116 protein-coding genes and 3 tRNA genes (2 of these 119 running past the window's edge) are annotated in these 115,343 nt (G+C 39.9%); 96 read left to right on the top strand and 23 right to left on the bottom strand.

The window, feature by feature from the left end; all coding sequences use genetic code 11:
• From argH to EHQ16_RS17060, 6 genes are all read left to right on the top strand, one after another.
• Positions 1 to 64, top strand: the 3' portion of a protein-coding gene (gene argH, locus EHQ16_RS17085) for an argininosuccinate lyase (protein ID WP_135632392.1). It extends 1,367 nt beyond the left edge of the window; 64 of the gene's 1,431 nt are visible here — the last part of the coding sequence; its start codon lies beyond the left edge, outside the window; the stop codon is at positions 62 to 64.
• 2 nt (positions 65 to 66) lie between these two features.
• A complete protein-coding gene (locus tag EHQ16_RS17080) occupies positions 67 to 948 on the top strand; it encodes a peptidylprolyl isomerase (protein ID WP_135632391.1) in 882 nt (293 codons plus the stop codon).
• Positions 945 to 1,544 (top strand): hypothetical protein, encoded by a 600-nt coding sequence (locus EHQ16_RS17075; RefSeq protein WP_135632390.1) that lies wholly within the window; start codon positions 945 to 947, stop codon positions 1,542 to 1,544. Before EHQ16_RS17080 ends, EHQ16_RS17075 begins: the two co-directional genes overlap by 4 nt.
• Before the next feature lie 61 nt (positions 1,545 to 1,605).
• Complete coding sequence (locus tag EHQ16_RS17070; RefSeq protein WP_135632389.1) at positions 1,606 to 2,592, top strand: hypothetical protein; 987 nt, start codon at positions 1,606 to 1,608, stop codon at positions 2,590 to 2,592.
• Entirely contained in the window at positions 2,589 to 3,614 is a 1,026-nt protein-coding gene (gene fliM / locus EHQ16_RS17065) for a flagellar motor switch protein FliM (RefSeq protein ID WP_002974265.1), read from the top strand. Before EHQ16_RS17070 ends, fliM begins: the two co-directional genes overlap by 4 nt.
• Positions 3,615 to 3,790: 176 nt before the next feature.
• Positions 3,791 to 5,164 carry an alkaline phosphatase family protein gene (locus tag EHQ16_RS17060; RefSeq protein WP_244242126.1) on the top strand — a complete coding sequence of 458 codons (1,374 nt, stop codon included), beginning with the start codon at positions 3,791 to 3,793 and terminating at the stop codon, positions 5,162 to 5,164.
• A 46-nt stretch (positions 5,165 to 5,210) separates the two neighbouring features.
• On the opposite strand, the gene EHQ16_RS17055 is transcribed toward EHQ16_RS17060, so the two are convergent.
• Positions 5,211 to 5,879 carry a type 1 glutamine amidotransferase domain-containing protein gene (locus EHQ16_RS17055; RefSeq protein ID WP_135632388.1) on the bottom strand — a complete coding sequence of 223 codons (669 nt, stop codon included), beginning with the start codon at positions 5,877 to 5,879 and terminating at the stop codon, positions 5,211 to 5,213.
• Between the two features lie 138 nt (positions 5,880 to 6,017).
• Here EHQ16_RS17055 and EHQ16_RS17050 point away from each other — a divergent pair, with 138 nt between their 5' ends.
• Positions 6,018 to 6,902, top strand: coding sequence for a LysR family transcriptional regulator (locus EHQ16_RS17050; RefSeq protein WP_135632387.1), 885 nt, complete (start codon positions 6,018 to 6,020; stop codon positions 6,900 to 6,902).
• Positions 6,903 to 6,911: 9 nt separating this feature from the next.
• Here the strand turns inward: EHQ16_RS17050 and EHQ16_RS17045 are convergent, their stop codons facing one another.
• The 3 genes from EHQ16_RS17045 to queF are packed head-to-tail and all read right to left on the bottom strand — an operon-like array spanning position 6,912 to position 7,786.
• Positions 6,912 to 7,130 (bottom strand): ferredoxin, encoded by a 219-nt coding sequence (locus EHQ16_RS17045; protein ID WP_100719354.1) that lies wholly within the window; start codon positions 7,128 to 7,130, stop codon positions 6,912 to 6,914.
• Complete coding sequence (locus EHQ16_RS17040; protein ID WP_135632386.1) at positions 7,127 to 7,384, bottom strand: SemiSWEET transporter; 258 nt, start codon at positions 7,382 to 7,384, stop codon at positions 7,127 to 7,129. The genes EHQ16_RS17045 and EHQ16_RS17040 overlap by 4 nt, the downstream gene beginning before the upstream one ends.
• Positions 7,385 to 7,786: a preQ(1) synthase gene (gene queF / locus EHQ16_RS17035; RefSeq protein ID WP_135632385.1), complete on the bottom strand. Its 402-nt coding sequence runs from the start codon at positions 7,784 to 7,786 to the stop codon at positions 7,385 to 7,387.
• Between the two features lie 42 nt (positions 7,787 to 7,828).
• Between queF and guaA the strand changes: the two genes are divergently transcribed.
• Positions 7,829 to 9,628, top strand: a complete 1,800-nt coding sequence (gene guaA / locus EHQ16_RS17030) for a glutamine-hydrolyzing GMP synthase (RefSeq protein ID WP_135632384.1) — start codon at positions 7,829 to 7,831, stop codon at positions 9,626 to 9,628.
• 37 nt (positions 9,629 to 9,665) lie between these two features.
• Here guaA and EHQ16_RS17025 read toward each other — a convergent pair whose 3' ends face one another.
• Positions 9,666 to 10,076: an LIMLP_04285 family protein gene (locus tag EHQ16_RS17025; RefSeq protein WP_135632383.1), complete on the bottom strand. Its 411-nt coding sequence runs from the start codon at positions 10,074 to 10,076 to the stop codon at positions 9,666 to 9,668.
• 132 nt (positions 10,077 to 10,208) lie between these two features.
• Here EHQ16_RS17025 and EHQ16_RS17020 point away from each other — a divergent pair.
• Both EHQ16_RS17020 and EHQ16_RS17015 read left to right on the top strand, forming a co-directional pair.
• A tRNA-Cys gene (locus tag EHQ16_RS17020) sits at positions 10,209 to 10,279 on the top strand.
• 14 nt (positions 10,280 to 10,293) lie between these two features.
• Positions 10,294 to 10,377, top strand: a tRNA-Leu gene (locus EHQ16_RS17015).
• Between the two features lie 361 nt (positions 10,378 to 10,738).
• Here EHQ16_RS17015 and EHQ16_RS17010 read toward each other — a convergent pair.
• A complete protein-coding gene (locus EHQ16_RS17010) occupies positions 10,739 to 12,622 on the bottom strand; it encodes an O-antigen ligase family protein (protein WP_135632382.1) in 1,884 nt (627 codons plus the stop codon).
• Positions 12,623 to 12,652: 30 nt separating this feature from the next.
• On the opposite strand from EHQ16_RS17010, the gene EHQ16_RS17005 reads away from it, so the two are divergent.
• The 10 genes from EHQ16_RS17005 to EHQ16_RS16960 all read left to right on the top strand — a co-directional run bounded on the left by EHQ16_RS17005 (position 12,653) and on the right by EHQ16_RS16960 (position 21,288).
• On the top strand, positions 12,653 to 13,474 hold the full coding sequence (locus tag EHQ16_RS17005; RefSeq protein WP_135632381.1) for a glycosyltransferase family 2 protein: 822 nt from the start codon (positions 12,653 to 12,655) through the stop codon (positions 13,472 to 13,474).
• Positions 13,461 to 14,234: an LBBP_01157 family protein gene (locus tag EHQ16_RS17000; protein WP_135632380.1), complete on the top strand. Its 774-nt coding sequence runs from the start codon at positions 13,461 to 13,463 to the stop codon at positions 14,232 to 14,234. The genes EHQ16_RS17005 and EHQ16_RS17000 overlap by 14 nt, the downstream gene beginning before the upstream one ends.
• Positions 14,224 to 14,811 carry a D-sedoheptulose 7-phosphate isomerase gene (locus tag EHQ16_RS16995; RefSeq protein WP_135632379.1) on the top strand — a complete coding sequence of 196 codons (588 nt, stop codon included), beginning with the start codon at positions 14,224 to 14,226 and terminating at the stop codon, positions 14,809 to 14,811. Before EHQ16_RS17000 ends, EHQ16_RS16995 begins: the two co-directional genes overlap by 11 nt.
• Positions 14,798 to 15,553: an ATP-binding cassette domain-containing protein gene (locus EHQ16_RS16990; protein ID WP_135632378.1), complete on the top strand. Its 756-nt coding sequence runs from the start codon at positions 14,798 to 14,800 to the stop codon at positions 15,551 to 15,553. Before EHQ16_RS16995 ends, EHQ16_RS16990 begins: the two co-directional genes overlap by 14 nt.
• Positions 15,513 to 16,970 carry an FHA domain-containing protein gene (locus tag EHQ16_RS16985; protein WP_135632377.1) on the top strand — a complete coding sequence of 486 codons (1,458 nt, stop codon included), beginning with the start codon at positions 15,513 to 15,515 and terminating at the stop codon, positions 16,968 to 16,970. The genes EHQ16_RS16990 and EHQ16_RS16985 overlap by 41 nt, the downstream gene beginning before the upstream one ends.
• A gap of 43 nt (positions 16,971 to 17,013) precedes the next feature.
• On the top strand, positions 17,014 to 17,802 hold the full coding sequence (locus EHQ16_RS16980; RefSeq protein WP_409035616.1) for a hypothetical protein: 789 nt from the start codon (positions 17,014 to 17,016) through the stop codon (positions 17,800 to 17,802).
• A gap of 77 nt (positions 17,803 to 17,879) precedes the next feature.
• On the top strand, positions 17,880 to 19,274 hold the full coding sequence (gene leuC, locus EHQ16_RS16975) for a 3-isopropylmalate dehydratase large subunit (RefSeq protein ID WP_135632376.1): 1,395 nt from the start codon (positions 17,880 to 17,882) through the stop codon (positions 19,272 to 19,274).
• A 1-nt stretch (position 19,275) separates the two neighbouring features.
• Positions 19,276 to 19,902 carry a 3-isopropylmalate dehydratase small subunit gene (gene leuD / locus EHQ16_RS16970; RefSeq protein ID WP_135632375.1) on the top strand — a complete coding sequence of 209 codons (627 nt, stop codon included), beginning with the start codon at positions 19,276 to 19,278 and terminating at the stop codon, positions 19,900 to 19,902.
• A gap of 7 nt (positions 19,903 to 19,909) precedes the next feature.
• Positions 19,910 to 20,287, top strand: coding sequence for an FKBP-type peptidyl-prolyl cis-trans isomerase (locus EHQ16_RS16965; protein WP_135632374.1), 378 nt, complete (start codon positions 19,910 to 19,912; stop codon positions 20,285 to 20,287).
• Complete coding sequence (locus EHQ16_RS16960) at positions 20,287 to 21,288, top strand: PLP-dependent cysteine synthase family protein (RefSeq protein WP_135632373.1); 1,002 nt, start codon at positions 20,287 to 20,289, stop codon at positions 21,286 to 21,288. The genes EHQ16_RS16965 and EHQ16_RS16960 overlap by 1 nt, the downstream gene beginning before the upstream one ends.
• Here the strand turns inward: EHQ16_RS16960 and EHQ16_RS16955 are convergent.
• Entirely contained in the window at positions 21,285 to 22,991 is a 1,707-nt protein-coding gene (locus EHQ16_RS16955) for a patatin-like phospholipase family protein (RefSeq protein ID WP_135632372.1), read from the bottom strand. The genes EHQ16_RS16960 and EHQ16_RS16955 overlap by 4 nt on opposite strands.
• 129 nt (positions 22,992 to 23,120) lie before the next feature.
• On the opposite strand from EHQ16_RS16955, the gene recN reads away from it, so the two are divergent.
• From recN to EHQ16_RS16915, 8 genes are all read left to right on the top strand, one after another.
• Positions 23,121 to 24,830, top strand: a complete 1,710-nt coding sequence (gene recN, locus EHQ16_RS16950; RefSeq protein ID WP_135632371.1) for a DNA repair protein RecN — start codon at positions 23,121 to 23,123, stop codon at positions 24,828 to 24,830.
• A 75-nt stretch (positions 24,831 to 24,905) separates the two neighbouring features.
• Positions 24,906 to 25,523 carry a MotA/TolQ/ExbB proton channel family protein gene (locus EHQ16_RS16945; protein WP_135632370.1) on the top strand — a complete coding sequence of 206 codons (618 nt, stop codon included), beginning with the start codon at positions 24,906 to 24,908 and terminating at the stop codon, positions 25,521 to 25,523.
• A gap of 6 nt (positions 25,524 to 25,529) precedes the next feature.
• Positions 25,530 to 25,961, top strand: coding sequence for an ExbD/TolR family protein (locus tag EHQ16_RS16940; protein ID WP_135600379.1), 432 nt, complete (start codon positions 25,530 to 25,532; stop codon positions 25,959 to 25,961).
• A 4-nt stretch (positions 25,962 to 25,965) separates the two neighbouring features.
• A complete protein-coding gene (locus EHQ16_RS16935) occupies positions 25,966 to 28,842 on the top strand; it encodes a BamA/OMP85 family outer membrane protein (RefSeq protein WP_135632369.1) in 2,877 nt (958 codons plus the stop codon).
• A complete protein-coding gene (locus EHQ16_RS16930; RefSeq protein WP_135632368.1) occupies positions 28,843 to 31,026 on the top strand; it encodes an ATP-dependent helicase in 2,184 nt (727 codons plus the stop codon).
• Positions 31,027 to 31,044: 18 nt separating this feature from the next.
• Positions 31,045 to 31,473 carry an LIC11625 family surface-exposed protein gene (locus EHQ16_RS16925; protein ID WP_135632367.1) on the top strand — a complete coding sequence of 143 codons (429 nt, stop codon included), beginning with the start codon at positions 31,045 to 31,047 and terminating at the stop codon, positions 31,471 to 31,473.
• Between the two features lie 18 nt (positions 31,474 to 31,491).
• Positions 31,492 to 32,361 (top strand): 3'(2'),5'-bisphosphate nucleotidase CysQ, encoded by an 870-nt coding sequence (locus EHQ16_RS16920; RefSeq protein WP_135632366.1) that lies wholly within the window; start codon positions 31,492 to 31,494, stop codon positions 32,359 to 32,361.
• Complete coding sequence (locus EHQ16_RS16915) at positions 32,355 to 33,497, top strand: glycosyltransferase family 4 protein (RefSeq protein ID WP_135632365.1); 1,143 nt, start codon at positions 32,355 to 32,357, stop codon at positions 33,495 to 33,497. The genes EHQ16_RS16920 and EHQ16_RS16915 overlap by 7 nt, the downstream gene beginning before the upstream one ends.
• On the opposite strand, the gene EHQ16_RS16910 is transcribed toward EHQ16_RS16915, so the two are convergent.
• The gene (locus EHQ16_RS16910) at positions 33,480 to 33,875 is read right to left on the bottom strand and encodes a hypothetical protein (RefSeq protein WP_244242125.1); all 396 of its coding nucleotides are present in this window, start codon (positions 33,873 to 33,875) and stop codon (positions 33,480 to 33,482) included. The two genes, EHQ16_RS16915 and EHQ16_RS16910, sit on opposite strands and share 18 nt — an antisense overlap.
• On the opposite strand from EHQ16_RS16910, the gene EHQ16_RS16905 reads away from it, so the two are divergent.
• The 3 genes from EHQ16_RS16905 (at position 33,866) to EHQ16_RS16895 (ending at position 37,221) form a co-directional block, all read left to right on the top strand.
• Positions 33,866 to 34,399 carry a TlpA family protein disulfide reductase gene (locus EHQ16_RS16905; protein WP_244242124.1) on the top strand — a complete coding sequence of 178 codons (534 nt, stop codon included), beginning with the start codon at positions 33,866 to 33,868 and terminating at the stop codon, positions 34,397 to 34,399. The genes EHQ16_RS16910 and EHQ16_RS16905 overlap by 10 nt on opposite strands.
• A gap of 135 nt (positions 34,400 to 34,534) precedes the next feature.
• The gene (locus tag EHQ16_RS16900; protein ID WP_135632364.1) at positions 34,535 to 36,469 is read left to right on the top strand and encodes an AMP-dependent synthetase/ligase; all 1,935 of its coding nucleotides are present in this window, start codon (positions 34,535 to 34,537) and stop codon (positions 36,467 to 36,469) included.
• Between the two features lie 80 nt (positions 36,470 to 36,549).
• Positions 36,550 to 37,221, top strand: coding sequence for an LIC11631 family protein (locus EHQ16_RS16895; protein ID WP_135632363.1), 672 nt, complete (start codon positions 36,550 to 36,552; stop codon positions 37,219 to 37,221).
• On the opposite strand, the gene EHQ16_RS16890 is transcribed toward EHQ16_RS16895, so the two are convergent.
• Positions 37,205 to 37,756, bottom strand: coding sequence for an LON peptidase substrate-binding domain-containing protein (locus EHQ16_RS16890; protein WP_244242155.1), 552 nt, complete (start codon positions 37,754 to 37,756; stop codon positions 37,205 to 37,207). The genes EHQ16_RS16895 and EHQ16_RS16890 overlap by 17 nt on opposite strands.
• Before the next feature lie 114 nt (positions 37,757 to 37,870).
• Between EHQ16_RS16890 and rfaE1 the strand changes: the two genes are divergently transcribed.
• The 28 genes from rfaE1 (at position 37,871) to EHQ16_RS16750 (ending at position 61,503) form a co-directional block, all read left to right on the top strand.
• Complete coding sequence (rfaE1, locus tag EHQ16_RS16885) at positions 37,871 to 38,887, top strand: D-glycero-beta-D-manno-heptose-7-phosphate kinase (protein WP_135632948.1); 1,017 nt, start codon at positions 37,871 to 37,873, stop codon at positions 38,885 to 38,887.
• Positions 38,884 to 39,372, top strand: a complete 489-nt coding sequence (gene rfaE2, locus EHQ16_RS16880; RefSeq protein WP_135632361.1) for a D-glycero-beta-D-manno-heptose 1-phosphate adenylyltransferase — start codon at positions 38,884 to 38,886, stop codon at positions 39,370 to 39,372. Before rfaE1 ends, rfaE2 begins: the two co-directional genes overlap by 4 nt.
• 63 nt (positions 39,373 to 39,435) lie before the next feature.
• Positions 39,436 to 41,058 (top strand): CTP synthase, encoded by a 1,623-nt coding sequence (locus EHQ16_RS16875; protein ID WP_135632360.1) that lies wholly within the window; start codon positions 39,436 to 39,438, stop codon positions 41,056 to 41,058.
• Position 41,059: 1 nt separating this feature from the next.
• On the top strand, positions 41,060 to 41,905 hold the full coding sequence (gene kdsA / locus EHQ16_RS16870) for a 3-deoxy-8-phosphooctulonate synthase (protein WP_135632359.1): 846 nt from the start codon (positions 41,060 to 41,062) through the stop codon (positions 41,903 to 41,905).
• Positions 41,906 to 41,915: 10 nt separating this feature from the next.
• The gene (gene lptC, locus EHQ16_RS16865; RefSeq protein ID WP_135632358.1) at positions 41,916 to 42,458 is read left to right on the top strand and encodes an LPS export ABC transporter periplasmic protein LptC; all 543 of its coding nucleotides are present in this window, start codon (positions 41,916 to 41,918) and stop codon (positions 42,456 to 42,458) included.
• The gene (locus EHQ16_RS16860) at positions 42,455 to 43,795 is read left to right on the top strand and encodes an LptA/OstA family protein (RefSeq protein WP_244242123.1); all 1,341 of its coding nucleotides are present in this window, start codon (positions 42,455 to 42,457) and stop codon (positions 43,793 to 43,795) included. The genes lptC and EHQ16_RS16860 overlap by 4 nt, the downstream gene beginning before the upstream one ends.
• 49 nt (positions 43,796 to 43,844) lie before the next feature.
• The gene (lptB, locus tag EHQ16_RS16855) at positions 43,845 to 44,552 is read left to right on the top strand and encodes an LPS export ABC transporter ATP-binding protein (protein WP_135592366.1); all 708 of its coding nucleotides are present in this window, start codon (positions 43,845 to 43,847) and stop codon (positions 44,550 to 44,552) included.
• Positions 44,553 to 45,974: an RNA polymerase factor sigma-54 gene (gene rpoN / locus EHQ16_RS16850; protein ID WP_135632357.1), complete on the top strand. Its 1,422-nt coding sequence runs from the start codon at positions 44,553 to 44,555 to the stop codon at positions 45,972 to 45,974.
• A gap of 4 nt (positions 45,975 to 45,978) precedes the next feature.
• Positions 45,979 to 46,947: an HPr(Ser) kinase/phosphatase gene (hprK, locus tag EHQ16_RS16845; RefSeq protein WP_135632356.1), complete on the top strand. Its 969-nt coding sequence runs from the start codon at positions 45,979 to 45,981 to the stop codon at positions 46,945 to 46,947.
• A complete protein-coding gene (locus EHQ16_RS16840) occupies positions 46,922 to 47,197 on the top strand; it encodes an HPr family phosphocarrier protein (RefSeq protein WP_135632355.1) in 276 nt (91 codons plus the stop codon). Before hprK ends, EHQ16_RS16840 begins: the two co-directional genes overlap by 26 nt.
• Positions 47,187 to 49,010, top strand: a complete 1,824-nt coding sequence (locus tag EHQ16_RS16835) for an LIC_11548 family sensor histidine kinase (RefSeq protein ID WP_135632354.1) — start codon at positions 47,187 to 47,189, stop codon at positions 49,008 to 49,010. The genes EHQ16_RS16840 and EHQ16_RS16835 overlap by 11 nt, the downstream gene beginning before the upstream one ends.
• Entirely contained in the window at positions 49,010 to 50,362 is a 1,353-nt protein-coding gene (locus EHQ16_RS16830; RefSeq protein WP_135632353.1) for a sigma-54-dependent transcriptional regulator, read from the top strand. The genes EHQ16_RS16835 and EHQ16_RS16830 overlap by 1 nt, the downstream gene beginning before the upstream one ends.
• Before the next feature lies 1 nt (position 50,363).
• The gene (locus EHQ16_RS16825; protein ID WP_135632352.1) at positions 50,364 to 51,182 is read left to right on the top strand and encodes a hypothetical protein; all 819 of its coding nucleotides are present in this window, start codon (positions 50,364 to 50,366) and stop codon (positions 51,180 to 51,182) included.
• Position 51,183: 1 nt separating this feature from the next.
• A complete protein-coding gene (priA, locus tag EHQ16_RS16820; protein ID WP_135632351.1) occupies positions 51,184 to 53,136 on the top strand; it encodes a replication restart helicase PriA in 1,953 nt (650 codons plus the stop codon).
• 11 nt (positions 53,137 to 53,147) lie between these two features.
• On the top strand, positions 53,148 to 54,116 hold the full coding sequence (fmt, locus tag EHQ16_RS16815) for a methionyl-tRNA formyltransferase (protein ID WP_135632350.1): 969 nt from the start codon (positions 53,148 to 53,150) through the stop codon (positions 54,114 to 54,116).
• Complete coding sequence (locus EHQ16_RS16810) at positions 54,113 to 55,132, top strand: PASTA domain-containing protein (RefSeq protein WP_135632349.1); 1,020 nt, start codon at positions 54,113 to 54,115, stop codon at positions 55,130 to 55,132. Before fmt ends, EHQ16_RS16810 begins: the two co-directional genes overlap by 4 nt.
• A 1-nt stretch (position 55,133) precedes the next feature.
• Entirely contained in the window at positions 55,134 to 55,796 is a 663-nt protein-coding gene (gene rpe, locus EHQ16_RS16805) for a ribulose-phosphate 3-epimerase (RefSeq protein WP_135632348.1), read from the top strand.
• A gap of 47 nt (positions 55,797 to 55,843) precedes the next feature.
• Positions 55,844 to 56,101 (top strand): 30S ribosomal protein S16, encoded by a 258-nt coding sequence (rpsP, locus tag EHQ16_RS16800; protein WP_002973959.1) that lies wholly within the window; start codon positions 55,844 to 55,846, stop codon positions 56,099 to 56,101.
• 7 nt (positions 56,102 to 56,108) lie between these two features.
• Positions 56,109 to 56,339: a KH domain-containing protein gene (locus tag EHQ16_RS16795; protein WP_002974362.1), complete on the top strand. Its 231-nt coding sequence runs from the start codon at positions 56,109 to 56,111 to the stop codon at positions 56,337 to 56,339.
• The gene (gene rimM / locus EHQ16_RS16790) at positions 56,329 to 56,865 is read left to right on the top strand and encodes a ribosome maturation factor RimM (RefSeq protein ID WP_135632347.1); all 537 of its coding nucleotides are present in this window, start codon (positions 56,329 to 56,331) and stop codon (positions 56,863 to 56,865) included. The genes EHQ16_RS16795 and rimM overlap by 11 nt, the downstream gene beginning before the upstream one ends.
• Complete coding sequence (gene trmD / locus EHQ16_RS16785) at positions 56,855 to 57,508, top strand: tRNA (guanosine(37)-N1)-methyltransferase TrmD (protein WP_135632346.1); 654 nt, start codon at positions 56,855 to 56,857, stop codon at positions 57,506 to 57,508. Before rimM ends, trmD begins: the two co-directional genes overlap by 11 nt.
• An 8-nt stretch (positions 57,509 to 57,516) precedes the next feature.
• Positions 57,517 to 57,954 (top strand): 50S ribosomal protein L19, encoded by a 438-nt coding sequence (gene rplS, locus EHQ16_RS16780; RefSeq protein WP_167481627.1) that lies wholly within the window; start codon positions 57,517 to 57,519, stop codon positions 57,952 to 57,954.
• A 113-nt stretch (positions 57,955 to 58,067) separates the two neighbouring features.
• A complete protein-coding gene (locus EHQ16_RS16775) occupies positions 58,068 to 58,718 on the top strand; it encodes a ribonuclease HII (RefSeq protein WP_244242122.1) in 651 nt (216 codons plus the stop codon).
• Positions 58,699 to 59,352: a hypothetical protein gene (locus EHQ16_RS16770; RefSeq protein ID WP_135632343.1), complete on the top strand. Its 654-nt coding sequence runs from the start codon at positions 58,699 to 58,701 to the stop codon at positions 59,350 to 59,352. Before EHQ16_RS16775 ends, EHQ16_RS16770 begins: the two co-directional genes overlap by 20 nt.
• Positions 59,349 to 59,609 (top strand): EscU/YscU/HrcU family type III secretion system export apparatus switch protein, encoded by a 261-nt coding sequence (locus tag EHQ16_RS16765; RefSeq protein ID WP_135632342.1) that lies wholly within the window; start codon positions 59,349 to 59,351, stop codon positions 59,607 to 59,609. The genes EHQ16_RS16770 and EHQ16_RS16765 overlap by 4 nt, the downstream gene beginning before the upstream one ends.
• Before the next feature lie 34 nt (positions 59,610 to 59,643).
• Positions 59,644 to 60,831, top strand: coding sequence for a cyclic di-GMP phosphodiesterase (locus EHQ16_RS16760; protein WP_135632341.1), 1,188 nt, complete (start codon positions 59,644 to 59,646; stop codon positions 60,829 to 60,831).
• 17 nt (positions 60,832 to 60,848) lie between these two features.
• A complete protein-coding gene (locus EHQ16_RS16755) occupies positions 60,849 to 61,199 on the top strand; it encodes a YraN family protein (RefSeq protein ID WP_135632340.1) in 351 nt (116 codons plus the stop codon).
• A 103-nt stretch (positions 61,200 to 61,302) separates the two neighbouring features.
• Positions 61,303 to 61,503 carry a hypothetical protein gene (locus EHQ16_RS16750; protein WP_002987385.1) on the top strand — a complete coding sequence of 67 codons (201 nt, stop codon included), beginning with the start codon at positions 61,303 to 61,305 and terminating at the stop codon, positions 61,501 to 61,503.
• Here EHQ16_RS16750 and EHQ16_RS16745 read toward each other — a convergent pair whose 3' ends face one another.
• The gene (locus tag EHQ16_RS16745) at positions 61,504 to 62,949 is read right to left on the bottom strand and encodes an ATP-binding protein (protein WP_135632339.1); all 1,446 of its coding nucleotides are present in this window, start codon (positions 62,947 to 62,949) and stop codon (positions 61,504 to 61,506) included. It abuts the gene before it with no gap.
• Between the two features lie 60 nt (positions 62,950 to 63,009).
• Between EHQ16_RS16745 and EHQ16_RS16740 the strand changes: the two genes are divergently transcribed.
• The 14 genes from EHQ16_RS16740 to gspN are packed head-to-tail and all read left to right on the top strand — an operon-like array spanning position 63,010 to position 76,464.
• A complete protein-coding gene (locus tag EHQ16_RS16740; protein WP_244242121.1) occupies positions 63,010 to 63,435 on the top strand; it encodes a type II secretion system-associated lipoprotein in 426 nt (141 codons plus the stop codon).
• A gap of 17 nt (positions 63,436 to 63,452) precedes the next feature.
• Positions 63,453 to 64,451 (top strand): peptidoglycan DD-metalloendopeptidase family protein, encoded by a 999-nt coding sequence (locus EHQ16_RS16735; RefSeq protein WP_135632338.1) that lies wholly within the window; start codon positions 63,453 to 63,455, stop codon positions 64,449 to 64,451.
• Positions 64,452 to 64,480: 29 nt separating this feature from the next.
• Positions 64,481 to 65,395, top strand: coding sequence for a general secretion pathway protein GspC (locus EHQ16_RS16730; protein WP_135632337.1), 915 nt, complete (start codon positions 64,481 to 64,483; stop codon positions 65,393 to 65,395).
• Position 65,396: 1 nt separating this feature from the next.
• A complete protein-coding gene (gene gspD, locus EHQ16_RS16725; RefSeq protein WP_135632336.1) occupies positions 65,397 to 67,160 on the top strand; it encodes a type II secretion system secretin GspD in 1,764 nt (587 codons plus the stop codon).
• The gene (gspE, locus tag EHQ16_RS16720; protein ID WP_135632335.1) at positions 67,157 to 68,833 is read left to right on the top strand and encodes a type II secretion system ATPase GspE; all 1,677 of its coding nucleotides are present in this window, start codon (positions 67,157 to 67,159) and stop codon (positions 68,831 to 68,833) included. Before gspD ends, gspE begins: the two co-directional genes overlap by 4 nt.
• Positions 68,834 to 68,838: 5 nt before the next feature.
• A complete protein-coding gene (locus EHQ16_RS16715) occupies positions 68,839 to 70,065 on the top strand; it encodes a type II secretion system F family protein (RefSeq protein WP_135632334.1) in 1,227 nt (408 codons plus the stop codon).
• A gap of 5 nt (positions 70,066 to 70,070) precedes the next feature.
• Entirely contained in the window at positions 70,071 to 70,532 is a 462-nt protein-coding gene (locus EHQ16_RS16710; RefSeq protein ID WP_135632333.1) for a type II secretion system protein GspG, read from the top strand.
• Positions 70,507 to 71,139, top strand: coding sequence for a type II secretion system protein (locus tag EHQ16_RS16705; RefSeq protein WP_409035612.1), 633 nt, complete (start codon positions 70,507 to 70,509; stop codon positions 71,137 to 71,139). The genes EHQ16_RS16710 and EHQ16_RS16705 overlap by 26 nt, the downstream gene beginning before the upstream one ends.
• The gene (locus tag EHQ16_RS16700) at positions 71,117 to 71,644 is read left to right on the top strand and encodes a prepilin-type cleavage/methylation domain-containing protein (RefSeq protein WP_135632332.1); all 528 of its coding nucleotides are present in this window, start codon (positions 71,117 to 71,119) and stop codon (positions 71,642 to 71,644) included. Before EHQ16_RS16705 ends, EHQ16_RS16700 begins: the two co-directional genes overlap by 23 nt.
• Positions 71,644 to 72,285, top strand: a complete 642-nt coding sequence (locus EHQ16_RS16695) for a type II secretion system protein GspJ (protein ID WP_135632331.1) — start codon at positions 71,644 to 71,646, stop codon at positions 72,283 to 72,285. The genes EHQ16_RS16700 and EHQ16_RS16695 overlap by 1 nt, the downstream gene beginning before the upstream one ends.
• On the top strand, positions 72,248 to 73,348 hold the full coding sequence (locus EHQ16_RS16690) for a type II secretion system minor pseudopilin (RefSeq protein WP_244242120.1): 1,101 nt from the start codon (positions 72,248 to 72,250) through the stop codon (positions 73,346 to 73,348). The genes EHQ16_RS16695 and EHQ16_RS16690 overlap by 38 nt, the downstream gene beginning before the upstream one ends.
• 2 nt (positions 73,349 to 73,350) lie before the next feature.
• On the top strand, positions 73,351 to 74,973 hold the full coding sequence (gene pilM / locus EHQ16_RS16685; protein ID WP_135632330.1) for a cell division protein FtsA: 1,623 nt from the start codon (positions 73,351 to 73,353) through the stop codon (positions 74,971 to 74,973).
• Complete coding sequence (locus EHQ16_RS16680; RefSeq protein WP_135632329.1) at positions 74,973 to 75,497, top strand: hypothetical protein; 525 nt, start codon at positions 74,973 to 74,975, stop codon at positions 75,495 to 75,497. Before pilM ends, EHQ16_RS16680 begins: the two co-directional genes overlap by 1 nt.
• A 1-nt stretch (position 75,498) precedes the next feature.
• Positions 75,499 to 76,464, top strand: a complete 966-nt coding sequence (gene gspN / locus EHQ16_RS16675; protein ID WP_135632328.1) for a type II secretion system protein GspN — start codon at positions 75,499 to 75,501, stop codon at positions 76,462 to 76,464.
• A 326-nt stretch (positions 76,465 to 76,790) separates the two neighbouring features.
• On the opposite strand, the gene EHQ16_RS16670 is transcribed toward gspN, so the two are convergent.
• Positions 76,791 to 80,408 carry a vitamin B12-dependent ribonucleotide reductase gene (locus EHQ16_RS16670; protein ID WP_135632327.1) on the bottom strand — a complete coding sequence of 1,206 codons (3,618 nt, stop codon included), beginning with the start codon at positions 80,406 to 80,408 and terminating at the stop codon, positions 76,791 to 76,793.
• 220 nt (positions 80,409 to 80,628) lie between these two features.
• Between EHQ16_RS16670 and EHQ16_RS16665 the strand changes: the two genes are divergently transcribed.
• Positions 80,629 to 80,704, top strand: a tRNA-Asn gene (locus EHQ16_RS16665).
• Positions 80,705 to 80,723: 19 nt separating this feature from the next.
• On the top strand, positions 80,724 to 81,461 hold the full coding sequence (locus EHQ16_RS16660) for a L,D-transpeptidase family protein (RefSeq protein ID WP_135632326.1): 738 nt from the start codon (positions 80,724 to 80,726) through the stop codon (positions 81,459 to 81,461).
• 100 nt (positions 81,462 to 81,561) lie between these two features.
• Here EHQ16_RS16660 and EHQ16_RS16655 read toward each other — a convergent pair whose 3' ends face one another.
• Positions 81,562 to 83,028, bottom strand: coding sequence for a flavin-containing monooxygenase (locus EHQ16_RS16655; protein WP_135632325.1), 1,467 nt, complete (start codon positions 83,026 to 83,028; stop codon positions 81,562 to 81,564).
• Between the two features lie 428 nt (positions 83,029 to 83,456).
• Between EHQ16_RS16655 and EHQ16_RS16650 the strand changes: the two genes are divergently transcribed.
• Together EHQ16_RS16650 and EHQ16_RS16645 are read left to right on the top strand one after the other, a co-directional pair.
• The gene (locus tag EHQ16_RS16650) at positions 83,457 to 83,786 is read left to right on the top strand and encodes an ArsR/SmtB family transcription factor (RefSeq protein WP_135632938.1); all 330 of its coding nucleotides are present in this window, start codon (positions 83,457 to 83,459) and stop codon (positions 83,784 to 83,786) included.
• Positions 83,773 to 84,255 carry an SRPBCC family protein gene (locus EHQ16_RS16645; RefSeq protein WP_135632324.1) on the top strand — a complete coding sequence of 161 codons (483 nt, stop codon included), beginning with the start codon at positions 83,773 to 83,775 and terminating at the stop codon, positions 84,253 to 84,255. Before EHQ16_RS16650 ends, EHQ16_RS16645 begins: the two co-directional genes overlap by 14 nt.
• A 540-nt stretch (positions 84,256 to 84,795) precedes the next feature.
• Here EHQ16_RS16645 and EHQ16_RS16640 read toward each other — a convergent pair.
• Positions 84,796 to 85,404 carry a hypothetical protein gene (locus EHQ16_RS16640; RefSeq protein WP_244242119.1) on the bottom strand — a complete coding sequence of 203 codons (609 nt, stop codon included), beginning with the start codon at positions 85,402 to 85,404 and terminating at the stop codon, positions 84,796 to 84,798.
• Positions 85,405 to 85,611: 207 nt separating this feature from the next.
• On the opposite strand from EHQ16_RS16640, the gene EHQ16_RS16635 reads away from it, so the two are divergent.
• Positions 85,612 to 85,995, top strand: a complete 384-nt coding sequence (locus tag EHQ16_RS16635; RefSeq protein WP_135632323.1) for a DoxX family membrane protein — start codon at positions 85,612 to 85,614, stop codon at positions 85,993 to 85,995.
• Positions 85,996 to 86,080: 85 nt separating this feature from the next.
• Here EHQ16_RS16635 and EHQ16_RS16630 read toward each other — a convergent pair whose 3' ends face one another.
• Positions 86,081 to 88,243, bottom strand: coding sequence for a SulP family inorganic anion transporter (locus EHQ16_RS16630; protein WP_135632322.1), 2,163 nt, complete (start codon positions 88,241 to 88,243; stop codon positions 86,081 to 86,083).
• Positions 88,244 to 88,353: 110 nt separating this feature from the next.
• Positions 88,354 to 88,653, bottom strand: a complete 300-nt coding sequence (locus tag EHQ16_RS16625) for a hypothetical protein (RefSeq protein WP_244242118.1) — start codon at positions 88,651 to 88,653, stop codon at positions 88,354 to 88,356.
• 407 nt (positions 88,654 to 89,060) lie between these two features.
• Between EHQ16_RS16625 and EHQ16_RS16620 the strand changes: the two genes are divergently transcribed.
• The 3 genes from EHQ16_RS16620 to EHQ16_RS16610 are packed head-to-tail and all read left to right on the top strand — an operon-like array spanning position 89,061 to position 92,434.
• Positions 89,061 to 89,750: a succinate dehydrogenase cytochrome b subunit gene (locus tag EHQ16_RS16620; protein ID WP_135632321.1), complete on the top strand. Its 690-nt coding sequence runs from the start codon at positions 89,061 to 89,063 to the stop codon at positions 89,748 to 89,750.
• A gap of 18 nt (positions 89,751 to 89,768) precedes the next feature.
• Complete coding sequence (locus EHQ16_RS16615) at positions 89,769 to 91,694, top strand: fumarate reductase/succinate dehydrogenase flavoprotein subunit (RefSeq protein WP_135632320.1); 1,926 nt, start codon at positions 89,769 to 89,771, stop codon at positions 91,692 to 91,694.
• An 8-nt stretch (positions 91,695 to 91,702) separates the two neighbouring features.
• Entirely contained in the window at positions 91,703 to 92,434 is a 732-nt protein-coding gene (locus EHQ16_RS16610) for a succinate dehydrogenase/fumarate reductase iron-sulfur subunit (protein WP_135583487.1), read from the top strand.
• A gap of 100 nt (positions 92,435 to 92,534) precedes the next feature.
• On the opposite strand, the gene EHQ16_RS16605 is transcribed toward EHQ16_RS16610, so the two are convergent.
• From EHQ16_RS16605 to lepA, 4 genes are all read right to left on the bottom strand, one after another.
• On the bottom strand, positions 92,535 to 93,365 hold the full coding sequence (locus EHQ16_RS16605; RefSeq protein ID WP_135632319.1) for a hypothetical protein: 831 nt from the start codon (positions 93,363 to 93,365) through the stop codon (positions 92,535 to 92,537).
• A 20-nt stretch (positions 93,366 to 93,385) separates the two neighbouring features.
• Positions 93,386 to 94,339, bottom strand: a complete 954-nt coding sequence (locus tag EHQ16_RS16600; RefSeq protein WP_135632318.1) for a glycosyltransferase family 2 protein — start codon at positions 94,337 to 94,339, stop codon at positions 93,386 to 93,388.
• Complete coding sequence (locus EHQ16_RS16595; RefSeq protein WP_244242117.1) at positions 94,336 to 95,286, bottom strand: hypothetical protein; 951 nt, start codon at positions 95,284 to 95,286, stop codon at positions 94,336 to 94,338. The genes EHQ16_RS16600 and EHQ16_RS16595 overlap by 4 nt, the downstream gene beginning before the upstream one ends.
• 79 nt (positions 95,287 to 95,365) lie before the next feature.
• A complete protein-coding gene (lepA, locus tag EHQ16_RS16590; RefSeq protein WP_135632316.1) occupies positions 95,366 to 97,171 on the bottom strand; it encodes a translation elongation factor 4 in 1,806 nt (601 codons plus the stop codon).
• Positions 97,172 to 97,293: 122 nt separating this feature from the next.
• Here lepA and eno point away from each other — a divergent pair, with 122 nt between their 5' ends.
• The 8 genes from eno to EHQ16_RS16550 all read left to right on the top strand — a co-directional run bounded on the left by eno (position 97,294) and on the right by EHQ16_RS16550 (position 104,569).
• Positions 97,294 to 98,595, top strand: a complete 1,302-nt coding sequence (eno, locus tag EHQ16_RS16585; RefSeq protein WP_135632315.1) for a phosphopyruvate hydratase — start codon at positions 97,294 to 97,296, stop codon at positions 98,593 to 98,595.
• Position 98,596: 1 nt separating this feature from the next.
• Positions 98,597 to 99,061, top strand: a complete 465-nt coding sequence (locus tag EHQ16_RS16580) for an FtsB family cell division protein (protein ID WP_135632314.1) — start codon at positions 98,597 to 98,599, stop codon at positions 99,059 to 99,061.
• Position 99,062: 1 nt separating this feature from the next.
• Positions 99,063 to 99,671 (top strand): ClpP family protease, encoded by a 609-nt coding sequence (locus EHQ16_RS16575; RefSeq protein ID WP_135632313.1) that lies wholly within the window; start codon positions 99,063 to 99,065, stop codon positions 99,669 to 99,671.
• Positions 99,658 to 100,671, top strand: a complete 1,014-nt coding sequence (locus tag EHQ16_RS16570) for a YheT family hydrolase (RefSeq protein WP_167482670.1) — start codon at positions 99,658 to 99,660, stop codon at positions 100,669 to 100,671. Before EHQ16_RS16575 ends, EHQ16_RS16570 begins: the two co-directional genes overlap by 14 nt.
• Positions 100,672 to 100,705: 34 nt before the next feature.
• Entirely contained in the window at positions 100,706 to 102,091 is a 1,386-nt protein-coding gene (locus tag EHQ16_RS16565; RefSeq protein WP_135632311.1) for a TldD/PmbA family protein, read from the top strand.
• A complete protein-coding gene (locus EHQ16_RS16560; RefSeq protein ID WP_135632310.1) occupies positions 102,091 to 103,470 on the top strand; it encodes a TldD/PmbA family protein in 1,380 nt (459 codons plus the stop codon). Before EHQ16_RS16565 ends, EHQ16_RS16560 begins: the two co-directional genes overlap by 1 nt.
• A 3-nt stretch (positions 103,471 to 103,473) precedes the next feature.
• Positions 103,474 to 104,007, top strand: a complete 534-nt coding sequence (locus EHQ16_RS16555) for a DUF4416 family protein (protein WP_135632309.1) — start codon at positions 103,474 to 103,476, stop codon at positions 104,005 to 104,007.
• 82 nt (positions 104,008 to 104,089) lie between these two features.
• On the top strand, positions 104,090 to 104,569 hold the full coding sequence (locus EHQ16_RS16550) for a hypothetical protein (protein ID WP_135632932.1): 480 nt from the start codon (positions 104,090 to 104,092) through the stop codon (positions 104,567 to 104,569).
• Positions 104,570 to 104,660: 91 nt separating this feature from the next.
• Here the strand turns inward: EHQ16_RS16550 and EHQ16_RS16545 are convergent, their stop codons facing one another.
• Together EHQ16_RS16545 and EHQ16_RS16540 are read right to left on the bottom strand one after the other, a co-directional pair.
• On the bottom strand, positions 104,661 to 105,410 hold the full coding sequence (locus EHQ16_RS16545; protein WP_135632308.1) for a diacylglycerol/polyprenol kinase family protein: 750 nt from the start codon (positions 105,408 to 105,410) through the stop codon (positions 104,661 to 104,663).
• 3 nt (positions 105,411 to 105,413) lie between these two features.
• A complete protein-coding gene (locus tag EHQ16_RS16540) occupies positions 105,414 to 105,770 on the bottom strand; it encodes an STAS domain-containing protein (RefSeq protein WP_100742913.1) in 357 nt (118 codons plus the stop codon).
• A gap of 73 nt (positions 105,771 to 105,843) precedes the next feature.
• On the opposite strand from EHQ16_RS16540, the gene EHQ16_RS16535 reads away from it, so the two are divergent.
• The 6 genes from EHQ16_RS16535 (at position 105,844) to EHQ16_RS16510 (ending at position 112,846) form a co-directional block, all read left to right on the top strand.
• On the top strand, positions 105,844 to 106,143 hold the full coding sequence (locus EHQ16_RS16535) for a hypothetical protein (RefSeq protein WP_135632307.1): 300 nt from the start codon (positions 105,844 to 105,846) through the stop codon (positions 106,141 to 106,143).
• A gap of 31 nt (positions 106,144 to 106,174) precedes the next feature.
• Positions 106,175 to 107,692: an LIC12015 family putative lipoprotein gene (locus EHQ16_RS16530; protein ID WP_135632306.1), complete on the top strand. Its 1,518-nt coding sequence runs from the start codon at positions 106,175 to 106,177 to the stop codon at positions 107,690 to 107,692.
• A 100-nt stretch (positions 107,693 to 107,792) separates the two neighbouring features.
• Positions 107,793 to 108,188, top strand: a complete 396-nt coding sequence (locus tag EHQ16_RS16525) for a helix-turn-helix domain-containing protein (protein WP_015678327.1) — start codon at positions 107,793 to 107,795, stop codon at positions 108,186 to 108,188.
• Between the two features lie 102 nt (positions 108,189 to 108,290).
• A complete protein-coding gene (locus EHQ16_RS16520) occupies positions 108,291 to 109,880 on the top strand; it encodes a sodium:neurotransmitter symporter family protein (protein ID WP_135632305.1) in 1,590 nt (529 codons plus the stop codon).
• Between the two features lie 117 nt (positions 109,881 to 109,997).
• A complete protein-coding gene (locus EHQ16_RS16515) occupies positions 109,998 to 111,986 on the top strand; it encodes an ATP-dependent DNA helicase (RefSeq protein ID WP_135632304.1) in 1,989 nt (662 codons plus the stop codon).
• A 2-nt stretch (positions 111,987 to 111,988) separates the two neighbouring features.
• Positions 111,989 to 112,846 carry a hypothetical protein gene (locus tag EHQ16_RS16510; protein WP_135632303.1) on the top strand — a complete coding sequence of 286 codons (858 nt, stop codon included), beginning with the start codon at positions 111,989 to 111,991 and terminating at the stop codon, positions 112,844 to 112,846.
• On the opposite strand, the gene EHQ16_RS16505 is transcribed toward EHQ16_RS16510, so the two are convergent.
• Entirely contained in the window at positions 112,809 to 113,612 is an 804-nt protein-coding gene (locus EHQ16_RS16505) for a hypothetical protein (RefSeq protein ID WP_135632302.1), read from the bottom strand. The two genes, EHQ16_RS16510 and EHQ16_RS16505, sit on opposite strands and share 38 nt — an antisense overlap.
• Positions 113,613 to 113,671: 59 nt before the next feature.
• Complete coding sequence (asnS, locus tag EHQ16_RS16500) at positions 113,672 to 114,976, bottom strand: asparagine--tRNA ligase (RefSeq protein ID WP_135632301.1); 1,305 nt, start codon at positions 114,974 to 114,976, stop codon at positions 113,672 to 113,674.
• Between the two features lie 55 nt (positions 114,977 to 115,031).
• Between asnS and folD the strand changes: the two genes are divergently transcribed.
• A protein-coding gene (folD, locus tag EHQ16_RS16495) for a bifunctional methylenetetrahydrofolate dehydrogenase/methenyltetrahydrofolate cyclohydrolase FolD (protein WP_135632300.1) crosses the window boundary here: on the top strand, positions 115,032 to 115,343 show its 5' portion. Its footprint extends 564 nt past the window's final position; the window shows 312 of its 876 coding nt (coding positions 1-312); it begins with the start codon at positions 115,032 to 115,034; the stop codon falls past the right edge of the window.

Genomic DNA, 115,343 nt, shown 5'->3' with positions numbered 1-115,343 from the left:
CAAGGCAAAGGTAAACGAATTGACCAAAAAATTAAAATCGATAGAATCTAAAGGTAAAAAATAAATATGAAATCCAGTATCTTAAACAAAATTCCTCTTTTTACCTTTCTCTTTTTGGTTCTTTCCCAAACCATATTTTGCAGTGATCAAACCTTCAAAAAAATCACTTATGAACCAGTATCCTATTCTCCTTCCAAAGTCATTGTCAAACGCCAGGATGTGACTACAGTAAAATTGCCGGAGAAACCTGCCATTTACGCTGTGTTCTCTACCACCGCGGGTGATTTGGTTTTAGAACTTTATGATGCGGCAGCACCTAAAACAGTGCAGAACTTTATCGATTTGGCTCAAGGTGAAAAAGACTTCAAAACCGACAAAGGTTCCGAAAGACGGCCGTTCTACGATGGGCTCAAGTTCCACAGAGTGATAGAAAACTTTATGGCACAAGGTGGATGCCCTCGTGGTGACGGAACCGGTGGGCCTGGATACCAAACAGAAGATGAAATCAATGGGAAGGCGCTCGGTCTTGACAAAGTTAAAATCAAAGATGCTCCCCAATACCAATCCCAATTACAACGAGCTGTCCTCACAGAATTCAAAATCCAATCGAGAGCGGAGTTTGAAGAAAAACGAACTGAGGTAGAAAAGGCTTACCAAGAAGCCATGGAACTACCTGTTTTGGAGGTATTACACCGAGTGGGTTACCGTTACAATGAAGCGCTTCCTAGTAAAAAAGCCCTTCGTGGATCCTTGGCGATGGCCAATGCCGGACCCAATACCAACGGTTCTCAGTTTTTTATCAACCAAGTGGACACTCCCCATCTCGATGGCCTCCATACCGTATTTGGATTTTTGGTTACTGGGTATGACGTGCTCGACCGAATCATTGAAAAAGGAAACTTGCAGACGACAATCCGTAAGGTTGTCATCATAGACAAACGCCAATGAACTACTTAGAAGGAATCGAAGTCATTCAAAAATACACATCGGGTTCTTCCGTGGAACCGGTGTTAAAGTTCATTTTGACCGTACCTCATAATGAAGAAGGATTTGCGAATGCACTCGACGAGATCGGGGGAATCAACCGATACCCCGATACCTTTGTGGGTCTTCTTAGTTTTATCAGTTTTATCCTCGGCCAAAAATCAAAAATGAGCCAACTGTATGAAACAGCCCTCGAAAGATACGAATCCTTAAACCAAGTCACTTCCAAACGTCGCCCCACAGAGGAAGAATCGAAAATCAAACGTACATTAACTGACTTTATTTTAAAAATCGAAAAGGTTTTTGAAATCCAAGATCTTACGGATGAAAGTTTGGTGAAGGAACTAAACCGTTTTGTTTCTGAGGCCAACCTTTACGGGGTCACGGAAAACGAGATCAAAAACCTAAAGGTTTCCTCCAAAACGGTGGCCCTTGTGGAACCACATTTGGACAAACAAAGGGAAAACTACTACCAATACAAAAAATTAGGTGGGGTGATGACAAGACTCATCCGCATCGCCGACTATATTTTGGAAGAAGCCAAAATGGGTGCCGGATAATCATTTTTATGTCCTAAAAATTCTTTCGAAAATTCCAAGACCTGCCGAAATCTTAAACTGTATGCGGTCTCTCCGAAATTTGATGATTTTAGGAATTCTTTTGGTAGATTCCCTCTATGCATTTCCAGACAGAGATGCCAGGGGAGAACGGATTGATAATTTTGTCTCCCTCCAGTCAAAAATCAGTCTTTCCTTAACCAAACGAAGTTACCAAGCAGGAGAAAGAGTTCCGCTTACCTTTACCGTAACCAATACAGGAAAGGAAGTGGTTCGAGTTTTTCCTTCCTTTGATTACCGTTACTCATTTCAAATCATTGTGAAAGACGAAAACGACCGCATCCTCACTCCCATTGAAGATCCTGAATTTCCAGATCCAATTCTAAAAAGAAGAACCACCATCGTGAATTTGGTTGGGGATGAAAATAAAGAAATCAGCCTCCATCGCAATGAATCTTTTTCCAAAACCATCTACCTAGATGAACACTATAGTTTTTTACCAGACCAAAAGTTCTATGTGACCGGGTATTTTTATCCCAATTATACAGAAGACAAATCTGCCTTCCTTCGCTCGCAGAATACCGTAGGATTTCTTTTTCAAAACTCCAAAGGAGAAAGAAAGGAAACTGTCTCCCGCCAAATCACGGAAAATGGAGGACTTTCTCCAGAAGAGACCATCTTTTTATTTCTCGGCGCCGAGATGAAAAAACATTGGGAATACCATTTTAAGTGGATCGATTTTTCCGAATATATTTTAGCTTATGATCGTTACAGTAGTGCCTATACCGAAGCCGGTCTCGGGGAACGCGAAACAATCATTGAAGATTTCAAAGAGTATTTGACGGAGACACCCTCTGGTGTTTTAAAATACTTTAAGGTCATGAACGTGGACTATCCGTCCAAACGAGATGCCCGAGTTCAAGTTTACGTAGAAAGAACGATGGGTCGGTTCAAAACAAGGTACGAATATATATACACCTTGCGACAAGAAGAAGGAAGCCGAGTTGGATTTTGGCAGATTAAAAACTTACTCGTAAAGGTAAAAAAATGACGGAAATCCTTTCCCAAGACGAAATTGATGCCCTGTTAAACGCCATCTCCTCAGGGGAAGTCTCCGAGGATGAATACTCATCGGTTGGGGAACAAAAGAAAGTCAAAATCTACGACTTCAAACGTCCGGATAAATTTTCAAAAGACCAAATTCGTACACTCCAGATGATGCACGAGACCTTTGCCCGTTTGGCAACCACTGGCCTATCGGCACAGCTTCGAGCCCTTGTTGTGGTGCACGTGGCTTCTGTGGATCAGTTGACTTACGAAGAATTCATTCGTTCCATCCCAAACCCAACGACTCTTGCTGTGATCAATATGGATCCACTCCGCGGATCTGCCATTTTAGAAATCGATCCATCCATTTCCTTTACCATCATCGATCGTCTGTTTGGTGGTAAGGGAGAATCTTCCAAGGTCAACCGAGAACTTTCGGATATCGAGTTATCGGTAATGGAAGGGATCATTGTTAGGATTCTTGGAAACTTACGAGAGTCATGGTCCACGGTAATCGATTTACGTCCACGGCTTGGAAACATCGAAACAAACCCACAATTCGCACAGGTAGTTCCTCCCAATGACATGGTGGTATTAATTACCCTAGAAACGAAAGTGGGAGAAGTGGAAGGGATGACAAACCTTTGTATTCCCTACATCACTATTGAACCAATCATCAATAAACTTTCAGCACAGTATTGGTATTCCTCGATTCGTAAAGGGGAAGTGGATGAAAACCGAGCCGTCATCCAAGAGCGACTTGACCAGGTCAAAATCCCTCTGATTTCCGAAGTGGGAAGTGTGGACATCTCTCTCAATGATCTCATGAACTTACATGTAGGGGATGTGATCAAACTAGAAAACACTCCGATCAAAACCGACCTTATGGTAAAAGTGGGAGATCGCAGTAAATTCAAGGCCACACCGGGTCGTGTAGGGAACCGCCTTGCCATCCAAATTGGGGATAGCATTGAGGACATTCCAGACGAACTTCTCGGATCTACAAGATCGGAACAAGAATACTAAATTTTATTCGCTAAACAGAGTTTATGCGAAGATTTAAAAGATCAGAGAAAAGATTGAAAAGATTTTCCACTTTCTTGAAGCTTTTGCGTCCAATTTCATTCTCTTTAGAAATTGTCTCTCAGGTATTTTTTTCCTTGGGAATGCATGTTCGTTTGGTTTCAGCCTTCGGGATTTTGATGGTCCTTTTCGGTTCTCTATCCTTAGAGGCAAAACTCCCCAAAAAAACTTTGGAGAAACATGCGGGGAAACCAGCTAAGATTCGCCAAACGATTGTTTTATCGATTGATGGGTTTCCTGCTTACTATTGGTCGGATCTAAAGTATCGTTCTTATTTCCCCCATTTAGCAGAACTCTTTCAAAAATACGGAGTTTCCGAAATCACAACCGTCAATCCTTCGGTAACGTATCCAGCACATACCTCTATGGTGACGGGAAAAGATCCCGCAGAACATGGCATTTATAACAATACTTTGTCTGATCCATTTGAAAAAAATGATGGGGGATGGATGTGGTATACCGAAGATATCTCAAGTCAAACACTCTGGGATTTGGCAAAAGAAAATCACAAAACCACCGCTAACGTATTTTGGCCAGTCACTGTGGGTGCTGGCATTGATTGGAACCTTCCCCAATACTGGAGAAAAAAAATCCCAGAGGATGACAAACTCCTTCGAGTGCTTTCCACCAAGGATCTTCACAAAGATGCTGAACTTGCCGTAGGATCTCCGTTAAACGACGTCTCAAAAGATGAAGTGAAATTAAAAACAGCCACTTGGCTCTTTCAAAATAAAAAACCGGATCTGATGTTGGTTTACACTACGGATCTGGATACCAACCACCATGGGTTTGGCCCAGGAGCGGAAAAAGCCCTTACGCGACTTTTGGAACTGGATAAAGCCATTTTTGAATTTTTACAGTCCGTTGGTGCATTTTCGCCCAAAGGTCCGGGACTTGTGATTGTTTCAGACCACGGGTTTCATTCTGCTGATGTTGTTTGTGCCCCCAATGTAATTTTAAAACAAAAAGGTTATATCAATGACGATGCAGGAACATTTCAGTTAACCTTTAAAAGTTCCGGAGGAACAGCCATCCTTTTGCCAGGTGCGAACGCTCAATTTGCTGATGGGGAAATCCAATCCCTTGTTTCTGAAATTTTGACTGCCTGCCCAGGAGTCGAATGGATACCAGGATCCACCAATAAAATGTTAGGTGAAATTGAAAATCCATCGATAGATTCGGAAGAAAATCGTGATCTACAAAAGAAAATTCATCCTAGTGTCTTGGGACTTTTTCGGACGAGAGCACCTATGTTTTTTAGCGGAACGAGAAAAGGAGAAGTGTTTACCAAGTCCCAAACAAAGATCCACGGACATGGGTATTGGAATGCAAACCCTGAGATGAAAACCATTGGATTTGTATATGATCCAACGGGAAAAAAACACCAGTTCCAATCGGTAAAAGATGTATTTAGAATCGTAAAAGATATGTTAGGTTTTAAAGAAAAGAAAACCAATGGGCCTCGTGTGCCGCCCTTGCACACAAAGCCTTGATCCAAAATCGATTCGATTTGAATCGGTTTAGATGAAAGGGTTCTTCTTATTTTTTTAATAAACTAAGAATGGCCTCGCCCACAGCTTTTGCTGATTGCGGGTTTTGTCCTGTAACAACTCTTTCATCCACTTCCACATGACTATTCCAAGGTGCTGATTTGGAATACTTACCACCGGCAGCAATCAGTTGGTCTTCCAAAAGAAAAGGGACTACTCCTTCTAGTTTCACAATCTCTTCTTCTTCGTTGGAAAATCCATTCACTCGTTTGCCTGCAATCAGTTTCGATCCATCAGACAGGGTGACATTGACAAGGGCCGAGGGACCGTGGCAAACTGCCCCAACAATTCCTCCCGATTCATAGATTGATCTTGTTAGGTTTTGGAGTTCCGCATTATCAGGAAAGTCCCACATGGTTCCGTGCCCGCCGGCAAAATAGATGGCTGAGTAGTCACTTGCCTTAATTTCTTTTGGGGACTTTGTATGGATGCGTTTTGTTTGGTAAACTGGATGGTTCCAAAATTCTTTATTGGCTACATCCTCCAAATCAAATCCATCTACAGGAGGTTCACCCCCTTTCGGACTGACCAAATCCATTTCCACTCCGGCATCGTGTAAGACCTTCCATGGGTGAGCAACTTCTCCCAAATGGTAACCAGTGGAACCGGCATTCCCTTTTTCACCGTGGCTCGTTAATACAAATAATACTTTTTTCATTGGATCCTCGCTTTGTTTGCAGTTTCTAATTTAACTGCGATAGGAGAATTTTTTCCTATCTGATTTTTTAGACAAGGGAAACTAGATATTAGAATAATGATGGTGTTTATTGTTTATTATTAAAATATTAATATCAAGATGAATCCGATCGAATTGTATCAAAGTTTTTACTGTATCTATCGCGAGAGGAATTTAACCAAAGCAGGAAAAATCCTTGGGCTTTCCCAGCCGGCCTTGAGTTTACATTTACAATCTCTGGAAAGGCATAGAAAAGAAGTTTTATTTCGCCGCACATCTAGAGATTTAATTCCCACTGACGCCGCCAAACGGTTGTATGTTCAGATCGCAGGCCCGATCGAAGAATTGGAACGAATGGAAGGGCAATTGAAACCTAAAGAAAATATCCGCAGGCTTAGGATTGGTTCAGCCAAGGAGATTTTTTTAGAAAAATTTTTGCCAAAACTTTCTGCTTCGGGGGAAAGTTTTCATGTACAGTATGGCCATCCGCCTGAACTCTTGGATGCTTTAACAAAAAAGGAGATTGATCTAGTCATCACCAATCAAAAGTTAAATGTTCCAGGGATAATGTTAGAAGAATTGTACAATGAAAAATTTGTATTTGTGGCATCAAAATCCATCAGTTCGGATGCCAATTTTCCATTCCGTGGACAAACCAAACCCAAACTAGATTTTTTAAAAACATGGATGGAAAACCAACATTGGTTTGTGTATAGCGAAGACTTCGCGATTGTTCGCAGGTTCTGGAAGGTGAATTTTGATTCTAGGCCAAAATTAAAAAAATATTCGGTTTTACCAAACCTTCACGATATCAGAACGGCATTGGAGTTTGGGAGCGGTGTTTCTGTTTTGCCAAAGTATTTACTCGGGACAAAATCTCCATTATACTCAAACGAAAAGGATTGTTTGGGTTTTGAAAACCAGCTGTATCTAGTGAGTCGAGAAGAGGATGTCGATTTTTTAGAAGAAAAATTCCGAACCTTTCATCATTGGATGAATGGTTAAACGTTTCGATTAATGTTTTTTCCAGTGGATACATTCCCCTGGGCATTCATCCATTTCCTTTTGCACTTTTTTTTCGTCTTCGTCTGGGATCATCGCATCATTGATTGACTCACCCCCGATATGCGTTTGGGAAACATCATCCTCATCCATCATAAAGTATTTCGGCATATTATCAGCACATTGGTTGCAAGAGGTACAATTGTCTTTGTCTACATAAGCTTTTCTCATGTCTCACCTTCTGTTTTTAGTTTATAATATAAAATGATCGATACAAAAAATATAGTGACCCCATTCGCAAGAATGATAGGAAAATCAGATTTTAAAACTCCATACACAAACCATAAAAGGACACCCAAAAAAAACATGATGTACATATTGCGGCTGATGTCTCTGGTTTGTTTGGTCATAACAACTCGTAACACCTGCGGAAGAAAAGATACGGTTGTTAAAAAGGCTGCAATGTAGCCAATTAGATTTTCCATTTACGCTTTATACTCTCGCCTAACGATTGTCTTTACTCCGCCCCGAACATTGTAATCACCCACCACTTTTACATATAGAGGATCCACTGCTTGGACAAAGTCTTCTAGGATTTTGTTTACTACATTTTCATGGAAAATTCCCACATTTCGGTAGGACATCATGTATTCTTTTAGCGATTTGAGTTCTACACAGCGCATCCGAGGAATGTATTCGATAAAAATAGAACCAAAGTCGGGAAGGCCTGTTTTTGGGCAAACAGCGGTAAATTCCGGGATGGTAAATTCGATATTGTATTCTTTTCCGGCATAAACATTGGCAAACCACTCGATTTCCGGGGTTTTCCAGGACGGGATATGGTCTTGTTTGTCCTCATAAGAAGATTCTGATTTTTTTTCCGACATTTGTTTACCCCGACAATTGCAAAATTATTTTGGAATCATCCCATGAAAAGTGATAAAAAAATTGCAGTCGTCGATTTCGGCGGTCAATACGCTCACCTCATCGCATCCCGAATTCGTAGGCTCGGAGCCTATACAGAAATTCTCTCCAACGAAGAACCTTTGTCCGTTTACTCGTCCTATGCTGGAATCATTCTTTCAGGTGGCCCGAGTAGTGTGTATGAGAAGGGCGCTCCACTTTTACCTGACGGATTTTTTAAAACTTCCGTTCCCATTCTTGGAATCTGTTACGGACACCAATTGTTAATGAAGGCCCTTGGTGGTGAGGTGGTTTCTTCCAATTCGAAAGAATACGGCCCCGCCCTTTTAGAAATTGAAAATCCAAATTCGTTACTTTCCAAATCCCTTTCTCCAAAAACAAAAGTTTGGATGAGCCACGGGGATGAAGTGGTTCGTATGCCTGATGGATTTCAGATTGTGGCATCATCAGATAATTGTCGTTATGCGTTTGTTTCTAATGAGTCTAAAAAACAATTTGGAATCCAATTCCATCCAGAAGTGACACACTCTGAGGAAGGAGAAGTTTTACTTCGTAACTTTGTGAATCTTTGTAATGCGGGAGCAAGTTGGAGTATCTCGCAGTTTCTAGAAGAACAAATCTCTGAGTTACAAAAAAAAGTCCCGCCTGGTAAAAATGTATTTTTACTCGTGTCAGGTGGTGTGGATTCTTCTGTTGCTTATCTACTTCTTGCCAAAGCACTTGGGAAAGACCGAGTGAAGGGACTCCTTGTGGATACAGGGTTTATGCGGAAAAATGAAGTGAAGGATCTTATGGACAATCTGCACCAAGTTGGTTTTGATCTCACCATTTGGGATGAAAGTGAAATTTTTTACAAACATTTAGAATCAGAATTTGAACCCGAAAAGAAACGTCGCATTGTGGGAGATCTCTTTTTAGAAGCACAAAGTAAAGCCACAGATTCCCTGGGTTTGGATTCGGAACATTGGCTTCTTGGCCAAGGAACCATTTACCCAGACACCATTGAATCAGGGGGAACCAAACATTCTCATAAAATCAAAACCCATCACAACCGTGTCCCTCAAATTGAAAAACTCATCCAAGAGGGAAAGATCATCGAACCCATTGCGGATTTGTACAAAGATGAAGTGAGGGAACTCGGAAGGCTTCTTGGCCTTCCGGAACGTTGGATTGAAAGGCATCCATTCCCAGGGCCTGGCCTTGTGGTGCGAATGATCGCAAGCCCAGAGACCAAACCTCCAGTCCTCGATTTTTCTGATTTGGGTCTTTCTAAGAAAAAGGCAGAAGTCAAAATTTTACCAATTCTTTCTGTCGGAGTGCAAGGGGACCAAAGAAGTTATGCCCACTGCGCTGTGTTGAATGATTTTACCACGAACTGGAAAGAATTGGATGAATGTGCCGTTGAGATCACCAATTTCAAAAAAGAAATCAATCGAGTGGTTTTTGCCCCGGGGATAGGTCATTTTTCGGGAGCCTTTCATTATACCAAACTGACCCTAGACAAAGAACATTCAGATATTTTAAGAGAAGCGGATGCGATTGTGAACCGAATTCTCTATGAAGAGTCCATTCATACTTCTATCTGGCAGATGCCCGTGGTTCTTGTTCCTGTGGGTTTACGCGCAAATTCTTATGGGGTAGTGTTACGCCCAGTAGAATCAACCGAAGCGATGACTGCTAATTTTTACGAAATGGATAGAAAGATTTTGGAACGTATCACCAAAGAGTTGTTAGTTTTACCGCAAATTTCTTTGGTGTTGTATGATCTCACTCACAAACCGCCGGGAACGATTGAATGGGAGTGAGGTCAGATATTTGTAGATTTCTTCTTGAAACAGTGGTTTAAGGAAGAAGGATCCAAAGTAGGGCCATCCCGCCGATCGCAAGTTCAGGAAACCTTCTTTTTAAAAAACTTTGGTTTTCTGGGTTTTCTTTTGGTTCTTCCGAATTTGTGGATTCTGTATTTGGTGTATCCTTAGTTGCTTTGGAAGTAAATAGGGATCCAAAAAGTCCAGGTTTTTCTGCTTGAGGTTCTTCCCAAACAACAGGAAGGGAAACCACAGCCACAGCAGATTTCTTAAACGCTTGTTTGGTGCCATCTTTTGATTCTACCAAAACATAATTGGCTGTTGGGGTGGAAGTTTTTACGTTTTCCATTACCTCTTTGGTTGCTTTCACTGTTACCGTGTCCGCATAAGAATTTTGAGAGACAATCGATAGAATGGCGACAGCGAGAAAGGTCTTTAGGTTCATATTTACAGCCCATCCGTTCTAAAAACATAAGCAATTTGATTTTTTAGAGAAATGTTACAATCCGATGAAAAGTGAATTCAGTTTCCATTTGACACCAGGCCTTCACATTTTAGCCTATCCAAAGTCACGATTGGCGTCGTGGCCAAGTGGTAAGGCATGGCTCTGCAAAAGCTTGACCGCCGGTTCGAATCCGGCCGACGCCTATCACTGAAAATTCGCCTGGATGGTGGAACTGGTAGACACACAGGACTTAAAATCCTGTGGGAGTAATCCCGTGCGGGTTCGATTCCCGCTCCAGGTATGAATCGAACGACTACGAGCGAAAAAAATGGTAGCGACCCATAGGGAGCGTGAAGCCATTTTTCTGAGGACAGGATGTCCGAAGTCGCGAGTAGGACGGGCTGAGATCGAAAGGCCAGGATGGCCGAAGATCGAAGCGATTCCCGCGGACATTCCTAATCAAACCAAAACTTAATTCTAGCATCTCTTCATCCTAGTGACCCATAGGGAGCGTGAAGCCATTTTTCTGAGGACAGGATGTCCGAAGTCGCGAGTAGGACGGGCTGAGATCGAAAGGCCAGGATGGCCGAAGATCGAAGCGATTCCCGCGGACGTTCCTAATCAAACCAAATTAAAATCAACATCTCTTACTCTTCCCCCTATCATTCACAGTTTCCCGAAATCTCAATTCTAGGCAAAACCGGTCTTTCTCCCTTCCAAGTATACTTCAGTCCAAAATCGATAAACTCTGGTTCCTTTCCTAAATATTCTTTCGGATCGACTTGGAACCTTTGGATTTGTTTTGAATTTTTAAAACTCACTTTTTTTACAATTCGTTCCGCTTGGACTCTGTATTCTTTGTCTTGGTCAAAACTTTCTCGTTTGCGAATTTCTAATTCTATGGATTCGGGGAGTTCTCCACTTGTTAAGTCTTCCCAATGGATTTGGAATCCAACTGGCACCTCTCTGACTTTGTGCGTTTCGTTAAAGTTAGAATCATGATCCAAACATCCAGCGAGTTTAAAATACAATTCTTTGGTACCCTCTGGTACATTCACTGGCGCACTGGCATTGATGGAGACTTGCGCTAAGGCAGCGGGAAAGTTTAGATCTGTGCGAGTTCTGTGAAAAAAAAGATCCTTCGCTGGAGTTTTGGTCAAATAAAGAGCTCCCAAACTCGAGAGGAAAATCCAAAAAAGAATGGATGCGAATACTTTCTTTTCATCGTTTTTTTTCGAGGGAAGAGACTGCGTAAAATTTTTTAATTTTCCAGAAGGTAACAAACATAAAATCCCTAGGAAGGGAAGGAGGACTTCATCATCAACCAGATAACATTGAAAACTTCCAGCAAAGACAATGGCAAAAAAACCTAAATAAAATCCTGTTTGTTTACCTGCTCTTAAAATGAGTTTTGTTTCTAAGTATAAAAAACTAAGAAACGAAACCACTGCGGTGAAACCACCCAAAATCCAAAACTCTAAAAAATCAAAATGCGCATGGGATTTGGGAGTGATCGAAAGATCATAATACAACTCAGGAAATTCTTTAACCAAAGTTTTTGCCTGTGTTATAAATTCTGTTTGGTAATTACCGGATCCGATTCCTAAGAAATAAAAATCCTTTAGGATCGCAAAATTCATTTTATGAATCCATACCCTTTGATTCTCTAACGATCGTTTAGCGAATAAATCGTCGATGGCTCTTTGGAAAAGCCAATTGTTTTGGTAGAGAAAAAAAACTATCCCCACAAATACCAAAATCCCCAAACTAAGTGCAGGTAGATATTTTTTGATTTTGATCTTTTTTTGAAAGGAAATCAAAAAGATCCCAAACAGAAGTCCAAACCAAATGGAACGACTCTGGTTGAGGAAAAGTAAGATAAAACCAACAAAACTGGATGCCAGAAAAAAGATTTTATAGAAATAAGGAATTGGTTTTGTTTTTGCAATTTGAAAACAACGAAAGGTTCTTTGGAAAATAGAAGGGAGATAAATCGCGAGTAATCCACCATACGTAAGATGGGTACTTTGGAAACCAATCGGCAAGTAGAGAGGTAGTTTTTGCCAGAGGACAACCAGTAGGTGCGGAAGTCGTTTCCCCTCGATATATTGGAATCCATCCATCACATAGGGTGCAAGCCGATACGGGAATAGTAAAGAAACAAGGCCAGATAGAATTAGAAAAACGGCTCCGACCAACACCGCTTGTTTTAACTTTGTTTTTTCTCGGTATGAGAGCCTTGTATGGTGTAATAATAAAAAGGCCATCCAGACATCTCCAAACTCAGAACCTAGAATGGTTTTTTTCCAGTTAGTTTCGTTCCCGTTGGATGCGGGTGTGAAAAGAAAACTAAGGTAGAGTAAAATCCAAAAAAGGGTCTGGGTTTCGAACTGGGGAAGTTCTCTTTTTTGGATACAATCCAAGAACAAAAAGAATAGGGAGGCACCGGCAAAAATCTGGCAAAGGCTAATGGAAAACGGAGAAAGAGCGAAAAAAAGGTATAGAAAAACAACAGAAATCTTATGAAATGTTTCTTTCCCAATCATATTTGGTTCTAAGAATAGGTTTTAACTCCTATGGAAGGCAAGAGAAAAAGAAAATTGTCGGTGGCCATCATCACCTTCAATGAAGAAAAAAATATCGGGGATTGTATTCGATCCATCGAGTCCGTTGCCGACGAAATCGTTGTTTTAGATTCGTTAAGTACGGATCGTACAAAAGAAATTGCGACTTCCTTTTCCAAAGTCAAATTTTATGAGTCCCCATTTCCTGGCCATGTGGAACAAAAGAACAAGGCCATTGGTTTTTGTTCCAATGATTGGATTTTATCTCTAGATGCCGATGAACGAGCTGACAAAACATTGGTGCAGTCTATCGAACTGTTTCTAGAATCAGAATTGGTAAACGCGGATGGATTTAAAATAGCAAGGTTAACCTATCATTTGGGTCGGTGGATTCGTTATAGTGGTTGGTATCCTTTGCGCCGGTTTCGTTTGTTCCAAAAAAAGGCAGCTACTTGGGTCGGCGAAAACCCCCACGATTACATTGAATTAAAAACCGGTTCTCACGGGAAAACAATGAAAGGAGATATCCTACATTATAGTTTTACTGATTTTAGTCATCAAATCACTACCATCAATCAATTCTCAAGTATCGTTGCTTATACTCGTTATGCGAAAGGCGAAAGATTTTCTTTGATTAAAACGATTCTGAAACCACTGGGTAAATTTTTTGAAATTTATATTTTTAAGTTTGGGTTCTTGGATGGGATTCCTGGACTTTGGATTGCAATTGCTTCCTCTTTTTCTACCTTTCTGAAATACGCCAAACTATATGAGTTGGATCGAAAACAAATTGAGCGGCCGTCTAATATTAGAAAAGAATATGGCAAAAACTAAAAAACCATCCAAACCAGGAATTTTTGCCCGGTTCTTAAATTTTTTCCGTTCGAATGGGAAAACTGAAGACCAAGACCAAACAAAAAGAAAAAAAGAACCAAAATCATTCGCTATGGAATGGGCTGTAGCCCTAGACAATTGGAAAAAGAAACTACGCACAAAACAAGTGAGTTCAGGCGTAGTTTTCGAATCACCTAAGTTTCGCTTAACAAAAACAAACGAAAAATTGTTTCGAGCAGAAGGATTAGATTATTCTTTGATTTTAGTCACTGGAAATCATTTGTATAAAAATAAAGAAGATAAATGGGCCGGCGTTTTGTTTGTGGATGAAGGGGAACTAAATAAAAGTTTAACAAAAGATCTTTCGGGTGTGGATGGATTATTATCAGCTCTTTCCATTCCCAAAACAGATTTATTTTTAGATAACGATGCTCCTCGTGAAGATTGGAGAGTGGTTCTTTCCTTCGAACGATTTTGGCAGGAACAACTAGTGTTACAAATGAAACCCAATTCCATGGCACTTGCAATGCTTGCTATCGGGGAAGAGTGCCGAATTTTTTTTGAGTCCGTGGCAACGGATAGACAGAAGAAACTCGTAAGAGATGAATTATTTTATCTGAATCTCGGCAATGCAGACCAAAATAACCCTTATTCCAAAGCCAAAAACTTATTTGGATTCGGGTCTGCTCTTGTCGAATTTGGCAATGCTGTCAATACCATTAAAGAAAGAAGAGAAAAGGAAATAAAACATGGATCATAAATCACTCATCCAATCACAAATCGAAGATTCAATTGCCGTAAAACAACAGTTACTCCCTGTTCTTCTGCCTTCCATTGAAAGTGCTGGGAAACTTCTGGTAGAATCACTCAAACAAAATGGATTATTATACTTTTGTGGGAATGGAGGTTCTAGTTGTGATGCATCACATATCGCAGCCGAACTTGTAGTTCGTTACAAATCTGGCAATGAAAGAAAAGCCATCCCAGCCCTTGCCCTCAACAGTGACCAAGCAGTTCTTACCGCTTGTTCCAATGATTATGGATATGAATATGTTTTCCAAAGACAAGTTCAGGCATTTGGAAAACCTTCTGATGTTTTTGTTGGACTCACCACTTCTGGAAATTCGCAAAACATCATTTTGGCGGTTGAGGAAGCTCGGAAAATTGGAATGAAGGTTGTTTTGTTTTTGGGTGGAGACGGTGGAAAACTAAAAGGAAAGGCTGATGTGGAAATCATTGTCCCATCAAAAGTAACGGCTCGAATCCAAGAATGCCATATTCTGATTGGTCATATTCTTTGTAGCATCATTGAAAAGGAACTCTTTGGCCTCGACTGAGTTTCCCGTTGTCCAAATCAAAAATGCAACCATCGAAACAAAGGGTGGGCAAAGGATTTGGAAAGGAATTTCTTTAGAAATTCCCAAAGGAATCATTTATGGGATCATTGGAGAATCAGGATCCGGAAAATCCACACTTGGATTTTCCCTATTTGGAATGATCCCCCAAGGTTGCCGACTCCGATACGATTTATTTACTGTGCTCGGCGAAGATGTTCTTTCGAATTCTTTTCGTTCGCAAGTTTTTATGGTTCCACAGAATCCAAATTCTGCCTTCCACCCTTTCCGCACCATAGAAGCACAAATCAAAGATTTTTTCAAACTATCGGGACTAAACAAGGTTCCTTATGAATCTATACTTTCCACTTGGGATCAGTTGTCCATTCCCAGAACTCATTGGAAGCAGTATGCAAGAACCCTTTCCGGCGGCGAAAAGCAGAGGATTCTACTTTCCCTCGCTTTTTTACGAACTCCTGCAATTTTGATTTTGGATGAACCCACCACAGGCCTCGATGCCTTTTCTGAAAAAATTGTCTTGGAAACCATCCAAAACCTTGCAAAAATGGGGGTATCAGTTGTTTTTATTACACACGAACTTCGGATCATCGAAAGTCTGGCCTCCCAAGTTACGATAATGAAAGAAGGGGAAGTCATAGAAACCATTTCGGTTCTAAACCAAAACCTGGAGCCAAAAACAGAATATGGAAAACAACTTAAGGAAGCTTCTCTTCTCTTTTCGTAATGGGATTTTCCTCTTTCTATTATTACCCACCATTCTTTTAGCAGATCCTGGATTCAAACTCAGGTCGATAGACGTTCGTTCTTATCCAGAAGTTAAGGTTCGATTCCATTCCAATACAAATGTTACACCCCAAGGATTTGTTCTTTCCGAAGAACTTAGTTCTGTGGCAAGACTTACCGAATCCTTTCGTTTGGATCCTTTGGAATCAAAAAATCCTGTCCACTTATACATATCCATTCCCAGTTATTCTAATGCAGAAGACAGACGTTGGATCATCCAATTGGCAAACCAACTGGTCAAAATTTCGGAACAAACGGGTGGGACGTCTAAATTACAAATCCAGTCGGATTCCAATAAACATTCTTTTGAAAGGATTCGTTCTAATGTTTTAGACATATCTTTTCCTTTTCCCAAAGAACCGGCTCCAGTGTATCCCATCCGGAACTGGGAAAACTTTTTAGAAGGGATTCCTAAAAATACATCCACCGAAGACCATGTTCTGATATTTGTTAGTTTCTCTCCTGAATGGCAGGATCGATTTGAGATTCCGGAACTTGCAAAACGAATCCGAGATAAAAACCTCCAACTCATTGTTCTTGCCCCAAGTTCTTTAGAAGCAACGAAGTTAGCAAGTTATGCGAATGGAAGCCATTACCCAATCACAAAGTCAGACAGTTATCCGGAACTTTTTTCCTATTTGCGTCATTTGGGAAATCCAGATTATGAATTAGTATATTTTTCTCTTTGGAATTTGTCGCAGTGGAAAACGAATTCAGTGGCGGGAAGTTTGGTTTCAGTAGACCAGGGGATACGATTTGAATTTCGGTATGAACTATCTTTTTTCAAATCCTTGTATTTGAAACTTTCGGATCCCTTATTCTTTTTCCCGGTCAGTTTGTTTTTCATTTTTCTTTGTTTGGCGGCTTTGTATTATTTACGTGGTTATGAAGAACGAGACCAAGGCATCCTAACAGCTCCACCTCTCGAACCAGAGTATTCAGAAAGAAAAGAAGAACTCCAAGTTTACGATCGGATGTATGGAGAAACAATGGAGAAGGCAGCTCGTGACCGTGAAATTGCTCTTACCATTGCAGAGAAAACACCTCCCGCTGGGACTTCTTACTCTTACGCAGTTCTTTTACGAAGAGATGGAAATCAAAATTCAGAACAGTATTCATTACAGTTTGAAGAAATGACCATTGGTAACTCTGAATCCAATCATTTAGTTCTCCATGACCCCTCTGTGGCCGGCCTCCACGCAAAGATAAAAAACAAAAAGGGAAAGTATATATTGTTTGATTGTGTATCGGAAACAGGTGTATACTTAAATGGCAAAAAATTACTTCGCCCCAAGGTTCTGCATAACTTGGACGAAATCCAAATAGGAAAAACTGTCTTATCGTTTCGAGGAAGGTAGAGTTATGTTTCGGATGTACCCATTCAAATTGTTTTTATTACTCATGAGTTTTTTTCTTTTTTCTGTTTTTTTCGGGTGTTCTGGAGAGACTTCTAAAAACGATGCTGCAACCTCACTCGTTTTAGCTAAAGAAACGGGAGCGGATGGATGTACTGTGGCTGGCCTTGGAACACAAATCAAAGCTGGTTATACTGGAATCACAACTACTTCACAGTCAGTCTCCTTTGCTCTTGCCGGCGATACCTATTATGCAGTCATGCAAATCACCGGAGCTCAAATTGGAACAAGAGTCGTACTCTCTCGTTATGCGAAGCTTTCTGTTTATGTTTCGACAAGTTGTCCTTTGGATCTTTCTGCAGCAGTCCTAGCAAAAGAAGGAACAGAATATTCCAAAGCAGATTCACCGGCAACGGTGATCACTTTTACAAAGGCTGGGAGTTATTTGTTCTATCTCTACCAAAAAGAAAGTGCTTCGGTAAATCCGCTGACGGTTTTGACTGACGGTACTCCCGTACAAACAATTTCTGATTCAGACCTTTCTGACCTTCTCAACGGGGGTTCTACTAAGACCTTTAAATTTGCTTGTGCTGTGGGTGGTGGTGTCTGCCAAAACTATTATGGGTATCTCACAAGTTGTCTTTCCGGAACCAAACAGACGTCTAAATGTACGGAAACAAGTGTGGTGGGATCTTGTAAGGTCACCCAGTCCAGTGTTGGTTATATCATCAGCGTTTATACAGCTCCTTTGACGGGAGGGGCGGGGACTGCTGCCACACATTGTTCCGGGATATCGGGAACCTATGTAGATGGGGCTACAGTCCAGACCCCTTAGAACTCATCTATTTTTCCAAATTCCCTGGACAGACTACCCCATGTCCGAGTTATGACTGGAAGTGAGGGAGTCTAGTTATGAAAACCATGTTTGAAAAGATTTGGAATGACCATTTGGTCCACGAGGAAGATGGAACCTGCCTTATCTATATCGATAGACACCTAGTCCATGAGGTGACAAGCCCACAGGCTTTTGAGAGTTTAAAATTAACCAACAGAAAAGTGCGCCGTCCAGATGCTACTTATGCAACAATGGACCACAACGTATCCACAAGGACTCGTGACTGGAAATCAGTAGATCCTATCTCTGTTTTGCAAATGCAAACTCTGATGGACAACTGTAAAGAAAACGGAATTACATTATTTGATATCAACCACCCAGACAATGGGATCGTACACGTTGTTGCTCCTGAACTGGGACTCACACATCCTGGTATGACAATTGTTTGTGGGGACTCTCACACTGCCACACATGGTGCATTTGGAGCACTTGCTTTTGGAATTGGAACATCGGAAGTAGAACATGTTCTTGCGACACAAACTCTCGTCCAAAAGAAACCTAAAACTTTAGAAATCCGTGTGGATGGCAAACTATCTCCACTGGTTTCTGCAAAAGACATTGTTCTTGCGATCATCGGAAAAATTGGAACCGATGGAGCGACTGGGTACGTGATTGAGTTTACTGGAGAGGCCATTCGTTCTCTCAGTATGGAAGGCCGTATGACAATCTGCAATATGGCGATCGAAGCTGGTGCTCGTGCAGGACTCATTTCCCCTGATGATACAACTATCAATTATATCAAAGGAAGAGACTTTGCTCCTAAAGGTGAGGCTTTTGATATAGCAGCTGCTAAATGGAAGGCATATGCAACGGATACAGGCGCAAAATTTGATAAAACAGTTGTTTTGAATGCAAATGAAATCGCACCTATGGTTTCTTGGGGAACTTCTCCTGGCCAAGTGATTCCTGTGACAGCAACGGTTCCTGCTCCTACAGACTTTACTGACCCTGTGCAAAAAAAATCAGCAGAGTCTGCTCTTGCTTATATGGATTTAAAACCAGGCCAGAAACTAATCGATGTCAAAGTGAATAAGGTTTTTATTGGATCATGCACCAACTCTAGGATCGAAGACTTACGTGTGGTTGCGGACACTGTCAAAGGTAAAAAAGTTAGCAAAGAAGTAGAGGCCATCATTGTGCCTGGTTCTGGTCGCGTGAAACGACAAGCAGAATCGGAAGGCCTTGATAAAATCTTTTTAGAAGCCGGTTTTCAATGGCGTAACCCTGGTTGTTCTATGTGCCTTGCCATGAATGATGACGTTCTTTCACCAGGTGATCGTTGTGCTTCTACTTCCAACAGAAACTTTGAAGGAAGACAAGGAAAAGGCGGACGAACACATTTGGTTGGCCCTGCGATGGCAGCGGCTGTAGCAGTCGAAGGACATTTCGTAGACATTCGGGAGTGGAAATAAAATGAAAGCATTTACAAAGTTAAAAGGTATCGCGGCCCTTTTAGACAAGGCAAACGTAGACACAGACCAAATCATTCCTAAACAATTCCTTCGGAAAATTGAAAGATCAGGGTTTGGACAACATCTATTCCATGACTGGAGATTTCTCGATGATGCTGGGAAAAAACCAAATCCTGAATTTGTTTTAAATGCAGAAAGATACAAAGGTTCTAATATTCTTGTGACCCGTGACAACTTTGGTTGCGGATCCTCAAGAGAACATGCTCCTTGGGCCTTAGAAGATTATGGATTTCGTTCCATCATTTCCCCATCTTATGCAGATATTTTTTACAATAACTGTTTTAAAAATGGAATGTTACCCATCGTTTTACCGGAAAATCAGGTAGAAGAAATTTTTCAAACCATTGATAAAAAGCCAGGTGCTAACTTGGAAATCGATTTGGAAAACCAAGTGGTAGTGACAGAAGAGGGTAAAAAATACTCTTTTGAAGTGGACGCTTTTCGTAAACATTGCCTTCTGAATGGACTTGATGATATCGGACTCACCCTCCAAAAGGCCGATTTTATTCAAAAATTTGAGGAAAAGAACCAAAAAGAAGTTCCCTGGTTGTACGAGAAAACTGTATAATCGCACTATGAAACTGTTTTCAATTTTACTCGGATTTTTATTTGTAACAGGTAGTCTTTTTGCGGACGAACTTCTTATCCAAGACACCAAACAAGGGTTAGGAAGAGAGGCCATTCGCGGAACTACCGTAGTGGTTCATTACACTGGTAAACTTACCAATGGAAAGGTGTTTGATTCTTCTGTGGATCGTGGGGAACCATTTAGTTTCCAATTAGGCCAAGGACAAGTCATCCAAGGTTGGGAACGAGGAATTGTAGGAATGAAAGAAGGTGGAAAACGTAAACTCACCATCCCTCCACAATTTGGATATGGTGCTCGTGCCGTGGGTCCGATTCCTGCGAATTCTACTCTCATCTTTGATGTGGAACTGATTAAAGTAAAATAATGATAGATCCAATTTCCAAAGGCATCGACGACTTAGGCAATAGTCTACTTCAGGCGCTTAACAATGTACAAGGTATCTTTGGAAAGGAACTTTCCGTTGCAAGACCGATTCAGGACAATATCCTCCAACTGATTGGAAATACTCCTCTCATTCGGTTGAATCGAATTGGATCGGAATATTCCGGAGTTCAGTTTTATCTCAAAGCCGAATTTTTAAATCCTACCGGATCGGCCAAAGACCGTACTGCCATTGCCATGTATATCGATGCAGAAAGGCGAGGGAAACTAAAAAAAGGAATGAGTGTGGTACTGGTTGGTGCCGGTTCTTCTTCTGTGAGTTTCACTTGGATCGGAAAGGTAAAAGGATATCCTGTTTACTGCCTGGTCCCTCTTCATACAAGTTCGGAGAGGATCCAATTGCTTCGAAGTTATGGAGCCGAGGTCACTGTGACGAATGAAGGGGATCTTAGTCGTTTGTATGACCTAGCCGAAGAGAAAGCCAAAAAAATTGGCGGCTGGATTCCCGATGAAGCTTCCAATCCCGCAAATCCTAATTTCCATTTCAAAACTACAGGGCCTGAAATTTGGAGAGACTTACAAGGGAAAGTGGGGGCAGTCATTTCTGCACCTGGATCTGGCGGGGCCATCACAGGAATTGGTAGGTATTTAAAATCCCAAGACCGACGTGTCAAAGTCATCATTGCAGGAAAACCAAACTCACCTTTTATGGAATATGGAAAGACGGACAATCCGAAAGAAAGGGAAAGGATCCAACTTCCAGCAGTTTATGACCCAAAATTGATCGATCACTACTTTCATGTAAACCCAGACGAAGCCTTACACTTGCAAGCTGACCTTTATGAAAAAGAAGGAATTTTTGCAGGGCTCACAACTGGGACTGTGATCACTGGAGCATTACGGTTTTCCGAGTCCCTGCCCGAATCTGAAAAAAACGAAAGAAATCCATTTAACATAGTGATCCTTTCTCCCGATCGGGATTAGGTTTTTTCGCTAAACAACTGTTTTATTTCCTCGAGGGAACTTTTGACAACAGTTTCCCCGAGTTGGATGAATTCAGAACTCCGCCAAAATTCAAACCAATTGGAATTCGGAAGGATGGGGTTTAGATACACATCTGCTTCCTGAGCACTGTACTTTCCAATCCGATATTGCAAAGAATACAAACTATTCACAATGATATCCAGTACATTCAAATTCAATAGTTTGTTTGTTTTCATTTCATCTTTGGAACTAGGCATGGAATTGATGGCGATGATTTTCCCAACACCTTCATGGCTTAGAGCAGAAACAGGGAGTGGGTTTACGATCCCGCCATCCACATAAGTTTTTCCATTCTCTTGGGGTTGGGGAACAAAAACTCCAGGGATGGAAATACTCGCCATTACCGCATCGAGTACCTTCCCTTCCGAAAGTATAATTTCTTGTCTTGTTGTGATGTCACAACTAATCAGTCTGAGTTTGATCGGAAGATCCTCAAAATATAAATCCCCCAAGTACTTTTCAAGAAGGGAACGAACATGTTTACCATGGAGAAGGCCTTGTCCCGGAAAGGATAAGTCCACCAGTTTGAACATTTTGAAAATACTATCAATTTCGCCGAGTAGTGGTAAGATTCCCTTGTATCCAAGTCCACTGGCCCAAAAAGCTCCAATGACAGCGCCAATACTCGTTCCTGCAATCATATCAGGAACAAGACCTTCCTCTTCCATCACCTTCATGATTCCGACCTGAGCTAGCCCCAAGGCAGCGCCACCACCGAGAGCCACACCAATTTGGACTCCTGAAAGTTCTCTAGCTTTTCTTCTGACATGGATTTCCCATTTTCCATGACTAATCACATCTTGGATTTGGGTTTCATGATAAAGGATTTCATTTTCTTTGGATTCACTCGTAATGGAATCACAAAGATTGATTTTTTGATTCAAAGAAAGATAATTTTCGATATGGTCAGCTTCGTCGATTAACAGACGTTTGAGTTCTTCGTCTGTTTCAGGAAACACTTCTAAAAAAATAAAAGAATGGCTGGCGTAGTGTTTGCCAAGGGTTTCTTTGATTCGGTCAGAATCTTTAAATTTATAAGATTTTACATAAGGGTTTTCGGTTTGTCCATTTTGTCCAAAATGTAAAATTACAGATTTTTTTCCGGATTCTTCTTCTATGGAAGTTACTAATTCTTTTGCCAATGTATTCTTCGCAATGGGATCGGAATGCACCAAACAAACCACAGAGTTACGAAAGTATTCCCTTCCGCCTAAAAGTTCTCCCCGGAGTGACTTTGTGAGCATTTTAGAAAATGTAAGGGATAAGTAAGGAATTTTTTGGATTAATTTTTGGAATCCCGATTGGGAGAGAACAAGAAATCTTGATTCAGAAACAGTAACAGCTGTATGACTGTGTTTTTCTCCAGTCAGTAGGGATTGGATACCAAAATATTCCCCCTTTTTGAGGTATTGGACTTCTTCCTCTCGTTTCCCTTCCCCTTTTTTTGGCAGAAACAATTTGATCCCGCCGGAAAGAATTAAATATAAACTTCGGTCTGAGTCTCCAGCCGTGAATAGGGTTTCTTCCCTTTCTGATTCTACGATATGAACCGATTCGGCCACCCAGACCTTTTCCTTCCGAGACAAACTTCGGAATAAGGGAAGGCTGGAAACAAGGTGGATTTTTCCTTCTAAATCTTTCATAAGGGCCTTTTCCACCAGGGTTTCAGATGGGAAAGAGAGAGAAATTTTGTTTTTTGGCCTAAAATAAAAAATTTCATTGACTATCTATTTGTTAAGTAGTAATTGTATGTATAGCAAACAGGAGTCTATATGATTACACATTTGAAAATTAAAGATTTTGCACTCTTTGAATCCTTGGAACTTTCCCTTGCGGATGGTCTCTCTGTCTTTACTGGCGAATCCGGTGCTGGAAAATCCTTAATTTTCGATGCATTGGCTTCCTTGTTTGGAGGACGTTGTTCCACTGCCAATATTCGGCAGGGAAAAGAGAGGTATTCTTTACAGGCAGTTCTTTCCTTAACGGGACAAAACCTAGCAAAGGACTATTTGATGGAGCAAGGTTTCCGTTATACGGGAGATGAGATCATCATCACTAAGGAACTGATGAAGGATGGAAAAGCCCGGGTAAAAATTGGTGAGAGTTTGGCTTCTACCACCCATTTGCGAGAACTAGGAAAAACTATGGCGGAGATCCATTCCCAAAACGAACAGCTTTTCTTACTGGAAAAATCCAACCAATTGGAATTTCTTGATAGGTTCGGTAATTTGGAGTCCCTAAAATTCAAATTCAAATCCGCATTACAACAATACCGTCATTGGAAACAAAAATTATCTGATTTTGAGGAAACGAGACGAACCATGCTCAAACGTAAAGAAATCCTCGAATACGAAATTGAAGAGATTGAATCCGTTTCTCCGAAAGAAGGAGAAGATGAAACTTTGTCTACAGAAGAATCTCTTTTGGCAAATGGAGAAAAATTAGCAGAAAACTACCGTTTGGTGTTAGAGGAATTAACAGAAAAAGAAAATTCAATTCTAAAAGTGTTCCCGACTCTCATTCATGCCATTCAAAAGATTTCTATTTTGATTCCTGAAAAAAAGGAAATGTTAGATGAATGGGAAGAGGTTTATGACAGGTTAAAATCTCTCAAATCTGTGATTCGCGAAGAAGAGGAAGAATTATTTTTTAGTCCCGAACGTTTGGATATGGTTCAATCTAGACTCCAAGATATCAAAAAATTAAAGAAAAAATATAACGTTAGTTTGACGGAAATCAACTTACTTCTCGAAGAAAAAAAATCAGAACTCGAACGTTGGAACGAACAAGCCGGAGATGAAGATTTTTTGCGAATCAAAAAAGACCAATGCCTCACCGAGATGAAGGAACTGGGATTCCAATTGTCTAAGTTACGCCGCAATGTCATTTCGCAGTTTGAGGAAGATGTCCAAAAAGAGATGTCCGATTTAGGGCTCGAAGGTGGAAAACTCCAAGTGGTTCTTCGTTGGGAAGAAAATCCGGAAGGTGAAGTGGAAGAAGGTTCCAAATCCTATTTTCTCTCTGAATCCGGTCTTGACCAAATTGAGTTCTATTTTAGCGCCAATCCAGGAGAAAAACCACGGCCTCTCCGTAAAGTTGCTTCTGGGGGAGAGTTGTCTCGGGTGATGCTTGCCCTTCGGAGTGTTCTGGGAAAACAGGCTCCTTCCCCCCAAATGTTGGTTTTGGATGAGGTGGATACTGGTCTCGGAGGTGAGGCTGCCGAAGCAATGGCGACAAAGCTTAAAAAACTAGCAAGAAACTCGCAAATTCTCCTCATCACGCATACCCAACAAGTTGCGGCATCGGGAGACCACCAAATCAAGATCGAGAAACGCCTAGAAGGTGGAAGGACAGTGTCTCAGGCTTCGGTTCTTGACTTTGAAGAACGGAAACGGGAGCTGGCTAGGATGATTGGTGGCAAACAAGTGACTTCTGCGGTGTTAAAAGCAGCTACTGACCTACTGATGAAAAAAGCAGGTTAGTCATTTAAAAATAGTATTTGGCGAAAAAGGGAAGACTGAAAACTCTATTCGTAATCCTTCAATGGGGTCCCATTCATGTCTTTTCCTTTCGCTAAATCAGATTCAATCATTTCGTCGGTTCCGCCACAAACCATTCCGATTTTAATCATCTTTGTTTCTATTGTTGGTTTTACCATCATCGTGGAACGACTTGTGTATTACTTCCGATTAAAGGCCATTCCACAAGATCATTTCCGTCGTGTTCGGGAGCTTGCTCGTGAACAAAAATGGGATGAAGCTAGAGATATACTCACTGCTGAAGTTCAATCTCCTGCAGCGGTTCTCCTTCGTATGGCATTTGATCTCAAACGCCGCGGAGTTCAGTTCTGGGAAGAGGACATCCGCCAAGAGGGTTTTCGACAAATTTATTTGATGGAAAGATACCTAACTGGCCTTGGAACCATTGCCACCATTGGCCCATTACTTGGTGTTCTTGGAACGGTTATCGGGATTGTTCGTTCCTTTGCTGAAGGTGCAGGAACACAAGGTGCGGAAGTTGGTATTTCTGAAGCTTTGATAACCACGGCTATGGGGCTTGCAATTGCGATTCCCGCTTACATTTTTTATAATCTTTTCACTCGAATGAAAGAGGAAAGAATTACGGAAATGGAAAACGTAACAGATTTGGTGTTACCTCACCTAAACAAACGATAGAATTAAATGAAATTTCGCAAAACGCAAAAATCATTTAATAACATCGAACTAGCACCGCTGATTGATGTTATTTCCTTTATAGTGATTTATTTTTTAATGAATGCAACTTTGGAAAAAAACACTGCACTCAAAGTGGAGTTACCAAGGTCTTCTAGTGTAGCCAAAGAAAAACAGAAAGATGAACTTGTGATCACCGTTGATAAACAAGGGAAAATTTATTTGGATCAAAGTCCAGATCCTGTTGCTTTGGAAGGACTCACTGAAAAGATCAATGGGTTTCTTGGACCAGAAAAAGAAAGAGACCCTAAAAAAAACAAAGTCATTATTCGTGGAGATGGTGGTGCGTCCTACCAAGTTGTGGTTAAGGTAATCGATGCAGTCAATGCTGCGGGTGTTAGTCGCTTTAACCTAGCAATGGTAAAAGGCACATCCAAGTGATTTTTTGAACATCCGAAAAAAAATAAAGTTCTTTAGCCTTTTTGTATTATCTCTCCTTTTACTAGTTTCGGCAGAGTGGGTTTCCCTTTGGTCGAATAAGTCTGTATTTATAGATAAAGTCATTACCAAAGTAGAGTTTAAAGGAAATATCAATACTTCCTCTGATGATATTTTGGAATTAATGGACATGCGTGCTGGAATGCAATTGTCGCAAGGCCTTTTGAATGCCGATATGCGCGCTCTATTTGTTTCGGGATTCTTTTACCATATTGATATCCAGGGGGAAGCCGACGGGGATGGAGTCAAAATCCTTGTTGTCGTAAAAGAACGACCTAGGGTGAAAGACATTGATTTTATCGGTGCCGATGAAGTTTTCCCATCCGATTTACGTGATAAAATTCCATTAAAAGAAAACGAAGTCATCACTCCGAAGAAAGTGACTCTTTCGAAAGAAGTGATTTTGAAGAAATACCGAGATGAAGGTTTTTTTCTCGCTTACGTTCGTTTTGAAACGGAACCGGTGAATCCGGAAACAAACACTGTAAAGGTGAAGTTTATTATTGATGAGGGGGAAGAAATTCCCGTCAGTAAAATCAATATTTTTGGAAATAGCGAAGTTGATACCTATGATCTTCAAGGGATCATGGACTTAAAAGAAAGTGGAATCATTGAATCTGGAGTGTTTAAAGAATCTGCGTTTGAATCTGATAAACAGAAAGTTGTAGCTTACTTAAAATCCAAAGGTTACGTAGACGCAGAACTCAGCAATGAAGGTACCAACTGGGAAATCCGTTGGGAAAATCCGCAAAAAAAAGACAAACGTGTTGTGATTGTTAACTTCAAAATCATTGAAGGAGAACAATATTTCTACAATGGTTATTCCACAAGTCATGATCTAACCATAGCCCCGAACGGGATGCCGCAGTTTTTAAACAAAGAAAATAACCCAATTGGAACTCCTAAAGAAGAATGGTCTCCGGTTTATCCGATCAAATTTTTAGAAGACCAATATGAATTTGCACCTGCTGATGTGGGTGAGGTTTTCGATGAAACTAAATTCCAAAAAGATAGGGCTTCCATCAACGAAGCATATTCTGCCAAAGGGTATTTGTTTGCGCAGGTAATCCCTCGAAGAAAGGTGATTGAGTTAAGTGATGGATCCTTATCTCGTTATGAAAATTGTGAAAAACGAGGGAGTAGTGATGCAATCTCTGATTGTAATGAAGAATACAACCGACTCAATGTTTCAAAATTAAGAAAAATTTATGAAGAAGAACCCAAACTAAGAGGGAAAAAATTCATTCACGTCGATTTTACCATTCGTGAAAATAACTTAGCTTTTATTGAAAATATCATCATCAAGGGTAATAAAAAGACCCAAGACCGGGTGATCCGAAGAGAACTCCTATTTAAACCTGGTGATCTTTTTAACTCCACACTTGTAAACAGGTCGAGGGAACGTATCTTTAACTTGGGTTATTTTAAAGAAGTAAACTTTAATATGAGACCAGGTTCTGATGAAACCAAAATGAACCTCATCATTGAGCTTGTGGAACAACCGACAGGAACTGTATCAATGGGGGGAGGGTATGGAACCATTACGGGATTTTCCATCTTTACCCAGTTAGGTGAAAATAACCTGAACGGATCTGGACAACAGATTACAGGTCGTGTGGAGTTTGGACCAATCCGCCGTTATTTACAAATATCTTGGACAGAACCTTGGTTTATGGACAAACCTTGGTCACTTACACTTTCTGCATTTTATTCCTCCCGAACTTTGTATGTGGGAGCCACTTCCATCACTGAAAACAACAACCAAGGGATTAAAGAGGTGGCATCTTACGAACGTTCGGGTGTGGGTGTGAGTGCAGGACTTGGCCATAGGTTTCTCATCAACTGGACCCACTTCCACCGTTATTCTCCTTCATTTTTTGCATCGACTAGACCAACGTCACTTGTATCTGACCAGGTTTTGGCGGAGGTTGATCGCGGGTGGCAATTTCGTTCTCAGTTAACAAACGGTATTGCTTATGATAGCCGTGACAACGTATTCAATTCAACCCAAGGTTTTAATTTAATTTTTTCTGTGGATAACGTGGGTCAGTTCCTCGGTGGAGAGTCCCATTTCGACCAGTTCAGCCCTATTTTGGAATACTATCATACTTGGTTTGATTATACATTTTTTGGACTCATTCGCAAAAACGCACTTAGGCGATGGCGCGTGGTGCAACAGTTCCGAACTTCATCAGTTTTTACCTTTGAAAGGACACCAAAGTACAAAAATCAGGACAAAGAAAGAATTCCTTACATCCAAGTTCAAGATCGTCTTTTTCTTGGGGGATATGAATCCCTTCGTGGATGGTTTTTTGATGATAAATACTATCCAGATGAATGGAAAGATGGAGCTTCCAGCAGGGTTTTATTTACTTCGGAGTTACGGTTTCCCATCGAACCATCGTTATTATGGTTTGTTGTTTTCTTTGATGCGGGATCCATGTATGAACAAATCAACCGTGCTGTGGGAGAACGAAAAGAGTTCTTTAAAAATTACGACAACCTAGTGCGAGCACAGCGAGTTTCTGAGCCAGTTGAAACATACCTTTATGAAAATTATAATTCCTATGGCCAAAAATTGCCTGAGTCTCCTCTTGTTGTGAATGACCCTGGAAATTTAGTTTTATCTAGTAAAAACCTCTCAATGTCAAATTTTAGATTCTCTTGGGGTTTTGGTCTAAGGATTCAAATTCCTGTATTACCTCTTCGTTTGTATTTTGCACAACGGATTCGTTATACGGGAGTGGAAGATAGACCCTTCGGGCTTTATCCAGACAATAACAGCTTCCAGTTTGTTTTTGGTATTGGAGATATGCGGTTCTAAGTGGAGTTAGTTGGACTCAATTCTGAACAAAAAAAAGCAGTTGAATCGGTAGATGGCCCATTACTGATTTTGGCTGGGGCGGGTTCTGGGAAAACTCGCGTGATTACCTACCGAATTGCCAACCTAATTTTAAATCATAAGGTTTATCCTAACCAAATCCTAGCCGTTACTTTTACAAACAAAGCCGCAGAAGAAATGCGAATTCGTTGCAGGAGTTTAATCCCCGAAGGGACTGGGGAACCTTTGGTGCGAACTTTTCACTCCCTCTGTTTGTATTTACTTCGTCGGGAAGGAAAGGTTTTGGGACTCGGAAATAATTTTACTGTTTATGACAGTGATATGCAAGAGTCACTCATCAAAGAAATTTTAAAATCCAAAGATATGGACACAAAGGAATTTCGACCATCTGCTCTTGCGAATGCATTTTCTGCTGCGAAAGATTCTTTTATGACCGCAGAAGAATATGCTAAAAAGAAAGCAGATGATTCTTATACAAAAACAATTGCTTCTGTTTTTCTTGAATATGAGAAACGAAAGGACTTACGAAACGCACTCGATTTTGGAGATTTGATTTTAAAAACAGTTATTTTGTTTCGTGATTATCCTGTAATTTTGGAGAAATACCAAAGGCTTTGGAAATACATCATGGTAGATGAATACCAAGATACAAATAAAATCCAATACCACCTAGTACAGTCTCTCTCATCATTTCATAAAAATTTATGTGTTGTGGGTGATGACGACCAGTCTATTTATTCCTGGCGTGGTGCTGATATTTCGAATATTCTTAATTTCAAAAAAGATTATCCAGATGCAGTAGTGGTTAAGTTGGAAGAAAATTATCGTTCCACAAAAACCATTATTGAAACTGCTGCTGCATTAATTGCAAACAACAAACAAAGAACAAATAAAACCCTTCGAACTGAAAATCCTTTGGGAGATAAAATCAAACTTTCCTCTTACCAAAATGAAATGGAGGAGGCAGAAGGAATTGTTCAAAAAATTCAAATGGGTGCGAGAAGGGGACAGAAGTATTCGAATTTTGCGGTATTTTATAGAACTAATTCTCAATCCAGGTATTTTGAAGAGGCCTTACGAAAAAAAGCCATCCCCTATAAAATATTTGGTGGTTTTCGATTTTTTGACAGAAAAGAAGTAAAGGATCTAATTGCTTACCTTTCTGTTGTTGTGAATCCAGTAGATTCTACTTCCCTCCTTCGGATCATCAACTCTCCTCCAAGAGGGATTGGTGATACAACTGTGAATCGTTTGTTATCCTATTCGGTGAGTGAAGGGCTTTCTTTATTTGAATGTTTGGGAAAATCGGTTCCGGATATAAAAAAGGGAACCTTGCAAAAGTTAGCTTCTTTATACCGAATGTTTGAATCAGCAATGGAAGATTTGGGTAAAAAAACTCCTTCCGAAATCGCTTATGAGGTTTTGGAACATTCTGGTTACCGTGAATTTTTGGAAAATGAAAGTACTGAAGATTCTTTTTCGCGGTTATCTAACTTAAATGAGTTTGTCAACGCCCTTAAAGAATTTGAAGAAAACAATCCAGAAGCCACCTTGGAAGAATACCTCGGAAATATTTCACTCATCACTAGTGAAGACAACACCAAAGATTTACCTGATTATGTAATTCTAATGACTGTCCACAACGCAAAAGGTTTGGAATTCCAACATGTGTTTATGGCGGGTATGGAAGAGGGAACCTTTCCTCATTTTTTATCAATTGATTCTGCCGATGGATTGGAAGAAGAACGAAGGCTTGCATACGTTGCCATCACTCGGGCAAGAAAAAATCTAGAAATTAGTTTTTCAAGATTTACTCGTAAATTCGGGGATATTGAAGCGAGACTTCCCTCTCAATTTTTGGAAGAACTCCCCAGCCAATTTTTAGATGGGGAATTTACAGAAAGTCGTTATGGGGTGAGACGGCCTGAGTTTGCTCCAAGAGCCGAAAGATTCCAAAAATCAGAAGAAAAGTTTGAAACGGTGCTTGCCAAAACAGGCGATGGAGACTACCAAGTGGGAACTAAGGTGCGTCATAAAGTTTACGGGGAAGGACGGATTTTATCCGTTTCTGGATCAGGAGATAACCGTAAGGTAGAAGTCCGATTTGGTTCCCATTTAGATAAAAAATTCTTATTGGCATACACACCATTAGAGATAATTTCATAACCTAGAAGAGGATTGGCAATGAAACGAGTTTGGATATTTTGTATTGTTGTATTATTTCCGGTGACTTTTATACATTCACAACAAAGCACTGGTTTGGCGGAAGAGTTTACTAAACTAGAAGATTATCTTAGAAATCCAAAACTTACCGAAGAACAAAAGAAAAAGAACTTTGAAACCAATATGGTAAGTTCAGTTCGTAGCACTCTTTCCAAAAAACTTTCTAATCCAAAAAAGGATTTAAAAGATCTCAAATTTCAAGATTTACAGACAGAACGTCCGGAAGGAACCAATACATTTTTTGTAAAGTATAAGAACTTTTATTTCCAATACCAATTTCCGGTGGATCCAGAAACTTATGTTACCTCACCATCTGAGGAAATAGTTTTAGAGAAACCAGATGGTTTGGATCTTGGTGCGGGTGCGCACAAAGAAGAAAAAAAGAATTAAATTTTTAATCAGGACGGAATGGAAGAAAACGATTTTAGGGAAGTTTGGCGGTGGGTGTTATCGGTAGGGGATTCGATCCTTTCCATTTATAAATCAGATTTCCAAATTCGTGACAAAGGTGGTAATGATCCCGTTACCGAAGCTGATTTGTTTGCGAGTGAATTTCTTTTTGAAAAAATTTCGAATCAGTTTCCAAATCATGGATTTTTGTCCGAAGAAAAAGTAGACACTAACAGTCGTTTGGATAAGGAATGGGTTTGGATTTTAGATCCCATTGACGGTACGCGTGAGTTTGTCAAAAAAAATGACCAATTTGCGCTTAGTTTGGGACTCGTTCGTAATGGAGAAGCCATCTGGGGTGTGATTTTTAATCCTTCAACAGGTGAGTTTTTTTCCAAAAATAGAAATACTTTTTTTGCTAAGTTGAATCCTCCTTTTGCCACAGAAGAAAATTTTAGAACCTTAGTTGTGGAAAGTAGTTCTGTATTAGAACCTTTAGTGGAAGAAAAACCAGTTACCAAAAAACCAATTCTCCTTGTATCTCTATCCGAAATGAAAGAAGGATTGTTCTCCGATCCCTTTTGGCAGGAAGATTTTGAAATTCGCTCTATGGGAAGTATTGCGTATAAGTTAGGTTTGTTATCTGCCGGATTTATTGATCTTATCGTTTCACTAAAACCAAAAAATGAATGGGATATCTGTGGAGGGATTGCTCTTTTGGATGAAGAGAATTTCACTTGTTTCCCATTGAAAGACAAAGGATACAAGTTCAACCAAAAAGAGACACTTTCCTTCGGTTTAGTGGCAGGTAAAAAAACGGCTGTTTCTTATTTGGAATCTAAAATTGATTTCCACCAGTTGTCTCTCAAGGTAAAGGAACGATGGTAAAAACCACCAAACGGATTGGACTTGATGCCAGACCTTTATCCACACGTGTATCGGGAGTGGGAAGGTTGATTGCCGAAACACTCAAAGCATTTCCTCATAAAGAAGAATATGATTTCTTTTTGTTTTCTCATTTGCCGATTCATGAAGATCATAAAGCCGTTTTAAATTTACCTAATGTAACTTGGGTGAAAGGTGGGGGTTTTCTAAAATGGAAAGGTGGATTGTATTACAATCTATTCATTCCTTTTTATTTACTAAAACATCGATTGGATTTGTTTTGGGGTTCCCAACAAGTTTTACCACCTTTTTTGCCTAGTTCCTTATCTGCGGTTTTAACTTATTGTGATTTGGTTTTGTATTTGTATCCAGAAACTATGCGTTGGATTGCCAAAGTCCAACAAAGGTTGTTCCAAAGTTATTCGGTGAGACGCTCAAGTTTTATCCTGTCCATATCCAAACAAACTAGCGATGATATGTGTCGTAAATTTGATTATCCCGTAGACCAAACAGGTGTTTCCTACCCAGGAGTGAATCCAGAGGAAATGTTGAAACTTTTGGAAACGGAACCATCTCTACGGGTGAAAGATTTGGGTACAGATTATTTACTTTCTGTATCCACCATTGAACCAAGAAAGAACTATCCGTTTTTACTCGAAGTCTTTCGTGAGTATCGAAAAATCGATCCGCACCATTACAGACCTTGGGTGATTGTTGGAAAAATTGGTTGGGAGTCTTCGGAATTTATAGAAGAGTTAAGACAAGAACGTGCTTTGTTTAAAGACATTCATATTTTAGATTCTGTTTCTGACTCTGAATTACAACACCTCTACAAAAGAGCGGGACTATTTGCTTTTGCGAGTAAATATGAGGGATTTGGAATTCCCATGGTAGAAGCCATCTTTCATGGTTTGAATTGTGTGGTTTCTGACATACCTACTTTTCGTGAAATAGGAAAAGATGGTGTGACTTACCTTCCTTACCAAACCAAAGAAGATGCAAAAATCTGGGCGGAAAAAATCAAAAAATTCTTTGAGAACCCAGTCCCGCCTGAGGTTTCCATCTCCGAGTTTACTTGGGAAAATGCAGCAAAAATTACGGAAGAAGTTTTTAGAAAGGTTTTAGAGGAAGGAGAATAAACCCGTTTTTTTTGTGACCACACCTGAATAAAGAATTTTAGATTTGTCGGATTTAGGTAGGACGTGTAAGTGGAAGCGGTCTTTGGTCATGGCTTGGATTTCACATTCCCAATCTTCATTTTTAGCAATGAGTTTGACGCGGTCACAAAGAACATCCGATTCGAGAATCCAAACCAGAGCAAATTCTTGTTTTCCACGTTTGAAAAGAGATTTGATTTCTTTTGGGCCTGCTTTCCAGATAACGGCTGTTTCGTCTCCGGTTTCATACGGTTGTACTGTCGAAGGAATCATAGAAATTCCTTTTCCCGTCCAGTTTCCCTTTACGTAATCATTCCATTCGTCTAAGTTGGAGAAGTAATTATAAATCAATGAATTCAAAAATGATGACCCAAGTTTTCAGACGTTCTACATCCAGTTTTTATCTGATCTTTCTCCTTTCTCTCTTTTTTTGCAAACCCTCAAAAGAAGTGAGTGATTTTTATCCCGATTCCCTACCTGGACTTACAGGGGAAAAAGAAAGATTAGAGGATTTTAAAGGGAAGGTTGTTGTTTTAGATTTTTGGGCCACTTGGTGTGAACCTTGTGCAAAAGCAGTCCCTACCATCAACCAGTGGAAATCTTCGGTTTCAGAAAAGGACTTTGTCTTTCGAGGGATCAACACTGATACCTCTGAACCTTTGGAAAAAATCCAAAAAGATATGAAACGATTGAAGATGAGTTATCCCACCTTACTTGACAAAGACTGGAAAATGACAGATTTTTATCATGTAGAAGGAATTCCTTGCCTTCTTGTCTTTGATCGCACCGGAAAAATTGTGCATAGGCAGTATGGAATCATTGGGTCAGACCTTTCTGGGCTTGTGATTCGCTCTCATGTTTGGGCGGCGACGGAACTGCCATAATTGTGCAATGCGAAACAACATTTTGATTTTCCCTTGATTTCAATGACAAGATTGAAAATGTCTTGACTCATGTTCGTTAAAAAAGTCCCTTAAAGATACCTTTTTACGTTTTCTTTTGAGAAAGGAGTCAGAATAATGCCAGCCAATTTGCCCGAACTCTTCCAGCAGAGTGCTGAAAAATTTGGGAACCGCCCCGCGTTCGTCAGTAAGGACGAATCTAAGTCCTATAAACCCGTCACTTTTAAAGAAGTATATGATCTTGGTATCAACTTAGCAGAAGCTCTCATTGATTTGGGTGTATCTGCCAAAGAAAATGTTGCCTTGCTTGCAGATAACCGATTGGAGTGGATTGTTTCCGATTATGGAATTCTAATGAGTGGTGCTTGTGATGTTCCAAGAGGAACAGACATTACCGATTCAGAAATTGCTTATATTCTAAACCACTGTGAAGCAAAAGTTGTGTTTCTTGAGAATGACAAAATGCTCGAGAAATTCCAAAAGAATCGCTCCCAATTGGAATTTGCAAAAACCCTGATTGTTATGGACAATAAGTCGACTGCAACAGGTGTTTTAAAACTTTATGATCTTATCGAAAAAGGTAAGGAACTTCGTGCGAAGGGTTCCAAAAAAGCAGAAGAGCGAATGAAAGCAATCGCTCCTGATGACCTTTTCACAATCATTTACACTTCTGGAACGACAGGTATGCCAAAAGGTGTTATGTTGAAACATAGCAACATGATCCACCAAACATCTGTCATTTTAGGAAGTATGATCGAAATCAAAAAAGATGAAAGGATGTTGTCCATTCTTCCTGTTTGGCACGTATTTGAAAGAGTATTTGAATACCTAGCGATTGCAGCTGGTTGTGCTACATACTATACCAATGTTCGTGACCTTCGCGATGATATGAAAAAGTCAAAACCGACTTTTATGGCATCTGCTCCTAGACTTTGGGAAAGTATCTACAACGGAATTTATACTAGAATCAATGATCCAAAACAAACTCCTGCGATCCGTCGTGGTTTGTTCAATATGGCTTATTTTTTCTCTAAACATTTCAACGCAGCTACAAGGTTCTTAAAAGGAAACCAAGTAGATTACGTAGGAAGAAATCCAATTGTTTCTCTATTTAGAGGTTTCTACTATTTAACCGTTGCTACCTTATTGGCAGTTCCGTATTTTCTATTGGATTTAGTTGTGCTCTCTAAAATTAGAGAAGCTACTGGTGGGGAGCTCAAAGCTTCTGTTTCCGGTGGTGGAGCTCTCCAAAGACATGTGGATGCATTCTTCAATGATATTGGAATCAATGTTTTGGAAGGATATGGAATGACGGAAACTTCTCCGGTAATTTCTGTAAGAACTTTCAAAAAGTTAGTCCAAGGTTCTGTTGGGGTAATCACGCCAGAAACTTCCGTACAAATTCGCGATGATTTGGGAAAGGTGCTCACTCATGTGGATGCCAACCAAAAACTCATTTCTGGTAAGTACGGAGCTCGTGGGGTCATCCACATCCGTGGACCACAAGTGATGAAAGGTTATTATAAAAATCCAGAAACAACAGCGAAAGTTCTGAAAGATGGTTGGATGGATACGGGAGATATTGGAATGTTCAATTTCAAAAAGACCCTAACCATTACTGGCCGTGCGAAAGATACGGTAGTCCTTCTTGGTGGTGAAAACGTAGAGCCGGTTCCGATTGAAGACAAACTCACAGAATCTCCTTTCATTGCACAAGTGATGGTGATTGGGCAAGACCAAAAGAACTTAGGTGCTCTTGTGATTCCTGATTTTGATAAATTGACAGAATGGGCAAAAGAAAACGGAATTTCCGAGACTGACAAACAGAAACTCATCGAAAATCCGAAGGTTCTCGATTTCTACAAAAAGGAAATCAAAGCTCTGAACAATACCAAAACTGGATTTAAGTCTTTTGAGCAGGTAACTCCCTTCATTCTCATTACCAAACCGTTTGAAGTGGGTGATGAATTGACAAACCTTTTCAAAATGAAACGCCACTTAATCACTGAAAAATACAAAGACAAAATCACTGCTTTGTATGCTGCTGATTAAGCTAATTTAATTTTAAGCCGCCTGTGGTTCACGGGCGGTTTTTACTCTTCTCTTTTTCTCCTTCCGTCGATATTCTTATTGTGAATCGATCGGACGGATCTTTAGTTTCCTCATCTACAGGCGTTTTTTACCCCTACCAACACCAGGACTTTTATGCGATGGATTCCTTGTTTTTATCTCATTTAAAACAGGAAGAAGTCTGGGACTTCCAATCTGTGACTCAGGTGCATCTGGGATTTTTAGGTTTTTTGACCTTAAGAGGTTTTTTAAGGGAAAGTTTGTCTTTGCCAAAACTCCAAGTGAGAGGACTTTCCAAACATTGGAAAACTTACCTGGCCAAAGTGAATTTTTTAGGTAAAGGAGTTCCTTGGGAATCCCAAGAATTTATCCCCAATTTAGTTTCTGGTTTTGAGTTACCCACTTTAGCATTTGGTGGGAAAGGGCATTGGAATAGCGAATTCCATTGGGAGAGAGAGGAGAAAGACACAACATCAGTTTTCTTTTCTGCGACAAACAAACAAAGTGAAGGTGACATTGCCATTAGTGATCTAATGAAAGATTTTTTACATTATTCACAAACCAATCACTACTTAGAACGGGCATACATCCGAAAAGAAAATTCTAGTTATTTGTATTTGAATTCTAAAGAAACAAACCCAAGGGTATTTTTCCGTGAAAATCCAACAGATTTGCCCGAATTTTTATTTTTAGTCGCTGAATTAAAAACAAAACCCTCTACTCACTTAAATTAAGACCAAGTAAAACTGTTTTGAGAAGGTCAGCTTTGGTTTCCAAATGTGTAGTTTCCAGAATGGTTTGTTTTGTTTTAAAATCGAAGTAAATCAGTGAAGCTATAAAATCAACTGGAAAGGGATGAACCAAAATTTGATTCATTTTCAAAATTAAATCTTCTTCGGCTCCCTCGGCAAGTAAGATTCGTTTGGTGAGAACAAGTAACTCTTCTATTTTTTCTTTTATGTTTTCTGGAACATTTTTATTTCTTTCATGTTCCCGGCGAACAATTTGAGCGATGTAAAAAGGTTCTGTGGAATCCAAACTGACAATCTCGGCGGTTCCGATTCCTTCTAAAATGATATTGGATCTCCCGTCAGGTAAGGATTCCTTCTGGATGATATGCCCATACCCCACAACCTCAGGGATAGGAGGAAGTCCCGCACCAATCCAATTCTTCGGGTAGGGAGCCATTCCCAATTCCCCACCATTTTCCATACAAAAGTCGAGCATCATCCGATACCTAGGTTCAAAGATATGGAGAGGCAAAAACATTCCCGGGAACAGAAATACATCTGGTAAGGGAAAGAGAGGTAAGGGGAAGGTTGACACAGAGAAAGGTTTTAGATTCTCTGTTTAGTTGTAAACCAATTCAAGGATCTGGCTTTGTTGAAAATTAAGAAAACTTCGCTTCGTAAATCTTTTGAGGATTTAGGCAAAATCAAAGTGCTCGTCATCGGGGATTTGATTTTGGATGAGTATTTGATTGGTTCAGTCGAACGAATTTCCCCGGAAGCACCCGTTCCAGTGGTTTGGGTTCGCAACGAAAAACAATCCTTAGGTGGATCGGGCAACGTAGTTCAGAATTTATCTTCCGTTGGTGTTACTGGTGTTGTTTTTGGAAGGATTGGCGAGGACAAAGCAGGGGAATCTTTAGAAGCACTTCTACTCAAAAATTCTGTTTCAAAAGAAGACTTAGTTCTATTAAAATCCAAAACCATACCTACCATTTTAAAAACGAGGATCATTGCGACCCACCAACAAATTTGTCGAGTGGACAGAGAGGAAGTAGTCCCTCTGACAAAAGAGGAAGAAGATTCTATCCTAAAACAATTTGAATCAAAATTAAAAGAATGTTCCGCTGTGATTTTATCAGACTATGATAAAGGATATCTCACACCTTCTCTCATTCAGGCGGTGATTGCCATCTGTAACCGAGAAAATAAAATTGTGACAGTGGACCCTCAAGTCAGTCATTTTTTCTTATACAAAAATATCCATATTATGACTCCGAATCATCATGAAGCCGGAAAGGCTTTGGGAAGAAAACTGATCAGCGATTCTGAAATTGAAACGGCCTGTCGGGAAATTTCGGAAAAACTCACACCCGATGCTATGATGATCACTCGTGGGGAAAAAGGAATGTCCATTTATGAAAGAAAAACGGATTCCTTTTACCATATTCCGACAGTTGCCAAAGAAGTATTTGATGTCACTGGTGCAGGTGATACGGTAATTACTACTTACACTGCCTTTGTAGCTACGGGTATGCCTATTGCTGATGCGGCTCTCATTTCCAATGTGAGTGCAGGGATCGTTGTTGGTAAGTTAGGTGCTGCAACAGTCACAAAAACTGAAATTGAAGAGGCCTTACAAACACTTGGTTATTTGGATGTAACCGCATGAGTTTCTACGATACATTAAATTCAAAAATTATTTCATCCGACCAGATTGAATCCAAAAGGAAGTCACTCGAAGGGAAACGGATTGTATTTACCAATGGATGTTTTGATATTTTGCACCCAGGACATGTAAGTTACCTCGCACAGGCTCGTGATTTAGGGGATTTACTATGGATTGGGGTCAACTCGGATGCCAGCGTTAGGCGATTAAAAGGAGAATCTCGACCCATCAATTCTTGCGAAGATAGAATGCTTGTGCTTGCAGGACTCTCTTCGGTGGATTTTGTTTCCACTTTTGCTGAAGATACCCCTCTCGAAATCTTAAAAAAAGTAAAACCATCTGTCCATTCCAAGGGCGGGGACTACCAAGTGGAAACCCTTCCGGAATACCAAATTTTAAAAGAGATGGGAGCGGATATTCAAATTTTACCTTTTGTCTCCGGAAAATCGACAACAAGGATTTTAGAAAAAGCCAAATCTCCTTCCTAAACGTATTGATTTTGGACCCAAATCCCACCACTCTGTAAAAAACATTCTTTTTTGAGGTTCATTTTGTCCAAGACCAGATATATTTTTATTACCGGTGGTGTTTCCTCTTCTTTAGGAAAAGGCGTTACCGTTGCAGCTCTCGGTTGTTTGTTAGAAGCCAGGGGTTATACCGTCTCTTTACAAAAAATGGATCCCTATATCAACATTGACCCAGGTACCATGAGTCCGTACCAACATGGGGAAGTGTATGTGACGGAAGACGGAGCAGAAACCGATTTAGATTTAGGATATTACGAAAGATTTACAAAATCTAAATTCTCTCGAAAAAATTCCGTATCCACAGGTCAGATTTATCATGCGGTGATCGAAAGAGAAAGAAAAGGTGATTATTTAGGAAGAACCGTACAGGTTGTACCACATATCACCAATGAAATTCGAAACCGAATTTATAACTTAACACGAGACCAAGAAACAGATTTTGTAATTGTGGAAATTGGTGGAACTGTTGGTGACATTGAGTCAGTTCCCTTTCTCGAAGCCATCAGGCAAATGCGTTATGAACATGGGGCAAACCAAGTATTGTTTTTGCATTTAACACTTGTTCCGACCATTACAGCCGCGGGCGAAGCAAAAACGAAACCAACCCAACACTCGGTAAAAGAACTTCTTGCTCTTGGAATCCAACCAGACATTTTGATTTGCCGTATCAACAAACCAATGTCCAAAGAGATGAAAAATAAAATTTCTCTCTTTTGTAACGTAAAAGAACAAAATGTAATCTCTGCAGTTGATATTGATACTTCCATTTATGAAATTCCTCTCATGTATCGGGAAGATAAATTAGATGAAGTGGTTTTAAACGCACTGGGTATGGATCTCCGTAAACTGAATTTTTCCCAGTGGGAAAATATGGTCAAAAAGATTCGAAATACAAAAAAGACAGTAAAAGTAGCGTTAATCGGAAAGTATATTTCCTTACAAGATGCGTATCGTTCTGTTTATGAATCTCTTGCTCACGGTGGGATTGCCAATGACGTAGAAGTCAACGTTGTTAAAATCAATCCAGAAGATATTGATTCTAAAAATATCAAAGAACTACTCAAAGGTGTTCATGGAGTTTTGGTTCCTGGTGGATTTGGTGAACGTGGGATTGAAGGAAAAATTGCCGCGATTCATTATGCAAGAACCAAACAAATTCCATTTTTCGGAATTTGTCTTGGGATGCAGTGTGCCGTGATCGAATTTGCAAGAAATGTTCTCGGTTTCAAAGATGCAAACTCTACAGAATTTAAACCCAATGTAGAATATCCTGTGATTTCAATGATTGAAGAACAAAAAGAAATCGAACGAATGGGCGGAACCATGCGACTTGGGGCATACCCTTGTATTGTCAAAAAAGGAAGCCTTGCGTATTCAGAATACAAAGCAGAACGTATTTCCGAAAGACATAGACATAGATTTGAATTCACTTTGCGTTATAAAGATGATTTTGAGAAAAAAGGTATGAACCTTGCGGGGTTCTCACCAGATGGGAGTTTGGCGGAAATTGTAGAAGTGGCCAACCATCCTTGGTTTGTTGGTGTTCAGTTCCATCCAGAATTTCAATCCAAACCAACTGACCCACATCCACTATTTGCAGGGTTCATTCGAGCCGCATCCAAATTGGCTAAAAAAACGGAGGATTAAGATGTACGATTTAATTGAAGAAAGAGAATTTTTCGGTAAAAAAATCGGGGGTCGAAATCCCTTCTTTTTGATTTCCGGACCATGTGTGATGGAAAACAAAGACTTACTCGATAGAGTTTGCGGCGAGATGAAAGCGATTTGTGATGATTTGGGAATCGTTTATATTTTTAAATCTTCGTTTGATAAAGCCAACAGGTCTTCTATTAATTCTTACAGAGGACCGGGTTTAGAAGAAGGAAGGAAACTTCTAGATTTTATCAAAAACAAATACAATGTACCTGTCCTCACAGACATTCATGAAACCATCCAAGTAGACCCTTTAAAAGATACAGTTGATATCTTTCAAATTCCTGCTTTTCTCAGCCGCCAAACTGATCTCATTGCAAAGGCAGCGGAAACAGGAAAATGGGTGAATGTAAAAAAGGGCCAATTTATGGCACCGGATGACACACGTCATATCAAAACAAAAATCCAAGAGTCAGGATCTGAAAAGTATATGGTAACTGAAAGGGGAGCCAGTTTCGGATATGGTAACTTGGTATTTGATCTACGTGGAATTCCCATGATGCACAAACATGGAATCCCAATTGTATTTGATGCCACTCATTCCGCACAACTTCCGGGAGCTGCAGGAAACATCACTGGTGGGGTTCGTGAATTCATCCCTCATATGGTAAGGGGTGCCGTATCTGTTGGTGTGGAAGGGCTTTTTATGGAAGTGCATCCAGATCCAGAAAAAGCACTGTCTGATGCCACCACACAGTTCCCTTTGGCCAAAGCAAAAAATCTTTTAACACAGTTATTGGAACTTGATCGTTTGGTAAAAACCAAATTTTTAGAGGTTTAAAGTATCTTTTATGATGCGAAGGTTGATTTTTCCAATTTATCTTTTAGCGATTGTTAGCTGTAAAGATAAAGAATACCTTCGCATTGAAGTCGAAAAAGAATCAGGTTCGATGGTTTCTATGCGTAATTTTTCTCGTTCTTCTTACAAGGAATCGGGCGAATTGGAATGGAAACTAAAAGGAGACGAATCATATATATTTCCTAAAGAAAACAAAACTATCGTGTATGGATTTGAATTCAAACAATTGGAAAAGGGAAACGTCACCTCTGCAATGACTGGAGACCGAGGGGAAATCAACCACTCCACAAAAACGGTAGTCCTCAGTGGGAAGGTTAAATTAAAAACCAATGATGGTAAATATATAGAGTCGGAATCTCTTACTTATAACTTGGATGATAAAACATTATCTTCGGAAGATGATGTCCTTGTTTATTCTGATGGAACCACCATTCGTGGGAAAGGACTGCGTGCCGATAAAAGCCTAAATAAGTTTACCATCATCCAACCAAAAGCTGTGACTGTGGGTGGTAGTAATCCCCTGAAGGATAAATGATGAAAAAACAAATTTTATTTTTCTGTTTTTTTGTTTCTGTCCTTCGAGCGAATCCATCACCAATACCGGTGTTATACGGCTCGGAAGATTTGTTAAAAAAAGAAAATTCTATTTTTTCTCCTGAAAAAAAGAAAGATAAAAAGGATAAAATTCCTGTAATTTGGGGAGGGAGTAGCCTTACCCAAGAAGAACGCACCATCAACGGATTTCCGGTAAAGGTGTTTGTTTTAGGTGGTGGTGCTTATATTATGCATAAAACCATCAAACTGAGTGCTAGGGAAATTGAAATCATCGGGGAAGATGCACTCATTGGAAATCTAAAAGGACAGGTTGTTGTCGAAGACTTCCAAAACGGTGTGACTCTCACTGCATCAAAAGGTGTTTATGATAAAATGGCGGGAACGGTTAGTTTAGAAAATAACCCAGTTCTCAACCAAAAAAAAGACGGAAAAGTTGTAAAAATCCAATGCCAATCCATTGTTCGCTACTTAGAAGAAGCGAAAACCAATCTTGCGGGTAAGGTAGTGGTAACTTCTGATGAATTCCAGGTGTTTGGTGAGGATGCGGTATTTTCAGAAAAAGAGGATCGGATTGATTTGGCTGGGGAACCTTTTTTGTTTTCTGAAAATCGATTTCTCATCGGCAAAACCTTGTCTTACTTTGTAAAAGAAGGAAGTATCCAGTTGGATGGAGATGCTACCATTTATCAAGTGTCATACGAGAATAAAAAAGATAAAGAAAAAGACACCACAACCAAAGAACGAGTGGTTACTTTGTTTACGGGAAAAACTCTAACCCACCAGAACAAAGGGAAGGAAACCATTACATCCATGAATGGGGATGCCTTTATGTATCGAACGAGTTCTGAATTTAAAGCCAACCTTTTAGAAAGCCGCCGTAATAATAAAGATATTAAGGCTACAGGAAATGTAAGTTATTTGGATCGTGACAATGGATATCGAATGGAAGGTGGATTACTTTCCTATGACAAAGACAAAGGTTATTCTTATTTAACGGAAAACCCCCGGATTGTTTTTTTGGACAAAAAAGAATTAAGTGAAAGAGGCCAGTTAACTGCTGTTTTTTTAGAAAGATTTGATGAACGTTTTGAGGTAGTCGCACGAGGTAATGTTCAGGTGGAAACCCAAACCGCGACTGCCACTGGTGAATATGCAACGTATCATGAAAAACGAGATGAATTGGTGATGGAAGGAAATCCTACTCTTGTCAAAGACAATACCAAGGTTTCAGCGGGAAAGATCATTCTCTTTCCCAAGTCGGACAAGGCCTTCCTCACGGATGGGCTTAAGGTAATACCGAATGGCGAAAAAAAGTAAAACACAAACAATCCAAAAAGAGAAGGATCCGAATGTAAAAACATTTCGGATGGAAAATTTAGTAAAAATCTATAACAAACGTAAGGTTGTAGATGGTGTTAGTTTTTATATTAGAAAAGGCGAAATTGTTGGTCTCCTAGGTCCAAATGGGGCAGGAAAAACAACTAGTTTTTATATGAGTGTTGGTTTTGTCACTCCTGATGAAGGCCATGTTTTTATTGATAATGAAGATCTGACAAAAGCTCCCATGCATATCCGAGCAAGGATGGGCGTTGGTTATTTGGCGCAAGAAGCAAGTATCTTTCGTAAACTAACAGTTGCTGAAAACTTAGAAGCCATTTTAGAAACAATGAATTTGCCAGGTGATGAAATCATTCGTCGCCGGGATGAACTCCTTATGGAATTACAGATCATGCGAGTGGCGAACCAAAAAGGGTACACTTTGTCCGGTGGTGAAAGGAGACGTTGTGAAATTGCAAGAGCTCTTGTTACCAATCCAGATTTTATTTTACTCGATGAACCGTTTGCTGGTGTGGATCCGATTGCCGTCAAAGACATTCAAAACGTAATTCAATCTCTAAAAGAGAGAGGGCTTGGGATTTTAATCACAGACCATAACGTAAGAGAAACATTGAAAATTACTGATAGAGCTTATATCATGTACAGCGGACGAATTTTAATTTCTGGGACTGCTGATGATTTGATAAACGATCCTGAAACTAGAAGAATTTACTTAGGTGAGGATTTTAAACTATAAATGAAACTCGGGGCTTCACTTTCACAACGCCAAACGCAAAAATTAGTGATGACCCAGGACTTACGTCAGTCCATTGAACTTTTGTCTTTATCCACTTTAGAACTTTCTGACAAAATCCAAAATGAACTTTTGGAAAATCCTCTTTTGGATGAAGTCGGAGTGGATGAAAAAACCAAAATGCCGGAACTTTTTTCTATCGATGAAGTAAAACGTTTAGAAAAACTAAATCATGAAAAAAGTACCGATGTCAATTGGCAGGACTCTTATTCTTTAGAGGGGCCACGTTCTTATGATACGGAAGCTAGTGACAGAAACCAAAAATACATTGAATCCTCAACTCGTGGGGAAACCTTAGAAGAACATTTACTGAATCAATTACGACTAATCAAACTAACTAAGTTGGAGTTTGAAATTGGTGAAGTCCTTATCAGTATGATTGACGATAAAGGATTTATCACAGACGACTTGGCAGTTGTTTCTAAAGAAATGGGATACCCTGAAACAAAGGTTCGGCGAGTGTTGCAAGTTGTTAACGAACTTGATCCCATTGGAATTGGGGCGAAGGATATGCAAGAAACCCTTCTCATCCAAGGAAAAATTCTTTTTCCGGATAACCATCTTTTACACCAGTTGATTGGTGAATTTTTATCCGACCTAGAAAAGGTAGATTATAAAAAAATAGCAAAGAATCTAAAAATTACCGAAGAAGAAATTTTAAGTTTAGCAAGACTAATTAAAAAATTAGAACCTTATCCAGCCACAACCTACCAAGGCCGGAAAATTGATTATGTTGTGGCAGACGTAGTTGTAAAGACCGTAGGAAACGAATTTAATATCTTTATAAACGATGAGTGGTTGCCTAAACTTTCGATCCAGGAAGAATACAGGGAACTTTTGAATCAAAAATTGCCACCAAAAGAAAAGGAATATTTCCAAACAAAATTTAGTTCGGCGCAGTGGCTCATTCGTTCCATCCAACAAAGAAGACAAACATTACAAAGAGTTGTCAGTTGTATCATTGATTTTCAGGTCGATTTTTTTCGCGGAGGAATTGGATTTATCAAACCACTTACCTTAAAGGAAGTTGCTGAAAAATTAAACTTACATGAATCTACAATCTCTCGTATAACAACGAATAAATATGTCCAAACCACTTGGGGGATTTTTGAACTCAAATGGTTTTTTTCTTCTGGGGTTAAATCAACAGAAGGAGGCAAAGAAAGTTCTAAAAAAATCCATGAGATCATTCGTAATTTGGTGAAGGATGAAGACGAAAACAATCCTTTATCAGATCAAGATATCGTTGAACTTATGGAGAAAAAAGGAATTGAAATTGCAAGGCGTACGGTTGCAAAATATAGAAAGGTCTTAAGAATCCTTCCTTCTAATGAAAGGAAGAGAATCAGTTCTCTAAAGGGGTAATCCAATGCCAGTTCCAGGGATCACAGTTGATACAATTTTAAGAGATCATGAAGATCTACAATTGAATTTGATCACGGGAGAAGCCGGGTTATCGAATCGGATCAACAATGCAGAAATCAATCGTCCTGGATTATCGCTCACTGGATTTTTTGATTTTTTTGCCAATGATCGCATTCAGATTTTAGGTAAAGGGGAATGGGCTTATCTCAATTCTTTATCAGAAGACAAACTCCATGAAATCACGGAGAAGTTTTTTGAATTCCATTTGAATTGTATTATTTATACTCATGGAAATGAACCACAAATTCCTTTTGTAGAAAGAGCCAAAACCAAAGGCATTCCGCTTTTTAAAACAGAAATTGCCACACATAGATTCATCACACTTATTTCTCAAATTTTAGATCGCGCTCTTGCACCAAGAACAATGCGTCATGGTGTACTCATTGAGGTTTTTGGAATTGGAACTTTGCTTACGGGTCGTTCTGGTGTGGGTAAAAGTGAAACTGCCCTTGAACTGATTGAACGTGGGCATAGGCTTGTGGCTGATGATATGGTGGAGATTCGGAGACTCAGTGAAAGTTATCTGATTGGATCTTGTTCTGATTTACTTCGTCACCATATGGAGATTAGAGGCCTGGGAATTTTAAACATCAAAGATCTGTTTGGTGTTGGATCGGTTAGAGATCACAAACTCATTGAACTGATCATCAACTTAAAAGAATGGGAAGAACAAACTTCTGGTGAATATGAAAGGACTGGAATTGAACAGAGTATGGAAGAAATTTTAGGAGTTTCTGTTCCATATATTGAAATTCCTGTCAAACCTGGAAGAAACATTCCTATCATTGTAGAAACGGCAGCAATGAACCAACGTTTACGCAAAATGGGAAAAAACAGCGCCAAAGAATTTTCAAATAAACTAAATACTTATATCCAACAGAATTCCATTGAAACAAATCCAGCTAAAGATTAGAGAAGATAGTACGGGGCTACATGCAAGGCCTGCTTCATTATTTGTGAAGATGGCAGCTAGTTTCCCTTGTGAAATTTTTGTCATTAAAGACGATATAGAAGTCAATGGCAAATCCATCATGGGACTTATGATGTTAGCACTTGGACCTGGAACCGAGTTTTCTGTAAAGGCTGATGGGAAAAGAGAAGAGGAGGCTCTTCTTGCTTTAGAAGCTTTGGTTGGTCGTAATTTTGAAACCAATGCCAATTAGGATATTCAAACTCATTCCACGTTTGTCTGATGAAAGCAGATATTATTTACGTGATATTTTTATTTTTTTCCTTACCTTAGGAATCTCTGTTGGCTTTTCTGAGTTGGTTTTTTTTAGAGAAGAAGAAGATATTTCTTTTTTCTCCAAGTTGGATACGTATGTATTCATTTTAATTCCGTTTTTTATCCTTTCATTAATCTTAAGTTATGTTTATCGGAATCGCCGAAATAGAGAAACCGGAAAAATTCGAAGTTCTATTAGGTATCGTCTAACGCTTGCTTTTTTGTTTGTGGCTCTTGTTCCTTCTCTACCGATTTTTATACTTTCTTCCAACTTAACCGGAAGGCTGATTGAGGGTTTTTACAGGGTTGATATTTCCAATGCACTTAGGTCGGCAAACCTTATTGTTCAAAATGAAGAAAAGGAAATTGAATCTGAATTCATAGAAAAGGTAAGTATTTTACGTTCTCGATTGAAAGGACAAAAATCCGATGGATTTATTGTTTTTCAAAAAGGCATTGAAAATGGACTCTTTGAAAAAAACGAATATTATCTGGGTTTTGTTTCATCGGGGATTCTTAGTTTTGAATCCAAAGGAGTGTATCGGCACATTTTAGGTCTTGAGTTTTTGGAATCAAAACGACCTGGAATTTATACTTCACGTTTGTATTTGAGTGACCGGTCTTATTTATTTTGTAAGTTTTTTTTGGATGAAAGTAGGGAAGTTTATGTTGGGCAGAGAATTCACAAAGGGATGGAGTCAGATGTTTTAAATATTGTAAACGCAACTTCTACATATGAAAAGGTAAGCCTTTGGAAAGAAAAAATTCCCTTTAGTGTTCGAATCACCATAGCCTCTTTTTCATTCGCTATGTTTCTCATAGCCATTTTGTTTTCTTTTTTGTTTGCGAGAAGAATTTCCCGCCCTATCATCAATTTGGCCAATGCCACCAAAAAAGTTTCGTTAGGTGATTCTGACATTCGATTGGAAAAAACAGAAGAGGGGGAGATGGGAATTCTGATTGATAGTTTCAACCAAATGGTGAGCGATTTGGATGCGAAGTCTGAAGAGTTGATGCATACCCAAAGGATTGCTGCTTGGAAAGAAGTGGCGCAGCGGATGGCACATGAAATTAAGAACCCACTCACACCCATCCAACTTTCCGCTCAAAGGATCCAAAGAAAATTCCAAAATCCAAAATCTGAGAATTTAGAATCCGTCATTTTTGATGCTACAGAAACCATCATTGGCCAAGTGCGAGTCCTCGAACATCTTGTAAAAGAGTTTAGTGAATTTGCAAGAATGCCTGTGCCAGTACTTATCAACCAAAAATTAAATCCAATTTTGGAAGAGGCTTTTGCTTTGTTTCGAGATACAACGGATATTGAATTTGAACTTAAATTAGCTGAGAATTTACCGGAAGTTTTTTTGGATAAAAGGTTGTTTCTCGGAGTGATCAATAACCTTATTAAAAATGCAGTTGAGGCAATCCAATCGGCAGAAAATCCGAAAGAGGAAATGGACATTTTAAGTCTCAAACGAAAAAAAATCCGAATCATGTCCAAGTTACAAAAAAAGGCTCTCAGAAAGTCGATTGTGATTGAAATCGATGACTCAGGTCCTGGACTCAAAGAGGAATGGAAGGAAAAGATATTTGAACCCTATTTTTCAACTAAGGAAAATCATGGGTCAGGCATTGGGCTTGCCATTGTTCAAAAAACAATCATTGACCATCATGGTCATATCGTTGTAGAAAATTCTAAATTAGGTGGTTGTAAATTTAGAATTGAACTTCCGTTGGATAGTCACTAATGCAAAAACTCATTTATATTTTGGATGATGAAAAAGAAATTCGAAAATCATTACGAGTGATTTTGGAAGATGAAGATTACACGGTTGAAGATTTTGCAAATGGAAAAGCTTTATTAAAGGCACTGGCAAAGGAAAGACCTTCACTTGTTTTGCTTGACGTATGGGTTGGTAAAGAAGATGGACTTACCATTTTAGACGAATGTAAAAAACTCTATTCTAGTTTGCCAATTGTTATGATTTCGGGACATGGAACGATTGAACTTGCTGTCAACGCTACAAAAAAAGGTGCTGTTGATTTTTTAGAAAAACCTCTTTCGATAGAAAAAGTAATCCAAACCATTGAATCAGCATTAGAAAAAACCAAGGATCATGAAATTCCGGAATTCCAACTGGAAGTGGATGAAATTTTAGGAGAATCAGCTTCTATCAAACGAGTGAAGTTTGCTATATTCCAAGCTGCACAAACCAATGCACGTGTTTTTATTTTTGGCGAAAATGGAACGGGAAAGGAATTAACGGCAAGAGCCATCCATCAAAATTCCAAAAGAAAATCAGAACCATACATCGAATTCAATTGTGCTGCGGTTCCAGAGGAAACCTTAGAACAAGAGTTATTTGGATATGAAGTTCACGGAACCCAAACCAAATCCGAAATCAAAATGGGAAAATGGGAAGCGGCCGGGAATGGAACTTTGTTTTTGGATGAGGTTTGTGATTTACCACTTTCCATCCAATCCAAAGTTTTAAAGGTAATTTTGGAACAAAAACTGGAACGCGTTGGGGGAAAAGATACAATATCCGTCGATGTTCGTATCATTGCCGCAACCAATTCCAATGTGGAAGAAGCCATCCGTGAAGGAAGGTTTCGAGAAGACCTATACTATGCTTTGAGTGTGATTCCATTAGAGTTACCTCCGTTACGCGAAAGAAATTTGGACATTCCTTTACTTGCAGAATATTATTTAAAAAAGTCTATTTCGGAAAATAAACTTTCTCCGAAAACCATTGACCGGGAGGGACTCGATGCGCTCACCACGCATTTTTGGCCCGGAAATGTAAGGGAACTCGGAAATATTTTAGAACGATTGAGTATTCTGGTTCCAGGGGACACCATCCGCGCGAAGGATGTAAAGGAAGCCTTACATGGATTTAAAAAAGCCAATGAAATGGTGGCTCGAGGCGATTTGAAACATGCCAAGGAAGAGTTTGAGCGCCAATACATCATCAAAACCCTACAAATTTGTGAGGGGAATGTGACAAGAACCTCCAAGGCATTAGGCATTGAAAGAACTCATTTGTATCGGAAATTACGTTCCTTAAATATATCTGTGGAACAATTGAACGAAGGTTAGTATGGATCAAAAATCAATATTAGGGCGTTTTGCCGATATTCTAACAGAGACAAAATTTTTAATCCAAAACAAATCAATTTCTGTTTACCGGCTCCAAGAAGAACAAGACCCGAATGACATTGTATTTCCTTGGAAATCTAAGGTTCCCGAATCCATCGAAATCCAAAAAAAACAACAAAAAGAAAACCAAAGAAAAAATAAGGATCTCATAAATTTTTCTTGTACTCTTTGCCAAGGAAAACTGAGTGGTGTACGCCAGTTTCTACATAAAGGAAGAAAACCTGTCCTTGTTTTACATTATTCCGGTGCCACTAGTCCGAAAGAAAAACCGTTTACCAAAACAAAACCCAATCAAATTTTCAAAGACAAACTAACGGAAAATAGTTGGGGAGAACTCATTCAAAAGGTATTTGGGTTTTCTTTTGAAGAATTTTATTACCAAGAATACCCGGCTTGTAATTTTTCGAATATGGATTCCAAAGACTCCGATTGGCAAACCAGAGTTGAAAATTGTAAATTTCATGTAAAAGATACTGTGGAAGAATATGGAATCAAATCCATTGTGATTTTGGGATCATCCGCCAAGTTATTGTTTGGCGCCGATAAAGCAAAAGAATTTCTTGGTAAAGAAACTAAATGGGATTTGTCTGGACTTTCTATTCCAATTGTCACCACAAGATCCCCAGAAGCCCTAGTGTTTCTGGGAGAAAAGGCTAAAAAAACAGATTCCGAAAGTAATCTTTTTCAATACGGAAAAGAAAAACAAGAATTGGAAGAAAGTTTTATTTCCCATTTATCCCTTATAAAAGCATATCTTTAATATGATCCAATATGCGGAGGTAGCGCTCAATCTATCTTGGGAAAGTAGAACCCTAACCTATGAAATTCCCGAGGACATTCCAAACTTAGTAAGAGGGGTTCGTGTTCTTGTTCCTCTGAATGGAAAGGAATGGGAAGGGGTTGTGATCGAGATCCACTCGAATGAGCCAAATTATGAAACTCTTTCCATTTTAAAACAAGTTGATTTGGATCCAGTTCTGACAGAAGAACAATTGGATCTAGCACATTGGATGGCGGATACTTACTTATCTTCACTCGGGGAAGCCTTGTTTTTAATGGTTCCCAAAGGGAAAAAAAGAAAACAGGAAAAACCGACTCCCGTCCAAATCCAATCAGATCTATTACATCCGTTAAACGCTTCGCAGAAAAAAGCCTTGGATGAAATAAAGGCAAATGGAAATTCCAACACACATTTGTTATATGGAATTACCGGTAGTGGAAAAACAGAAGTATATCTCCATCTGATGGCAGATGTACTTTCTAAACCCAAAGGATCAGTAATTTTTCTTGTTCCTGAAATTTCACTCACTTACCCGACCATTACAAGGATTGAACGGATTTTTCCTGGACAAGTGGCGGTTTTACATTCTCATCTCAGAACTTCCGAAAAATTCCAAAACTATTTGGATTTAAAGGAAGGAAAAAAACGGATTTGTATCGGAACTCGTTCGGCAGTGTTTGCTCCATTGTCTGACATTGCACTTATTATTTTAGATGAAGAACATGATGGTTCTTATAAAGAACACGGCTCTCCTCGTTACCATGCACGCCAAGTGGCTTTACAAAGAATCGTAAAAACAAACGGTAAATTGTTGTTAGGTTCCGCTACTCCGAGTTTAGAAATTTTTTACTTAGCAAAAGCAGGTCAAATTGGATATTCGGCACTAAAGGAAAGGGCCAATCCAGAGGCATCACTTCCCACAGTAGAAATTACGGAAAAAAAAGAAGATAGTGAACTTCTTTCGGGGGACTTACAATTTAAAGTGGCGGATCGATTGAAAAAAGAAGAACAAACCATCATTCTTCTCAATCGTCGGGGTTATAATCCTTTTATTTATTCCACAACCACAAAAGAATTTGTCCATTGTCCAAAATGTACGGCAACACTTTGTTATCATTCGGATAAAACGGTAAGGTGCCATCTTTGTGGGTACAAATCGACCTTACAAAATTTAAAACAGATTCACGGTGAGGAACTCGATTTGTTTGGGGCTGGGACACAAAAATTAGAAGAGTATTTACTTTCCCATTTTCCCAAAGCTCGGATCGAAAGATTGGACCAGGACAGTTCCAAAAATAAAGAAGTCACCCGTGATGTCCTCGAAAAGTTGGGGGAAGGGAATTTAGACATCCTTACAGGAACCCAAATGATTGCCAAAGGACTTGATTATGCAAACGTCACTCTTGTGGGAATTTTAAATGCCAATCATGGGTTGGGTGTTCCTGACTTTCGCAGTAGCGAAAGAACCTATTCTCTGATTTCACAGGTGGCAGGTAGGGCCGGTCGAGGTGAAAAAAAAGGGGAAGTCCTCATCCAATCGAATGACCCCGAACATCCTGTACTCAAAATGGCGATGGAACAAAACTATCCTGCATTTTTCGAGTGGGAATTAACTTTTAGAAGGGATTTGTTTTATCCACCTTTTTCTCGTTTGGCGAGACTTGTATTTAGATCAAAATATGAAGAAATTGCAAATAAACAATCTGTAGTGTATGCGGAAACTTTAAAAGAGAATATGGATGCATCCATCACCATTCTTGGCCCAAGCCAATGTCCTTTTTACAAAATCGATAATAACTTTCGTTATCATATTTTGTTAAAATCCAAATCCATCACTACCTTACGTAATCTTTTGCGCGAAACTAAATCAAAGTTTAAAGTTGATTCCAAATGTTATATTGAATATGATTTGGATCCTTTAGAACTTGTTTAATAGGATAAATTATGAAACTTTCAATTGGCTACTTTGGATCCCCGGAACATTCCAAAGAATTACTCTCTATACTGCTGGATGCTGGAATCAAAGTAGACTTTGTAGTGACCAATATTGACAAACCAGTGGGAAGAAAACAAATCATCACACCCACACCTGTGAAGGAATTGGCAGTTTCTAAAGGAATCCCTGTCATCCAATCTCCGAAACTCCGAACAGATGAAGAAGCGCAAAAACAAATCTTATCTTACGGTTCTCCTGTTCATATCGTTTATGCTTATGGATCCATAGTTCCCGATAATGTATTCCAAGATCCCAAATTCGGTAGCATCAACCTACATGGAAGTTTACTCCCCAAATACCGCGGTGCCTCTCCCGTCCAAAGTTTCCTCCTCAGTGGGGACGAAAACTCTGGGTTTACCATTCAGTTTTTAGCCAAGGAAGTGGATTCGGGAGATGTCATTTCCCAGAAATCTTGGAAGGTGGAGACCACAGAAACCACGGCTTCCCTTTTGCAATCGATTACAAAAGAAGGGGCAGAAGAACTCATCCGCCTCCTTAAGGAATTGGAATCTAAGGGAACCGCTTGGATTTCAAAGCCTCAGAATGCCAATGAGGCCACACATTGCAAAAAAATCACTGCCGCTGACCGTCCCATCCAATGGTCGGAGCCTGCCAAAAACATCCACAACCGCATCCGTGCCCTCTATCCAGATCCTTTGGCCGTGACCGAATTTCGGGGGAAAAAATTGATCCTGATTTCATCCTTTCTTTTAAAAGAGGATGAGGAACCGGTGCCTATCCCTTCGAACCTAATTCCTGGTTCCTTTTTTCTATACCAGAAAAAAAGGCTTTTCTGCCTCTGTGGAGACGGAAACCTGCTTGGTATAGATACCTTACAACCCGAAGGGAAAAAACCCATGAAAGGATTTGAATTTTTCAATGGGGCGCGGGTTTTAGCCGGAGAATCATTTACGTGAAAGAAAAGTTTCTAAAAATCCTACCTTACAGTGGTTATGTTCTATTTGTTGGTTTAGGGCTCCTTGTTTTTTTTGTAGCTGCTTTTATGGTAGTTGTAGTTCGAACCAAAGAAGAACAAAAGGTAATGATGCCTTATGTGATTGGTAAAAACTACATAGAGGTTCATAACGAATTACAAAGACTCCAACTAAAAGTTCGATTAGAAACCCAAAGGATCCCCGAAAAAACAGATGGGATCATTCTGGCTCAATCCATTGATCCGGGTAAGGAAGTGGAAGCAGGATCCAAACTCTATCTCACTGTTAACATTGGATTTGATCGGGTCACCATTCCCGATGTCAAAGGCCAGGATCTAAAACGTGCCAAAGCCATTTTAGAAAAAGTACTTTCTGGTGAAGTGTATGTTCCTTTACAAATTGGTGGGATCACTTATGTGCCAGCTGTAGGTGATGAACCGGCTGATACCATTGTTGATCAAATTCCTGGACCTGGGAAAGAAACCCATTCCGGTGAAAAAATCTATTTACTCGTAACAGAACCCAATACAGAAAAAAAATCCAATCAGTCTTTCAATGAACCGTTGGATTCTACAAAGTTTGTGGGAACCCCTGTTCCATTTGTTGTAGATTACCTTCAAAGAAAAAAAATCCCATACCTTTTGAAAGAACCCACAAAACCAGAGTTTCGTGAAGGGCATGGACTCACATCCTCCTTTGAACTAAAACCTACTGGTGCGGAAGTAGGAGCTTTCTTTTTAAAACCTTCTGAAACGTTTGTTCAAGATTATGAATTTTTGGAATATGAAGTGGATGATGATGATCTGTATTCAGCTAAAGTAAGTTATACGAAACCAGGCGAAGATACAGAAATCGAAAAAGAAATCTTTACCAACCAAAAACTAAAAGAAGATGAATCCGTGCGTTTTCTCATCCATCGATCGGGAAATGTAAAAGTCACTTTATTCGGTAAAGAAACCGGTGTGGCTAAGGTTTGGAAACTCAAAGGAACTTATTAATATGAAAATTTCTGCATCGATCCTTGCGGCAAAACTGACGGGCCTTGCCCAGGAACTACCCACATACAAACAGGAAAATATCGACCTCATTCACATTGATGTGATGGATGGAAACTTTGTTCCTCAAATTTCCTTTGGAGAAGCTTTCACCAAAGAAGTAAAGTCCCATACGCAAATCCCACTCGATGTACATTTGATGGTGAGTAATCCAGAACTCCATGTTCCCAAATACTTTGACCTCAATCCTTATTGTATTACTTTCCATATTGAAACGACAAACTTCTCTGTAAGACTCGCAGAAGAGATCCGAAAAGCAGGAATCAAAGTGGGAGTTTCTCTGAATCCCCAAACTCCTCCGGAATCTATCTCTCAAATCCTTCCTTATTTGGATCTTGTTCTTCTTATGACAGTCGACCCTGGATTTTACGGACAGTCCTTTGTGAAATCCGGTTTTGAGAAGATCGCAGCAGTTCGTAAACTCACAAAACCCTACAATATTGAATTGGAAGTAGATGGGGGCGTGAACGAGTCCAATATGGAAGAACTCGCAAAACTCGGAGTGGACATCACCGTTGTGGGATCTGGTCTCTATAAAACGGGAGATCCGAACGCACAGGGCAAAAAATTAAAGGAACTCGCTGCAAGTGCTAGAACTCGCTCTTGACAGATCGTCCTTATTTAAAAAACTCGCTATAAAAGGGGTATTTTTCCTTGGTTAAATTAAGATTACAAAGAACGGGAACAAAAGCAGACCCGCACTATCGCATTGTCGCAGCAGACATCCGTGCACCACGTGACGGAAAGTTCATTGAAGCGATTGGACATTTTCATCCATCTACTTCCTCTGTGAAAAAAGCAACTTTCAACGAAGAAAAAACTCTTTCTTGGTTAAAAAAAGGCGCTCAACCTACTGATACAGTTCTTGCTCTTTTGAAAAAAGACGACGTTTGGTCAAAATTCAAAGGTTAATTGATACATGGAATCCTTAGTTCGTTATATCGTTACATCTCTCGTTGACCAACCAGAACAAGTGGCTGTCAACCAAGTCCCCGGAGAGGAAGAAACAGTGATCGAACTTCGGGTAGCAGCAAAAGACCTAGGTAAGGTGATCGGAAAAAACGGAAGGATTGCAAAATCTTTGCGTACTGTTTTACAAGCAGCCGGAACCAAACAAGGCAAAAACTATACTTTAGAAATTGTCGACTAAACCAAGTTTAGTGAAAGTGGGGGTCATAGGATCCTCACATGGAATCAAAGGGTTCATCAAAGTTTTCACAGAAGGTGATACCCTACTATCCGCCAAACCACCGTTTACCTGCACAGTCGAAGATGCCCGCGGAAATCAGACTACCATTCAAATCGAGGAAATCAAACCCAATGGAAATCATTTCCTAGTCAAACTAAAGGGTTTTGAAACTCCAGAAACTGTCATCAAATACCGTGGATTCTCTTTGTTATGGAAAAGAGAAGATTTGCCCAAACCAACTGACGGCGAAATTTACACCGAAGATTTAGTCGGTCTTGTTGCTATCTCCAAAGAAACTAGCCAATCGCTTCAATATATTGTGACCCAGGTCATTGACAATCCCGCCCATCCCATTTTGGAACTAAAACCAAAATCAGGGGAAGGCGAAACTGTCCTCATTCCTTTCCTCAACCGGTTTGTGGGAGATTGGAACTTAGAATCCAAAACCTTAGAAATCATAGGCTGGGAGCAGTGGATTGAAGTTTAATTTCATCACTCTTTTTCCTGAGAAAATCACCTCCTATTTTGATACCGGAATCCCGGGCAAAGCTGTCAAACAAGGGGTGGTCGAGATCAATACTGTCCACCTCCGTGACTTTGCGGATAATAAACACCAAAAGGTAGATGATACCATCTATGGTGGTGGACCGGGGATGCTTTTGCAAGTGGGTCCGATTTACCGGGCCTTAGAATCCCTTGGCGAAAATAAAGGGAAGGTCATCCTCCTCAGTCCCTCAGGGGAACTTTTCAACCAAACTCTGGCAAGGGAGATTTACGAGTCCTCAGAGACCTTTACCTTAATTTCTGGGTACTATGAAGGGGTGGACCATCGTGTCGCGGAGCATTTAATTGACAGGGAAGTGGCCATTGGAAACTATGTTATTTCATCGGGGGATTTAGCTGCTCTCGTTGTTGCCGATTGCCTATCTCGGTTTGTTCCGGGGTTTTTAGGAAAAGAAGAAAGCCTTCTCGAAGAATCGCACAACGAAACGGAAGAATTAGAATACCCCCAGTATACAAAACCCTATGATTTTATGGGTTGGACGGTTCCAGATGTTCTCCTCGGTGGGCATCATGAAGAGATCCGTAAATGGCGGCAGAAAAACCGCAAAACAAGAAATCATTCTTAGAGGAAGCCATGAATCAGATTCTAGAAACAGCACTCGCAGGCGAAGCAAAGAACGAACTTAATTTCGAAATTGGTGATACTGTAAAAGTTCACTACAAAATCGTTGAATCTGGAAAAGAACGTGTTCAGGTTTACGAAGGCATTGTGATCTCCATTGCGAACAAATCACAAAGCAAAACGTTTACTGTAAGACGAGTGTCTTATGATATCGGAGTGGAAAGAATTTTCCCACTTCATAGCCCACGCATTGCAAAGATCGAACTCGTTCGTAAAGGATCTGTTCGTCGTGCAAAACTTTTCTATCTCCGTGATAAAAAAGGAAAAGCGGGACGTATCAAAGAAAGAAAAGGCGGACAAGCCATTGTTGCCAAAGATAAAAAGAGACAGGACGAAGCTTCTAAAGCTGCTCTTGCACAAGCAAAAGCTGCAGAAGCACCTAGCGCATAATCTCTCTTGAAGCGGTCGTCACTCGGCCGTTCTTTCCTGAATTTCAAATTCCTCACCTGACCTGTTATTCACTCGATGAAGCAGGTCGTGGTACGCTTGCCGGCCCCGTTTCTGTGGGCTGTGTTTCCTTTACTCTTTCCACATTAGAAAAAATAAAAAGTGGAGAAATCCTAAAAGGTCTTCGCGATTCCAAAAAAATTCCCGAACCCAAACGAATCGAACTTAGAAAGGAAATCATTCAGTATGCTTCCTATTTCCGAGTGAGTTTTGTTAGCGCCAAGTTCATTGATCGGTTTAATATCAACCAAGCCATTTTTTATGGGATGAATCGGTGTTTGCCGACAAACTCACAATCAATTGAATCCAAAACTACTGCGAATGAAAAATTGAATTTGTCCACTTCGACTTACGATGAAGAGACAAATCGGAAAGAAGACAAATTGTTAAATGGTAGGCCTTATCTTTTGGCAGATGGAAATTATAAACTAAAGATCACAAAACCTATCGAAGGTTATTTCTCTCTTCCGAAAGGCGATGATTTGATTCCTTCCATTTCTGCGGCCTCCATCCTTGCCAAAACCTATAGAGACGAATATATGGAAAAAATGGATTTGAAATACCCCGGCTACGGATTTGCCAAACACAAAGGTTATGGGACTGAAGAACATAGGGAGGCTCTTTTGAAACTCGGAATTTCTCCGATCCACAGGTTGAGTTTTTGTAAATTTCTCCGATCTGAGGGAAGTGAGCCCTCTCTTTTCTAAACTCGCCAAAGTACAGACCATGACTTCCTTCGGGAAATGGGGATTGGCACCGACTCTCCGGGGAAATCCACCCTTGTTTGCCGCATCCACAAGCCAGGAGAATCTGGAAGTCCGGAATTTGGGACTTGGCAAAACTAAAAAACTGTTTCAAAGTTCGCATACAAAATCCTCTTTAGGGTTTGAGAATCCTGAGTTAGATTCTAGTCCTTCGAAACCAAAGACCGTCTCTCGTTGGGCCTCCTTTATCGGCCACCAATCCAGTTCTAAACAGGTTGAAGTCGCGGATCTAAAACCCATCTGGAATTACTTACTGGGAGAAACCGGATTTTCGGATCTACTTTCCTATATCCATCCTGATTCGAAAGAATCATTACAAATGGTGGTAGAACCGAAAAACAAGGGTTTGGTTCTTTATGTATTTTGGGAATCCAAAGAAACAGGTGCTATGGGAATCCAGTTTCATTATGATCCTGAAAAAGAAAAACCGATCTTCGTACAACTCACTACAGAACGATCCTTCCAGGGAGAAGACTTCACAAAGTATTTTGTGGGTCTGATTCGGGACTTTCCCCAAATCCGTTCGGTGCAAATGGAAACTTGGAAGGAAGAATCCTTTAACGGAGATTATAGATGAAACAAAAAATGGCAGCCCTTGCTTATGATCCGAACCTCCATGCGGCGCCGAAACTTGTGGCGAAGGCAGAAGGAAGGTTTGCTGAAAATTTGATTCGGCTCGCAAAAGAGTCGGGAGTTCTTATCATACGTGATGAAGTCATGATTCAAACCTTAGATCATCTCCCTAATGGGAAAGAAATTCCAAGGGAATTGTATGATGCAGTCGCGGCAGTGTTTCGAATCCTTGTTTTAGAGAGACAAAAGAAAAACAATTGAAGTTTCTACGCTTCTTACTAGGATTTACGCAATTATGCGGAAAATCTCCATACGTGACTTAGAACCTGGATCCAAGTTTACTAAGTCAATTTATCTGGATAAAGACACAGTATTTGTTGGAGCCGACCAACCCATCACACAACAAGACTTAGACCGATTGGTTCAATTTGGGATCACCTTTGTGTTAACCGATGGAGAAAAGGTGATGGCTGATGGTGGAGATAAAACTTCCTCAGGTGCAGGGCCCGGATACTTCGATACCAACCTTCCTTTTTACCAGGATGATGAAAATTCCACACGTTTTAAATATTTATTAGAAAAAGCAAATACCACCAAAGTAGAATTCAATGCGGTTTTTAAAGATTGTTTTGATTTGGTTCAAAAAACTTACAAATCAGCATCTGAAGGTCGTTATACGGAAATTCGTGAGTTCCGTGAAATTGCCGAACGAATTGCAGATCATACCAAAGCAAACGCACAAATTCCTATTTTACTTTTGTCTCATTCCCATTCGGGTTATTTTTTATATACACATATCTGTTATGCGACATTTTTTTCCGTGATGCTTGGAAACTTCCTCGAGTTTTCCAGACCCAAACTGATTGATTTGGCATTGGCTTCTCTTTTTGCAGATATTGGAATGGTGACTGTTCCCGAGGAAGTCTCAGAAAAAAAAGGTGCCCTTTCTGAACTAGATTTAAAAACCATCAAACGCCATCCGGTGACTGGTTATCAAATCCTTACCCAAAGGTTAAAGTTGAAAAACTCTCTGGCCATTGTAGCTCTCCAACATCATGAAGCAGTGGACGGTTCTGGTTATCCGCAAAGGATTCTTGCCAACCAAATTGAAGAACTCACAAAAGTGTTTATGATTGCTGACCAATTTGCTGCTATGATCCACCCAAGGCCTTACAGGCAGGCCATCCTTCCTTACGAAGCGATGAAGATTATGATCAGCGAAAACGTGAACCGTTTTGATTTAAAAATGGTAAGACTATTTTTAAATAAACTTTCTATGTTCCCAGTGGGGTCCGGAGTCATTCTTTCTGACCTAAGAATGGGTATGGTCATTGAATCCAATAAAGACAAACCGCTTCGTCCGGTCATTCGAGTCACAAAAGATGCAGAAGGCAAACGCCTCAAACATTTGGAATTTGTGGATCTAATGAAAGACTTAAATCTCTACATCCAACAAGCCATTCCCTTTTCACAGATCTACTGAAATCGATTTGTTTTTCTATGGTTTGGGAAAAAACAAAAAAGGGCCGGGCCGGAGAGGATCTGGCGAAGGGATATTTGGAATCCGAGGGACATTTGGTTCTTTTCCAAAACTACCGAAAGGCTTTTGGCGAATTAGACATAATCAGTTTTAAGGATGAATTCCTACATTGTTCAGAAGTTAAGTTTTGGAAGGAAAGTAGCGGATTTCACCCTTTGGAATGTTTTCATGAGACAAAACGCCTGAGAATGCGGAAGGTATATTACTATTTACTAAAAGAGATTCCTGCTTTTTATCACCTAACACCTTCGTTTAATTTGATCCATATCACGGAAAAAAAGGAAGTTCGTTTTTATTCGTCAATCTTCTAAATACTTCATCAAGGGATTTTTGTACCGGGCCGATTGATCATGTATCCCTCAAGGGAAAACGCTCTCAAGGACGAGAGTTTGATTGTTACAAGGAAGTAACCGCATGAGACAATTTAGTATTTTTGGGAATTTAGCAGAAACCGACGAATTTGGGCCAGATCCGGTATTACTCCGGAAAAGGGGAATGGCATCGACCATTCAGAAAAAATTCGAAAATTACAAAAAAAAGATCGATGATCCAGCTTATATGGATTATGCGATCAATAAAATTGCGATGGAAATTTCGCATTTTATTTCAAAGTAATTAGCCCAAACTATAAATCCATTGGTAACCAATACAATATTCCACTGCCTCCCAGATGTGTACTTCCTTCGTTCGGGAGGAGAGGTTCCAATCAGCAATGGTCCTTGCTAAAGAGATGATTTGTTTTTTCTTTCGTAAGGACAGTTGTTTGGTTTGTTGTTCTGTATCTAAAATTTTTTGAACTTTCTTTTCCTCATTCTCTGGAACTAGTCTAGAGTTTCGAAATAAAAAACGATCTCGTAAAACTATCCTCATTTTTAATTCTTCTAATTTGATACACCGATCATTGGTGGTTTCAAATAAGGTTTGAAAGATGGTGATTCGATCCAAAAATGCTCCACTAATTTTTTGCAAATACAAACGAATCTTTTGTAAAGAACAGTGGCAGGTTTGGTAACTGTGGTAGTTCCCGCAAGGACAGGGATTTGCCGAAAGCATGAGAGTAAAATCTGTTTTTAGTTTTGTGATTTCATTCATACGAACGATTTCTAAGTAAGAGTCTTCCATAGGCATCCGGAGGCTTTCTAAAATTCGATCTTTAAATTCTAATGCTTCATCCAAATACAAAATCCCTCCGTAAGCTTTTGAAATTTCCCCAGGTTGGAAGGGGAGACCTCCACCCACAAGTCCGACTTCTGTGGCTGAATGGTGGGGGGAACGAAAGGGTCGTTTGGTTGATGGGATTTCAAATTCCCCACTGGAAGTCCAAATGCCTTGGCCTGTTTGGTCTCTTGATTCTTTGGGTGGAAGTAGGGATTCTAGCATCCGGTGGAGCATTGTTTTTCCTGATCCCGGACTTCCTAAGAGGAGGCTATGGTGGTTGCCAAGAAGGGAATATAACAAACCTTGGAAAACCTTCATTTGGTAGGGATCTAAGTAGACTGTATCCCAAGTGGTATTTTCTGATGGCAAAACCTCCATCTCTCTTGTGTTAGGTGTTTCTACAGGTAGGTTTTTTAAATCTTCCAGATGGTTTAAGAATTGGTAACGACCTTTGGGGAGAGGTTCGTTTTCAAGTGTTGCCGGGAGACAAAAAGAATGCTCTCGAGATTCGGAACTTTGCCAAAGATACGGTAGGAGTTCCTTGCCACCTAGAATCCGTCCATCCAGACCTAGACTCCCTAAATACCGAATGGGGTAATTGGGACTAGGAATTTGGCCTGTCGCTAAAAGAATTCCCGCAGCCATTGCTAAGTCCAAACAGACCATTCGTTTAGGGATATGGACGGGTTTTAAATTGATGATGATGGTTTCCAGTGGGAACTGAAACCCAGAGGCCTCTAGAGCCAAACGGATGCGATCTTTGGACTCTTTTGTGGATACGGAAGCAGATCCCAAAATTTGAAACCCAGGAAGTCCTCTTCGGATTCCCACTTCCACTTGGATTTCTTTGGTTCCATTCCATTCATATAATAAACTTCCGACTTCTGCTCGTTTGGGGATCACATCTATCTTGGGTCAGGAGATTTCTCTTTTGGGCCAAAAAATAAAAAAGACTTTTCATAATTGAGGCATCATGGTGACTTTTCCTCAGAGTTTGCTTTGGATTGTAGTATCATTCGTGTAATTCCCCTCGTTCTTCTCCTTGCGTTCAGTCATTGTTCCCAACGGTTGATCAAAAAAGAAAAACTCAGAGAAATCAATGAATACTATGATGGAAAGACGTATCTGACACAAGAAGAGATCAAGTTTTCAAAAACAGAAATTTGGAAAAAAGGCACTCTTGTTAAGATCTACATTGAATCCACTCCTTCTCTTTTGAAATTGAAGGTTTATCCCATTGCAGAGTCGAGAGAGTCTTCTCTTGGAAAATTGGCTGACTACATCATCAATGATGATGTGAAAAAAAGGCAGTATGACTTGGAAGATATTGAAGAGTGGGTGGGTAAAAAATTCACTCTGGTTGAATCCAATGTCAAAAAAAAGAAATAAAGGTTAGGGAAGTTGTATTGTCTCAAGTAGTTCGTTTTTTCTCTTTCTTTGTTTCTGGTTCAAGATTCTTCCCTCGAGTGCCCGATATTTTATCTGTGAAGATCTCCCGGTTGGTATCATTTATTCTTTTGGTTCTTTCGGGAACTGGACTTTCTGCCAACCCATTCCAAAAAATTCATACAGAAATCAATGAATCTCTTCCTGGTGGGGAACAGGGAATGTTTCGTCTCTTTGGTTCCCAATCACAAGAATCAGAGATCCATAAACTTTTTTCTGTTGGTGTCAATGCCACAGGTGAAGAAGAAGAAGTGGAACTTGCTTCCCTCGACTTACCAAAATACATCGATGTATCTCCTGTTGTGAGTAATACCGTTGTCCACGAGTCAGGCATCGTATTAAAAAAATATACGGTACAAAAAAAAGACAATCTCTCAAAGATTGCTCGTTCCTTTTCCATAGAATTGGCAAAATTAAAAAAACACAATGGGCTGACAAATGACCAATTAAAAATTGGCCAAGTTTTAGAAGTTCCAGTCCAAGTTAAGAATGCTTCTTCTTCGAGAGTTGTTTTGAAAAAAATCTTTATTATGCCAGTTCCACAAAGTCGCGTGACATCTCGGTATGGAAGGCGTGTCGATCCTTTTAATAAATACAATCGTGTGTATCATACGGGGCTTGACCTTGCGGCAAAAGTAGGGGCGCCTGTGCTTTCTTCGGCTGATGGAGAAGTTGTTTTTACTGGCCGTAACGGCGGGTATGGCAATTCAGTCACCATCCAACATAAAAATGGTTATAAAACAGTTTACGCCCACTGTTCCCAGATTTTAGTTGAGGTTGGGGAAACGGTGAAGATGGGTCGTGTGGTTGCCCTTGTCGGAAGGACAGGTACAGCAACAGGAGCACATCTGCATTTTGAAGTGTTTCGAAACGGGAAAATTATGAATCCTGAATCGGCTCTTAGCATCACGGAAAAACAAGTCACTAGACTCCCTAAATCTGAAGTAGCCGGAATGTAATCGGAGCCTATCTCCGGTTTGTGGGGAGTATGAATTTAATCCTTCAAAGAATCCAATCGAGTCAGTTTTTGACATTGATTCCGGCAGTTTTACTTTTTTCTTTTTCTCTCGCCTATCTGTTAAAACTTGTCCTCTTACTTTTGTTTTCTACGGAAACGGGGATGAGTGCAGCGGGCAACCTCCGTCCTAAACAAATGCGCCAAGAGGTCATCCTTGCCGTTAGTACTTATGAAGATGTAGTGACTGGAAATCTCATTCGTGGTCAAGTTTATGACCCGAACGATGCCACCAAACGTGGGGCAGATGGGGCACCTCTCGATCCAGAAATTGCTCAGGATAACGGAGATGACGACCAGATGCTCATCACAGGAACTCTTTCTGGGCACTGGTCTTTTGCTCGGGTTACCATCCGTGAAAAACAAAACAATGATTCGGAAGAATATGGAACGGGTGAGATGGTCGGTGGTTATAAAGTCCAAACCATTGAACAACATTATGTAGTCTTAAAAAAGGGTGGCCTAAGCCTTCGTGTGAATATTGGCGAAACTCCTGCCCAGGCCAAAGAACGAATTCGTCCCAAAGATGCTGCTGCCGTTTCGAATTTAGGGCCATCCAGCCAAACGGTTCAAAAAGTTCTTTCCCGTGAGGACGTGAATCGGAAACTAAAAGACCCGAATACCATCTATAAAAATGCAAGGTTTGGCCCTCATTTGGTAGACGGAAAGATCGAGGGTTACAAGATCTATCAGGTGGCAAAAGACCATGTGTTTTATTCCCTCGGTGCTCGTGGTGGGGATATCATCAAACGAGTCAATGGAATGCCACTGAACGAAACAGAGAAAATGTTGGAAATTTGGGGATCGATCAAACAGGCCCCAAAAATTACAGTGGATTTAGAGAGACAAGGCAAAATAATCACATATGAATTTATCATTCGGAATTAAAATGAGAAATCGTCTTCCTTTAGTTGTACTCAGTATTTGCCTTTATATATTTGTAACACCTGGTTTTTCTCAAGAAAAAGGGAAACAAATCAAATCTAAATCTTCTCCTGAACCAGCTAGTTTCACAGCCGATTGGAGAGATACGGAACTCAAAGATTTTTTAATGGGAATGAGTGCCATCATCAAAAGAAACATTCTCATTGATGACGCTGTAAAAGGGAAAAAAATCACCATCATTTCTCAAAAACGAGTGAAGATTGAAGATGCTTACGGATTTATGAAATCCGTTTTAGAAACACAAGGTTTTGGTCTCATCGAAGAAAACGATCTTATCAAAGTGGTGAAAATCAAAGATGCACTTGCCAAATCACCCATCGTTCGCATAGGAAAAGATCCTGTTTCCGAATCAGAAGTTTCACTGAATAAAACCATCACTCAAATTGTTCCATTAGAATTTTCGAATGCGATTGAGTTGGAACCAATTCTCAAAAGAGTAACTTCTCCTGATACCGATATCATCATTCCCAAAAACCAGAACACATTAATTTTTTCTGGTTCAACCTCTGATATTAACAAATTACTGAAGTTAGTTGATAATTTGGATGTTCGTGCGGATGGCCCAGGATCCATATCCTCTGCAGGTGACATTCATATTTATACTTTGGAATACAATGAAGCAGAAAAACTAGCTGCCATTTTAGTAAAGTTGGATATGCCAGATGCTCCCGCGGCTCCCACACAAGGCCCCCCGGGGGAACCTGGTCCGGATGGAAAACCACCGCAGCCTCAACAACCAGTGGCCCAAGCTCCCAAAGTTCCTGGCAAACAGGATAAAATCAAAGCAGTTGCTCACAAAGAATCAAACTCCCTAATTGTGACTGCAACTCCTCAAGAATGGGAAGAAATCAAAAAAATCATAAAAATTCTAGATACTCCCAGAAAACAGGTGTTACTTGAGGTTCTCATTGTGGAGCTCAGTTCCACAGACTTAAATGACTTCGGTATCGATTGGCGTTACCAAGAATTGGCGTACGGACAGTTTAACACCGGTCTTGCGGCCCAAGGGGGGGTCATCGATAAAAATGGTCGACCTACGAATGTCAACACACTATCTGGATTTTCCCTTGGATTCATCCGTCGTGGGGGCCAACAGATCATTGGTATCTTAAACGCAAACTCTACGAATGAAAATTTTAACGTATTGTCTGCTCCGCAGATTTTGACCTTGGACAACCAAGAAGCAGAGATCAACGTAGGTCAGGACGTTCCAGTTAGAACCCAAAACCGTAACGCCGGTCTTGGCGGGGACAATGCGGTGACTGTGGCAAACTTTGAATACCGCCCCACAGGGATTAAACTTAAATTCACTCCTCATATCAATAAAAACAATCGTATCACTTTAGATCTTTACCAAGAGATCAAAAACGTAGCAGGGATTTCTTCCGAAGCCACAGGGGGAAACCCAACGTTTAACAAACGTGATATCAAAACAACGATTGTTGTGGATAATATCCAAACCATTGTGATTGGGGGATTACTTTCCAATGACAAACAAAAGAAAGTGCAAAAGATCCCGATTTTAGGGGAGATTCCGTTACTTGGAACCTTATTCCGAAGGACTACCAATCAAAATCGTAAAACTAATTTGATGGTGTTTTTAACACCACACATCCTAGACGATCGAGACAAGTCAGACCGTATCACCATCCAAAAGAAAAATGAACAAGAAAGGATGGTCGACGAACGAGAAAAGAAACTACGATGAGAAAGAGTTTAGGACAAATTCTTTTAGAAGATGGGATCCTTACCGTTAAGGATCTTGAGGATATTTCCAAACAACAGGAAAAAACCAATCTTCCTATCACTCATATCATCCAAAAAAAAGGTCTCGCTTCCGAAACAGACATCCTAAAGGCACTAGCAAAACTCCACCGCATGGAGTTTGTCGACAAACTGGAGTTTGTTGCCAGTGAGGAAGTGTTTGCTAGAATCCCTCTAAAATTAGTCCAACGTTCCAAAATTGTTCCCGTCTCTGTGAAGGGCAAAAAGGTAATTGTTGCCACTTGTGATCCGACAGACCTCCATCCTATGGATGATATGAGGTCTTTTCTCAAAGGATATGAAATCCAATTCGTTCTCGCTACCGAAAACGAAATTATGAGAATCATCCACTCTCAGTTCGACAAAACTACTGCCGAAGCCAAAGAGATGATGGATGAGATGGACGGAAGTTTTGGTGACCTCTCCGATGCTTTTGAATCGGATGCACTTGATTTATCAAACGAAGCTCCTATCATCAAAATGGTAAATGTGATCTTATCACAAGCCGTATCGGAAAGGGCCTCGGATATCCACGTGGAACCATTTGAGAAATCAGTTGTGGTTCGTTACCGTGTGGATGGTGTTTTACAAAAAGTATTAAGTCCACCTAAGTCTTATTTGGCGGGAATTTCTACCCGTATCAAAATTATGTCGAATTTGAACATCGCTGAAAACCGGTTACCTCAGGATGGTAGGATCAAACTTAGGTTGGCTGGGAAAGACGTGGATGTTCGTGTGTCCATCATCCCTTGTCAATTCGGGGAACGGATCGTAATGAGGATCCTAAACAAAACTGACCAAAAATATTCCATCGAAACCATGGGTTTTAATAAAGAAATTTTAGGTGACTTTAAAAATTTAATTTATAAACCTTATGGAATTATTTTAGTCACAGGTCCCACAGGATCTGGTAAATCGACAACACTCTATTCTGCACTTTCCGAAATCAATACAGAAGAACGAAACATCATCACTTGCGAAGATCCGGTGGAATACCAAATGGATGGAATTTCACAGATGCAAATGAACGAAAAAATCGGTCTCACTTTTGCTGCAGGCCTTCGTTCCATCCTCCGTCAAGATCCGGATGTGGTAATGGTAGGGGAGATCCGCGATGAGGAAACAGCAAGGATTGCCATCCAAGCATCCCTCACTGGTCACTTAGTATTTTCCACTCTCCATACGAATGATGCATCCTCAGCCGTGACAAGGCTTGTAGATATGGGAATCGAACCTTACCTCATCACCAGTTCCGTGTTAGGTTTTATGGCACAAAGGCTTGTTCGTGTGATTTGTAAGGATTGTAAAACGAGTTACAAACCTACTGACAAGGATCTCGCGGGTCTTGGAATCCAAAGAAAAGAATTAAAAAATGGTGTTTTGTATCGAGGGAAAGGTTGTTCTTCTTGTCTAAATTCTGGATACAAAGGCCGAACCGGATTGTATGAACTTCTCACCATGAACGATGAAATCAAACGTGCCATTTTGCAAGGTGCTGATGCCAACCGCATTAAGGAAATTGCATTGAAAAATGGGCTTTCTACTTTGCAAGATTACGGCAAATATAAGGTGATTGAGGGTGTCACAACTCCGGAAGAAGTCCTACGGGTATCTTAATTTATATGCCACTTTATACGTACGTTGCATTCAACAGAAAGGGGAAAGAAGAAAAAAATATTATCGATGCCCCGAATCTTCAGGCGGCACGTAACAAACTAAAGGCGAAAGGCCTTTATGTCAGATCCATCCAAGAAGATAGAGAAAAGGAAGAAAGAGAACTTTTTCCGTTTTTATCAAAATTATTATACCGAATTCCCAGAAAAGAAGTGGGATTATTTTGTAAACAACTCGGAACCCTACTTGGTGCGGGTATTCCACTTGATAAATGTTTGTTATCGATCATTGACCAAGTGGAAAATATCTATTTCAAAAAAGTTTTGATTGAGATGAGAGCGGACATTACGGAGGGAATGAGTCTTTCCGAGTCCATGAAAAAACACAAAACGGTTTTTCCTGACCAGTATCCCAGTTTGATTTCCGTGGGTGAGTCCACAGGAAATTATGAAAACACGTTACACCGGTTAGCTGAACTAGAGGAAAAATCCTCTGAATTAAAATCGAAAGTCCAAGTGGCGATGATTTATCCCATGATTATGGGTTTACTTTCTTTGGGTGTTTCCATCTTCCTACTTGTGGTGGTGATTCCACAAATTGAACAGTTGTTTGCATCCTTTGACGCTAAACTTCCGCTACTCACAAGAAGTGTGATCTTCTTATCTTATGTTTTAACCAATTATTGGTTTTTTATTTTAGGTGCCATTGCCGGTGGATTTTTAGGATTTATGAAATGGAAAAGTGCGGGTGAAGGAAAAAAAACTTGGGACAAATTCCTCCTTCGATTGCCAGTCATTGGAACCTTACTTCGGAAAATCCTAGTTTCTAATTTTGCAAGGAATCTATCTATTTTGCTTTTGAACCGGGTGCCTCTCATTGTTTCATTGAACATTGTCTCTGACGTTGTCGGACACACGGTTTTTAAGGAAGAAATTGAATCTGCCATCATCAAAATCAAAGAGGGTGGAAAACTTTCTGATTCTTTACAAGGATCTCAAGTCCTCCCGCAAATGGTACTTGGGATGCTGAGTGCCGGGGAAGCCTCTGATAAAGTCCCCGAAATGATGAATAAACTCTCGGAAATCTATGAATCCGAGGTGGACACGGCAATAAAATCTTTGACCCAATCATTAGAACCAATGATGATCATTGTAATGGGTGGAATTATTTTTACAATCATGGCGGCCATTATGACGCCAATGTACAAACTAACTCAAGAAATCCAGGGGATGTAGGGTTTATGAAAACTAAAGGGAAACACAGAAAGATACGTGAGGGACTTACCCTAATCGAGATTACCGTAGTAATGCTCATTTTAGGATCTCTTATGGCAATTCTTTACTCCAGTATCGGTAATCGGGGTGAAGGCGAAAAAAAACTGAAGCTTAAAAATGATAGTGCTGTACTAAAAACAGCTCTCGAACGTTATTTAGAAGTGTATGATAAATACCCTTCAGAAGAACAAGGTTTACAAGCTTTAATCGAAAAACCAGACGATGACAAAGTTGGTGATGATTACGAACCAATTGTTCGTGAAAAAGCAGTTTTAAAAGATCCGTGGAAAACTCCTTATGTATTAAAGTTTGAAGGTGCTATCCCGCAAATTCTTACTTTAGGTGAAGATAAAAAAGAAGGTGGAGAAGGAAAAAATAAAGATTTTAATATCCTTTCACCGGATGATTACCCGGCCGCTTTCCGATAAAATATCGGTTTTGAAAACCAAGCGGAAATTACGCGATGGTCTCACACTCATTGAGATTGCCGTTGTAATTTCCATCCTTGGTCTGATCATGGTGATTGTCGGAGGAACTCTCCGTAACCTCATCATTCCTTCTACCGAAGATATCGCTGTTAAATTACAGGAATCTTTTAAATTCGGATACAACAAAGCCCAACTCACCAACCAAGCTGTTTTATTCCAATACGAGTTTGAAAAAAGAGAATACCAGTTTTTCCTCTTAAAAAGAGAAGAGGGTGGGCTCGAAGAAGAACCTATCTTAAAAAAAGTAACACTTCCCTTTTATTCAAAAATTGTCAGCGTACGTGACTTAGGTGGTAAACCGAAAACAGAGGGCAAAATTCGAATTGTATTTACCCCACAAGGAACCACAACAGATTTATTGTTATATATTGGCTCTGATTCAGAGATCAAACGAACCATTCAAATCTACAGATATGGTGGAAAAATCAAAATTCATAAAACGGAATATTTTCCTGAACCAGAAACTGGGCCCATCCAAAAGGTTTCTTATGGTTTGGATGAAAGGGATGAACAGGTGGAATCAAATGCGAAAACACCGCCTAAATAAAAACACCCGTTCGGCTTTCACACTCTTTGAAGTCACGATTGCTATGGCTATGGCCGCGATGGTAATGACTTATACATATTCGCTGATTGCCGAAGGAATTTCATATCAGAAAAAAGCAGTTTTACTTGCCAATGCTGTACATTTAGCAAAAATCAAAATGGCTCAAGTGGATTCTTCCACTACTATGCAAACGGACACCTCCCGAGGTTCGATTGATGCCTTCCCTGGATACACATTCGAAACAGAAATCAAAGAAGAAGAAATGGACTTACTCAAACTAGCCGGTGGTCCTAATGCAGAAGCTCTTCGTAACAAAGCCCCCAAGGATATGTTAGGTGATAAAGACGTAGGTTTTAGCGACCTAATGAAAAAACGGGGTCAGAAAAAAAGTTTTGAAACTGGTGGAGTTTTGAAAGTATTTCGAGTGAAGGTTTCTATTTTTTATATGGATGGGAACAAAAAAGAAACCTATAGTGTCGAAACATTTAGGAGTACAAAATACTAATGTTTGTTTATCGTCGTAAACGTGGTTTCACACTGGTGGAGATATCCATTGTTGTGATGATTATGGCGGTAATTTTTACGGGAATATTTTCTGTATTTTATACAGCGAATAAAATTTCAAAAAAAGGAGCTTCTAATAAAGGAGCAAATCGAAAAGACATTCTTTATGCAATGGAGAATGTTCGAGGAACTCTCACCCGTACATATTTTATCGATAACCAAAAACGAATTTTATTTGTGGGTAAACAAGAAGGGGTGACTGGGGCAAGGAATGACCGTGTAGTATTTGCAACTGCTAATCCCAATTCCGAAGAAGAAGGACAGGCATCTGTCAGGGAAGTTTCCTTTTATTTACGTAAGATGCCGAATCCAAAAATGGAAGGACTGTCTTACTTAATACGCCGCGAAGATGAGATGATCGATACCTTCCCTACCCAAGGTGGCGTTGAACATGTATTACTTGAAAATGTAAAAAGTTTTCAAATGAAATTTTCCGAACGTGGGGACAAATGGGTTGATGATTGGAATTCCCGTACAACAAAAAAAATTCCAAGACTCATTCGGTTTGAAATTATATCACTTGTGGGGAATGCATTTGTTAAATATGAATCACTGGCGCATCCGGTTATCCTCTACAAATAAAAGAGCCAAAAAGGGATTTATGGTTTATCTCCTTGTGATGGCCATAGGTACTGCTTCACTATTCACGGCATCCAAATTCTTTGAAGACGCCGCGACAGAATACCGCGTGGCTCGTTCTCAGGCTGATGGATTTCGGGCTCATATGCTCGCCAAAGCAGGGTTTATGGGTGCCGTGGGCGCATTGAAAAAAATTCCAGAAGAAGTTTTATACCAATCGGGTCTTGCTATGGATCCACCTCCCATCCCCCTCGGTGGTGGTGTCATCTATTACACCATGAGTCCTGAAGATGGAAAAATCAACATCAACTCTCTTGTGAAGATTTACGACGACCAACCCAACCAAAGAACGATTGAGATGGTGACCCGACTTTTTTACCAATTTGGATTAAAACGAGAAATGATTTCGCCCATTTTGGACTGGATCGATGAAAACCATCAGGAAACCGGGGGCGGTGCGGAGCAGTATTACTACAGCCGGCTCACTCCTCCAAGAAAGATCAAAAATGCTCCATTTTATTCCCTTTCGGAGCTTTTGAATGTCAAAGGATTCGATCGTTCTGTGGTTTATGAAAGTTTAAAACCCAAAGATTATGATAAAAATAACTCCAAAGACTTTATGACAGAGGAGGAAAGAGCCCTTCGTTCCGATAAAGATTATGTGCTCTCCAATAATGTTACCGCCTATTTGCCTGCGGGTGATTCTTATGATGATCGGATCAATATCAATACGGCACCGTATTTTGTCCTCATTTCCCTTTCTGACTTTATGACCAAACAAGCCGCCATGAAAATTTTGAAACTCAAGTTGCAGAAAGGAGGCTATATTAAAGAATTGAAAGATCTGGAGACCGAACCAGAATTTCAAGTCAAAACAACAGGGGATCTCACTCTGTATAAGGAACTTGCGGGAGAGGGAACAGATGTCTCTGGTGGGCGAATCAAAACCAAAGGCGAAGTTTATAAAATCACAGGGGTTGGGATTATAAAGGATAAAGTGGTTCGAAAGGTATCTGGTCTTTTTGACCTTACCAACAACCAAATGTTATACTATACTGAAGATTAATTATGTTATCATTTGACCAATACCTAGCTATCGATTATGGTTCTACGTTTCTAAAAGGAGTCCTTTTTAAAAAGGTTCTAGGAAAAGTGGTTATCCTCCGGACAGAAAGTCTTCCCGTTGTGGAACTGGATGATTCGGAAGGGGATCCCTTTGAATACAATATCATTCGATTCATTCAAAGTTTTTTTCCGGAAGAAAATCGCTTTCTCCTCAATTTAGGAATCCACAATCTTTTTGTCCGAGACCTTACCGTTCCTTTGGTTTCAGAAAAAGCAATCCAAGAAGTTTTACCTTTTGAGGTAGAAAACCTGGTTCCTTACCCGATGGAAGAATTAGAAGTCATTGGTAAAACTTGGAGAACAAATAAAGAAAACTCTGACGTTATTTCCTTCAATGTCCATCACACGGAATTACTTCGCGCCTTAAAACCTTTTGCTAAAGGAGATCTTTCTTTATCTTGTTTGTCTCTCGATTCCTTTGCACTTTCTTCATTGGTAACTAAAAATTACCCTTTGTTACTTACCGAACAAACCATCTTACAGCTGGATTTGGGAGGACGGTATAGCATTCTGAATGTTCTTTTTGAAGGAAAACTTCGCCATACACGACAAATTTATATTGGTGGTGAAGAAGTGAGTTCGGAAATTGCAAACTTACTTAAAATTGAATTAGAGGATGCGAGGGTTTTAAAAGAATCACTTCCAACCGGTTTTCTTTTTGAAACAATTGAAAAAACAGAAGAGTCCAGTTTCCTTTCAAAATTCCATATGAATTCCACACAGTGGAAAAACCTTCGTAAGTTTATATTAGCTAAGATAGACCAACTCATCCACGAAGTGGAAAATAGTATTTTTTCACTTCCAGAAACAGAAAGGCCGAGTCTCATTCTTTTGTCTGGCGGGGCGAGTTTGTATCCTGGCCTTACTTCTTATTTAGAAGAAAAATTAGGGATTAGAACGGGTCGTTATGAGTTTTTAGGAATTAATGATCCTAGTTTTGTTACGGCAGTGGCTACTGGAACTCATTTTGAATCTCGTAGCCGCGTTAATTTTTTAGAAACTGGATTTGCAAAAAGAATTCATACAAACAGGTTTAAGTTATCTGCTTTTAAACCTCATCTAATTCTTGTCAGTATCTCTTTGGTATTGTTGTTTGGGGTATTTTTAATCGGAATTGTTTTAGACAAACGAAAAATTTCTGCAAACAAACGTGTGTTACTTGAGAAATATAAAAACGGAATTGGTGGCGAACTTGGAGAAGAAGAGGATCCACTCGCAGAGGCCAGTAAAAAATTAAAAGCAGAACGGAAAAAAACGGAAATTTACCGTCTATTTCTTTCCCAAGAAAGTGTTTTGGATGTTTTGAACGAAGCCACAGAACAATTTCCATCCCCAGAAGTATTACCTTTCATTTTAGATCAGTTTAATTTTGAAGAAAAGGAAATCCAAATTTACGGGCGGGTGAATGAATTTGGGGAAATTGGAACCATCCAATCAGCACTTGAAAAATCTGAAAAATTCACAAACATTCAAATCCAAAACAAAAGACTAATCACCGGTGTTAGTAAATTCAAAGTTAGTTTTAAAATCAAAATGGATATTGTGACTCCTAAGGATGAACCATAATGTTTGATCGCCTAAATGAAAGAGAACGTGTTTTAGTCACTGGACTCATTAGTTTTGTGGCTCTACTTGGAATTTATACAATCATCACTCTATTTTCTGATTTGAGAAATAGTCTTACGGAAGAAATTTTCGAAACCAGATCGCAAGCAAGCGAACTTGACCGAGTGATCCGAGAATACAATTATTTACGTGGATTACAATCTGGTGGAAGCGAAGAAGATGTAAGTGTGATGTATTCGAAACTGGACCAAATTTTGGTTCGATACAATCTCAAAGACAAAGTCCAAACCATGAAGGATACAAGTAATGTCATCCAAAAGGACTATAACAAAATTACAATTGATGTATCCTTTCGTTCTGTGCTTTTGCAAGACATTATCAAACTTGTTTATGATATAGAAAAAAACAAACAAATCCAAGCAAAGGTTGATCTACTTAGCTTTCGAAAACCATTTGCTGAAAAAGAAATCTACGATGTAAACTTAAAAGTTTCATCTTATAGCCGTTTGTCCAAAGGGAAATAATATGCCAAAAGAAAATGAATTGGAAGAAGATTTCCTAGACGAGGAAGACCAAGAAATTCAAGAAAGTCTTTTGGAAGACGATGGTGATTTGTTTGATGAAGATGGGGATGAAGAACATTCCAAAGTAAACCGAAAACAGGTTTTTACATTAGTAGCCATTGCAGTTGTATCCTTTCTTGTATTTACTCTATTTATTTTTCCGTTAAACGAAATTGTTCGTTCTGTGTTAATCAAAACAGGAAAAGAAACCGGTATCTTTATGGATGCCAAAGAAATTCATTTTCCTATGATTGGAAGAAAATCTTTTGATAGTTTTGTTGCGAGTTTTCCAACGGGGACGTCGATCAAAGCAGAAGAAATTAGTTTGGGAATTTCACTTCTAGGGCTTTTGCAATCTAGATTAGATGGTGATGCAAATATTGGTTATTTTAATTTCGAAGGAAGTGAATGGGCCATGAGCATCCAAACTTTGGACATTCCCCTTCGCCTTTCTCCCATTGATGATAAAATTACAAAATGGAATGGAGAAGGGGAGATCGACCTTTCTGGTGGAAAAATCAAAGAATCTGCCGAAATTCCATTTTTAGGAAGTTTAAAAGGAACTGACATCCGTAAGGCGAATTTTCTGTTTAAGATTCGTTCGGGAAAATTACTTTTGGAGCGAGGTAGTTTAGAATCTTCCCTTGCCAAATTCCAATTCCAAGGTGTGGTTCGTCTCTCTGATACCTTATCCTTTTCACAATTAGATTTAAAAGTTTGTTTTACTTTAACCGAAAAGTTTGCTCAGGAACGCCAAGATTTGGTGGGTATGGTGGCCTTACTTCCTCAGGAAGGTGGCAAAACTTGTATCCCGATTCGTGGCACCTTTTCTGCTCCAAAAGTAGATCTCCCCAACTTAAATCAGTTAGGTGGCGGTGGTGCTCCCAAAGCAGAAGATACATCCATTGAACCGGCTCCGGTTCCATAGTCTCGCTTATCGTTTAGTTTGATCAAAATGATTTTATTTGGCGAAACTGTCTTTGTGATACTTTCGCTAAAGGAAGTGTCGTTGTTCTTGAAATTTTTCCAGATTTTTCCGGACATCACTTACTGGTGAATTTAGCTTAACTCCCGATGATTCAAAATTCATCTCTCATTACCAACAGCAAAGATTCCACAGGTATCTTAAATTCAATGCGAACTGTAGTTGATTTAGGAGATAAAAAAAAGATCTCAAGGATGATTCCTCGAGATCTTTTTTCTAATTAATTCTAAACTCTAACCTTAAAGATTAGAGGTTAGTGGTGTTTGTTTTTACGAACAACCAGTTGTGGATCCGCAAGAGATACACTTCAGGCAAGCCCCGTTACGAACCATTTGGAAGGAACCACATTCTGTACAGGAATCTCCTGTATAACCTTTGGTTCTCGCTTCTCCGATGATTTTCAAAGTTGCCGCTGCCGATTGTGCTGCTGTTGGTGTTCCGGAAGCAACTGCCACCGGTTCCGGTTTTTCTTCCAAAACAGACTTCATGGAAATGGGAGAAACTTGTAGCGGAACACGAAGTCCGCTACTTTCCTGCTTTCCCACTAGATCCTTTGTTGGATCTGCTTTTCTTCCTACTTCATCTGTTCTTAGATCCTCGGGAGATACTTGTGCCAAGTCGTATCTTCCTAGGTAAGTAATGGCAAGTTCTCTAAAGATGTAATCGATCACAGAAGTTGACATCTTAATGTGAGGGTTGCCAGAAACCATACCGTTTGGCTCAAACTTGAAGAATGTAAAAGCTTCTACAAATTCTTCTAGTGGAACTCCATGTTGTAAACCAAGAGAAACTGCGATCGCAAACGCATTTGTAAGGGAACGGAAAGCCGCTCCTTCTTTATGCATATCGATAAAGATTTCACCGAGTTGGCCATCTTCGTATTCTCCTGTGCGAAGGTATACTTTGTGACCACCAACCATAGCTTTTTGTGTATAACCTGCACGACGGTGTGGAAGTTTTCTTCTTTCCGCAATGTATTTATAAACAAGTTTTTCCGCCACTTCCGTTACCGTTTTGGGAGCAGAAGAAGTTTGAAGTTCTTCCTCTTCTTCACCCACAGCACTTAACAACTGGAATACGGAGTTAAGTGGTTGTGAAAGTTTAGATCCATCACGGTAAAGTGCGTTTGCTTTGATCATCACTTTCCAAGACATGAGGTATGCATTTTTTACATCCTCGATGGTTGCCTCCTCGGGAAGGTTGATCGTTTTAGAGATCGCACCCGAAATGAATGGTTGTGCCGCAGCCATAATTCGGATATGTGATTGATAAGATAAGAAACGTTTTCCGTATTTTCCACATTTGTTTGCACAATCAAAAACAGCTAGATCCTTCTCTTTGATGAAAGGTGCGTTTTCGATGGTCATCGTTCCGCAAACATAATCATTTGCTTGTGCGATTTCATCTGCAGAAAATCCAAGTGTCTCTAAAAGGTTAAAACTCATAGAGTTATAAACACTTGCATCGATTCCCAATGTTTTGGAAAGGAAATCTTCACCTAACGTAAACTTGTTGAATGCAAATTGGATATCAAAAACAAATGGAAGTTGTTTTTCGAGTTTTTCCAATACATCTTCTGTAAAACCTTTTTCTTTCAAACGAGCTGTGTTCACACCCGGTGCTCCATTGAAAGTTGCATGGCCTTTACAGTAGTTTACAATCGCATCTTGTTCTGCTTGGCTGTAGCCGAGTTTTTTAAGAGCCACTGGCACTGATTGGTTGATGATTTTGAAATATCCACCACCAGCCAATTTTTTGTATTTCACGAGAGCAAAGTCTGGTTCGATTCCTGTTGTGTCACAGTCCATCACAAGACCAATGGTTCCTGTTGGTGCAATGACAGTCACCTGTGCGTTACGGTATCCATACAATTCACCAAGTTCCAAGGCTCTGTCAGAATCTTCTTTCGCTGCTTCGAGTAAGTAGGAAGGAAGGAAAGATGGATTGATTCCCACCGGAGTGATGGTTAGGCCTTCGTATTCTTCTTTTGGTGCATTGTAAGCCGCACGTCTGTGGTTACGAATCACACGAAGCATGTGGTTTTTGTTTTTTTCGTATCCAGCAAACGGTCCGAGTTCTTTTGCCATCTCTGCTGAGGTTGCATAAGAAGTCATATGCATGATGGAAGAAATCGCACCAGTCACAGCCATCGCTTCTTGTGAATCATAAGGAATACCCATGATCATGAGAAGGGAACCAAGGTTTGCGTATCCGAGACCTAAAGTTCTAAACTTGTAGGAGAGTTCTGCAATTTCTTTGGAAGGGAACTGCGCCATAAGCACAGATACTTCTAAGATGATGGTCCAAATTTTGTTTAAGTAACGGTATCCCGCGACATCAAAACTTCCGTCTTCTTTTAAGAATTTAACAAGGTTTGCGGAAGCCAAGTTACATGCCGTATTGTCGAGGAACATATACTCAGAACATGGGTTCGATGCATTGATCGCTCCGTCTTCTGGGCATGTATGCCATTCGTTGATCGTGCTATGATACTGTGTTCCTGGGTCTGCAGAGTTCCAAGCAGCATTGGCAATTCTTTCCCAAAGATCACGCGCACGTAAAGTTTTGGAAGGTTTTGCTTCTCTGTTTGCGGCCTTTGCTTTTTCTTTTTCCGTTCTGTTATAAAGGTGGAAAGGAAGGTCTTTTTCCACTGCTTCCATAAACTCATTTGTGATTCGCACAGAGTTATTGGAGTTTTGTCCAGAAACAGTGTTATAAGCTTCAGATTGCCAATCAGTTGTCAATTCTTCAAAGAGTAGGTCTTTGTAACCTTGTTTGGAAAGGTCAATCACTCGTTTGATGTAGTTGTCTGGAACAAATGCTTTCCTTGCTTTTTGGATCGCTTTTTTCAGATCTAAATTGGCAGCTGGGTCGTAAGCCGCTTCTTCACCAAGTGTTTGTTTGGCGGAAGAACAAGCGCTCATAATATCGTTGAGGAGGCGGTTGTTGAGAATGGATCCCGTAACAAGGGATGCCACTTTTTTCTCTTCTTGCACTTTCCAATCAATGAACTCTTCGATGTCCGGATGGTCCATATCAAGACAAACCATCTTCGCTGCACGACGAGTGGTTCCTCCTGATTTGATGGCTCCCGCAGCTCTGTCCCCAATTTTAAGGAAAGACATGAGCCCAGAACTTTTTCCACCACCAGAGAGAGATTCATTGGCAGCACGTAAGTTAGAAAAGTTAGTTCCTGTTCCTGATCCGTATTTGAAAAGACGAGCTTCACGAACCCAAAGATCCATGATTCCACCTTCATTCACTAAATCATCATCCACAGATTGGATGAAACATGCATGGGGTTGTGGGTGTTCGTAAGAAGAGGCTGATCTTACAAGTTTCCCCGATTTTGGATCCACATAGTAATGTCCTTGTGATTTTCCATCAATTCCATAAGCCCAGTGGAGTCCTGTATTGAACCACTGTGGGGAATTGGGTGCAGCCATTTGGCTTGCGAGCATAAAAATAACTTCTTCATAGAAGACACGAGCGCTATCTTCATCTGTAAAATAACCGTATTTATAACCCCAATACGTCCAACATCCCGCAAGGCGGTGGAAAACTTGTTTGGAATCCGATTCGCCTACAAATCTGTCTTCTGGATTGAGTGCGGAAAGTTTTTCATCATCCGGAACCGAACGTTGCAACCATTCTGGGATGCCTTTCTCAACAACCTTCTTTAAATATTTGGGAACACCTTTTCTTCGAAAGTATTTCTGCGCGAGGATATCTGTTGCTACCTGCGACCAAAAATCCGGAACTTCCACTCCGTTGGCCTCAAATACAACTGACCCGTCAGTATTCGTAATTTTAGAATCCTTACGGACCCAAGTTAAATTCGGGTAAAGACCCGTATTCCCTTTGGTAAAATGCCTCTCAATTTTCATGCAGACCCCATCTACAACAACATATACAATTTCTATTTTTTCCCCTACCAGGAGCGGAGAGGATTATGTCACAATGAAGGTATCTTTAGTTGGAAACATCCATTTTTTAAAGCTAGGCTCCCTGATTTTTTAGAATTTTTGCAAAATTTCTGTAGGCTCTGAAAGTTTTTTTTCGTTGACCTAGCGACCTTCCTACGTAGCATGGTCACAGATTCGAGATTCCCCTTTAGCTCAGTCGGTAGAGCAAATGACTGTTAATCATTGGGTCGCTGGTTCGAGCCCAGCAGGGGGAGCCATCTGAATCGTCCCAGAGTTTTGAAATCCATCAACTCTCCGAAATCCCTAGCATCTTGGCTCCATTTTCTAGGCCTCTCCCTAAAATCCAAGCAAATTCAATACCACAAGATCAATTGTATCACTGTTCTTTTTAGTTTTCTTTATTTTTTTTCCCTCTTCCCGCTTTCTGGTGAAGGAAATTCTCCATCAAATTCTCCTCTCCCAGACTCAGAACAGATCCTTTTCATCACTGCAAAACCTGGTGAGACCACTGGATCTTTAGATTTTTACGCGCTCACAGAGGGAGAATGGACGCCGATCCTTGAAAAAATACCAGTTCGTCTCGGGCGAAGTGGGCTTATCAATGGAGTGGAAAAAAGAGAAGGGGATGGACACACTCCTTCCGGGATTTTTCCCCTCAAAAGGATTGTTGGCAAACAAAAAAGGCAAATTCGTAATTTAGAATACAATGAAATTCGAAAGAATTCTCATTGGAGTGATTCTCCTAGTTCTAAAAATTACAACCAACTGATTCCATACCGCGAAAAAGGGGCAGTTTCTCTTTGGGATTCTTATATTTATGAATTATTTTTTGTGATCGAACACAATACAAAACCAGCAGTACCCGGGTTTGGAAGTATGATCTTTTTACATCCATGGAATGAGGACAAACCAACATCCGGTTGTGTGGGTGTATCGAAAGAGATTTTAGAGACCATCGTATCAAAGTTAGATGGCAGTAAAAACCCAAGTTTTTTTATCCAGATTTTGGACTAGATAAAACCTGTCTTCACCACTGATTGCTCTGGAAATTCAAAAAAAAACCGGCATTGGTTTGCAATACCGGTAAAAATGTTGTTTAGGATTTTAAAAAAAGTTAAAAGGACTGCAAAACAAAGTCTTTGTACTCAGGCGTTTTCATTTCCTTTTCCCAACGACTCCAGGTATAAGGCCACATCGCAGGATCTCCATCTGGATCCAAATACCAACTTTGGCAACCACCGAGCCAAACTGTATTTTTCATCCCCGCTTTGAGGTAAGCCGCAAATTGTTTTAAGGCATCTTCTGTGGTCTCAATGGAATCAAATTTCTTTTTTCTCCAATCTTCTATGATTTTCATCACATATTTGGTTTGTACTTCACTCATTGCAATGACAGAGAAGTTTCCAATCGGAGTATTCGGTCCAAGCATCAAAACAAAATTGGGAAAGTGGGGAATGAATAAAGATCTGTAAGCTTGGACTTTCTTTTTCCAAACGGTTTCAATCGAAATTCCATCTTTTCCTGTTAGGTTCATTGGACGCATGAAGTTGAATGGGTGAAATCCAGTTGCTAGAATCAAAACATCCAGTTCATGGAGTTTTCCATCTTTTGTCACAACACCTTTTTCTGTGATTTTTTCGATTCCCTCTGTGACCAAATCTGCATTTGGTTTTTGAATCGCATCGTAGAAAGTAGAATTCACAATCACTCGTTTGCATCCTACGCGGTAGTTAGGTGTTAGTTTTTTTAGTAGGATAGGGTCTTTGATGGATTTTTTTAGATTTCGTTTGCAAAGAAAACTCATGAGCAAATGCGGGAGTTTTTTACCGATAACCGCTTTTGAAAAAGTTTGTTCTACGGCAAATGTATACCATCTATGAAAACGTTTGAGAATATTTGTGTCCTTTCTCCAACGTTCTTTATCTTTTTCTGTATAATTAGTATCAGGTACTTTTACGATCCACTGCGGTGTCCTTTGGAATACAGAAACTTTTTTTCCTAGTTTGATTACTTCCGGAATCACCTGGGCTGCAGTGGAACCGGTTCCTATGATTCCAATTCGTTTTCCTTTTAAATCAACGGAATGATCCCATTCCGCAGTATGAAAACATTTTCCTTGGAAGGAATCTAGGCCTGGGATGTTTGGGCGAGCTGGGTGGTGTAAAATCCCTGTTGCTGAAATGAGAAAATCAGAAACGTAAGTTTTTCCTTGGTTGGTTTTTGTTGTCCATTTTCCATTGTTATACGATGCTTCTGAAACGGCTTCATTGAAATGGATTTTGGGAGTGACCTTGTATTTTTCGCTGACTCGTTTGAAGTAGGCTTGGATTTCATCTCCATGGGCAAAACGATGGCTCCATTCCGGATTGGGTTCAAAACTGTAAGTATACATATGGGCGGGAATGTCACAAGCTACACCCGGATAGGTGTTTTCCCTCCAAGTCCCACCAAGATCATTTTTTTTCTCTAAAATTGTAATGTCTTTGATCCCTGCTTTTTCCAATTCAATGGCAAGAAGGATACCCGTCATACCAGCACCAATCACCACAACGGACGGATTTCTAAGATTTGCTGTTGTCATCTGCTTCCTCATTCGTAAAAATCTAGGAACTTTCTAATAAGAACATTGTTCCGAATTTTCTCAATTGAACAGAATGACATCGGATTAAAAAACGTTTGCAATAAAAAAAACATATATGTGATAAAAAAGGAATTCGTGTTTTTTAATTAGAATCATACTGATTCCAGAAAATTAATTGCTGAACAATGGGTAGGTTGGTTCAGTTGTTAGTCAACTTTAGCTTGTTATGTGTAATAATGCCTCTTTCCAGGCGAACCTAATCATCATAAATCAAATATGTGAAATCAATATTTTTTATTTTGATCATTGTATGTGCTACATTCATTCGAAACAAACCAAACCCTTCGTATGTTTCAAGTTTTGATTAAGATTAAAAAAATGCTTAATTAAGTATTGACTTAATTAATAGAATTCTTCATATTATGCCTATGAACACCTTTGCTGTTTTAGCGGATGATACGAGAAGGGACATTGTAAGGCTTGTTGCAAAGAATGGGGAATTAACATCCACAGAAATCAGTCAAAATTTTCAGATGAGTCCACCAGCCATTTCACAACATTTAAAATTGTTAAAAGAGGCAAATATCCTTCTTATGAAAAAGGATGCACAGAAACGCATCTATAGCCTGAATCAAAAGGGAATGAAAGAAATGGAAGATTGGATTTTGGAAATTAAAAATCTTTGGACGAAGCGTTTAGATAAATTGGATCGTTATGTAATGAAATTAAAAATGGAGAGATCTCATGATAAGAAATAACCTAGAAACAGTGATTGAGGATAACAAAGTTACCTATAAAAAGTATTTTGATGTACCGGTTGATCTTCTTTTTGAAGTTTGGTCGAGCCCCGAACACTTAACGGAATGGTGGGGACCGGATGGTTTTACATTAACCATCAAAAGTTTGGATTTTTCCAATGGTGGGATTTGGGAGTTTATTATGCATGGCCCAGATGGTCATGATTACAAAAACAAAATCCAGTTTCTTGAAATCCAAAAACCAAATCTTATCTCTTATAAACATATTGGCGATTGCGAGGGTGATGAAGATGTAAATTTCCAATCAAAGATTATTTTTGAAACTAGTGGCAAGGGAACGAATCTCCTGATGGAACAGATTTTCTCTAGTAAACAAGAGTTAGAAAGAGTGAATGCGAAATATGGTGCGATTGAAGGTGGAAAACAACATGTGGTAAACCTTGCGAAGTATGTAGATAAAATCCGGTAACGGATTGTATTGGTTCACTTAGGTTTTATGACGATGCATTTTCTTTTGTATTTTTAACTTCCTTTCCTTTGATAATTTTGGGGCTTTTGCTCGTTCGAGTCAAAATCCTTAACTTTTCGATTGTCAAGGTTAGATATAAATACTTACTTTCAGTTGCTGTATTAAACTTACTTCTTCTATCGATTAGTTCTTCTGCAGTCATTCATAGGATTTTTCATCGCGAATCTTTAACCGGAAGCCTGAGTGCTGCTTCAATTCTAGGTCTTCTTTTTGCAATCAATGGGAAAGTTATTTTTGACCTTTGTAAGGAAAATGTTCACTCATCATTAACTCGGAAGTATAAGAGCAACAGTTCACGAGAATAAAGCAATATGCGATGACTGGCATTTCGAGTAGATTATTACGTGGTGCAGTGAGTAACTTCCCATAATGTATATTATGTCGCATTGTGGATTGGGCTTTTTGTATAGAAAGTCACATCGGTAACACTTTAGATCACTCACATGCTTTACAGTTTTGTTCTCCGGATATAAGACTTTGTCACCTTTGAGAAAGGTTCTGATTTCTATAAGTAGAATGAAAATCCTTGGAAGAAACAATTTGGCTTAATCCTTCTTCGATTGCTGATTGGATGCTCGTAGCGATCTTTTCGTTTGACTCTGTATCTTCTGCACTGAAAGGAATGGTTCTTGTGGTAATTTGTTCGGAATGTCCTAAAATTCGTTTTTGTTTTCCTTCCGGGTTCACTACTAAAAATTCAACAATGGAAACAAACGTAGCCTGACGAAATTTAGTGGTTCCTTCTTCAAATTCTAACGCTCTATCGACTTGCACTTTTCGTAAAACAATCACACCTGGTTCAATGGGATCATTGGTTTTTAGTGGTGAAAGTGAATTGATAGAAAAAAGTCTAGAACTTGTATCCGAAAAAGATTTGAGTGCTAATTGTCCGATTGTGATTTCCTGTGCGGGGCCTACTTTTAATACCTTGGTTTCCAGTTCTTCTGCGTATTGAAGTTGTAGTGATTTTTCTGAATTCTCTTTTATTGAATATTCCGACTGCTGGGAAGACGCTAAACAATTAGAGAGAAAAATAGCAAAACTAAATAGTGTTATAAATCCAAATTTCATAAATCGGGCCTTAATCATTAATGCCACCAAACAACGCGTTTATTGCAAATGGATCCCATAAGATTCGTAAAAATCCCTAAATTTAGCAGGAATTTGTATTTCTTATCGTACGTAGGTCAATGAAAACTAGGTGACTTTCTAGTTGTTCGTTATATCATTCTCGAAATCTGGGATGGTTCTAAAGTGATTCTGGATCGGAAATACGCGTATTTAAAGGAAAATGGTATGAAAATTGCTTATTTAATTGTTAGGGTTTTGCTTGGTGCATTATTCTTATTTTCTTCGATCGTAGTTCTCTTTAACTTGGTTCCGCAACCAGAGACTACCGGAGATTTAAAGGTATTTAATGACGGAATCAAAGCTTCTGGTTATTTGATGACTCTCATTAAGGTAACCGAGCTTGTCGTAGCGATTGCTTTTCTTACCGGACGATTTGTTCCCTTGGCTTCGATTGTCATCGCACCAGTGGCCATCAATATTTTACTTGTCCACCTTACCATTGCACCAGAAGGAATCCCAGTAGGAATTTTTGTAGTGGTTGCGAATGCTTTTCTTGCTTATGTGAACTGGAATGTTTACAAACCTTTATTTGTTCCTGTAAATAAGTAAACAGACGTTTGTTTGAACCGGAAGGTTTGCAATCTTTTGGGATTGTTAAACCTTCCTTGAGGACTGATTGTATCAGAGTTTCTTTTTACGTTTCGAAAAACTGCACATCGCCTGAGGATGTATCATAAAACCCAGCCACAATTTTGATTTCTTGGGTTCCTACTTTTTCTGAGAGAAAAGGACTTTTCGCCAAAATTTCCTCAATTGAGTTTTTCACGTTTGCTTTCACCACATGGTTGAAAATATGTTCATTTTCTTTTTGGATGGGATGAATTATTTTTTCCGATTCATCGATTGCCTTTTGGATTTTTTTGGTCACGCTTGCAATGTTTCCTTCTCGAAGTGCATAGATGGCACTAGAAACTGCTCCACAATTAGAATGTCCCAGTACCACAACGAGTTTAGTGCCAATTTTGGCGCAAGCTAACTCTAAACTTCCAAGAATTTCATCATTGACGATATTTCCAGCGATACGGATGGAAATGATATCTCCGAGTCCTGCATCAAAAATAATCTCAGGGCTTGTCCTGGAATCAATACACGACAATACCACCGCAATTGGGTTTTGTCCAAAGGCAGTGGCATTCACCTGGTGTTTGAAATATTTTTCAGACCATTTCCCCTTTACGAATCGTTCGTTTCCTCGTTTCAAAAAATCTAAGATTTCATCGGGTGTTAACTTCTGTTGGGCTTCTTTGTCTAAGATGTTTACAAATTGCACTTGATCACTTAGTTCATAGGAATCCTTTAACCCAATCAAATTGAGTTGGATTTTTCTTTCGACAGAAACTACGGTTTTGAATTCTTCCAAAACTTCTAAGATATCATGATCAATGAAATTGCAGTTAGAAGCATCTACAATCAGTTTTGAATTTTCAGGAATGGTCCAAAGTGTGTCTTTGATAGACGCTTTGTTTAAAAAGGAAACCTGGTTTGGTAATTCGATGCGGACTGTTTCTCCGATGTTTAAGTTTTCAGTTTCTACAGAAAATGGGTTTTTATAGTTATTTTTTAGGATAAAAATAAAACTAATAGAGAGTCCAATAAGGACACCTGTTAAAAGGTCTGTGAAGATGATGGCAACAATAGTTGCAATGAATGGGAGAAACTGATAAATCCCTTTTTTATAGATAGATCTATAAAGATTGATGTTAGTGAGTTTAAAACCTGTGACAATAAGAATTACTGCCAATGAAGATAATGGAATTAAATTTAAATAAGATCCAAAAAAAACAACACTGATCGATAACAGAATTCCGTGAAAAATTGTGGAGAGTTTAGATTCAGCACCGGCATAAATATTGACCGTACTCCTTACGATTACAGAAGTAATTGGTAAACCTCCAATCAGTCCAGATAAAGAGTTCCCTACTCCTTGTGCCACAAGTTCTCTGTTAGGGGAAGCTAACCTTTTGTGAGGATCAATTTTTTCTACTGCATCTAAATTTAATAAAGTTTCCAAAGTGGCAAAGGCCGCAATCGTCATTGCGTAATACCAAACCTTGGTTTGGGTGATGGCAGAGAAATTAGGAAAGAAAAAAATAGATTCCCAGTTTTTAATATTCGGAATGGATACTAAATGTTTTTCAGAAAGATAGAATGAAGGAAAGAAATTCTGAAAGATTCCATTGATGAACACACCTAAAAGAATGACTAATACCGGAGATGGTAAAAACTTCAAAGGTTTCCATTTTGTTTTGTCATAACCAATCATTAAAAAGAGTGAAGAAAGAGCGATGATGACTGCTCCCCAGGAAAAAAAATTGATGATATTAAAAAGTTCAGAAAAAGTATTTTCTCCATCTTTTTGGAAAAAGATAAAGTCTTCTTCTGGATCGATGTCAAATCCTACTGCATGGGGAATTTGTTTTAAGATGAGAATGAGTCCTATGGATGCAAGTAAACCTTGGATGACGTTAGACGGAACGTAGTTTGCGATAAATCCACCACGCAAGAAACCAATCACTATCTGGATAAACCCTGCAAGAAAAACAGCAAGGAGAAAGGTTCTATAATCCCCAAGCCCAGCAATGGAAGCTAAAACCAAAGTCACAAGACCGGCAGCAGGACCACTCACACTTGTACTGGAGTGGCTTAAGATACCTACTATGATCCCGCCGATCACTCCAGAAATCACACCGGATAATAAGGGGGCTCCGCTGGCCAAAGCCACCCCTAAACATAAGGGAAGTGCAACTAAAAAGACAACTAAACCAGCGGGAAGATCATTTTTGAGTTTGGAAAACATAATGGTCTAGGAAGGTTAAAATTCTATTTAATGGGTGTCAACCCATTGGATTTTAGTTCTGCGAGAATTTTAAATTGGAAACATTTTTTTTGCAATAAAATGACTAAAACTTACAACCAAATGGTCACATCGTCCAAGTCTTCTTCACTGATGACATGACGAATCTTGTTCTCTGTCGTAAAAGAAATGGATTGGATTTGGATGGACGACCAAAGATTTGTATAAACATAGGGACCAACATGGCATTTGATAATTACGTTTGGTTGGATGTTTTTTTCGATCGAACAAATTAGCTCAGGAGTTTTTTTATCTTCCGGTATTAAAATTTGATTTTCTTTGTCTCTTGCAAAAAATAAAATTTGGAACTTAGAAATACTATCCTTTGTTAGGTTTTCGGTTTTGATGAACAACTGCAATTCTTTGGCGTTTATTTTGTGCCTAGGATGGATTGTGACTAAGATGGGCAGACCGACTTCTTTTAAATAGGATTTGCGATTCTCAGCAAAACTCCCATTTGGCCTCGTGCAAAACAATAAAGAGAACGAAAAAAGAACGAAAATGGGAACAGAAACCCTCAAGACAGGAAACCGGACATTCCATTTTTGTTTTCTTAACAAGATTTTTCAAGAATCACTAGCCTTCGATTCGGACTCAACCCCTTTTCCAAGAGCCAATGTCTGGAGAGTATATAATTGAGAAACAAACTCAAATTCGTAAGTTTGGATTGAATAAGATTTATGAATTTACGGGAAGTGGAATCAGTCTGAAACTGGACGTAATAGAAAAATTTACACCTACACTCTATAGGAGCTCTTCAATGACGTTGAGTCTAGACTTCTTTCGATCCTCAATTGGAAAGAAGATCATTATGGCCATTACCGGATTTATCTGGTTTGGGTTCGTGATCCTTCACATGGTCGGAAACCTTCAAGTTTTCCAAGGACCAGAAAAATTAAACACCTACGCAAAGTTTCTCAAGGATTTAGGACCGCTACTATGGGTAGCACGTATTGGACTGATTGTGGCTTTTTTTGGTCACGTATGTACAGCCATCCTTCTAAAATTTGAGAATTCAAGTGCGAGGCCAGTATCTTATGCTAAGGGTTCTACCATCCAAGCCTCTGTAGCTTCTCGCACAATGGCTTATAGCGGACTCCTTTTACTCACCTTTCTTGTGTACCACCTTGCACATTTTACTTTAGGAATCACTAACCCAGAACATTACAGTTTTGAATACATCCTCAAAAATGGTGATGTAGTTCATGATGTGTATGCGATGGTGATCCTCGGATTTCAAGATCCAATCATTTCCGGAACTTATATTGTATTTATGGTTTTCCTAGCTCTCCATTTTTCTCATGCTTTGGGATCAATGTTTCAGACTTTGGGAATCCTTGCACCAAAACACAACCCAGCCATTCAGAAAGCTTCTACAGGACTTGGTCTTATCATTTTCCTGGGAAACTGTTCCATGCCGATCTCGATTTTACTCGGGTATGTCCGTTAAGGGTTTTTAGGAGAAGTTATGAAATTAGACGCAAAAATTCCGTCGGGTCCATTAGAACAAAAATGGGACAAACACAAACAAGACATCAAACTTGTAAACCCGGCAAACAAACGTAAGTATAAAGTCATTATCGTGGGAACAGGTCTTGCAGGAGCTTCTGCTGCTGCTACACTCTCAGAACTTGGATACCAAGTTTCTGTTTTCTGTTTCCAAGACAGTCCAAGACGAGCTCACTCCATTGCTGCCCAAGGTGGTATCAATGCGGCAAAGAATTACCAAAATGATGGTGACTCCGTTTATCGTTTGTTCTATGACACTGTAAAAGGTGGTGACTTCCGTGCTCGTGAAGCAAACGTTTATCGTTTGGCTCATGAATCCACAAACATCATTGACCAGTGTGTGGCACAAGGTGTTCCTTTTGCTCGTGAGTATGGCGGAACCTTATCCAACCGGTCTTTTGGTGGAGCGCAAGTATCTCGTACTTTTTATGCAAAAGGACAAACTGGCCAACAGTTGTTACTTGGTGCCTACTCTGCTCTAGAGAAACAAATCTCTCGTGGTGCAGTGAAAATGTATCCAAGAACGGAGATGTTGGAACTAGTTCTTGTTGATGGTCATGCCAAAGGAATCGTAGTTCGTGATCTAGTGACTGGTGAAATTTCTTCCCATGCAGGGGACGCTGTCATTCTAGCATCCGGCGGATACGGAAACGTATTTTACCTTTCCACCAACGCAAAAGGATCGAACGTAACTGCTACTTACCGTGCTTACAAAAAAGGTGCAGGATTTGCAAACCCTTGTTATACGCAAATTCACCCTACTTGTATCCCTCAAGCCGGAGATTACCAATCCAAACTAACTCTTATGTCTGAATCTCTCCGTAACGACGGACGGGTTTGGGTTCCTAAGAAAAAAGATGATCTTCGTGCTCCTCACGAAATTCCAGAAGACGAAAGAGATTATTACCTCGAAAGAAAATACCCTTCTTACGGAAACTTAGCACCTCGGGACATTTCATCACGTTCAGCAAAAGAAGCTTGTGATAATGGTCTTGGTGTGGGTCCAAAGGTTGGTGACAAACGACTTGGTGTGTATCTAGATTTTTCTGATTCCATCAAACGATTGGGTGAACCAGTAGTAGCTGACCGTTATGACAACCTCTTCCAAATGTATGAACGCATTACGGGAGAAAACCCATACAAAGTGCCAATGCGTATTTACCCTGCGGTTCACTACACTATGGGTGGGCTTTGGGTGGATTACAACCTCATGTCCAATATTCCTGGTCTTCATGTTCTAGGAGAAGCAAACTTCTCTGACCATGGTGCGAACCGACTCGGAGCATCTGCTCTCATGCAAGGTCTTGCTGATGGATACTTTGTGATTCCTTATACCATTGGTGATTATTTTGCCAAAGAAGGTCACAAAAATATCTCTACAGACAGACCTGAGTTTAAAGAAGCAGAAGCACGTGTTCGTGAGATGACTAATAAATTATTAGCAATCAACGGTAAAAAAACTCCGGATGATTTCCATAGAGCACTCGGTAAAATCATGTGGGATCAGTGCGGTATGGCACGTAACGAAAAAGGCCTCAAAGATGCCTTACAAAGAATTCCTGAACTGAGAGAGGAATTTTGGAAAAACGTAAAAGTTGCCGGATCTGGATCTGAGCTCAACCAAGAGTTAGAAAAAGCAGGTCGCGTTGCCGACTATTTAGAGTTTGGTGAACTACTTTGTTTAGATGCACTTACAAGAGAAGAATCCTGTGGTGGTCATTTCCGTGAGGAACACCAAACCGAAGACGGCGAAGCAAAACGTAATGACGATAAATTCTGTCACGTAACTGCTTGGGAATACAAAGGGGAAGGAAAAGCTCCTGTAGAACACCGCGAAAAACTCGAGTATGAAAACATCCACCTAGCCGTAAGGAGCTACAAATAATGGATACTATGAAGTTACACCTTAAAGTTTGGCGACAAAAAGACAAAAACGATAAAGGTCGCATGGTGAGTTATGAAGCAAACAACATCAGCGAACATATGTCTTTCCTTGAGATGTTGGATGTTGTGAACGATGACTTAATCAAAAAAGGCGATGAGCCGATTGCCTTTGACCACGACTGCCGCGAAGGAATTTGTGGAGCATGTTCCATGGTAATCAATGGGGTTCCTCATGGTCCAGAAAAAGGAACTACCACTTGCCAATTACATATGCGTAAGTTCAAAGATGGCGATACGGTTTATATCGAACCTTGGAGAGCCAAAGCTTTCCCTGTCGTAAAAGACCTTTTAGTAGACCGTTCTGCTTTTGATCGTATCATCCAAGCGGGTGGGTATGTATCCATCAATACGGGTGGAGCTCCTGATGGAAACGCACTACCAATTCCAAAAGTAGATGCTGACCTTGCGATGGATGCCGCTACTTGTATCGGATGTGGGGCTTGTGTAGCAGCTTGTAAAAATGCTTCTGCAATGCTTTTTGTATCGGCAAAAGTATCACATTTGGCACTCCTCCCACAAGGTGTGGTCGAAAAGAAAGAACGAGTTCGTAAAATGGTAAGTGCAATGGACAAAGAAGGATTTGGAAATTGTACAAACCAATACGAATGTGAAGCAGCTTGTCCGAAAGAAATTTCGGTAAACTTCATCACAAGATTGAATAGAGAGTATATCTCTAGCTAAGTAAATAAACTTTAGATAGAAACCTCTATGAGAAAAATTACCGCAAGATTCCTGTTTTGCGGTAAATGACGAGAAAACCCGATTGGAAACAGTCGGGTTTTTATGTTTTTAAGGGTTTCGTTTCTTTAGTCTCGTAGGCCTTCATCCATTCTAATTCTTTTGAATAGAGTTTTAGAATATAATCTGCCTTTTCTTTATCCTCTAGTTTTATTTTTTGAATCCTTAAAATTGACTTGGATTTGATTTCTTCTGCTAAACTAAAATTTTTTTGAATGATAGCAAATTGTCCTTTGGTTAAAAAGGCAAAAAATTTTTCTAATTCGTTTTTGTTTTCATCGGCTAGGATGGATTCCAGAATATGATCCACCAAATTATCGTTATTTGGATCTTCATCCATGAGATAATGATTGGCGAGGCTTAAAAGATTTCCCGATTCTTTGTATTCAGAAATTTTTTTCTCAGAATATAGATCTTCAAAATAAACAAAACGATTGGATTTAACCTGGCAAATAGTTGCTAGTTGTTTCTGGGGATCACTTGTATCAATACTTTCTGTTTCAATATTATAATTGGTAACTACAAGAAATAAAATATCTCCAGCCTTTTCGATATAACGAAAGCCAATGACAAGTTCTAAATTTTTTTCATAACCCGGAATCACAATTTGGTTTGGACTTTCTTTCGAGGCATGTGTCAAAACAAAACTGACAATAGTTGCCATTTCTTCGGGAGAAAAATCCAATTTCAAAACTTGAAAAATTCTAAATTCAAGAATATGGCCCAGGTAATAAGGATTTGCCTCTATTTTTAAAGGGACATTGTTTTTTGCGACCCGAAAGCGAATTTCATTAGGCGATGCACCTTCTGAGAGGACGGCTGAAAAACTAAATATTGTTAGTAGAAGGAAAGGCAATGATCGGAATCGGAACATAGACCCCAACATATTCCAGATCAAAATAGAGAGTCAACTAACAAAGCGGATAAATCTTTTTTCGAAATTGGTTTTTCTGATAAAAAATTGGTAAGTAAATTTTGGATCCATTCTGTATCTTTTCCTCTTTTGGTTCGGCCTTGGAGCATGGTGTCCATCCGAGACTGAATCGCATTTTGAAAAAGGGATTTTGTGAGTGGTTTTAATAATTCCCATTTTCCCATTTCTAGGAATTCCTCTTTCGTAAGTAGTAGCGAATACAAACGAAATCTTTCGAGTGCTTGGTACTGATTCGAAAGTTGGTCATCGCTACCACCATAACGGACCATTAAGTTTTCATCGATTAAACCAATGGGATGGCCAGATAACAAAATCCGGTTCCATAAATCGTAATCTTCGCATACGGGTAGTTCAATGCGAAATCCTCCAAAGGTTTCCAAGGTTGGTTTATAGGCAAAAAAACTGGAAGTGGTCACCATACAAAGTTCCAAGGACTCTTTTAAAAACCATCCAGGGAGTTTCCTGTATTTTCCTTTGGGCTCCATTAAATTGCCTTTTTTGTTCCAGACCTCCCTCGTTTGGGAAAATAAAATTTCAGGATGGGATTTATGAAATTCCATTTGTTTGGAAAGTTTTTCGGGATACCACTCGTCATCCGAATCTAAAAAGGCAATCCACTCACCCTCTGCCCTTCCCATTCCAAAGTTTCTTGCCCCACTTACTCCCCTATGTTCTGTTTGGTGGACTTGGATGGATTTTTTGTTTCTACCAAAAGAGGAGAGTTTTCCTTTCCAACCAGGAAGTTTGGAAAGTAGGTCTTTCCATGTATCATCGTCCGATCCATCGTCGACAATATGGAGTTCCCAGTGGGGATAGGTTTGTTTTATCACGGATTCGATGGCTCTGTCGACGACGGTCTTTCGGTTATAGGTGGGTATAATGATGGAAACAAGTGGTCTATCGAAAGAATTCATCGGGGTTCCTTTTCCAAAATCAAATCTAGATGTTGGATTTGGCCTCCTTGGTGGAGGTAAAAAATGGGAGATGTTTGCATTACAGAAGACGGAGATAATTGCATTTCGTGTATTTCCCGTAGTAAGGGGTTCATCGTCATTCCACTATATATGGGTTCTAAGAGAATATCTGTATTTCGATAAAAATCGTAAATCCACTGTTTTTGGACTTGGGTTTGTTTCCCAAAGGATACTGTCTTTGTGACCTTATCCTTTTCAGATTCTATTTTGGATTTGTTTTCTTTCACGATTTCCAAAATCTGCCCTTCGCTTGCGGCAATGGTTCTGAGGCCTAATTGTTTTTGTAAATCTTCCCTTTTGGATATCCAAGTTTCCTTTTTTTCTCCTACCATCACTCCTTGGACAAGGATCGATGTTTCTTTAAAATAATCTAGGGCAGAAAGAAAGGTCGCTCCAGATCCGATTTCCATTCGTAGGATGGCTTTGATTTTTTGATTGGTAGGTGAATTTGCATCCTTCTGATCTAGAGAGGTATCTAGAGACTGAGAGATTTTTTTCTCCAGTTCCTGCCAGAAAGAACGGAGCCCGAGATTTTGTCCAACGTGGATTCCAAATTCCGGTAAAGATAGACCTGGGTAATTTTTTTTCTTATCTAACCAAACCGCATGAGCTTCCTTTCGATTCGCATAACAGCTTATAGTATGAGAATGACCTCGAACCAATCTTTCATTATACGACCGAAGATGGGGATCCCTTGTATAGGCAATCGTATCTATGGTGATTCCGCTGCGACGAAGAATACAGGTAAAACTTGCTAAATAGTTTCCGTGGATGGCACCCCAAAGGAGAACTTTGTGAATCTGATTTTTTTGCAAATACTGGAAAATACCAAAAGCCTTTCGCCACTTGGTTCCAAAACCAAAGGGAAGTAGGTCATCACGGATCATCCTTAAGTTAAAGGGGGCAAGTCCTGGAACTTCAGAAATTTGGATGGGAAGTTCCGGGAAAAAAGTGAATTTGTGAATCCTAGTCCCCGGTTTTTAAAATGGATAAGAAGGCTTCCTGAGGGATTTCTACGTTTCCAATTTGTTTCATACGTTTCTTTCCTTCTTTTTGTTTCTCCAGAAGTTTTTTCTTACGAGAAATGTCCCCACCGTAACACTTGGCAGTTACGTTTTTACGAAGGGCAGAAATACTTTCTCGGGCTACCACTTTGGAACCAATAGCCGCTTGCAATGGAATCATAAACTGATGGCGAGGGATCAGGTCTTTTAATTTTTCAATGATGACCCGCCCCCGTTCTTCCGCTTTGGATTTGTGGACAATCGAGGAGAGTGCATCCACTGGTTCCCCATTCACTAGGATATCCATCCGCACGAGTTTGGAATCTCGATACCCCACTTCTTCGTAATCCAAAGAGGCATAGCCTTTGGTATAAGATTTGAGTTTATCGTAGAATTCAAAGATAAGTTCTGCTAAAGGGAGTTCATAGGTGAGTTGGAGTTTGTCTTTGGAGAGATAAACCGTATCCATATGGATTCCTCGTTTTTCAATCACAAGGGACATGATATTTCCGACGTACGATTCGGGAGCGATGATGGTGGCTTTGACAAAAGGTTCTTCAGATTTCCCAATTAATATGGGATCGGGCCATTTGCTAGGGTTATCCACTTCGATCACATCATCCTTTGTCGTTGTGATTCGAAATTTAACTGATGGAGCTGTGGTAATAAGGGCTAAATTAAATTCTCTTTCCAAACGTTCTTGGACAATTTCCATATGAAGAAGTCCCAAGTAACCCACACGAAATCCAAACCCAAGGGCTGCAGAATTTTCTCTTTCAAATGTGAGAGCCGAATCGTTTAACTTTAGTTTTTCGATGGCATCTACAAGGGCGTCAAAGTCTTCCCCATTAATGGGAAATAACCCTGCAAATACCATAGGTTTTGCATCTTTAAATCCTTTGACATCTTCCGCCGTTTGTCTATTGGCATGGGTGATTGTGTCCCCTGTTTTGGCATCTCCCATCTTTTTCATACCAGCGACCACATAACCTACGTCACCTGCTTGGAGTTCTTCGCAAGCTACCATGGAAAGTCGGTTGATTCCCACTTCAGTCACAGTAAACTGGCGGCCAATGTTCATCATATGGATCATTTCGCCTTTACGAAGTTTTCCATCATATAACCGAACTTTTGCGACAACACCCATATAGGTATCAAAGAAGGAATCGTAGATCAGTGCTTTGAGTGGAGCATCCACATCCCCTTTAGGAGGTGGAAGGAGGTAAGAAATAGCCTCTAAAACATCTTGTACGTTCAGTCCTGTTTTTGCAGAAATCGGGATGGCCTCGTCGGGATTTAAGCCCAACGACTCTTCGATCATCAATTTACATTTGTCAATATCAGCAGAAGGAAGATCGATTTTGTTAATAACGGGAATTATGCGAAGATCTAAATCCATCGCTAAATATAAATTCGCCAAAGTTTGGGCTTCCACCCCTTGGCTTGCATCCACAATGAGAAGAACCCCTTCGCAGGCAGCCAGGGAACGAGACACTTCGTACGTAAAGTCCACGTGGCCTGGGGTATCAATTAAATTTAGGTGATAAATATTTCCATCTTTGGCATGGTAATCGAAGGACGCATTGTTCGCTTTGATGGTAATCCCACGTTCTCTTTCGATGTCCATGGAATCGAGGATTTGGTCTTTTTTTGTCCTTTGGTCGGTGACAAGACCAATCTCAAGCAAACGATCCGCCAGAGTGGATTTTCCATGGTCGACATGGGCGATGATGGAAAAATTGCGGGTGAATTTTTGGCGTTCGTTCACGGTTCCCTCTTCTTTTTAAGTCATTTTCCTGGAACTAGGCTCTTTGTCGAAAAAGTTTATTGTCAGAGGCTTAAAATTCCTAACACTGGGAGGAAATTATCCCTTAGGAGAAACAATTCCCGATGTCCCAAAAAGATAGCATTCGTTCCGTCAAAGCCCGTGAAATCATGGATTCCAGAGGAAATCCAACCGTTGAAGTGGATGTCACACTCGAAGACGGTTCCTTTGGTCGTGCGGCGGTTCCCTCTGGTGCGTCAACTGGTGAACACGAAGCCGTAGAACTTCGTGACGGTGATAAAAAAAGATACTCCGGAAAAGGTGTACTCAAAGCCGTAGAAAATGTAAATTCTAAAATTTCCAAATCCATCTTAGGCCTTTCGGCAACAAACCAACTCCTCATCGATGGAACTATGATTTCCCTAGATGGAACAGCCAATAAATCTAAGTTAGGTGCCAATGCACTTCTTGGGGTTTCTATGGCTGTGGCAAAAGCGGCCGCTGCACATACAGGCCTTCCACTCTATCGTTATATCGGAGGAACCTTTGCTCGTGAACTTCCAGTTCCTATGATGAATATCATCAATGGTGGTGCTCACGCAGATAACAATATCGACTTTCAAGAATTTATGATTCTCCCTGTATCGGCTCCCAATTTCCGCGAAGCCCTTCGGATGGGTGCGGAAGTTTTCCATAGTTTAAAGTCTGTTCTCAAAGGAAAAGGACTGAATACCGCTGTGGGTGACGAAGGTGGATTTGCTCCAAACCTAACTAGCAATAGTGAAGCCATTGAGGTCATCCTAACTGCCATTGAAAAGGTTGGATACAAACCGGACCTTGATATCAAAATTGGTTTGGACTGCGCTGCTTCTGAGTTCTACGATGAGAAGAAAAAGAAATATGTTCTCAAAGCGGAGAAAAAACCAGAAAAGACTGCAGAAGAACTGGTAGAATACTACTCAAATTTAGTGTCCAAGTATCCGATCATTACCATGGAAGACGGCCTAGATGAAAACGATTGGACAGGCTGGAAAAAACTTTCCGAAAAACTGGGAAAAAAGATCCAACTTGTGGGGGATGATTTGTTCGTAACCAATATCAAAAAACTCGCCCAAGGGATCGATAAAGGGATTGGTAACTCCATCCTCATCAAAGTGAACCAAATCGGAACACTCACAGAAACCCTCAGTGCCATTGAAATGGCGAAAAAAGCCCAGTATACGGCTGTGGTTTCCCATAGATCTGGAGAAACGGAAGATGCGACCATTTCCCATATCGCTGTGGCAACCAATTCCGGTCAGATCAAAACAGGATCACTCAGCAGAACAGACCGAATTGCAAAATACAACGAACTCCTTCGCATCGAAGAAGAACTCGGTAAAAATGCGACTTATAGCGGAGTAAATACTTTTTACAACCTAAGGTAATATGACACCAACGAAAGCCTCCTTACTTGTAACTTATATTTGTGCTGGTCTCTATCTCGGACTTTTGTCCGAGTCGGGGGTTGCCGAACGTATGCGCCTTGAGAAAGAATTACAAAATCTCAATGCAGAGGTAGAGAGGCTTGTGGTCGAAAACCAAGGGTTGGAAGAAAAAGAACGCCGCCTAAAAAATGACGCTTATGCCTTAGAACAGGAAGCTAGGAAGTATTATCTACTTTCTGAAACGGCACATGTATTGAAATTTGAAGAATCAATCTCGCAAGCACCGGAAAAACCCAAGGTGATTCCTACTTCTTTACGGACAGCTGGCCTCAGTGGGGAATGGAAAGAACCTCCCCTCTTTTTATTACGTTTCTTTTTTATTTCTTTCAGTGTTTTCCTGATTCTAGGCGTTTACTTTAAGCTGAAACGCTTGCAACCTATGTCTAATCACAAAAGACTGAATTAATATGGCAGAAGAAGAAACACCAGAAAAAGAAATCACCGAAACCATCCAAGATCTCATTAGCGATAAAAACATGGGAAAGAAGTTCCTGGAAAAAAGGAAAATCTTTCTCTGGGGTCCTGTCACTGACGAATCCTCTAAGGAACTCACCGCCAAACTTATGTATTTGGAAATGGTAGATCCTGGAAAACCAATTACGTTTTATATCAATAGCCCTGGTGGTGTTGTTACTTCAGGCCTTGTTGTCTACGACACAATGCAAATGATTTCCTCACCAGTGCATACGGTATGTATGGGAATGGCAGCTTCTATGGGTTCCATCCTTCTCATTGGCGGGAAAAAAGGAAATCGTTACATTTGGCCTAACGGTCGAGTGATGATCCACCAACCTTCCATTGGCGGACAGATCCAAGCTCCGGCTACAGATTTACTCATCCATGCACAGGACATTGTCAAAACCAAAGAAAAACTCAATCAAATGTTAGCGGATGCTTGTGGCAAAACCTACGAACAATTGGTGGAAGACACCGATCGCGATTATTATATGGATGCCGACCAAGCTTTGGCTTACGGGATTGTAGATAAGATCGTAAACACAATTGACGTCGTCTAACAGAGAATTTAAACCTAGAAGATTTTTAGAAGGTAGACATTTACAAACTGTCTACAACGTACTTTTTCCTCCAGACAATTCTTTGGAGGATGAGTATTATTCAGAGAGTATCCTCATTCCCACTAACGATGGGTCTGGGGATCTGCTTTGGTTAGAACACAACCCTCCTCTTTCCCAAGTTCGAAAAAAAGCCTCCAAATGGAACGGGCATTACTTACTTCTCGTTCATGGAATGGAAGGAAGTTCGGAATCCCATTATATGGTGAGTGCAGGAAAAGAAGCACTGAATCGTGGTTATGGAGTTGTGCGGATGAATTTGCGTAACTGTGGTCGTGGCCTTGGGATTGCCAAAAAACCATATAATGCCGGCCAATCAGAAGATTTGGATGCTGTATTAAAATACATTTATAAACATTTTACTAGATCCATATTTGTTTCAGGATTTTCTTTATCAGCCAATCTGGTGATCAAATTTTTTGGAGAAAAAAGGGAACACTATTCCAAGGCATTTTCGGCCACATCCCCTCCTTTGGATTTAAAACGTAGTTGTGACTTTATTGATTCAAGAGCCGGAAATTTTTACCGGGATCATTTTCTGGATACTATGAAAGAAAAGGTAACCTCTGGGGTTTATGAAATCTCAGATAAAATGAAAGAAAGAGTTTTACGAAGTAAATCCTTTTTTGATTTTGATGATTTTTTCACAGCACCAATTTCAGGTTATGCGAATGTATTGGAATACTACAATATTTGTTCCAGTGTCAAATATCTAGGGGGAATCAAAGTTCCTGGTCTCATTGTCCATGCCGATGATGACCCGGTGGTTCCTTCGGAAGTTTGGCATGAAATTCGATGGAAGTCTTACCCGCTCATACAAACGGTTCTTACGGAAAAAGGGGGACATGTTGGATTTATCAGCGATCCCTCCCCGGACAATCCAGAAGGAAGATGGCTTCCTCGGATCCTCCTCGATTTTTTTGATTCTCAAATCAAATCGTAATCATCATTGTAATTAAAATTTAAGGAAGGGACGTATGCGGAACCTATTAAAAGAATGTTTGGCCGAAGAGTCCGGATTTGTGGAACTCAGATACCACCATAAAGAAAGTCGTTCCTTCTTTGCTGAAAGGGGACGGGTGGAATCCACTGCCCTACGCAAAAGAACAGGTGTCGGTGTTCGTGTTTTAGAAGCGGGAACTTGGGGTTTTGCATCCACCAGTGAAATTTCCAAATCTTCCATCCAAAATGCCATCCAAGTGGCCAAAAAAGCGGCTCGCCTATCTTCAGCTCTCCGAAAAGATAAAATTCCCAATTTGCCAAAGGCAAATTTTGCCATTGGTGATTTTATTGGCAAAGGGATCGAAGACTTTCGTAACCGAACCGTAGAGGAAAAACTAAAACTCGTTCTCGATATTCAAAATGCTGCCGCCAAACAATCGGCTAAGCTCCAGTCCGTGGGTTGCGGGTATTCTGAAATATATGAAGAGAAAGCAATTGTTACCACAGATGGAGCAGATAGTTTTTTTAGTATGGTAAGACCAGAATTTCGAGTCTCTGCCGTTGCCAAAGATGATGGAAAGATGGAATCTGGTTCTCATTCGATTGGTGTGACTGGAGGTTGGGACTGCCTCTTTCGTTCCCAGTCTCCGACAGAGATTTCGGATGAGGCCTGCAAAACGGCTGTGGATCTACTTTCCAGTTCTCTCCCCGATGGCGGTCTCTCCACAGTGATTTTATCCCCGTCAATTGTGGGTCTTCTTGTTCACGAAGCCATTGGCCATACGGTAGAAGCTGATTTTGTTTTATCTGGATCTGTGGCCCAAGGAAAGATCGGACATAGAGTTGGTTCCGACTTAGTGACGTTATGCGACTCTGGATTTTCTGAATACTATGAAGGGGCTGGTGGTTCCATTCCTGTGGACGATGAAGGGGTCATTCCGACAAACACTGTTATCATTAAAAACGGAATCCTTTCTTCTTACCTCCACAACCGGGAAACGGCAGAACGATTTGGAGTGGCACCAACGGGATCAGCAAGGGCTTGGGAGTATGGTGATGTTCCCCTCATTCGTATGCGAAACACTTTCCTTATGCCAGGGAATTCCAGTTTGGAAGAAATGATCGCAAACACCAAAGACGGATACTATCTAGACGGTGCCAAAAATGGCCAAGCGGATGCAACGGGTGAATTTATGTTTGCCGTTCAAAAAGCCTACCGCATCCAAAATGGAAAGATCACGGATCTTTTGAAGGGTGTGACAGTATCTGGCCTTGCCTTTGATGTTTTACAAAATGTAGATATGGTCTCCAAAGAATTCAAATGGGATTTGGGTTCAGGGCACTGTGGGAAAGGACAACCAGCAAAAGTAGATGCGGGTGGTCCTTATGTTCGCACAAAAGTATTGTTAGGTGGTAAATAATGGATCGTAAATCGATTGAAAAACGTTTGAACGACCAAAAAGATTTACTTTCTAATTTAGTCAAAAAAGCAAAAACAAACGGGATCGACCAGGTAGAGATTTATTCCAGTTACGGATATTCGGAAGATGTCAGTTTAGAAAAAAATGACTTAAACAACTGTACTGCGACCGAAGAAAATATGTTTGGAATTCGTGTGATCACTGAGGGAAACCAAGGATTTATCATCTCCAATCATATCCCTAGTCTTTACGAGTCCATTGAAGAAGCCTATAGTTTGGCTAAAAGCCAATCCACTCCTGATTTGGATTTAGGACTTCCAGAACCTGAATCCATCCAAAATCATTTCAACCAATATGATGAATCCTTAGACAAAATGGGAATTGAGGATTTGGTCGCTTCCGCTAAAGAAGCACTGGGATGGAGAAATGATCTTTATTCCAAGGTGAATATCGACTCTGGAGACTTTTCGCTTAGCAAAGGTTATAAACTCATTGTTTCTTCCAAAGGAGTGATGGCCCATGAGTTGGGTGCTGAACTTTCTGCTTCCGTGATGGGAATGGGTGTGGATGGAGATCTAGTCGGAAGTTTTGATTATGATTCTGCGAGTGGGTTTGACAAAAACCAGTTCCAAACTCTATGGAAAAAAGCTTTTATGAATTTTGGAGACAAATGTATGGGGGCACTTTATGCCAAACCCATCTCTGGATTTCAAGGAAAGGTTTTACTTCCTCCCGATGCCGTGTATTCATTTTTTCTCGGACTTTTTATTGGTTCTTTAAATGGAACAAGCCTTCGCAAAGGGAAATCCAAAATGGCGGATCAGTTAGGTAAAAAAGTTGCCTCTTCTTTACTCTCTATTTGGGATGATCCAACAAACAATGGTTTTATGGGATCAACTGGTTTTGATCGGGAGGGTCTACCTACTTCTAAAAAGTCAGTCCTAACAGAGGGAGTTTTAAATACTTACTTCTACAATACTTACGAAGCTAAAAAAGCCGGGCTTCCTAAATCCAATGGATCTGCGACTGGAGGTGCCCAAAGCCTTCCTGGTTGTGGCCCAAAACAATTACAGATTGCACCCGGCAACTCAGCAAAAGATGAATTTTTTAAACTCCCTGGAAAAACTCTATTTGTGAACCGAATTTCGGGAACTAAAGATGGAGCTTCCGGTGATTTTTCGGGAGTGATCAAAGGGGGATACCTTTTAGAAAATGGAGAGAAAGTCCCGGTCAGAGAGGTACAAATTGTGGGAAATGCTTTTGAAGCATTGAATCAAATTGAAGCAATTTCCAAAGAAGGAGAACTTTTGGGGGAATCGTCTTTTGTTCCTTATATGCTTCTGGATGGATTTACCATTACAGGAGTGACGGAAGAGTAAACCATGCCTCAAGAGATTTTAGAAAGACCACCGGGAGCCTCTTTTTTTGTGATTCTTTCCTACCAAGAGGAAGGAATCCTCTTTGAGTTGAAGGCTCTTGCTGAAAAAAGGTTTTCTAAAATTCTCTACGAATCTGTCCTCCTTCCGAAATGGACCCCTGATGAAACAGAAAGGGAATTTGCTTATCCGGGACGATTTACAAAAGTTCTTTCCTTCAAACAAAGAATTCACAGAGAGGAACTGGTTGAAAAAAAGAAGGATTGTTTAGAGTTTCAAACTCTATTACAAAAAAAAGACCAAACTTTCCTTCTGATTCCGGGTTACGTCACTTCGCATAACATTGTAATAGCGAAATCAAAGGATGATTTTCATCGCACTTATTTGTTCCAAGGGGTTTACGGAGAGACGATTTATCATTTTTCGAGAAACCAATTAGTCGTCGCAAATTCGGCTCAAAATTATTTTAGAGAAAGAGATGTAAGTTATTTTTTTAATACCCTAAGAGAATCCTATGAGTTCAATAAATTCAAATCTTAATTTGAATGTAAAGAAAACCTATCAGGCTTTCTTATTTAGTTTCGTCATTGGGTTGGGATTCTCCATATACAACTGTTCGGGAATGACCACAGATCCTTTTCAGTTCTGTGATAATTTCAATGAACCTTTGGATTGTACAGAACCCAAAACAGTAAAAGATGTTGTTTATCTAGAAAAGAAATTATTTAAAAAAGAAAATCCCACATACGAAGACTTTGGAAATTTTTTGTATTTTACGGCAAGAGAAACACCCGGATTTCGATTGGTGCTTTCCAAACCTTACAATGGCCTAGGAAAAGATACCTTTCGTTCTGGATATGTAGCCTATTTGAAGTATGGAAATTCTTCTGAACGGATGGAAGGGAATTTATTCCAAAACAATGTTGTAGTTTCCTTTCACTATTTAGGAGCCCTTTTGAAAGAAGAGTTTCGTCATAAAGGAATGGAAAAGTCCCCTTTTCAATTAGAGGATCTTGGGCCCATTTCTTTGGAATATAAAGTATTGGTTCCTGGAATGGAACCAATCACCAAACAAAGAATCGTCGAACTTCACTGGAAGTAAGTTTCATCCAATGTCGAAATCTTACCCCTTCCTTTTTTAATGGAAGGAAGTAACTTCGATCAAACCTTAAGTAACACGAAAGACCAAATTTTTATTTTTGAATGTAAAGAGCCTTTGGATCAAAGAAAAAATCCATGGGAGTATAATCCAAATACAATAAGGATAAAACGGAAAGCACAACTGCACCGACAATCGGGATAAGAAGGTTGTCATCCACTAGGCCTTTGGCTGTAGTATTTGCAAAAAACTCTGTCACACAGGCTGAAACTACAGAAAAGAATACTAGATAAATGGGTGTCCAAAGAAGGTTTCCCTGGCCATCCAAGATCGCAAGGAAACTTCCTGGCTCGGACTTTGTGATAAGAAAAAGTGCAAGGATTGAAAATATAAATGCAGGGAATAAAAATCCAATGATTCCTTCGAGTGACTTCCCATTATAAAATCGATGTTTCCCATACTTACTTCCAACAAAAGCCGCAAAAGGATCACCAATCACTAAAAACAAAATCGCAAGAATGGCAACTTCCGCTGGGAAAAACAAAACAACAAGAAAGTTGGCAAAAAAATAAGGAACAGTTCCATTGAATCTTTTTCTTTCTGACTCTTTCATTAAGAACCCAAAATACTTATAAAAGAAATTTTCGAAACCGGAGTGATTCAGTCTGACAAATTCCAAAATCAATAAACTGACAAGTAGGATTCCCAGTAAGGAAACTAAGATGGCCCTAGTGGCAAAAACTAGACTGAAGGCATCCTTGAATGGATCAAAAAAAAGAGTCACGGGAATGATGAGCCCGAGTACATGCCAAATTTTACGAAAAAAGTTAAATCCTGAATTCACGGTTTACCTACTGGGTCTTGAGGCCATTTTGAATGCGGCCTCTTCATTATTAGCGATGGGAAATAAATTACGAACTCCTGCCATTAAAAATGCTTGTCTAACGCTTAACGGCAGATTGATTAAGATGATTTTGTGTTTATGTAGAAAGGCTTCTTCGCTAAGTGTTTTGAAAGCGATGATCCCTTGAGTGGTTACCATATTCAATTCCTCAAGATCCAAAATAACGGATCCATGTTTTAAGGAATTGAGCACAGATTTGATGCACTTCTCGGAAGTGAAGTTATTTAGGTTTCCCTGCAATTTGGTCACATACACAGTGTCTATTTTTTCCGTGGAAACTACTAAATCGTCTAGGCTCATAAAAATTGTTATTTTTCTTATTTCATTCTTGCACTCTATTGCAAGTAAATAAAACTTTTGGAAGGAGCTGTGTTTGAAGGTTACTGTTGCTCATTTATACAAAAAACTAGAAGAACTGGATCGGGACGTAGTTGAATTGAAAAAATTGACCGACCGCCTAGCCACTGATCGGGAATATTCTCCCATCCTCAAAGAAACGTTTTCGTCGGAAATGAATAAATTGGAAGATCAAAAATCAGAGATCCTCAAATTGAATGTTTCTAGACCCGAAGCTTTGGCCAAAAAATCTCCTGCTGTTTCTGAGAAACCGGTACAAACACTCCCGCAATCGCAAGAACCCAAAAAACCAGAAAAACCTGTCCGCAAATATTAAAACAATACTTAAAAATAGACAAGGAAATCCAATGAATCTAACCAACCTTCTGACTCGAGTATGTATGCTCGGTTTGATACTCGTGCCACTTCTCAATTGCTCTAAGGATTCTGAAATCCTTGCGACATTTGATGGCGGAACTGTGACTCGCAAAGAAATGAACTTTGTAATTGAGGCTTCCAAACGAGGCAATACAGAACCGCAACCGATTAGTGCTGATATCCAAGCAAAAATTTTAGAAAGTATCGCTTTAGAAAAAATCTTACTAAAAGATGCTATCTCTACCAAAAAAGTTGCTGAAGCAGATGTTCAAAAAATTGAATCTCTAGTGAATCAATTTTTGAAACTAAACGTTTACATGCGTGAGTATGTAAAAAATGGTTTAAAAGAAAAACCGTTAGAATTTGTAAATTTACAATTAGCTCTAGTTCGCGGAGAAGACGAAGCAACTAATTTGAAAAAAGCGGAAGAGTTAGCAACAAAACTCAATTCACTTTCAAATAAAGAAATTGCTGAAGAAATTTCAAAAGTAACAGAAGACATTACAAGAAGACCAATTGCTGGGAAATTAGAACCTTTTTGCACCAACTGTGCAGAAACACCTTTGGAAGATATCTTAACCGAAGTAAAAAAAGCAAAAAAAGGGACTTTTATTTCTTATGCTAAAGCAGGTGAAGGAAGAATTGCTTATGTAGTTCGTTCCACAGGTACTGAGAAAGTCCATCCAGAAAGATTAAAAAAATATTTCACATCCATTTTTGATGAGTTTAAAGCGGAAGCTGCTGAATATGGCAAAACTCATGACGATGCTGATACAAAAGCTTCTGTGACTTATTTTACAGAAGGTGAATCAGCAGACAAAGCCAATCAATTTGCTTCTCATACCATGAAAGAGTATGAACAAGGATTATACCAAAAAGAACTGAAACGAATTACAGAAGAAAGTGGAATCACTGTTGCTAATTTACCACGTTTCACTGGTCCGAACGATATCGATCCAAAAATATTTACGCCAGACTATACTTTATATTCCACTCGTGATGGAAAAAACTACACTTGGAAAGATTTGTCGACTGATTTTGAAGCGATTCCGAATATTCTAAAACAAGAATACAAAGACGAAAAATCTAAAACTTGGGATATGGTCAATTTGTTTCAATCTACTATCCTCCAGGGAAAAATTGCTGAAACTTCTGATGATGTACAAGATGTGGGATCAGAGATTGGTTATCTCATGCAAATGGACAAAATGAAAGTGTCTTTGGCGTTAAAATCGCTACAAGATGAAATCAAAGCCATTCCTGTGACCGTAACTGAGGCTCAAATGCGAGATGCTTACGAAGCAGGAAAATTATACGCATACGCTGACCAAGACCCAAAGAACCCACAAAATCGAATTCCTAAGCCTTATGGCGCAGTTCGTGAACGAATCAAATCAGAAATGGAAGGAGCGCAAAGGAATTCATTTATTGAGCAAAAAGTTTCTGGATTAAAGACCACTTACAACTTGGTCATTGCTTCTGATCGTTTAAAAGAAGTTACATTATAGTCCCTGCAAGTTTTGGAGTATGGCAAAATTTTTTTATTGAATTTTGCCATATTTGACATATTCTGACTGTTAGGGGGGATAAATGAACAATCACATTTACATGCTTCGAAAGAAGAGAGGTATCAAACAGTACGATATGGCGAGGGCACTAGGAGTTTCTCCGAGTTACCTATCCAAAATTGAGACTGGAGCCCAAGATCCGACTGAAAAATTCAAGTCGTCTTGTGCAAAATATCTCAAAACCTCTGTTGATAAGCTTTTTAACGAAAGCGCAGTGGAAGACATCTATCCTGAGTTTTCCAATGGATTGAAAAACAAACTTTGGGCAGTCCGACGTGAGTTAGGAATCAAACAATACGATTTCGCTAAGAAATTGAAGGTTTCCACTCCGTTTTTGTCAAAAGTAGAACTTGGACTTTTGGAACCACCGGAAGATTTTAAGAATCTGGTCTCCAAAGTTCTGAAAATGGAAAAAAACGAGCTATTTCTCGGCTAATTTGAAAAATACCAAAGCGGGGCTCATACGGGCCCTAGCTTTTTCTCTCTCTCAGACAAAAAGATTTTGTCACATAATTCCTCCTACATTCAATAGTCCCTGATGGAAAAGAGACAAGCGGAACACCACCAAGAAGGCTGGGCAAGTCGTATCGGTTTGATTTTGGCTGTAGCAAGTGGTGCCATCGGACTTGGAAATTTTTTACGATTCCCTGGGCAAGCCGCACAGAATGGTGGTGGTGCCTTTATGGTTCCATACATCATTAGTTTCCTCATTCTAGGAATTCCCGTTTGTTTGGCTGAGTGGACCATGGGTCGCATGGGTGGCAAACATGGACATAGCACTCCCTTTATCTTTCGCGAGTATCTAAAAGGATTCCCTCTCAAACTTTCGGGAACCATTGGTGTGATGATTCCTGTGATGATTTATGTGTACTATGTATTCATTGAATCCTGGTGTTTGGCTTACGCATATTATTTTCTTACAGGGCAAATGTCACTGACAGGGTCTACCCAAGACGAGATGACAAAACAAGCCTCTACTTTTTTTATGCATTTAACGGGAGCCGAAGCCAATGGTTCCAGTTTCCAGTCTCCGATCCTTGTATTCTTTATCCTCTGTGTATTATTTAATTTTCTATTAGTTTATCGTGGTCTTTCGAAAGGACTGGAAGCCTTTGCTAAAATTGCCATGCCACTTATGGGAATTTGTGCCACCATCATCCTTGTTCGTGTTCTAACCATTCCTGGAATTGAGTCTGGCCTTGCTGTTATGTGGAACCCCGAGTGGTCAAAACTGACCCAACCAAAAGTATGGATCAGCGCCGCAGGACAAATTTTCTTTTCTTTATCCACTGGGTTTGGGATTGCTCTCGTGTTTTCTAGTTTTTTAAAGAAAAAAGACGATGTTGTTTTATCCAGTTTATCCTCTGCTTCATTGAATGAATTCGCAGAAGTGGTGTTTGGTGGCATGATCACCATCCCTGTTGCATTTTTATTTTTAGGAATGCAGGCCACTTCTTTTGGAACTTTTGGAATGGGATTTATTGCTTTACCTTCCGTTTTTGGAATGATGCCCGGTGGTGCCTTTTTTGGAGGGCTCTGGTTTCTTGTATTGTTTCTCGCAGCGATTACTTCGTCGGTTACCATGTTACAACCTGGAATTTTATTTTTAGAAGAAGGATTTCATGTTGGTCGGAGGAAATCTTCCCTACTTCTATTTCTTTTTACATTTTGTCTCTGCCTTCCTATCATTTACTTCAACAAAGACTTTGCTGCCCTTGACATTGCCGATTTTTATATCGGAACCATAATGATTTACATTTTGGCATCTATCCAAATTTTTATTTTTGTTTTTAAGATTGGTGTGGATCGGGGTGTGAAGGATGCGAATGAAGGGAGCCTCATTCCATTTCCTCGTTCGATTCGATTTGTATTGAAGTACATCACTCCTTGGTTTCTACTTTTTATCTTCGTTTCCTTTTGTTATATGAACTTACCTGAATATTTGGATAAAATGAATCCAGAAGTTATGGGACTTCTTGCGGAAAACAAAGGAGAAAATGTAGAAGATGCCAAAACAAAAGCCGTGGTTGCTCGTTCGGTTGTAATTGGTCTTTTTATCATTTATGGATTCATCTATATTTTAGTTTCCAAGGCTCTAAACCATTCCAAGGATAAGGTTGCCACATGAATATTTCTCCCCAAGAACTCAATTGGCAAGGGATACTCATTATGGCAGTATCTCTTGTTTCCGTGATCAGTTTGACAGTTGTTTGTATTGTTCTCCTTTTTCGTAACAGGCATTAGATTGGACGTACAAACTGTATTTAAAAACCAACTTCCAAAACTTTGGAAGGATTATGAAGTTAGAAAAGAACAGATGGATATGTCAACGTCCATTGAATCCGCATTTAATACTGGCTCTCATTGGGCGATAGAAGCGGGGACTGGTGTGGGAAAATCCCTGGCATATTTGATTCCTAGTGCCCTATTCTCTTTAGAAAACGAATGTACCGTTGTCGTTTCGACAGAAACAAAAGCACTACAAGACCAATTACTTTATAAAGACATTCCTCTTGTTTCTGAGGCACTGGGTGCCCCAATCAATGCTATGGTGGCACTTGGGGCGAGTAATTATCTTTGCAAACGAAAATATGGTCGAGTGATGGAACGTGGTGATTTTGGGCCAGAGATGGAATCTTCTTTGCCATATTTTGTGAATTGGGAAAAACAGACTACGGCTGGAATTCGTGCCGAATTTGATGGGTTTTTATCCAATTCTTTTTGGAACTCGGTCTCTAGAGAGTCTGACAACTGTTTGGGGAGAAATTGTCCTAACTTCAGTTCCTCTTATTACTTTTTAGAAAAGGAAAAATGGAAAAAAGCCAATATTCTCATTGTTAACCACCACTTACTGGCAAGTCATTTGGCAGGAGATTTTAAACTCCTTCCTGCATTTTCACAACTCGTCATTGATGAAGCGCACGCCTTTCCTGAAATTGTGGGAAAAGCATTTGGATCAGAAATTCGTTATGACTTGTTAATGAATTTACTCCACTATCTTTATTTCCCTGAAAAACGGACTGGTCTTGTTCTTAAACTGAAAAACAGCGAAAAAATAATGAAGTCGGTAGAAGCATCTATTGGTTATGCGAATGATTTTTTCCGTATGTTACTTTCTGCGATTCCTTTACAATTCAATCAGTTTTCCACTCGTCATACTGAACGAATCAAACTCGATAATGGAGCTTTAGAAGATACCTTAGCTGATTTAGCATCACAATTGGAAAGTCTACTTTCTAAATATAAAAAAGATAGTGAAGATATGGAAGAGAAAGAAATGGCTCTCGGTTTAGAGATGGTTTCTGGAAATCTAAAAAAGGCTTCCTCTTTTTTAAATGACTTCCGATTAAAAACCAATCCAAACTTGGTGTTTTGGATTGAACCACCTCCGCAGTCGGCAAAAGATCCATTCTATTATTTATTCTCTCAACCGAAAAATACCGATGAAATTTTGGCCAATACACTATTTCCCAATATGGATTCTGTCGTAATGACTTCGGCTACCCTCTCACCGACGGCAGGGAACTTTCAGTATTTTTTGAAAGAAGTGGGAACATCGGAGGTCAAAACCAAAACACTTGCTTCTCCTTTTGCTTACAACACTCATTCCTTACTTTTTGTTCCCAAACAAGTAGCAGATCCTGTCCAGGATCCGAGAAAAAATAAATCGGATCTTTCCTATTGGATCGCACGCCTTCTCAAACTTTCTGAAGGAGATGCCTTTGTACTTTTTACATCCAACAAACTATTGTCAGAACTCTATGATGAGTTAAGGCATCAGGTTCCATATCCTATTTTTTCCCAAACAGAAATGGGTCCAATTGCCGCCAAACGAGAGTTCCTTGCCAATGAAAAGAGTGTGCTTTTTGGAGTTTCTAGTTTTTGGCAAGGTGTGGACATTAAGGGAGATAAACTCCGGAACGTAATTGTGACCAAACTTCCCTTCCAGGTGCCAACGGAACCTGTTTTGCAAGCAAAGATGGAAGATATGGAACGAAAGGGAAAAAGTCCGTTTTGGGAAATGCAAGTTCCAAAAACATGTTTGCTCTTACGCCAAGGATTCGGTCGTCTCATCCGCTCTCAGTCGGATACGGGAATGGTGAGTATTCTCGACCCTCGGGTGCATACAAAGTCCTATGGAAAAAACGTCTTGCAAAGTCTTCCAAAGGGGGTTCCCCTCATAACGGAATTTAACGAATTGGAAAGAAAATTCCAACTTCTGCCGAAGTCTTAACTATGAAACGAATTTATCTCCTTTTGGTTTTTCTCTTAAGTGTATCTCTGGGTTCCAAACCCATCGAGGATAAGGATATTTATTCTTCGGTTGTCAATTGGACAGACCTTTTCGTTTTCTCTTCTGTGAAAGAGACCATTCCTAAAATTGTATTTGATGAAGAAGACCCTGAGTTTTCGGGAAAAAACACTGCCACAAGCCAAGGGAAAGCTCACTCCATGGCTCGTAAAAAAGCCCGGGAAAAACTACGGGTTCGTCTCAGCCAAAGGTTAGAATCCATAATATTTAACGCAGATTATACGGTTTATGAATACACACAAGTAAACCAACAAGCAAGGCTTCGGCTCAATTCCTATATTGGTTCTGAAAAAGAAGAATACGATTTCCAATTTGTTAAAAATATTTTGGAAGCGAAAGCCAGTTTACCACTCAAAGGAAAAGATGGGATCCTTGCCCATATCCCTTTTGCATATGGAACAGAATCAGTTCCTGAATTCAGTGAAGAAGTGGTTCCCGTGGAATTTTCTGGCCTCATTGTGGATGCACGCCATCTCAATCTCAAACGAGCTTTGTTTCCAAAAATCCAAACCGATCGTGGTTTAGATATTTATTCACCCGTTTATGTAAAAGAAGCTTATGCTATTGAAACTGGATACATTGTGTACAGGGAAGAACAAACGGGAAAAGGAATTGAAGCTAAAGTAGGAAAGAACCCCTACTTTGTTTTGGCATTAGGAACTGCAGGAAAAAACCAAACGGATCTTATCATTCCTACAGACGAGGCGGCCAAATTTCTTAGCCACCCCGAAACAAGAAAAAATCTTACACGTTGCAGAGTTTTGATTTTAGTTTCTCGGTAAGAGATAAAAACATTTTTTCTGCTTTTGCATAATCACCATGGAAGAGATAAGCAAAACCCATATCTTCTAAATCTTTATGAGCCAGAGAGTTTGATTTGGCTTCTAACTCAGCGATTTTGTTATAAACAGAATCATACATTTTACGTTTTTCTTCAAAACTAGGTAGATTCAATTTATTAGGAATGTTTTCAAAAATGAGATTGGCTTCTTTGTGACGATCCAAAAAGAGAAGTGCCATACCCACAAGTTTATGGATATCAGAATCGTTTAACAATTTCATATTGTCACGGAAAACTTTGATCACTTCATCATATCGTTTCAAATAATATGTACAAATGAGTTCTTCTTTAACAAAAGAATTGTCGTTCCATTGTTTTTTAAACTTAGTAATGACTGTTTTTGCTTCTTCGTAAGCTTCTGCTCTAAAATAAATTTTAATCGCAGTTTGGATGATGGAAAAACAAAGAGGATTGGTTTGGGTATTAAAATATAAATTTAAACTATTGCAAGCTTCTGCACTTTTTCCAATTTCATGGTTTTGGATGGCCTCTACAAGAGGAGCTAGGCTTGAAATCCCTTTGGGAGCTGTGATTGTTGCTCTGCCAGTCAGTTCATACAACGCTAAATAACTAAGGTGTTGGATATAAAAATTCTCTGGATGACGTTTGGCTAGAACCACAACATCTTCGTTTGATCCTACCTCATAAAGATCCCAAGCTTCTTGTTCTATAGATGTGTTTAAGACTTGGGTTGCTTGCTGTGCCATAAGGTGCCTCTCTTTCCTTAAAAAGATCGGCCTTAGTGCAAATTTTCCTTTAAGAAAAATTAAGGGCTTAGCCTGTAAATCATCCTTGGGTATGGAATGCATTCGCGGATATGGGACAAACCACAAACCCAAGCAATGACTCGTTCTAGACCCATTCCAAAGCCAGCATGAGGAACAGAGCCATATTTACGAAGGTCCAAATACCAAGAATAGTCTTCGGGAGGAAGTCCTTCTTCCTGTAACCTTTCCACAATTTTATCAAAGGATTCTTCCCTTTCCGACCCGCCGATGATCTCCCCAATTCCATCCGGAGCAATGAGATCCGCAGAAAGGACAGTATTCGGGTCATTAGGATTTTGTTTCATATAGAAGGCTTTGATGGCCCTTGGGAAATTTTGGATGAAGATGGCCGTTCCAAAATGGGTGGTGAGGATTTGTTCCCTGTCCGAATTGATGTCCTCTCCCCAGGCGATTTCTTCCCCTGCGGTTTGTAAAATTTTGATGGCTTCGCCGTAATCCACTCTTGGGAACGGTTTGGCCAGTTGTTCCAGAAGCGGCGCTGGATCTCGGTCGAGGACTTTTAAGTCTTCTGCGGTTCTTTCGATGGTGACTCGTAGGACGGTCTTTACAAATCGCTCCTGCAGATCCAAATTTCCATCTTGGCCGAGGAAGGCAGTTTCGGCTTCGAGCATCCAAAACTCAGTTAAGTGACGTCTGGTTTTACTTTTTTCAGCTCGGAATGTCGGGCCAAAACAATACACCTTGGAATGAGCAAAGGCAGCTGTTTCTAAATAGAGCTGGCCCGTTTGGGCTAAGTAGGCTTGCCCTAAATCGAAGTATTCGGTGGAAAAAAGGGTTCCTGCTGATTCCCCGATGGAACCGGTGAGGATGGGTGTGTCGATCAGAGTATATCCGTCATTACGGAAGAATTCTCGGATGGCGAAAGATAACTCAGAACGAACCCTTTGGATGGCAAGTTGCCTTTTGGAACGTAACCACAAATGTCTATGGTTGTGTAAAAAATCAGGGCCGTGTTCTTTGGGGGTGATCGGATAGTTCGACGACTCTCCTACAAGAGTAAAGGAATGTAGGAATAATTCCTGACCACCCGGAGCTTTCGGATTTTCCTTTGCCTCTCCAAAAACGATGAGAGATGCCTCTTGCGGGAGGGCTTTGATTTCTTTGAAGGTTTCTTCTCCCAAAAATTCTTTTTCGGCGACCACTTGGTAAATTTTTCCCTCGGTGCGGAGTTGGAGGAATTGGACGTGGTTATTGCCTCTGACTCCTTGTACCCAGCCTTGTAAACTATGAGTGGATGTGGAATTTTGAGAAAGGGTTTGTGATGGATCTAAACTTGGAATCATGGATGGTTTTTTCTGTTTGCCAGTTCAATTTTCTTTGAAATTTTGAACTTACAGAATGAAATCTAGCATCCTATTAGACGGTAAAGCGATTTCCGAAAAAATTCGAAATCGAATCGCAGAAACATTAGCAAAAGCTAAATCCGAAGGTAAGGGAGTTCCTACCCTTGCTACCATCCTTGTTGGGGATAACCCTGCATCCGAAACTTATGTAAATATGAAAGTGAAGGCTTGCGAAAAAGTGGGAATGGGATCACGATATGTGCGCCTAAAAGAAGAAACAACCACCGAAGAGTTGTTAGTTGAAATTCGCAAACTCAATGCAGACTCTTCTGTGAATGGAATTCTTTTGCAGCACCCAGTCCCTCAT

The sequence above is a fragment of the Leptospira kanakyensis genome, from assembly GCF_004769235.1.
In the GTDB taxonomy this organism is placed as follows: Bacteria; Spirochaetota; Leptospiria; order Leptospirales; family Leptospiraceae; genus Leptospira_A; species Leptospira_A kanakyensis.
This window is presented reverse-complemented; position numbering and strand designations above follow the sequence as displayed.

Excerpts from the sequence above, each read along its gene's own strand:
- EHQ16_RS17080 (WP_135632391.1), top strand. The coding sequence starts at position 67 with ATGAAATCCAGTATCTTAAACAAAATTCCTCTTTTTACCTTTCTCTTT.
- EHQ16_RS17075 (WP_135632390.1), top strand. The coding sequence starts at position 945 with ATGAACTACTTAGAAGGAATCGAAGTCATTCAAAAATACACATCGGGT.
- EHQ16_RS17070 (WP_135632389.1), top strand. The coding sequence starts at position 1,606 with ATGCGGTCTCTCCGAAATTTGATGATTTTAGGAATTCTTTTGGTAGAT.
- fliM (WP_002974265.1), top strand. The coding sequence starts at position 2,589 with ATGACGGAAATCCTTTCCCAAGACGAAATTGATGCCCTGTTAAACGCC.
- EHQ16_RS17060 (WP_244242126.1), top strand. The coding sequence starts at position 3,791 with ATGGTCCTTTTCGGTTCTCTATCCTTAGAGGCAAAACTCCCCAAAAAA.
- EHQ16_RS17055 (WP_135632388.1), bottom strand. The coding sequence starts at position 5,879 with ATGAAAAAAGTATTATTTGTATTAACGAGCCACGGTGAAAAAGGGAAT.
- EHQ16_RS17050 (WP_135632387.1), top strand. The coding sequence starts at position 6,018 with ATGAATCCGATCGAATTGTATCAAAGTTTTTACTGTATCTATCGCGAG.
- EHQ16_RS17045 (WP_100719354.1), bottom strand. The coding sequence starts at position 7,130 with ATGAGAAAAGCTTATGTAGACAAAGACAATTGTACCTCTTGCAACCAA.
- EHQ16_RS17040 (WP_135632386.1), bottom strand. The coding sequence starts at position 7,384 with ATGGAAAATCTAATTGGCTACATTGCAGCCTTTTTAACAACCGTATCT.
- queF (WP_135632385.1), bottom strand. The coding sequence starts at position 7,786 with ATGTCGGAAAAAAAATCAGAATCTTCTTATGAGGACAAACAAGACCAT.
- guaA (WP_135632384.1), top strand. The coding sequence starts at position 7,829 with ATGAAAAGTGATAAAAAAATTGCAGTCGTCGATTTCGGCGGTCAATAC.
- EHQ16_RS17025 (WP_135632383.1), bottom strand. The coding sequence starts at position 10,076 with ATGAACCTAAAGACCTTTCTCGCTGTCGCCATTCTATCGATTGTCTCT.
- EHQ16_RS17010 (WP_135632382.1), bottom strand. The coding sequence starts at position 12,622 with ATGATTGGGAAAGAAACATTTCATAAGATTTCTGTTGTTTTTCTATAC.
- EHQ16_RS17005 (WP_135632381.1), top strand. The coding sequence starts at position 12,653 with ATGGAAGGCAAGAGAAAAAGAAAATTGTCGGTGGCCATCATCACCTTC.
- EHQ16_RS17000 (WP_135632380.1), top strand. The coding sequence starts at position 13,461 with ATGGCAAAAACTAAAAAACCATCCAAACCAGGAATTTTTGCCCGGTTC.
- EHQ16_RS16995 (WP_135632379.1), top strand. The coding sequence starts at position 14,224 with ATGGATCATAAATCACTCATCCAATCACAAATCGAAGATTCAATTGCC.
- EHQ16_RS16985 (WP_135632377.1), top strand. The coding sequence starts at position 15,513 with ATGGAAAACAACTTAAGGAAGCTTCTCTTCTCTTTTCGTAATGGGATT.
- EHQ16_RS16980 (WP_409035616.1), top strand. The coding sequence starts at position 17,014 with ATGAGTTTTTTTCTTTTTTCTGTTTTTTTCGGGTGTTCTGGAGAGACT.
- leuC (WP_135632376.1), top strand. The coding sequence starts at position 17,880 with ATGAAAACCATGTTTGAAAAGATTTGGAATGACCATTTGGTCCACGAG.
- leuD (WP_135632375.1), top strand. The coding sequence starts at position 19,276 with ATGAAAGCATTTACAAAGTTAAAAGGTATCGCGGCCCTTTTAGACAAG.
- EHQ16_RS16965 (WP_135632374.1), top strand. The coding sequence starts at position 19,910 with ATGAAACTGTTTTCAATTTTACTCGGATTTTTATTTGTAACAGGTAGT.
- EHQ16_RS16960 (WP_135632373.1), top strand. The coding sequence starts at position 20,287 with ATGATAGATCCAATTTCCAAAGGCATCGACGACTTAGGCAATAGTCTA.
- EHQ16_RS16955 (WP_135632372.1), bottom strand. The coding sequence starts at position 22,991 with ATGAAAGATTTAGAAGGAAAAATCCACCTTGTTTCCAGCCTTCCCTTA.
- recN (WP_135632371.1), top strand. The coding sequence starts at position 23,121 with ATGATTACACATTTGAAAATTAAAGATTTTGCACTCTTTGAATCCTTG.
- EHQ16_RS16945 (WP_135632370.1), top strand. The coding sequence starts at position 24,906 with ATGTCTTTTCCTTTCGCTAAATCAGATTCAATCATTTCGTCGGTTCCG.
- EHQ16_RS16940 (WP_135600379.1), top strand. The coding sequence starts at position 25,530 with ATGAAATTTCGCAAAACGCAAAAATCATTTAATAACATCGAACTAGCA.
- EHQ16_RS16925 (WP_135632367.1), top strand. The coding sequence starts at position 31,045 with ATGAAACGAGTTTGGATATTTTGTATTGTTGTATTATTTCCGGTGACT.
- EHQ16_RS16920 (WP_135632366.1), top strand. The coding sequence starts at position 31,492 with ATGGAAGAAAACGATTTTAGGGAAGTTTGGCGGTGGGTGTTATCGGTA.
- EHQ16_RS16915 (WP_135632365.1), top strand. The coding sequence starts at position 32,355 with ATGGTAAAAACCACCAAACGGATTGGACTTGATGCCAGACCTTTATCC.
- EHQ16_RS16905 (WP_244242124.1), top strand. The coding sequence starts at position 33,866 with ATGAATTCAAAAATGATGACCCAAGTTTTCAGACGTTCTACATCCAGT.
- EHQ16_RS16900 (WP_135632364.1), top strand. The coding sequence starts at position 34,535 with ATGCCAGCCAATTTGCCCGAACTCTTCCAGCAGAGTGCTGAAAAATTT.
- EHQ16_RS16890 (WP_244242155.1), bottom strand. The coding sequence starts at position 37,756 with ATGTTTTTGCCTCTCCATATCTTTGAACCTAGGTATCGGATGATGCTC.
- rfaE2 (WP_135632361.1), top strand. The coding sequence starts at position 38,884 with ATGAGTTTCTACGATACATTAAATTCAAAAATTATTTCATCCGACCAG.
- kdsA (WP_135632359.1), top strand. The coding sequence starts at position 41,060 with ATGTACGATTTAATTGAAGAAAGAGAATTTTTCGGTAAAAAAATCGGG.
- lptC (WP_135632358.1), top strand. The coding sequence starts at position 41,916 with ATGATGCGAAGGTTGATTTTTCCAATTTATCTTTTAGCGATTGTTAGC.
- EHQ16_RS16860 (WP_244242123.1), top strand. The coding sequence starts at position 42,455 with ATGATGAAAAAACAAATTTTATTTTTCTGTTTTTTTGTTTCTGTCCTT.
- lptB (WP_135592366.1), top strand. The coding sequence starts at position 43,845 with ATGGAAAATTTAGTAAAAATCTATAACAAACGTAAGGTTGTAGATGGT.
- rpoN (WP_135632357.1), top strand. The coding sequence starts at position 44,553 with ATGAAACTCGGGGCTTCACTTTCACAACGCCAAACGCAAAAATTAGTG.
- hprK (WP_135632356.1), top strand. The coding sequence starts at position 45,979 with ATGCCAGTTCCAGGGATCACAGTTGATACAATTTTAAGAGATCATGAA.
- EHQ16_RS16835 (WP_135632354.1), top strand. The coding sequence starts at position 47,187 with ATGCCAATTAGGATATTCAAACTCATTCCACGTTTGTCTGATGAAAGC.
- EHQ16_RS16830 (WP_135632353.1), top strand. The coding sequence starts at position 49,010 with ATGCAAAAACTCATTTATATTTTGGATGATGAAAAAGAAATTCGAAAA.
- EHQ16_RS16825 (WP_135632352.1), top strand. The coding sequence starts at position 50,364 with ATGGATCAAAAATCAATATTAGGGCGTTTTGCCGATATTCTAACAGAG.
- priA (WP_135632351.1), top strand. The coding sequence starts at position 51,184 with ATGATCCAATATGCGGAGGTAGCGCTCAATCTATCTTGGGAAAGTAGA.
- fmt (WP_135632350.1), top strand. The coding sequence starts at position 53,148 with ATGAAACTTTCAATTGGCTACTTTGGATCCCCGGAACATTCCAAAGAA.
- rpe (WP_135632348.1), top strand. The coding sequence starts at position 55,134 with ATGAAAATTTCTGCATCGATCCTTGCGGCAAAACTGACGGGCCTTGCC.
- EHQ16_RS16795 (WP_002974362.1), top strand. The coding sequence starts at position 56,109 with ATGGAATCCTTAGTTCGTTATATCGTTACATCTCTCGTTGACCAACCA.
- rplS (WP_167481627.1), top strand. The coding sequence starts at position 57,517 with ATGAATCAGATTCTAGAAACAGCACTCGCAGGCGAAGCAAAGAACGAA.
- EHQ16_RS16765 (WP_135632342.1), top strand. The coding sequence starts at position 59,349 with ATGAAACAAAAAATGGCAGCCCTTGCTTATGATCCGAACCTCCATGCG.
- EHQ16_RS16760 (WP_135632341.1), top strand. The coding sequence starts at position 59,644 with ATGCGGAAAATCTCCATACGTGACTTAGAACCTGGATCCAAGTTTACT.
- EHQ16_RS16755 (WP_135632340.1), top strand. The coding sequence starts at position 60,849 with ATGGTTTGGGAAAAAACAAAAAAGGGCCGGGCCGGAGAGGATCTGGCG.
- EHQ16_RS16750 (WP_002987385.1), top strand. The coding sequence starts at position 61,303 with ATGAGACAATTTAGTATTTTTGGGAATTTAGCAGAAACCGACGAATTT.
- EHQ16_RS16730 (WP_135632337.1), top strand. The coding sequence starts at position 64,481 with ATGAATTTAATCCTTCAAAGAATCCAATCGAGTCAGTTTTTGACATTG.
- gspD (WP_135632336.1), top strand. The coding sequence starts at position 65,397 with ATGAGAAATCGTCTTCCTTTAGTTGTACTCAGTATTTGCCTTTATATA.
- gspE (WP_135632335.1), top strand. The coding sequence starts at position 67,157 with ATGAGAAAGAGTTTAGGACAAATTCTTTTAGAAGATGGGATCCTTACC.
- EHQ16_RS16715 (WP_135632334.1), top strand. The coding sequence starts at position 68,839 with ATGCCACTTTATACGTACGTTGCATTCAACAGAAAGGGGAAAGAAGAA.
- EHQ16_RS16710 (WP_135632333.1), top strand. The coding sequence starts at position 70,071 with ATGAAAACTAAAGGGAAACACAGAAAGATACGTGAGGGACTTACCCTA.
- EHQ16_RS16705 (WP_409035612.1), top strand. The coding sequence starts at position 70,507 with ATGATTACCCGGCCGCTTTCCGATAAAATATCGGTTTTGAAAACCAAG.
- EHQ16_RS16700 (WP_135632332.1), top strand. The coding sequence starts at position 71,117 with ATGCGAAAACACCGCCTAAATAAAAACACCCGTTCGGCTTTCACACTC.
- EHQ16_RS16695 (WP_135632331.1), top strand. The coding sequence starts at position 71,644 with ATGTTTGTTTATCGTCGTAAACGTGGTTTCACACTGGTGGAGATATCC.
- EHQ16_RS16690 (WP_244242120.1), top strand. The coding sequence starts at position 72,248 with ATGAATCACTGGCGCATCCGGTTATCCTCTACAAATAAAAGAGCCAAA.
- pilM (WP_135632330.1), top strand. The coding sequence starts at position 73,351 with ATGTTATCATTTGACCAATACCTAGCTATCGATTATGGTTCTACGTTT.
- EHQ16_RS16680 (WP_135632329.1), top strand. The coding sequence starts at position 74,973 with ATGTTTGATCGCCTAAATGAAAGAGAACGTGTTTTAGTCACTGGACTC.
- gspN (WP_135632328.1), top strand. The coding sequence starts at position 75,499 with ATGCCAAAAGAAAATGAATTGGAAGAAGATTTCCTAGACGAGGAAGAC.
- EHQ16_RS16670 (WP_135632327.1), bottom strand. The coding sequence starts at position 80,408 with ATGAAAATTGAGAGGCATTTTACCAAAGGGAATACGGGTCTTTACCCG.
- EHQ16_RS16655 (WP_135632325.1), bottom strand. The coding sequence starts at position 83,028 with ATGACAACAGCAAATCTTAGAAATCCGTCCGTTGTGGTGATTGGTGCT.
- EHQ16_RS16650 (WP_135632938.1), top strand. The coding sequence starts at position 83,457 with ATGAACACCTTTGCTGTTTTAGCGGATGATACGAGAAGGGACATTGTA.
- EHQ16_RS16645 (WP_135632324.1), top strand. The coding sequence starts at position 83,773 with ATGATAAGAAATAACCTAGAAACAGTGATTGAGGATAACAAAGTTACC.
- EHQ16_RS16640 (WP_244242119.1), bottom strand. The coding sequence starts at position 85,404 with ATGATTAAGGCCCGATTTATGAAATTTGGATTTATAACACTATTTAGT.
- EHQ16_RS16635 (WP_135632323.1), top strand. The coding sequence starts at position 85,612 with ATGAAAATTGCTTATTTAATTGTTAGGGTTTTGCTTGGTGCATTATTC.
- EHQ16_RS16630 (WP_135632322.1), bottom strand. The coding sequence starts at position 88,243 with ATGTTTTCCAAACTCAAAAATGATCTTCCCGCTGGTTTAGTTGTCTTT.
- EHQ16_RS16620 (WP_135632321.1), top strand. The coding sequence starts at position 89,061 with ATGACGTTGAGTCTAGACTTCTTTCGATCCTCAATTGGAAAGAAGATC.
- EHQ16_RS16615 (WP_135632320.1), top strand. The coding sequence starts at position 89,769 with ATGAAATTAGACGCAAAAATTCCGTCGGGTCCATTAGAACAAAAATGG.
- EHQ16_RS16610 (WP_135583487.1), top strand. The coding sequence starts at position 91,703 with ATGAAGTTACACCTTAAAGTTTGGCGACAAAAAGACAAAAACGATAAA.
- EHQ16_RS16605 (WP_135632319.1), bottom strand. The coding sequence starts at position 93,365 with ATGTTCCGATTCCGATCATTGCCTTTCCTTCTACTAACAATATTTAGT.
- EHQ16_RS16600 (WP_135632318.1), bottom strand. The coding sequence starts at position 94,339 with ATGAATTCTTTCGATAGACCACTTGTTTCCATCATTATACCCACCTAT.
- EHQ16_RS16595 (WP_244242117.1), bottom strand. The coding sequence starts at position 95,286 with ATGATCCGTGATGACCTACTTCCCTTTGGTTTTGGAACCAAGTGGCGA.
- eno (WP_135632315.1), top strand. The coding sequence starts at position 97,294 with ATGTCCCAAAAAGATAGCATTCGTTCCGTCAAAGCCCGTGAAATCATG.
- EHQ16_RS16580 (WP_135632314.1), top strand. The coding sequence starts at position 98,597 with ATGACACCAACGAAAGCCTCCTTACTTGTAACTTATATTTGTGCTGGT.
- EHQ16_RS16575 (WP_135632313.1), top strand. The coding sequence starts at position 99,063 with ATGGCAGAAGAAGAAACACCAGAAAAAGAAATCACCGAAACCATCCAA.
- EHQ16_RS16565 (WP_135632311.1), top strand. The coding sequence starts at position 100,706 with ATGCGGAACCTATTAAAAGAATGTTTGGCCGAAGAGTCCGGATTTGTG.
- EHQ16_RS16560 (WP_135632310.1), top strand. The coding sequence starts at position 102,091 with ATGGATCGTAAATCGATTGAAAAACGTTTGAACGACCAAAAAGATTTA.
- EHQ16_RS16555 (WP_135632309.1), top strand. The coding sequence starts at position 103,474 with ATGCCTCAAGAGATTTTAGAAAGACCACCGGGAGCCTCTTTTTTTGTG.
- EHQ16_RS16550 (WP_135632932.1), top strand. The coding sequence starts at position 104,090 with ATGACCACAGATCCTTTTCAGTTCTGTGATAATTTCAATGAACCTTTG.
- EHQ16_RS16540 (WP_100742913.1), bottom strand. The coding sequence starts at position 105,770 with ATGAGCCTAGACGATTTAGTAGTTTCCACGGAAAAAATAGACACTGTG.
- EHQ16_RS16530 (WP_135632306.1), top strand. The coding sequence starts at position 106,175 with ATGAATCTAACCAACCTTCTGACTCGAGTATGTATGCTCGGTTTGATA.
- EHQ16_RS16525 (WP_015678327.1), top strand. The coding sequence starts at position 107,793 with ATGCTTCGAAAGAAGAGAGGTATCAAACAGTACGATATGGCGAGGGCA.
- EHQ16_RS16520 (WP_135632305.1), top strand. The coding sequence starts at position 108,291 with ATGGAAAAGAGACAAGCGGAACACCACCAAGAAGGCTGGGCAAGTCGT.
- EHQ16_RS16510 (WP_135632303.1), top strand. The coding sequence starts at position 111,989 with ATGAAACGAATTTATCTCCTTTTGGTTTTTCTCTTAAGTGTATCTCTG.
- EHQ16_RS16505 (WP_135632302.1), bottom strand. The coding sequence starts at position 113,612 with ATGGCACAGCAAGCAACCCAAGTCTTAAACACATCTATAGAACAAGAA.
- asnS (WP_135632301.1), bottom strand. The coding sequence starts at position 114,976 with ATGATTCCAAGTTTAGATCCATCACAAACCCTTTCTCAAAATTCCACA.